Annotated in this window: 83 protein-coding genes; 48 read left to right on the forward strand and 35 right to left on the reverse strand. The window is 64.9% G+C overall.

What is annotated here, in order from left to right:
• Window positions 1-381: 381 nt before the first annotated feature.
• The 5 genes from hemF to ACVOKO_RS09355 all read right to left on the reverse strand — a co-directional run bounded on the left by hemF (window position 382) and on the right by ACVOKO_RS09355 (window position 6584).
• Entirely contained in the window at window positions 382-1281 is a 900-nt protein-coding gene (gene hemF, locus ACVOKO_RS09335) for an oxygen-dependent coproporphyrinogen oxidase (RefSeq protein ID WP_346498653.1), read from the reverse strand.
• A gap of 46 nt (window positions 1282-1327) precedes the next feature.
• Complete coding sequence (locus ACVOKO_RS09340) at window positions 1328-2884, reverse strand: hypothetical protein (RefSeq protein ID WP_346498654.1); 1557 nt, start codon at window positions 2882-2884, stop codon at window positions 1328-1330.
• A gap of 16 nt (window positions 2885-2900) precedes the next feature.
• Complete coding sequence (locus ACVOKO_RS09345; protein WP_346498655.1) at window positions 2901-3470, reverse strand: hypothetical protein; 570 nt, start codon at window positions 3468-3470, stop codon at window positions 2901-2903.
• Between the two features lie 40 nt (window positions 3471-3510).
• Complete coding sequence (locus ACVOKO_RS09350) at window positions 3511-3942, reverse strand: NUDIX hydrolase (RefSeq protein ID WP_346498656.1); 432 nt, start codon at window positions 3940-3942, stop codon at window positions 3511-3513.
• A gap of 266 nt (window positions 3943-4208) precedes the next feature.
• A complete protein-coding gene (locus ACVOKO_RS09355; protein WP_346498657.1) occupies window positions 4209-6584 on the reverse strand; it encodes a S9 family peptidase in 2376 nt (791 codons plus the stop codon).
• 455 nt (window positions 6585-7039) lie between these two features.
• Between ACVOKO_RS09355 and ACVOKO_RS09360 the strand changes: the two genes are divergently transcribed.
• The 3 genes from ACVOKO_RS09360 (at window position 7040) to ACVOKO_RS09370 (ending at window position 10922) form a co-directional block, all read left to right on the forward strand.
• On the forward strand, window positions 7040-8434 hold the full coding sequence (locus ACVOKO_RS09360) for a cytochrome ubiquinol oxidase subunit I (RefSeq protein ID WP_346498658.1): 1395 nt from the start codon (window positions 7040-7042) through the stop codon (window positions 8432-8434).
• 1 nt (window position 8435) lies between these two features.
• Window positions 8436-9449: a cytochrome d ubiquinol oxidase subunit II gene (cydB, locus tag ACVOKO_RS09365; protein ID WP_346498659.1), complete on the forward strand. Its 1014-nt coding sequence runs from the start codon at window positions 8436-8438 to the stop codon at window positions 9447-9449.
• 126 nt (window positions 9450-9575) lie between these two features.
• Window positions 9576-10922 carry an AMP-binding protein gene (locus tag ACVOKO_RS09370; protein WP_346498660.1) on the forward strand — a complete coding sequence of 449 codons (1347 nt, stop codon included), beginning with the start codon at window positions 9576-9578 and terminating at the stop codon, window positions 10920-10922.
• A gap of 40 nt (window positions 10923-10962) precedes the next feature.
• Here ACVOKO_RS09370 and ACVOKO_RS09375 read toward each other — a convergent pair whose 3' ends face one another.
• The gene (locus tag ACVOKO_RS09375) at window positions 10963-11973 is read right to left on the reverse strand and encodes a chorismate transformation FkbO/Hyg5 family protein (protein WP_346498661.1); all 1011 of its coding nucleotides are present in this window, start codon (window positions 11971-11973) and stop codon (window positions 10963-10965) included.
• Between the two features lie 198 nt (window positions 11974-12171).
• On the opposite strand from ACVOKO_RS09375, the gene ACVOKO_RS09380 reads away from it, so the two are divergent.
• The 8 genes from ACVOKO_RS09380 to fabG all read left to right on the forward strand — a co-directional run bounded on the left by ACVOKO_RS09380 (window position 12172) and on the right by fabG (window position 18571).
• Window positions 12172-12441: a phosphopantetheine-binding protein gene (locus ACVOKO_RS09380; RefSeq protein ID WP_346498662.1), complete on the forward strand. Its 270-nt coding sequence runs from the start codon at window positions 12172-12174 to the stop codon at window positions 12439-12441.
• A gap of 5 nt (window positions 12442-12446) precedes the next feature.
• Entirely contained in the window at window positions 12447-13169 is a 723-nt protein-coding gene (locus ACVOKO_RS09385) for a ketosynthase (RefSeq protein WP_346498663.1), read from the forward strand.
• 51 nt (window positions 13170-13220) lie between these two features.
• The gene (locus ACVOKO_RS09390; RefSeq protein ID WP_346498664.1) at window positions 13221-13520 is read left to right on the forward strand and encodes an ApeI family dehydratase; all 300 of its coding nucleotides are present in this window, start codon (window positions 13221-13223) and stop codon (window positions 13518-13520) included.
• A complete protein-coding gene (locus tag ACVOKO_RS09395; RefSeq protein ID WP_346498665.1) occupies window positions 13517-14491 on the forward strand; it encodes an LpxL/LpxP family acyltransferase in 975 nt (324 codons plus the stop codon). Before ACVOKO_RS09390 ends, ACVOKO_RS09395 begins: the two co-directional genes overlap by 4 nt.
• The gene (locus ACVOKO_RS09400) at window positions 14397-15056 is read left to right on the forward strand and encodes a LolA-related protein (protein ID WP_346498666.1); all 660 of its coding nucleotides are present in this window, start codon (window positions 14397-14399) and stop codon (window positions 15054-15056) included. The genes ACVOKO_RS09395 and ACVOKO_RS09400 overlap by 95 nt, the downstream gene beginning before the upstream one ends.
• Window positions 15057-15121: 65 nt before the next feature.
• A complete protein-coding gene (locus tag ACVOKO_RS09405; RefSeq protein ID WP_346498727.1) occupies window positions 15122-17392 on the forward strand; it encodes an MMPL family transporter in 2271 nt (756 codons plus the stop codon).
• Window positions 17379-17810 carry a hotdog family protein gene (locus ACVOKO_RS09410; RefSeq protein ID WP_346498667.1) on the forward strand — a complete coding sequence of 144 codons (432 nt, stop codon included), beginning with the start codon at window positions 17379-17381 and terminating at the stop codon, window positions 17808-17810. Before ACVOKO_RS09405 ends, ACVOKO_RS09410 begins: the two co-directional genes overlap by 14 nt.
• A 29-nt stretch (window positions 17811-17839) precedes the next feature.
• Window positions 17840-18571 (forward strand): 3-oxoacyl-ACP reductase FabG, encoded by a 732-nt coding sequence (gene fabG / locus ACVOKO_RS09415; protein WP_346498728.1) that lies wholly within the window; start codon window positions 17840-17842, stop codon window positions 18569-18571.
• A gap of 9 nt (window positions 18572-18580) precedes the next feature.
• Here the strand turns inward: fabG and ACVOKO_RS09420 are convergent, their stop codons facing one another.
• The 3 genes from ACVOKO_RS09420 to ACVOKO_RS09430 are packed head-to-tail and all read right to left on the reverse strand — an operon-like array spanning window position 18581 to window position 21361.
• The gene (locus tag ACVOKO_RS09420; RefSeq protein WP_346498668.1) at window positions 18581-19369 is read right to left on the reverse strand and encodes a glycosyltransferase family 2 protein; all 789 of its coding nucleotides are present in this window, start codon (window positions 19367-19369) and stop codon (window positions 18581-18583) included.
• A complete protein-coding gene (locus ACVOKO_RS09425) occupies window positions 19362-20156 on the reverse strand; it encodes a beta-ketoacyl synthase chain length factor (protein ID WP_346498669.1) in 795 nt (264 codons plus the stop codon). The genes ACVOKO_RS09420 and ACVOKO_RS09425 overlap by 8 nt, the downstream gene beginning before the upstream one ends.
• A 5-nt stretch (window positions 20157-20161) precedes the next feature.
• Window positions 20162-21361 carry a beta-ketoacyl-[acyl-carrier-protein] synthase family protein gene (locus tag ACVOKO_RS09430; protein ID WP_346498729.1) on the reverse strand — a complete coding sequence of 400 codons (1200 nt, stop codon included), beginning with the start codon at window positions 21359-21361 and terminating at the stop codon, window positions 20162-20164.
• Between the two features lie 241 nt (window positions 21362-21602).
• Between ACVOKO_RS09430 and ACVOKO_RS09435 the strand changes: the two genes are divergently transcribed.
• Both ACVOKO_RS09435 and ACVOKO_RS09440 read left to right on the forward strand, forming a co-directional pair.
• Complete coding sequence (locus ACVOKO_RS09435; protein WP_057626938.1) at window positions 21603-21878, forward strand: YcgL domain-containing protein; 276 nt, start codon at window positions 21603-21605, stop codon at window positions 21876-21878.
• Window positions 21871-25209, forward strand: a complete 3339-nt coding sequence (locus ACVOKO_RS09440; protein ID WP_346498670.1) for an ankyrin repeat domain-containing protein — start codon at window positions 21871-21873, stop codon at window positions 25207-25209. The genes ACVOKO_RS09435 and ACVOKO_RS09440 overlap by 8 nt, the downstream gene beginning before the upstream one ends.
• Window positions 25210-25347: 138 nt before the next feature.
• On the opposite strand, the gene ACVOKO_RS09445 is transcribed toward ACVOKO_RS09440, so the two are convergent.
• A complete protein-coding gene (locus tag ACVOKO_RS09445; protein WP_346498671.1) occupies window positions 25348-25779 on the reverse strand; it encodes a hypothetical protein in 432 nt (143 codons plus the stop codon).
• Window positions 25780-25922: 143 nt separating this feature from the next.
• Between ACVOKO_RS09445 and ACVOKO_RS09450 the strand changes: the two genes are divergently transcribed.
• From ACVOKO_RS09450 to ACVOKO_RS09465, 4 genes are all read left to right on the forward strand, one after another.
• Complete coding sequence (locus ACVOKO_RS09450) at window positions 25923-26171, forward strand: hypothetical protein (RefSeq protein WP_057626941.1); 249 nt, start codon at window positions 25923-25925, stop codon at window positions 26169-26171.
• Between the two features lie 111 nt (window positions 26172-26282).
• A complete protein-coding gene (locus ACVOKO_RS09455) occupies window positions 26283-27197 on the forward strand; it encodes a bestrophin family protein (protein WP_346498672.1) in 915 nt (304 codons plus the stop codon).
• A gap of 29 nt (window positions 27198-27226) precedes the next feature.
• Entirely contained in the window at window positions 27227-28216 is a 990-nt protein-coding gene (gene hemB / locus ACVOKO_RS09460; RefSeq protein WP_346498673.1) for a porphobilinogen synthase, read from the forward strand.
• Window position 28217: 1 nt separating this feature from the next.
• Entirely contained in the window at window positions 28218-28493 is a 276-nt protein-coding gene (locus ACVOKO_RS09465; protein ID WP_346498674.1) for an SHOCT domain-containing protein, read from the forward strand.
• 175 nt (window positions 28494-28668) lie between these two features.
• Here ACVOKO_RS09465 and ACVOKO_RS09470 read toward each other — a convergent pair whose 3' ends face one another.
• Entirely contained in the window at window positions 28669-29547 is an 879-nt protein-coding gene (locus tag ACVOKO_RS09470) for a TolB family protein (RefSeq protein ID WP_346498675.1), read from the reverse strand.
• A 52-nt stretch (window positions 29548-29599) separates the two neighbouring features.
• On the opposite strand from ACVOKO_RS09470, the gene aroE reads away from it, so the two are divergent.
• The 4 genes from aroE (at window position 29600) to ACVOKO_RS09490 (ending at window position 33491) form a co-directional block, all read left to right on the forward strand.
• Complete coding sequence (aroE, locus tag ACVOKO_RS09475; RefSeq protein WP_346498676.1) at window positions 29600-30448, forward strand: shikimate dehydrogenase; 849 nt, start codon at window positions 29600-29602, stop codon at window positions 30446-30448.
• Window positions 30449-30457: 9 nt separating this feature from the next.
• The gene (locus tag ACVOKO_RS09480) at window positions 30458-30814 is read left to right on the forward strand and encodes a hypothetical protein (protein WP_346498677.1); all 357 of its coding nucleotides are present in this window, start codon (window positions 30458-30460) and stop codon (window positions 30812-30814) included.
• Window positions 30815-30888: 74 nt separating this feature from the next.
• Window positions 30889-32988, forward strand: a complete 2100-nt coding sequence (gene dinG, locus ACVOKO_RS09485; protein WP_346498678.1) for an ATP-dependent DNA helicase DinG — start codon at window positions 30889-30891, stop codon at window positions 32986-32988.
• A 74-nt stretch (window positions 32989-33062) separates the two neighbouring features.
• On the forward strand, window positions 33063-33491 hold the full coding sequence (locus ACVOKO_RS09490) for a hypothetical protein (RefSeq protein ID WP_346498679.1): 429 nt from the start codon (window positions 33063-33065) through the stop codon (window positions 33489-33491).
• A 722-nt stretch (window positions 33492-34213) separates the two neighbouring features.
• On the opposite strand, the gene ACVOKO_RS09495 is transcribed toward ACVOKO_RS09490, so the two are convergent.
• The 6 genes from ACVOKO_RS09495 to ACVOKO_RS09520 form a co-directional block, all read right to left on the reverse strand.
• Window positions 34214-34366: a hypothetical protein gene (locus ACVOKO_RS09495; protein WP_346498680.1), complete on the reverse strand. Its 153-nt coding sequence runs from the start codon at window positions 34364-34366 to the stop codon at window positions 34214-34216.
• Window positions 34367-34398: 32 nt separating this feature from the next.
• Window positions 34399-34779, reverse strand: a complete 381-nt coding sequence (locus ACVOKO_RS09500; protein WP_346498681.1) for a DUF1761 domain-containing protein — start codon at window positions 34777-34779, stop codon at window positions 34399-34401.
• Between the two features lie 133 nt (window positions 34780-34912).
• The gene (gene hmpA, locus ACVOKO_RS09505) at window positions 34913-36094 is read right to left on the reverse strand and encodes an NO-inducible flavohemoprotein (protein ID WP_346498682.1); all 1182 of its coding nucleotides are present in this window, start codon (window positions 36092-36094) and stop codon (window positions 34913-34915) included.
• Window positions 36095-36394: 300 nt separating this feature from the next.
• Window positions 36395-36661 carry a hypothetical protein gene (locus tag ACVOKO_RS09510; protein ID WP_057626952.1) on the reverse strand — a complete coding sequence of 89 codons (267 nt, stop codon included), beginning with the start codon at window positions 36659-36661 and terminating at the stop codon, window positions 36395-36397.
• A 61-nt stretch (window positions 36662-36722) separates the two neighbouring features.
• The gene (locus ACVOKO_RS09515; RefSeq protein WP_346498683.1) at window positions 36723-37307 is read right to left on the reverse strand and encodes a YdeI/OmpD-associated family protein; all 585 of its coding nucleotides are present in this window, start codon (window positions 37305-37307) and stop codon (window positions 36723-36725) included.
• A 93-nt stretch (window positions 37308-37400) separates the two neighbouring features.
• Complete coding sequence (locus ACVOKO_RS09520; RefSeq protein WP_430980749.1) at window positions 37401-38783, reverse strand: amino acid permease; 1383 nt, start codon at window positions 38781-38783, stop codon at window positions 37401-37403.
• A gap of 136 nt (window positions 38784-38919) precedes the next feature.
• Between ACVOKO_RS09520 and ACVOKO_RS09525 the strand changes: the two genes are divergently transcribed.
• The gene (locus ACVOKO_RS09525; RefSeq protein ID WP_346498685.1) at window positions 38920-39672 is read left to right on the forward strand and encodes a hypothetical protein; all 753 of its coding nucleotides are present in this window, start codon (window positions 38920-38922) and stop codon (window positions 39670-39672) included.
• 16 nt (window positions 39673-39688) lie between these two features.
• Here ACVOKO_RS09525 and ACVOKO_RS09530 read toward each other — a convergent pair whose 3' ends face one another.
• The 3 genes from ACVOKO_RS09530 to ACVOKO_RS09540 all read right to left on the reverse strand — a co-directional run bounded on the left by ACVOKO_RS09530 (window position 39689) and on the right by ACVOKO_RS09540 (window position 42325).
• The gene (locus ACVOKO_RS09530; RefSeq protein WP_346498686.1) at window positions 39689-40267 is read right to left on the reverse strand and encodes a methyltransferase family protein; all 579 of its coding nucleotides are present in this window, start codon (window positions 40265-40267) and stop codon (window positions 39689-39691) included.
• Between the two features lie 108 nt (window positions 40268-40375).
• A complete protein-coding gene (locus ACVOKO_RS09535) occupies window positions 40376-40945 on the reverse strand; it encodes a hypothetical protein (protein WP_346498687.1) in 570 nt (189 codons plus the stop codon).
• Window positions 40946-41182: 237 nt separating this feature from the next.
• Entirely contained in the window at window positions 41183-42325 is a 1143-nt protein-coding gene (locus ACVOKO_RS09540; protein ID WP_346498688.1) for a nitrilase-related carbon-nitrogen hydrolase, read from the reverse strand.
• Between the two features lie 30 nt (window positions 42326-42355).
• On the opposite strand from ACVOKO_RS09540, the gene ACVOKO_RS09545 reads away from it, so the two are divergent.
• Entirely contained in the window at window positions 42356-42787 is a 432-nt protein-coding gene (locus ACVOKO_RS09545; RefSeq protein WP_346498689.1) for a hypothetical protein, read from the forward strand.
• Here the strand turns inward: ACVOKO_RS09545 and ACVOKO_RS09550 are convergent, their stop codons facing one another.
• Genes ACVOKO_RS09550 through ACVOKO_RS09560 form a run of 3 tightly spaced genes read right to left on the reverse strand, consistent with a single transcriptional unit; the run spans window position 42788 to window position 44886 of the window.
• Window positions 42788-43294, reverse strand: a complete 507-nt coding sequence (locus ACVOKO_RS09550) for a hypothetical protein (protein WP_062170515.1) — start codon at window positions 43292-43294, stop codon at window positions 42788-42790.
• Between the two features lie 48 nt (window positions 43295-43342).
• Complete coding sequence (locus tag ACVOKO_RS09555; protein WP_346498690.1) at window positions 43343-43702, reverse strand: hypothetical protein; 360 nt, start codon at window positions 43700-43702, stop codon at window positions 43343-43345.
• The gene (locus tag ACVOKO_RS09560) at window positions 43699-44886 is read right to left on the reverse strand and encodes a class I SAM-dependent methyltransferase (RefSeq protein ID WP_346498691.1); all 1188 of its coding nucleotides are present in this window, start codon (window positions 44884-44886) and stop codon (window positions 43699-43701) included. Before ACVOKO_RS09560 ends, ACVOKO_RS09555 begins: the two co-directional genes overlap by 4 nt.
• Window positions 44887-45354: 468 nt before the next feature.
• Here ACVOKO_RS09560 and ACVOKO_RS09565 point away from each other — a divergent pair, with 468 nt between their 5' ends.
• The 8 genes from ACVOKO_RS09565 to ACVOKO_RS09600 all read left to right on the forward strand — a co-directional run bounded on the left by ACVOKO_RS09565 (window position 45355) and on the right by ACVOKO_RS09600 (window position 57064).
• On the forward strand, window positions 45355-46206 hold the full coding sequence (locus ACVOKO_RS09565) for a DUF1838 family protein (RefSeq protein WP_346498692.1): 852 nt from the start codon (window positions 45355-45357) through the stop codon (window positions 46204-46206).
• An 89-nt stretch (window positions 46207-46295) separates the two neighbouring features.
• Window positions 46296-48728 carry a TonB-dependent receptor gene (locus tag ACVOKO_RS09570; protein ID WP_346498693.1) on the forward strand — a complete coding sequence of 811 codons (2433 nt, stop codon included), beginning with the start codon at window positions 46296-46298 and terminating at the stop codon, window positions 48726-48728.
• 150 nt (window positions 48729-48878) lie between these two features.
• The gene (locus tag ACVOKO_RS09575; protein WP_346498694.1) at window positions 48879-50279 is read left to right on the forward strand and encodes a flavin monoamine oxidase family protein; all 1401 of its coding nucleotides are present in this window, start codon (window positions 48879-48881) and stop codon (window positions 50277-50279) included.
• 55 nt (window positions 50280-50334) lie between these two features.
• Window positions 50335-51507, forward strand: a complete 1173-nt coding sequence (locus tag ACVOKO_RS09580) for an acyl-CoA dehydrogenase family protein (RefSeq protein WP_346498695.1) — start codon at window positions 50335-50337, stop codon at window positions 51505-51507.
• A complete protein-coding gene (locus tag ACVOKO_RS09585; protein WP_346498696.1) occupies window positions 51507-52514 on the forward strand; it encodes an NADP-dependent oxidoreductase in 1008 nt (335 codons plus the stop codon). The genes ACVOKO_RS09580 and ACVOKO_RS09585 overlap by 1 nt, the downstream gene beginning before the upstream one ends.
• Window positions 52515-52523: 9 nt before the next feature.
• On the forward strand, window positions 52524-54104 hold the full coding sequence (locus ACVOKO_RS09590) for an alpha/beta hydrolase (RefSeq protein WP_346498697.1): 1581 nt from the start codon (window positions 52524-52526) through the stop codon (window positions 54102-54104).
• Window positions 54105-54118: 14 nt separating this feature from the next.
• Window positions 54119-55675, forward strand: coding sequence for an FAD-binding oxidoreductase (locus ACVOKO_RS09595; RefSeq protein ID WP_346498698.1), 1557 nt, complete (start codon window positions 54119-54121; stop codon window positions 55673-55675).
• 528 nt (window positions 55676-56203) lie between these two features.
• Entirely contained in the window at window positions 56204-57064 is an 861-nt protein-coding gene (locus tag ACVOKO_RS09600; protein ID WP_346498699.1) for a PA4780 family RIO1-like protein kinase, read from the forward strand.
• Between the two features lie 614 nt (window positions 57065-57678).
• Here the strand turns inward: ACVOKO_RS09600 and ACVOKO_RS09605 are convergent.
• From ACVOKO_RS09605 to ACVOKO_RS09620, 4 genes are all read right to left on the reverse strand, one after another.
• Window positions 57679-58104 (reverse strand): hypothetical protein, encoded by a 426-nt coding sequence (locus tag ACVOKO_RS09605; RefSeq protein ID WP_346498700.1) that lies wholly within the window; start codon window positions 58102-58104, stop codon window positions 57679-57681.
• Between the two features lie 205 nt (window positions 58105-58309).
• Window positions 58310-58516, reverse strand: coding sequence for a hypothetical protein (locus tag ACVOKO_RS09610; RefSeq protein ID WP_346498701.1), 207 nt, complete (start codon window positions 58514-58516; stop codon window positions 58310-58312).
• A gap of 1 nt (window position 58517) precedes the next feature.
• On the reverse strand, window positions 58518-58889 hold the full coding sequence (locus ACVOKO_RS09615) for a 3-dehydroquinate dehydratase (protein ID WP_346498702.1): 372 nt from the start codon (window positions 58887-58889) through the stop codon (window positions 58518-58520).
• 81 nt (window positions 58890-58970) lie between these two features.
• Window positions 58971-59381: a hypothetical protein gene (locus tag ACVOKO_RS09620; RefSeq protein ID WP_346498703.1), complete on the reverse strand. Its 411-nt coding sequence runs from the start codon at window positions 59379-59381 to the stop codon at window positions 58971-58973.
• A 195-nt stretch (window positions 59382-59576) separates the two neighbouring features.
• Here ACVOKO_RS09620 and lepB point away from each other — a divergent pair, with 195 nt between their 5' ends.
• The 5 genes from lepB (at window position 59577) to dld (ending at window position 65872) form a co-directional block, all read left to right on the forward strand.
• Complete coding sequence (lepB, locus tag ACVOKO_RS09625) at window positions 59577-60197, forward strand: signal peptidase I (RefSeq protein ID WP_346498704.1); 621 nt, start codon at window positions 59577-59579, stop codon at window positions 60195-60197.
• A gap of 360 nt (window positions 60198-60557) precedes the next feature.
• A complete protein-coding gene (gene lldP / locus ACVOKO_RS09630; protein WP_346498705.1) occupies window positions 60558-62216 on the forward strand; it encodes an L-lactate permease in 1659 nt (552 codons plus the stop codon).
• Window positions 62217-62270: 54 nt separating this feature from the next.
• Window positions 62271-63035, forward strand: coding sequence for a transcriptional regulator LldR (lldR, locus tag ACVOKO_RS09635; protein ID WP_346498730.1), 765 nt, complete (start codon window positions 62271-62273; stop codon window positions 63033-63035).
• Between the two features lie 3 nt (window positions 63036-63038).
• The gene (gene lldD / locus ACVOKO_RS09640; protein WP_346498706.1) at window positions 63039-64178 is read left to right on the forward strand and encodes an FMN-dependent L-lactate dehydrogenase LldD; all 1140 of its coding nucleotides are present in this window, start codon (window positions 63039-63041) and stop codon (window positions 64176-64178) included.
• On the forward strand, window positions 64175-65872 hold the full coding sequence (gene dld / locus ACVOKO_RS09645) for a D-lactate dehydrogenase (RefSeq protein WP_346498707.1): 1698 nt from the start codon (window positions 64175-64177) through the stop codon (window positions 65870-65872). The genes lldD and dld overlap by 4 nt, the downstream gene beginning before the upstream one ends.
• 28 nt (window positions 65873-65900) lie before the next feature.
• On the opposite strand, the gene ACVOKO_RS09650 is transcribed toward dld, so the two are convergent.
• Window positions 65901-66233, reverse strand: coding sequence for a hypothetical protein (locus ACVOKO_RS09650; RefSeq protein ID WP_346498708.1), 333 nt, complete (start codon window positions 66231-66233; stop codon window positions 65901-65903).
• Between the two features lie 140 nt (window positions 66234-66373).
• On the opposite strand from ACVOKO_RS09650, the gene ACVOKO_RS09655 reads away from it, so the two are divergent.
• A complete protein-coding gene (locus ACVOKO_RS09655) occupies window positions 66374-67669 on the forward strand; it encodes an MFS transporter (RefSeq protein WP_346498709.1) in 1296 nt (431 codons plus the stop codon).
• A 160-nt stretch (window positions 67670-67829) separates the two neighbouring features.
• On the opposite strand, the gene ACVOKO_RS09660 is transcribed toward ACVOKO_RS09655, so the two are convergent.
• The gene (locus ACVOKO_RS09660; protein WP_346498710.1) at window positions 67830-68738 is read right to left on the reverse strand and encodes a LysR substrate-binding domain-containing protein; all 909 of its coding nucleotides are present in this window, start codon (window positions 68736-68738) and stop codon (window positions 67830-67832) included.
• A gap of 66 nt (window positions 68739-68804) precedes the next feature.
• A complete protein-coding gene (locus ACVOKO_RS09665) occupies window positions 68805-69773 on the reverse strand; it encodes a LysR family transcriptional regulator (RefSeq protein WP_346498711.1) in 969 nt (322 codons plus the stop codon).
• A gap of 108 nt (window positions 69774-69881) precedes the next feature.
• Here ACVOKO_RS09665 and aceB point away from each other — a divergent pair, with 108 nt between their 5' ends.
• The 4 genes from aceB (at window position 69882) to ACVOKO_RS09685 (ending at window position 76649) form a co-directional block, all read left to right on the forward strand.
• Entirely contained in the window at window positions 69882-71525 is a 1644-nt protein-coding gene (aceB, locus tag ACVOKO_RS09670; protein WP_346498712.1) for a malate synthase A, read from the forward strand.
• Window positions 71526-71566: 41 nt separating this feature from the next.
• Window positions 71567-72898 (forward strand): isocitrate lyase, encoded by a 1332-nt coding sequence (aceA, locus tag ACVOKO_RS09675; RefSeq protein ID WP_346498713.1) that lies wholly within the window; start codon window positions 71567-71569, stop codon window positions 72896-72898.
• 171 nt (window positions 72899-73069) lie between these two features.
• Window positions 73070-74089 carry a GGDEF domain-containing protein gene (locus ACVOKO_RS09680; RefSeq protein ID WP_346498714.1) on the forward strand — a complete coding sequence of 340 codons (1020 nt, stop codon included), beginning with the start codon at window positions 73070-73072 and terminating at the stop codon, window positions 74087-74089.
• A gap of 31 nt (window positions 74090-74120) precedes the next feature.
• On the forward strand, window positions 74121-76649 hold the full coding sequence (locus ACVOKO_RS09685; RefSeq protein WP_346498715.1) for a putative peptide modification system cyclase: 2529 nt from the start codon (window positions 74121-74123) through the stop codon (window positions 76647-76649).
• On the opposite strand, the gene ACVOKO_RS09690 is transcribed toward ACVOKO_RS09685, so the two are convergent.
• Window positions 76628-76948 (reverse strand): NHLP-related RiPP peptide, encoded by a 321-nt coding sequence (locus ACVOKO_RS09690; RefSeq protein ID WP_346498716.1) that lies wholly within the window; start codon window positions 76946-76948, stop codon window positions 76628-76630. The genes ACVOKO_RS09685 and ACVOKO_RS09690 overlap by 22 nt on opposite strands.
• Before the next feature lie 73 nt (window positions 76949-77021).
• Between ACVOKO_RS09690 and ACVOKO_RS09695 the strand changes: the two genes are divergently transcribed.
• Complete coding sequence (locus ACVOKO_RS09695; RefSeq protein WP_346498717.1) at window positions 77022-78197, forward strand: putative peptide maturation dehydrogenase; 1176 nt, start codon at window positions 77022-77024, stop codon at window positions 78195-78197.
• A 34-nt stretch (window positions 78198-78231) separates the two neighbouring features.
• On the opposite strand, the gene ACVOKO_RS09700 is transcribed toward ACVOKO_RS09695, so the two are convergent.
• The 3 genes from ACVOKO_RS09700 to ACVOKO_RS09710 form a co-directional block, all read right to left on the reverse strand.
• The gene (locus ACVOKO_RS09700) at window positions 78232-80202 is read right to left on the reverse strand and encodes an acetyl-CoA carboxylase biotin carboxylase subunit (RefSeq protein WP_346498718.1); all 1971 of its coding nucleotides are present in this window, start codon (window positions 80200-80202) and stop codon (window positions 78232-78234) included.
• Between the two features lie 363 nt (window positions 80203-80565).
• Entirely contained in the window at window positions 80566-82176 is a 1611-nt protein-coding gene (locus ACVOKO_RS09705) for a carboxyl transferase domain-containing protein (RefSeq protein WP_346498719.1), read from the reverse strand.
• 167 nt (window positions 82177-82343) lie between these two features.
• The gene (locus tag ACVOKO_RS09710; RefSeq protein WP_346498720.1) at window positions 82344-83507 is read right to left on the reverse strand and encodes an isovaleryl-CoA dehydrogenase; all 1164 of its coding nucleotides are present in this window, start codon (window positions 83505-83507) and stop codon (window positions 82344-82346) included.
• A 144-nt stretch (window positions 83508-83651) separates the two neighbouring features.
• Here ACVOKO_RS09710 and ACVOKO_RS09715 point away from each other — a divergent pair, with 144 nt between their 5' ends.
• The 3 genes from ACVOKO_RS09715 (at window position 83652) to ACVOKO_RS09725 (ending at window position 86765) form a co-directional block, all read left to right on the forward strand.
• Entirely contained in the window at window positions 83652-84269 is a 618-nt protein-coding gene (locus ACVOKO_RS09715) for a TetR/AcrR family transcriptional regulator (RefSeq protein WP_346498721.1), read from the forward strand.
• 136 nt (window positions 84270-84405) lie between these two features.
• A complete protein-coding gene (locus ACVOKO_RS09720; protein ID WP_346498722.1) occupies window positions 84406-84924 on the forward strand; it encodes a c-type cytochrome in 519 nt (172 codons plus the stop codon).
• Between the two features lie 107 nt (window positions 84925-85031).
• Entirely contained in the window at window positions 85032-86765 is a 1734-nt protein-coding gene (locus ACVOKO_RS09725; protein WP_346498723.1) for an ExeM/NucH family extracellular endonuclease, read from the forward strand.
• Window positions 86766-86911: 146 nt separating this feature from the next.
• Here ACVOKO_RS09725 and ACVOKO_RS09730 read toward each other — a convergent pair whose 3' ends face one another.
• A complete protein-coding gene (locus ACVOKO_RS09730; RefSeq protein ID WP_346498724.1) occupies window positions 86912-87772 on the reverse strand; it encodes an EamA family transporter in 861 nt (286 codons plus the stop codon).
• Between the two features lie 62 nt (window positions 87773-87834).
• On the opposite strand from ACVOKO_RS09730, the gene ACVOKO_RS09735 reads away from it, so the two are divergent.
• From ACVOKO_RS09735 to ACVOKO_RS09745, 3 genes are all read left to right on the forward strand, one after another.
• Window positions 87835-88506, forward strand: a complete 672-nt coding sequence (locus tag ACVOKO_RS09735; RefSeq protein ID WP_057627047.1) for an alpha/beta hydrolase — start codon at window positions 87835-87837, stop codon at window positions 88504-88506.
• A 2-nt stretch (window positions 88507-88508) separates the two neighbouring features.
• Entirely contained in the window at window positions 88509-89603 is a 1095-nt protein-coding gene (gene zapE / locus ACVOKO_RS09740) for a cell division protein ZapE (RefSeq protein ID WP_346498725.1), read from the forward strand.
• A 253-nt stretch (window positions 89604-89856) separates the two neighbouring features.
• Window positions 89857-91350: a vWA domain-containing protein gene (locus ACVOKO_RS09745; protein WP_346498726.1), complete on the forward strand. Its 1494-nt coding sequence runs from the start codon at window positions 89857-89859 to the stop codon at window positions 91348-91350.
• Window positions 91351-91483: the final 133 nt, after the last annotated feature.

Consider the following 91483-nt stretch of genomic DNA (forward strand, 5'->3'; position numbering starts at 1 on the left):
TGTTGTGCCTCGCATTGCTGGGCTGGGGCGTCGTTGTTGTTGGGCCGTGCAATGCTGGGAAGTGGATTTACCAGTAATCAAAACTTGTTGGAGCGGGTTACGCCGCGAAGCTGGTGGTCTACCCGTTTGCAGGCATCGCTTCTATTTCATTGCTGCCGGCTTCGCGGCTTACGCCGCTCCTACAAGATTGCTTGTAAGGCCCCTGCCGAGCATGGCTTGGCACTACCGGTCGTGGTGCTGCTTGTAAGGCCCTTTGCCGAGCATGGCTCGGCACTACCGGTCGTGGTGCTGCTTGTAGGGCCCTTGCCGAGCATGGCTCGGCACTACCGGTCGTGGTGCTGCTTGTATGGCCCCTGCCGAGCATGGCTCGGCACTACGGAGCTAGGCCAGCCAATCTCTTGGTACCAGGTACTCGGCCAGGCGCGCTTCGTCGCTGCCGTTGTCGGGCTGGTAGCCGTATTCCCAGCGCACGCGGGGTGGCAGGCTCATCAGGATGCTTTCGCTGCGGCCGCCACTCTGCAGGCCGAACAGGGTGCCACGGTCGTAGACCAGGTTGAACTCGACGTAGCGGCCACGGCGGTAGAGCTGGAACTCGCGCTCGCGCTCGCCATGCGGGGTGTCCTTGCGGCGTTCGACGATGGGCAGGTAGGCATCCAGGAAGCCATCGCCAACGGCCTGCATATAAGCGAAGTCGGTTTCAAAATCACCGTGCAGGTCATCAAAGAACAGCCCGCCAACGCCGCGTGTTTCGTTGCGGTGCTTGATGAAGAAGTAGTCATCGCACCAGCGCTTGTGCGCGGCATAGCGATCGGCGCCGTAAGGCGCGCACAGATCGCGGGCAACCGTATGCCAATGCTGCACGTCTTCGTCGAACGGATAGAACGGGGTCAGGTCGAAGCCGCCACCGAACCAGGCTGCCACGGTCTTGCCATCCAGTTCGGCCTGGAAATAGCGCACGTTGGCGTGGGTGGTGGGCAGGTAGGGGTTGTTGGGGTGGAACACCAGCGACACGCCACAGGCGCGCCAGGACGCTCCTGCGAGCTCCGGGCGGTTGGCCGAGGCCGAGGGTGGCAGGCGGGTGCCGGCGACGTCGGAGAAGCCGATACCGGCCTGCTCGAACACCGCGCCATCGCGCAGGATGCGGGTGCGGCCACCGCCGCCTTCGGCGCGCTGCCAGCGGTCTTCGTTGAAACGGGCCTGGCCGTCGGCCTGCTCGATGGCGGCGCAGATGCGGTCCTGCAGGCCGGTCAGATAGTCGCGTACGCGGTCGAATTCGTTCATGTGCGTACTGTAGCGCAGGCCGCCGTGGTGGCCTGCGCTCAAGGCCTTACTTGCGCAGCGATTTGCCCTTGCTGGGCGTCGCCGGTGCTTCAGCCTCTTCTTCGTTGTCGAGGTCTTCGGCGGCACGCATCAGCTGTGCGCCCAAACCGGCCATTGCCCAGTTGGTGGTCTCGTAGACATCGCAGGCCACATGCGTGCCCTTGCCATCGCGCTTGCAGATGGACAGCAGCTTGCCGGGGATGTCTTCGTCACCGGTGTTCTCGTAGACAGTGCGCAGGTTCTCGCAGCCCACGCGGACGCCAGCCTGGCACAGCTTCTGGTAGGACGGCGCTGCGGCCTGCCAGTCGCCGGCCAGCGAATGGCGGTGGCCGACGGCGTTGCAGCCCTGCAGCTTGCCGCTGTCACAGCAGGCCTGCGGGTCATTGCCCAGCGGGCAGTCCTGCGGCAGCGGCAGTTCGACGAATACCTTCGGCGCGCTGCACTGGGTGCTGCCGCCGGTACGCTGATAGACGGCGTAGCGGTTCCAGCTATCGATGCCGAGCAGGCCGCCGTTGCGCAGCGGCTTGAACACGAAATCGCCGCCCTTGTCGTGGCGGATGTGGATGCGGCCGTCCTGCAGGCGCGCGCGCAGCTCGCTGCCCATGCTGACGCTGACCAGGCCGTTGTCGCCGAAGCCAAGCTCGTCCATCAGGCCGGTGCTGGCCTTGTAGTCGCCGCAGGGCAGGCTGCTGGCGGGGCCGGCAGCGAGGTCGGCGGCGCTCAGCGCGGCCAGGCTCTGTGCGCGTTTGCAGGTCATCTCATCCGCGCCGGCCTTGCAGGCCAGCTGCAGCGCATCGCGTGCAGGCAGGTAGCGCTCGGCGTCCCATTGCGCGTCGGCGACCTTGCCGCAGAAGCCTGCGTCCGGGTGGCTGCGGCACAGCTGCTGCAGTTCATCCAGACGAGCGGGGGGCAGGACCACCGTGTCGCTGCTCAGCGCGCCGGCCAGCGCCTTGGCCATGGCGATGCCCAGCATTTCCTTGGCCGCTGCCAGACAGGCAGTCTCGTTGTACTGCGGGTTGCCTTCCTTGCAGACAGCAGGCTCTTCCAGGTCCGGATCGGGTTCGGCCGCCTGTTGTGCGGCCTGGGCTTCATCGCGGTAGCTGGACAGCAGGCGTTCGCAGGCGAAGGGCAGGTCTTCCTGGCACCACTGGCTCAGCTGCTGCGGCGTCGCAGAACTGGCGTTGTCGATGCAGCTGTCGATATCGGCACGGCAGCTGTTCGCGGCGGGCGTGGGCGCAGTTTTGCAGCTGCTGCTTGAATCAAGCACATAGTCGCCGAGGCTGCCGGTGATGCGCTTGCCGTCACGGCTGAGGCTGTACTCGGTGCTGAAGCCATTGGAGACGTCGGCGGCATGCAGGGTACTGCCCTGCTGGCGGATCACGTACTGGGTGGGGGCCAGGCCTTCATAGCGCATCGAGGCCTGGCTGCTGCTCTCAATCACGAAGCGGGCCGAGCCCTCTTCGGCGGTATAGCTGCCGCAGCTCAAGGTGGCGGCGGCGGCCGGCAGCGCACTCAGCGCGAGCAAGCCGCTGGCGAAGGCGGATAGATAACGTGGGACGGACATGCAAACTCCGGGGTACTCAACGAAACAGGGCGCGAACGTCGGGGCGACGCAGCTTGATCACCAACCATCCATGCAACCCGGCCACGGCCAGGGCGGCAGCGGTGCCGGTGATCAGCGAGGTCCACAGGCCGACGCGCAGTTGCACGCGCATCTCCAGACCTTGTGGCGAATTGAGGAAGTCGGCAGGCACCATCGCCTGCATGCCTTCAAACATGCCGTGTATCAGCGGCAGGAAGGCGAAGTTGGCCACGGCCAACAGCACCAGGAAGACGATGAAGCCGATGCGGCCCCATTCGCGGTGTTTGAGCAAGGCCCACGACACTGCCAGAAACGCGAACGACAGCAGCAGACCGAGCACGCTCAGCGAGAGTGCGTGTTCACCGAGCCAAAGCATGCCTGGCGTTACCGGCAGGCCTTCGTTCTGCATTGCGCCGAGGATGTCCAGGCGGCCTACCAATGCCACCACCAGCACTTGCAGCAGGCTCCAGACAATGGCCAGCACCGACATCACCAGTGACAGTTTGGCGGTGACGGCAATGAAAGAGGCCGCTGCGGAAGGAGGAGGCGGGAGCTGGGGTGGAGTCACGGTGGCTCGCTACGGATGTGGTGGTGGACTATTGCGGGATTCAGTCGGCTTTCGCAGCGGGGAACAGCACTGCGCGCGCTGCAGGCAGGACATGCAATGCACTCAGCGGCGCCAGCTTCACGCCGTGCGGTGGCTGCAGCGGGATCCATGCCAGCTCGGCGATCTCTGCCTGCACCTGCGGGATGCCGGCAATGTTCACCAGAAAGGATTCGCCCTGCACACGGCGGCCGGGTTCATTGACGGCGGCGTCTTCGAAAGTGCCGAGGGCCTGTGCATTGTCGGTGTCGACGTGCACACCGAGTTCTTCGTGCAGCTCACGCGCCAGGGTCTGCAATGCCTCCTCGCCGGGTTCGCGTTTGCCACCGGGCTGGATGAAGGTGTTCGAGCCGTGTTTGCGCACGACCAGCACGCGCTGCTGTGGGTCGAGGATGACGGCGGTGACGATGCGGATGGGGATTTCGATGTTGGACATGTGCTTCCAGCGGGTGGGGCTCCGTGCGGGGAATGGTACTGGAGGCTTGGGGTGTGGTGGGTGCTGCGGGAGCAAGATCAAGATCAAGATCAAGAGCACCCCTCCCCAGCCCTCCCCTGCGCGTTGCGCAAGGGAGGGTGGCAAAGCCGCCCCCTCCCTTTGGCGTAGCCAAGGGGAGGGTTGGGGAGGGGTGCTCTCTTCGCAGTACACAAAAAGCATCCACACCCACAAACAACAAGGGCGCCTCGCGGCGCCCTTGTTGATGCTTACTTCAGTTCCTGCTCGAACAGCTTGAGGATGCGCTTGTACTGGTCCAGCCAGGAGTCGGCACGCGTATAGCTGTGACGTTCCAGCGGATAGGGCGCGATCGACCAGTTGTCCTTGTGCAGCTCGATCAACTTCTGCGTCATGTTGACCGAGTCCTGGAAGAACACGTTGTCATCCATCATGCCGTGCGCGATCAGCAGGTTGTCCTGCAGGCCTTCGGCATACTCGATCGGCGAGGAGATGCGGTAAGCCTCCGGGTCGATGTCCGGGGTGTTGAGGATGTTGCTGGTGTAGGCATGGTTGTACTGATGCCAGTCGCCCACCGGGCGCAACGCGGCGCCGGCCTTGAACGTGCCCGGCGAACGGAACAGCGCCATGTAGGTCATGAAGCCGCCGTAGGAGCCGCCGTAGATACCGGCATGGGCGCGGTCACCCTGCTTGGTCTCGACCAACCAATCCAGGCCGTCCAGGTAGTCTTCCAGCTCCGGGTGGCCCATGTTGCGGTAGATGGCGGTGCGCCAGTTGCGACCATAGCCTTCGCTGCCGCGGTAATCCATGTCCAGCACGATGTAACCCTTCTGCACCAGCAGGTTGTGGAACATCTGCTCGCGGAAGTAGTTGGAATAACGCGCATGCACGTTCTGCAGGTAGCCGGCGCCGTGCACGAACATGGCGATCGGGTACTGCTTGCCCGCTTCAAGCTTTTCCGGGCCGTAGTACTTGGCCCAGACGTGGCCGGCGCCGTGCTTGGACGGGACCTGCACCATCTGCGGCTGCACCCACTCACGTGCCTTGAATTCGGCGCTGCGGGTGTCAGTGAGCTTGCGCGCTTCGCCGCCGCTGACCGGCAGCACGGCAGCCTGGGCGGGCAGATACGGTGCGGAGTAACGCACCAGCAGCTGCTGGCCGTCCGGCGACAGGCTGAAGTCTTCCACACCGTCGAGTGCGGTGACTTCGCGCACGGCACCGCCATTGGCGTTGACGTTGCAGACTTCGTAATCGCCCGGCCACTTCTGGTTGCAGACGAAGTAGAAGCTGTTGCCGTCGGCGCTGACTACCGGCGCCGAGGTTTCCCAGTTGCCCGAGGTGATGGCCTTGGGCTTGCTGCCGCCACTCTGCGTGTACAGGTGCGAGTAGCCGGATTCTTCGGACAGCAGCCACAGGGTGCGGCCATCGGGCATCCAGCCGTAGTCGTTGTAGTTCCAGTTGATCCAGGCGCCATCGGTGAGGCGATGGCGGGACTCCAACCTGGTGTTGCTGACACTGGCAGTGGCGATCCAGCGGTCCTTGTTGTCAATTGCGCGGAGCAGGATGGCCACTTGGCTACCGTCGTTGCTCCAGCGGATTGATTCATAGCCACCACCCCAGCCATCAATGCCGATACGCACAGGGCGATTGCCCTTCAGCGCGTCCTTGCCGGCCTTGCGCCGCAATTCGGCCAGGGGATCGGTGGCGATTCCGGGCAGAGCGTCCAACGACATCGGCTGCACCTTGCCGGTGCTTGCATCAACCAGCCACAACGATTGCGGAACGGGATCGTTGCGGCCAACGCGGGTGCGGGTGTCTTCGGCGTCTTCGTAGCCGGACTCGGTAACGTACAGCGGCATTTTGCCGCCCCTACCTTCTTCATAGCTTTTCGGCGAGGTGATTACGATCAGATGGCGCGCGTCAGGAGAGAGCACGCTGGTCACGATCTCGACGTCGGCACCGAGGAAGATCGGCGCCGATGCACGGGTCGGATCGGCTTGGCGCCAACGCTCGCCCTGCTCGCGCAGTTCTTCGCGCTGGGCGCGGTCGCTGCGCAGGGTGGACAGGGTGCGCATCTGCTGGTCGCGCAGCACGTCAGCCTTGGGTGCATCGGCCGGATTCTTGTCGGCCTTGAGCTGGGCGACCTGGCTGGTGATGCTGGTGCGCGGGTTCCAATGGAACCAGTTGTTGCCCACTGCCCAGATTACGCCGCCATCGTTGGCGAAGTTGACGCCGCTGGCGCGTTCATTGCTGCGGGTCAGCTGGGTCAGGTTGCCGTTGCGCAGGTCGCGCACGAAGACGTCGCCATTGCGGACGAAGGCCATGCGCTGGCGGCTGCTGTCATAGACGCGATCAGCCGCGTCGAGGGTGCCGCGCTGATCATCGGCAACCTGCTGGGCGACACCGCCGGCCAGCGGCAGGCGGAAGCTGTCGCGCACCGCGCTGCCCTGGCGCTTGAGCGTGTATTCGACCTGCTGGCCGTTCCACGACCACCAGGCGGACTCCACCGGCGGCCCGATCCAGTCCGGGTCGGCCATCGCCTGTTCGATGGTGATCGGCGTGGGCGCGGCATGGGCGTTGCCGAAAGCGGTCAACAACAGCAGGGACAGGGGCAGCAGCTTGGGCATCATTCGGCACCGTGTAGAGAACCGGGCAAGGGTAGCAGCAGGCCCGCGCTGCGGGCTGGGCCACAGGTCATGGGCACAGGGTTCGGCGGCTGAGCTGCCGGAATCGGCAATGTTTGCGGTCCCGTACGAATTGCGCGGACGGCGGCTCTGCCCCCTCCCTTGCGCCATAGGCGCAGGGGAGGGTTGGGGAGGGGTGCTTTTGGGCTTTTGCTGTTCTGGCATTGAAATGTTGCCGTAGAGCCAAAGGCAAAAGCGCACCCCTCCCCAACCCTCCCCCTGGCTGCGCCAAAGGGAGGGAGCAAAGCTCACCCCTCCCCAACCCTCCCCTTGGCTGCGCCAAAGGGAGGGGGCTACAGCTGCTGCGACTTTTTGACGCACTGCGACATCAGGTCACATCCGTTCTTAACCAATACAGGACCAGAATCGCCCCAATTAATGAGAACGGAGACGCGCCCGTGGAAGCGCTGCTGTTGTCGCGGATCCAATTCGGGTTCGTCGTGAGTTTTCATGTGCTGTTCCCTGCCTTCACCATCGGCACGGCCAGCTGGTTGGCCTTCGTCGAATGGCGTTGGCTGCGCACCCGCAATCCGGTCTGGCGCGAGCTGTTCTTCTTCTGGCAGAAGATCTTCGCGGTGTCCTTCGGCATGGGCGTGGTCAGCGGCATCGTGATGGCCTTCCAGTTCGGTACCAACTGGCCGCGCCTGAGCGAAGTGGCCGGCACGGTAATCGGGCCCTTGCTGACCTACGAGGTGTTGACCGCGTTCTTCCTGGAAGCCAGCTTCCTGGGTGTGATGTTGTTTGGCTGGGAAAAGGTCTCGCCGCGTCTGCACTTCTTTTCCACCTGCATGGTGGCGTTGGGAACGTTGTTCTCCACCTTCTGGATCCTGTCGTCCAACAGCTGGCTGCACACGCCGGCCGGCTACACGCTGGTCGATGGCATCGTGCATCCGCAGGACTGGTGGCAGGTGGTGTTCAACCCCTCGTTCCCGTACCGGTTGGCGCATATGGCGCTGGGTTCGTTCATCACCACCTGCTTTGTCATCGGTGGTGTTGGCGCCTGGTATCTGCGTCGCGGCGTGCATGTGGAAGCCGGTCGCAAGATGCTGGTGGCAGCCGTGGCTTTCGCCGCGTTGACGGTGCCGGTGCAGATATTCGTTGGCGACATGCACGGCTTGAACACGCTCGAACATCAGCCGATGAAGATCGCCGCGATGGAAGCGCACTGGCATGAGACCAAGCCGGGCGAAGGTGTGCCGCTGGTGGTGTTCGCGGTGCCCAACGAAAAGGAAGAACGCAACGATTACGAGATCGCCATCCCCAAGCTGGGCAGCGTGATCCTGACCCACAGCCTGGACGGCACGTTTGCGCCGCTGACCTCCGTGCCGGCCAGCGAACGGCCGCCGGTGGTGCCGGTGTTCTATGCATTCCGCATCATGGTCGGGCTGGGCTCGTTGATGCTGGTGCTGGCGTGGATATCGGCGTTCCAGCTGTGGCGGGGGCGTCTGTTGCAGTCGAAGTGGCTGCTGCGTGGCTGGAACTGGATGTTGCCCAGCGGCTTCATCGCGCTGGTTGCCGGCTGGTTCGTCACCGAGATGGGCCGGCAACCGTGGGTGGTCTATGGCTTGCTGCGCACTGCAGATGCGGTGGGCACGCAGAGCGTGTGGATGACCGTGTTGTCGTTGAGCGTGTACGTGATCGGTTACCTGTTCGTGTTTGGCTGGGGCATCTGGTACCTGGTCAAGATCATGCGCAGCGGGCCGGCGCCACATGAGCAACCGCCGCGCGACGACGGCATGCATACCCCGGCGCGGCCGCTGTCCGGCGTCAACGAACCGCTGGAGGAGCGCTGACATGGAAATGACAACCTGGCTGCCGGTGGCATGGTTCGCGGTGATTGGTTTCGGCGTGCTGATGTATGTGGTGCTGGACGGTTTCGTGCTTGGCATCGGCATCCTGGCGCCGTTTGCCGAGGATGAGCAGCAGCTCGATGTGATGATGAATACCGCCGCGCCGATCTGGGACGGCAACGAAACCTGGCTGGTGCTGGGCGGCGCAGGGCTGATGACGGCCTTCCCCAAGGCTTACGCGGTGCTGCTGTCGGGTCTGTATCTGCCGGTGCTGCTGCTGGTGATGGCGCTGGTGTTCCGCGGCGTGGCCTTCGAGTTCCGTTTCAAGGCGCATCGTTCGCGGGCGATCTGGAGCGTGGCCTTCGCCTTGGGCTCGCTGCTGGCCGCGTTCGCGCAAGGTGTGATCTTGGGCGCGCTGGTGCAGGGCCTGCCGATGCAGGACGGGCATTACAGCGGTGGCGCGTTTGGCTGGTTCAGCCCGTTCTCGATGCTGACCGGGGTGGCGGTGGTGACCGGCTATGCGCTGCTCGGCAGCACCTGGCTGATCCTCAAGACCGAGGGCCGCGAGCAGGCCCTGGCACGCTCGTTGACCCGGCCGCTGATGGTGGCGGTGATCGTGTTCATGGGCCTGGTCAGCACCTGGCTGCCGTTCCTGCAGTCGCGGGTGATGGAGCGCTGGTTCAGCGACGGCAACTTCTGGTGGCTGTCGCCGGTGCCGCTGCTGACCCTGGCGGTGGCGGTGGCGCTGTGGCGAAGCGCCATGCATCCGCGCCGCGACCTGCCGCCCTTCCTGCTCACCCTGGCCTTGTTCGTGCTGGGCTTCATCGGCCTGGTGCTGGGCATGTGGCCTTACCTGCTGCCGCCCACCCTGACCCTGTGGCAGGCGGCCGCGCCGGTCTCCTCGCTGGCCTTCAGCCTGGTCGGGCTGGCGCTGCTGCTGCCGGTGATCCTTGGCTATACGGTGTGGTCCTACCGGGTTTTCCGCGGCAAGGTGACTGCTGATACCGGCTATCACTGATCCTGCCCCTGCTTAACCACAATGCCCGTTCCGGCTTGCCAGCCGGGCCGGGCAGCGCCAAGCTGGCCGCCCTGTCGTGGCTGCAGCCGCGACGGACACTCCTTCGAACGAGGTCGTCGCAGTCGCATGTCGGTTGTTTCTGAGCAGTTGCCCTCCACCACGCGCCATCCGCTGGCCCGGGGTCCGTTGCACCGGTTGTTGGCCAGTGGCGGCGGCCAGTCGGTCGATCTGCAGACGTTCTTTGAACATGTGCGGGGCTTGGCGGCCGTGCTGCCATCCGGTCAACACGCGGTCAATCTATGCGACGACCGCTATCGTTTTCTGGTGGCGTTCTGCGCCGTGGCGTTGCGCGGGCAGGTGAACCTGCTGCCGTCTTCACGCGCCCATGCGGTGGTGGCCGATGTGCAGCAGCGTTACCCGCAGACCTATTGCCTGGGCGACGATGCGCAGCAGCCGTTGCCGCCGGGCGGGTTCCTGTTGCCGGCGGTATTGCCGCGCCTGGCCGGCGAAACGCCGACGCTGGGCGAGGATCAGCTGGTGGCGATCGGTTTCACCTCGGGCAGTACCGGCACGCCCTGCGCCAACAGCAAAACCTGGGGCTCGTTCCTGGCCAGCACCGCGCAGAACCTGCAGGCCCTGCGCAGCCTGTGGGGCGACGCGCAGCCGGCGCTGGTGGCGACGGTGCCTTCGCAGCATATGTACGGCATGGAGATGGCGGTGCTGATGCCCTTGCTGGCACCGGCCACCTTGCAGGCCGGGCGGCCGTTCTTTCCGCAGGATGTGGCGCTGGCATTGGCTGAAGTGAGCGCGCCACGGGTGCTGATCACCACCCCGGTGCATCTCAAGGCGCTGGTTGAATCCGGCGTGCAGCTGCCGCCACTGGCCGGCATCGTCACCGCCACCGCGCCGTTGGCGCAGGAACTGGCCGCAGCCGCCGAGCAGGCCTTCGCCACCGAGGTGCGGGAGATGTTCGGCTCCACCGAAACCTGCATCTTCGCCCGTCGCCGCACCGCCCTGGAGACGGCCTGGACGCTGCTGCCCGGCGTGCGGCTGGAGCCGCAGCCGGACGGCACGCGGGTGCATGCAGCCCACCTGGCCGCGCCGGTGGTGCTGGCCGATCTGGTGGAACTGTTGCCCGATGAACGCTTCGTGCTGCGTGGCCGCCGCGCCGATCTGCTGGAAATCGCCGGCAAGCGCGCCTCGCTGGGTGACCTGACGCGCAAGCTGCAGGCCGTGCCGGGCGTGGTCGACGCGGTGGTGGTGCAGCTGGCGCCCGAACCCGGCCATGCGGTCGGGCGTATCGCCGCGCTGGTGGTGGCGCCGGACCGCGAAGAGGCGGAAATACTGCGCGATCTGCGCGAGCTGATGGACCCGGTGTTCCTGCCGCGGCCGCTGCGCAAGGTGGCGGTATTGCCGCGCAACGATACCGGCAAGCTGCCGCGCGATGCGGTGCTGGCGCTGCTGCGCCACTGAACCATCGGAGTTGCCGGCGCGCTTGTCGCCGGCGGCCTGCTCAGGCGTCGTGGACGCCGTCGATCTCAACTCGCAGATCGCGCCGGCACACTGCGGCGTGCAACACGATGTAGGGCACCTGCGGCGGCAGAAGCTCGGCCAGCATGGTGCGCACGCTGGCCACTTCGGCCGCGTCGCGCACGTACACCTTGAGCCGGCTGCCGGTGCCGAAATGCGCAGGCAGGCCGGGCCGCTGCGCACGTGCCGCACCGATCAGGGCATCGAAATTGGCAAAGGTTTCCTGCAGCTGGCGCTGCGTGCAGTCGCCATGCAGGGTGGCGTGGCCGACCACGCTGGCGGTGCCCGACAACAGCAGCGGCAGGCGGCTGCCGGTGGCGGCCAGCATGGCCCGGGCAAAACTGGGTGACTGCCGGCCGTACTGGCGCGGATAGCGGTAGGCGCTGACCTGGCGCGGGTTTTCCAGCGGCGTGCCGGCGCTGCGCGCGGCCAGCCAATACACCTGCAGCACGCGCACGCCATCGAGCCGGCCGATCGCGGTGGCTGCCGGCAGGGTGCCGGTGTCGATGTCGCCGATGCCGCGCGCACGGCCGACACAGAATTCGCGGTAGCGCTCGTTGTCGCCTTCACCCTCGGTGATGGCGTCCAGGTAGTTCCAGATGCGCAGCAGGTGCGGGTAAGCGTGTGCCGGCAAGGTCTGCAGCAACTGCGCGTAGGCGTGCTCGGCGGCGCCAATGATGCCGCCATGCGCGTTTTCCTCGACCTGCAGCGCGCCGAACATCAACACGCCATCGCTGGCCCAGGCCACGCCGTTGGCATCGCGGCCACAACTGACGGGCTTGTCGCTGCGCCAGACTTCCAGCTGCGCCACGCCATCGGCCTGCAGGCCTACCTGCAGGTAACGCGGGTCATCGCTGGGCGGCGCTGCGTTGCCGGCGTGGAAACCGAAGATGGCCAGCACCTGCGGGTCAGCCAGCAAGGCCGGCAACAGGGCCGGGTCGGCATAGTCGATCTGCAGCGAGGCGGCAGCCGCCGGCGAGGTCTGGGCGTTCATCTCAGTCCCCCGTGACATTGGCAGGCAAGCAGGCGGAGCACGGCTGGCTGAGGTAGCTGGAATGGAACGGGAACGTCATTGCACGGCGTATCGGGCATCGCAGAGACGGCAATGATACCCCGCGTGCCCAAGCTGTAATGCTTGCGCAACAGTCGGCGATGCCGGATCGTTGCGGCTCTATTTGCCGTAGGTATGGAAATGTCGCAACAGAATGAAGCCGAGCGCGAGCTGGCCGGCTTGCTGGTCGAAAGCCTGAACCTGGAAGACGTGGACCCGGCCCAGATCGATCCGGAAGCCGCATTGTTCAATGACGGCCTGGGCCTGGATTCGATCGATGCGCTGGAGCTGGCCCTGGCCATCAGCAAGCGCTATGGCTTCCAGCTGCGCTCGGACAACGAGGACAACCGCCGCATCTTCGGCTCGCTGCGCGCCCTGTCGGCGCACGTCCAAGCCAACAAGACGATTTGAACGCGGTGAGCGCTGACCGCCCTGAACCCGGCCAAGGGCCGGTGGCGTTGGCGCTGCGGGTGCTGCTGCTGCTGGCCTACCCGGTGCTGTCGCACGTGGCCAGCCTGCGCAACGAGGGCCTGTGGGCGGCCGCGGCCTTGGCCGGGCTGGTGCTGTTGTGCCTGCTCGAGCCGCTGGCGCGGCTGCGGCCGTGGGCCTGGGCCGTATTGCTGGCATCGTGTGCGCTGTTGTGGTGGCTGGGCGGCTCGGTATGGGCGTGGATGCTGCTGCTGGCGCCGCCGGTGGTGTTCCCGCTGCTGGTGGCCTGGGGTTTCGCGCGTTCGCTGCTGCCGGGGCAGATTCCCTTGATCACCCGCATCGTGCGCGCGCTGTATGCGCGTGCCGGCATGCCGGTGACGGTGCCGCTGGAGCGCTACACCCGGCGTCTGAGCGGTGCCTGGGCGGTGGTGTTGCTGGTGTTGGCACTGATCAACCTGGTGCTGGCGATGAGTGCCGTGCCCGACGGCCTGCTGGCTGCCTTCGGCATCCAGCCGTGGTGGCCGGTGACCCATGAGCAATGGTCGTGGTGCGCCAACATCGCCGATTGGGGGCTGATTGGCGGTTTTTTCGCGCTGGAATATGCGGTGCGCTCGCAGTTGTTTCCGCAGCGCCCGTACCGCAATGCCTGGGATTTCATGCGCCAGATGGGCCAACTGGGCCCGGCATTCTGGCGCGACCTGCTGCGCTGAACGCCAAGGCTGCCGGTATCCTGTCGTCAAAAATAGCGGGTACAGCACGCCATGCGCTTCAGCATTCCTTCCGATCACCCCTGTTTGCCCGGGCACTTCCCGGGCCGGCCATTGGTGCCCGGCGTGGTGTTGCTGGAGCAGGTATTGCTGGCGGTCGCCGCCGATAGCGGGCACGCCATTGGCGCCCTGCGCCTGCCGCAGGTGAAATTCATGGCGCCGCTGCTGCCCGATGAGGAGGCCAGGGTGGAACTGGAGGGGCAGTCGCCACGCTGGAAATTCCGCGTCCTGCGTGAGGACCGGTTGCTGGTGCGCGGCGAACTGGTGCTGGCCGGGGCCGGCCTGCGGGCATGAACGAGACTGACTGGAAGCACCGTCCCGAAGGCGGCGGACGCGCTGCGATCCGTCTGATCGGCGGCATCGCCCGCCATGGCGGCCGCGGTATCGCCCGTGCCTGCCTGTATCCGATCACCCTGTATTTCTACTGCGTGCGCGGAGCCGAGCGGCGTGCCTCGCGCGACTACCTGCAGCGCCTGCGTGGTCACCGCGCAGGCGCCTGGCAGGTCGCCCGCCACATCCATACCTTCGCCGCCACCATTCTTGACCGGGTATTCCTGCTGGCCGGCCGTACCGCCCTGTTCGATATCCGCAGCAGCGGTACCGAGCCGTTGCTGCAGCTGCTGGACGAAGGCCGTGGCGTGCTGGTGTTCGGCTCCCATCTGGGCAGCTTTGATGCCCTGCGGGTGCTGGCCAGGATGCGCCCGGACCTGAAGCTGCGGGTGCTGATGGACCGCGCGCACAACGCGGCCATCACCGAGCTGCTGGCCGAACTCGACCCCAAGCTCGCGGACTGCATCATCGATGCCGGGCAGGATGGCACCGCGATCGTGCTGGCCATCCAGCAGGCGCTGCAGGATGGCGCGATGGTGGCCTTGCTGGTGGACCGCGCGCGGCCGGGCGAGCCCAGCATCGCCGCGCCGCTGCTGGGCAGCGATGCCGCGTTCCCCGCCGCGCCGTGGTTGATTGCCAGTGCGCTGAAGGCCCCGGTGATGCTGGCGTTCGGCCTGTATCGCGGCGGCAACCGCTATGACCTGCGCTTCGAATCGTTTGCCGAGGTCGTGGATGTCCCACGCCCGCGTCGCAATGAGCTGTTGTCCGCGCTTATCCACCGTTATGCCGGCAGGCTGGAGCATCACCTGCGGCAAGCTCCCTACAACTGGTTCAACTTCTATGATTTCTGGCATTCCAACGACCCTGCAACATCGGCTCGCCTGCCTGCTGACCGGCCTGCTGCTCAGCAGCCCGGCCCTGGCCAGCGGCATTGATGCGGCCTGGATCCTGCGTCAGCTGGCGCAACCGGCACCAAGCCAGACCAACTTCCTCGAACTGCGTGGCTCGGCGCTGCTGAAGGAGCCGCTGCGGGTCGAAGGCCAATACCGCCGCCCCGATGCCGACACCCTGGTGCGCGAGGTGCGCGCGCCGTATGCCGAAACCACCACCATTGCCAGTGGCCAGGTCAGCATTGCCCGTGCCGGCAAGCCGCCGCGTGTGTTCGCACTGCAGCGGGTGCCCGAACTTGCCGATCTGCAGGCCAGCTTTGGCGCCATGCTGGCCGGTGACCTGGCCGCGCTTGAACAGAACTATCGGCTGCAGGCCTCGGGCAGCGCGCAACACTGGCAGCTGCAACTCACACCCAAGGCCGATGCCTTGGCGCGGCGCGTGCGTGCGGTGACCCTGCATGGGCAGAACGCGGAACTGCGCTGCATTGAAACCCAGCCGGCCAAGGGCGATGTGCAACGCACCCTGTTGGGCGGCGCGGCCACGGCTGCGGCCAACGTGACGCAAGCGGCGGCATTGAACGGCCTGTGCGCTGCCGGTGCTTCGCGTTGAAGCTGACCTCCACCGGGCGCATCGGCCTGGCCATTGTCTGGTTGCTGCTGCTCGGCGTGCTGGGCATGTGGATCAGCAGCCGCATCCAGGTCAGTGGTGACCTGCGCAAGTTCATGCCCGATGCGCGCACGCCTGCACAGAAGCTGCTGCTGGACGAGCTGGGTGAAGGCCCGGGCGCGCGGCTGCTGCTGGTGGCGCTGTCTGGTGCCGCGCCCGAGCAGCTGGCACAGCAATCGCGCGCGCTGCGTGAGGCGCTGGCCAGCGACGCCCAGTTCGAGCTGGTCGCCAATGGCGAACAGGCCGGGCTGGAGGCGTTTCCCGAGCAGCTGCTGCCTTATCGCTACCTGATCGAAGCATTGCCGGCGGATGCGTTTTCCAGCGCCAACCTGGGCGAGGAACTGCAGGCGCGCCTGCAGGACCTGGGCTCACCTGCCGGCGGCCTGATCGAGCCGCTGCTGCCATCCGATCCCACCCTGCAGGTGCTGCGCGTTGCCGAAGCGCTGCAGCCGGCCAACGCGCCGCAGCGTATCGACGATGTGTGGTTCGACCGCGCCGGCAAGCAGGCATTGCTGCTGGTGCAGACCCATGCCGCCGGTTTTGATCCCGGCGCGCAGCAGTTGGCGGTGGACACCATCAACGGCAGTTTCGCCGCCATTGCCGCCGGCAGTGGCAGCCGCATCGAGCTGAGCGGGCCGGGCGCGTTCTCGGTGAAGATCGGCAACCGCACCGCCAGCGAAGCCGGCATGATCGGCACGCTGGACACCATCGGCATGATCCTGCTGCTGTGGTTTGCCTACCGCAGCTGGAAGATGCCGATTCTCGGTTTCCTGCCGCTGGCCAGCGCTGGCCTTGCCGGCCTGTGCGCGGTGGCGCTGGGCTTTGATGGCGTGCACGGCATCACCATCGCCTTCGGCTTCACCCTGATCGGCGTGGTGCAGGATTACCCCATCCATTTCTTCAGCCACCAGCGGCCGGGCCGCTCGGCATGGGACAACGTGCGCGCGCTGTGGCCCACGCTGGGCACCGGCGTGATCGCCACCTGCATCGCCTATCTCACGTTTCTGTTTTCCGGCGTCGATGGCTTGAAGCAGCTCTCGGTGTTCACCATCACCGCGCTGGCCACGGCCGCATTGGCCACCCGTTATCTGCTGCCGGCGCTGATCGATCCGGCCACGCGCGATTTCGCCGACTCCGCACGGTTGGCGCGTCTGTGGCAGCACACCCAACGGCTGCCACGGCCGCGCTGGTCATTGGCCTTGCTCGCCGGTTTGGCGTTGGCGGTGATGGCTTTGGCTCCCGGTGCGTTCTGGCAGAACGATCTGGGCCGGCTGACGCCGGTGGATCCGCAGGACTTGGCGCGTGATGCGCAGCTGCGCAGTGAGCTGGGTGCGCCGGACGTGCGTTACCTGATCACCGTGCGCGGCGACGACACGCAGTCCGCGCTTGCCGCCAGCGAGCAGTTGCGGCCTGCGCTGGATGCGCTGGTCGCCAATGGCGAGCTAGAGCGTTACGACATGGCAGCGCGCTACCTGCCCAGCGCCGCCACCCAGCGCCAACGCCAACAGCGGTTGCCCGACGAGGCCACATTGCGTGCGGCATTGGCCAGCGCGGTGGCAGGCACACCCTTCATCGATGATGCTTTCGCTCCGTTCGTCGCCGACGTTATGCGCGCGCGCACCGCGCCACCACTGCAGCCCGCCGATCTGCACGGCACGCCGCTGGCCACAGCGGTCGAGGGCCTGCTGGTGCAGGGCGAGGGCCATGCCATCGCATTGGTATCGCTCAGCGGCCTGCACGACGTGGCCGCCGTCGCCAGCACCGCACGCCTGCATGGCGCGCAGCTGCTGGACATGAAGCAGGCCTCCGAATCGCTGGTGGCCGACTACCGCAGCCGTGTGCTGCTGGCGCTGGCCGTTGCCGTGCTGTTGCTGGCACTGACCGTGGGCATCGCACTGCGCTCGCCACGACGGGTGTTGCGGGTGCTGCTGCCGATGTTGCTGACCACCTTGCTGGTGCTGGCGGTACTGCGCGGACTGGGTGTGGAATTGAACCTGTTCCATCTGATCGGGCTGATCCTGGCTGCCGGGCTTGGCCTGGATTACGGGTTGTTCTTCGAGCATGCCGGTGACAGCCATGCCGACCAGCTGCGCACCCTGCACGGCCTGCTGGTGTGCAGCGTGATGACCCTGCTGGTGTTCAGCCTGCTTGGTCTTTCGTCGATCCCGGTGCTGCGCGCGATCGGCAGCACGGTGGCGCTGGGCGTGGTCTGCAACTTCATATTGGCCTTGTTGATATCGCGGCATCCGCTGCAGGAGGGTGGCAATGCTGGGGCGTGATGAAATCCTGCAACTGGTTCCACACCAGGGCGGCATGTGCCTGTGGGACGAGGTAGTGGACTGGTCGCCGCAGGAGATCGCGCTGCGTGCTTTCAATCACCGCGATGTCCTGCATCCGCTGCGGCGTGGCGATCAACTGGCAGCTATCCATTTGTGCGAATACGGCGCGCAGGCGATGGCCGTGCACGGTGGCCTGCGCGGCCGCGAACAAGGCGGCGCGGTGAAACCGGGGGTGCTGGTGGCGCTGCGTGATGTGCAGCTGCATGTGGCGCGTATCGATGATCTGGCCGGTGCGCTGGAGGCCAGCGCGCAGGTGCTGGCGGAAGCCGAAGGCAGCCAGCAATATGCATTCCGCATCCATCACCAGGGGCAGCTGCTGGCAGAAGGGCGCGCTGCGGTGATGTTGCAGTTGCCGTGACAATAAATGAGATACAGCGGAGCAATCGCATCATGAGCAAGCAACGACGTGCGCTGGTAACCGGCGGCAGTGGCGACCTTGGCGGAGCGATCTGCCAGAAGCTGGCTGCGGACGGCGCGCATGTGATCGTGCACGCCAACACAAACCTGGCGCGTGCCGAGGCGGTGGTGGCGCAGATCCTTGCCGATGGCGGCAGCGCGCAGGCGGTGGCGTTCGATGTCGCCGATTGCGCGGCAGTCAGTGCTGCACTGGAAGTGCTACTGGTCGATGGCCCGATCCAGATCGTGGTCAACAACGCCGGCATCCACGATGACGCGCCGATGGCCGGCATGGACGCGCAGCGCTGGCAGCGGGTGATCGATGTCAGTCTCAACGGCTTTTTCCACGTCACCCAGCCGCTGCTGCTGCCGATGGCGCGCACCCGCTGGGGGCGCATCGTCAGCGTCTCGTCGGTGGCGGCGGTGCTGGGCAATCGCGGCCAGACCAACTACGCCGCTGCCAAGGCAGGCCTGCACGGCGCCAGCAAGTCACTGGCGCGGGAAATGGCCAGCCGCGGCATCAGCGTCAATGTGGTCGCACCCGGGGTGATCGAAGGACAGATGGCGGCCGATGCATTTCCGCCGGAGCTGATCAAGCAGACCGTGCCGGCCGCACGCGCCGGCAAACCGGAGGAAGTGGCGGCACTGGTGGCCTTCCTGTGCAGCGATGCGGCCGGCTACATCAACGGCCAGGTGATCGGCATCAACGGCGGCATGGGCTGAGGGCTGGCCTCAGTTGCCGACGTCGGTGCTGTCGATGACCGGCGGGTGCTTGCGGATGGTGCGGTAGACGCGCCAGATGTGGCCATGCCGCAGTGCCAACAGCACGATGTGGCTGGTGATGCAGTACAGGTCCTGCAGCGGTTTGAAGTGGCTGGGACGGAACTGCTCGTCGCTGTCGGCGCAGCGGTAACGCGATTCGATCGGCACCGACACGCAGCGCGTGCCCAGCTGCCGCGCCGCTGCGATCACCACCTGTGCCTCGAACACGAAACCCTCGGCCGAGATGTCGCGCAGGGCGATAACCTCGGCCGGGTAAAAACGCTGTCCGCTCTGGCTGTCGGCCACCTGGTAGTGCGTGCCCCAGGCGATGCCCCAATCACCGAATTCGTTGGCCAGGCGCCGGTACAGCGGCTGCGAGGCGCGCTTGCGCAGGCGCGCACCAATGATGATGCAGCCGGGGTGGCGATTGGCGCTGGCAAGCAGGCGCGGCAGGTCTGCGGCAACGTGCTGGCCATCGCCATCCAGGGTCAGGACACCTTGCAGGCCACGGCGGCTGGCTTCGGCAAAGCCGGTGCGCAGCGCGTGGCCCTTGCCCATGCGCTGCGGGTGCCGCATCACGCTGACCGGCAGGTCGGCAATGCAGTCGGCAGTGCGGTCGGTGGAGCCGTCATCGATGACGATCACGTGCGGGAAATAGCGCAGCGCGTCTTCGACCACCTGGCGGATGCGCAGTTCTTCGTTCAATGCCGGAATGACGACGGCGACGTTGTCTGCTGAAAGCGGGCGCGGCTCACTCATGGCGGATGCCGATTTCCAGCCACTGCTCAGCGCCGGCGCGAAGCCACAGGCTTTCCTGGTCCATCGCCAAAGCCTCCAGCAAGGGCAGCGCCGGGTGCATCGCATTGTTGCCGAACAACTGCAGCAGCGGCCCTTCCTCACTGCGCTGCACAGGCGCTGCAGGCATCTGCGTATGCAGGGTGAGCTGCAATGCAGGCAGCCCTGCACAGGCCTCGCGTGAGAGCACAAACGCCGCGCCGAGCAGGCCGGTGCTGGGCGATACCTCGGCCGCCGGTCCGCTGGCGTTGCCGTCATAGGCCACCAACAGCACCGCTTCCTCGCCGGCATGCAGCTGCACCATCGCTTCCAGCAGGCCCTGCGCAAAACTGCAGTTGCCGGCGCTGATGGCGGTGGCCGCCACATGCGCACCGGCGCCGATGGTCCAGTAACCGGCTGCAGCGTTGTGTACAGAATTGTGGAATTTGGTGGGCGAGATGGCGCGCGGATCCTCCGCCAGCGTGGCGCACATGTAATCGGTGATGGTCAGCTCGCCATGGGTGGAGGTGAACACCGCAGGCAGCCCGGCCGGTGCCCGATCGGCCGCTTCACAGGCCGCCAGTGCAGCCTCCAATGCCACCGCCACGGTGCCGGGCGCGCGGCGCCGCTCATTGGCCGCCAGCAGCTGCGGCGAAGGCCGCGCTGGCGGGTCGAGCGGGCGTTCGCCCTTGCGCATCCAGGCGCAGGCGCTGTCCCAGTCGGGCAGCCCACTGCCCCAGAAACCGATACCTTCCACGCTTGCTTGCAGCATCTGCTTCATCCTGCCCTGCCGAACACCAGCGAGCAGTTGTTGCCGCCGAAGCCGAAGGAATTGTTCATTGCGTAGTTGATCTGCGCCTGGGCGTTTTCAAAGCGGATCTGCGGGCCGCAGGCGGCATCGGCAATCTCGCTGTTGAGCGTGCCCGGCAACAGACCGTCATCCAGTGCCAGCAGGGCGAACACCGACTCGACGATGCCAGCCGCGCCCAGCGTGTGGCCGGTCCAGCCTTTGGTCGAGCTTGCATGCAGGGTGGCCGGGAACAGTGCCGCCACTGCCGCCGCTTCGATGCTGTCGTTGGCCGGCGTCGAGGTGCCGTGCAGGTTCAGGTAACCCACCGCGTCGGCATCGATGCCGGCGCGCTGCAGCGCGGCCTGCATGGCCAGGCGTGCACCCAGCCCTTGCGGGTGCGGGGCCGACATATGGTGGGCGTCGCTGGATTCGCCATAGCCGGACAGCTGCAGCGGGGTGGGCGGGCCGGCGTCGGCGCGTTCCAGTACCGCATAACCGCCGGCTTCACCCAGCGACAGGCCAACCCGGCGCGCGTCGAAGGGCTGGCACGGTGTTGGCGCCACCAGCTGCAAGGCGTTGAAACCGAACAGCACGCTGCCGCACAAGGTGTCCACACCGCCGACCAGGGCCGCGTCCGCCAGGCCGGCATTGATCAGGCGCGCGGCCTGGGCAAAGACCTTGGCGCTGGATGAGCAGGCGGTGGCGACGGTCACGCAGGGGCCGCCCAGGCCGGTTGCGGCCTGCACGAAATCGCCCAGCGAATGCGGAGTATGAATGCGGGGGCGGTTCAGTGCCTGCGGAAAATGCTGGCTGCCATCAGCTGCCGTTTCCAGCTGGCTGTAGGCCTGTTCAGTGGCACCAATACTGGACGTGGAGGTGCCCATGACCACCGCCACGCGGCCTGCACCATGGCGCAGGCGGACTTGCTGCAGCGCGGCCAGCACGCCGTCCTGCTGCAAGGCGTGCCATGCCAGGATGTTGTTTCTGCAGGAAAATTCTGCAAGATCCGGCGGCAGCGCCTGATCTTCCAGTGCGTCCACCCGGCCAATCCAGCAGGTCAGCGGCGCATCGCCGAAATCATTCGGGCGCAGCCCGCTGCGCTTTTCACGCAGGGCTTGCCGTTGCGCATCCAAGCCCGCCCCCAACGCCGTGGTGGCGGTGTAGGCAAGGATGTTCAGCGGCGCCAGAAGCGGCGGTGAGGCAGACGTCACGTGATCTTCCATGGGTTCGACGGGGCGCGAGTATATCGGCAGGGCGCGGCCAGGCCATCCGGCGGGCGGCCCGTACAGCCGCGTCTCGACAAAATCTTGATGTAAATGAATGTATAAGAGCCTTGCGAATTCATTTGCTCGTTGACGCTCCGCCTTTCAACAGCGCCGGATTTCCGACACAATCTCCGATTCCCGATGCAGGGCCAAGCCCGCTGGCATGCAAGCTTACGTCTATAAAAGCCAACGCAAGCAGGACACCTACGTGTACCTCGCCAAGCGTGATGATTTCGATGTGATCCCGGCTTCGCTGGGTAACACTTTGGCGCCGTATACCTTCGTATTGGAGGTGGCCCTGACCCCCGAACGTCGCCTGGCCCAGGCTGATGTCGCGCTGGTGCGCGCCAATCTGGCCGAGCGCGGTTTCCACCTGCAGGCGCCGCCGTTGCCATTGGCACCGGTGAAGATCGCCCGCATCGACGGTCGCGATGACTGAAGCATTACGTAGCCGCGTAGTTGCCGCCGCGCTGGGCTTGGGGGTGTTGTTGACCCTGGCCACGGCGTTCGGTGGCGTGGTCGCGGCTGTGTGCGGCGTGCTGGCCCAGCCCGCGTTCGCACTGGCGGTGTCGTGGTGGCGGCGCAGCCGCACCGTGACCCCGTCGCTGGCAGTGTTCAAACGCGAGCTTCCCGGCCTGTTGGGGCTGTGGGCCGGCGGTGCGGCGGTGGTGGCGGTATTGGTGTCCTGGCCGCTGGCAGCGCTGCATGACAGCGGCAGCCTGGCGGCGGTGCTGGCATTGAGCATCGCGGTCAGCGTGGCGCTGCTCGCGCTGTGGCGCACCTGGCCGCTGTGGCACGCGATGGAGCGTGAAGACAGCTCGCTGCGGACGCAGTGGCAGGCATTGAGTGGCCGCAGCCTGGATTCCTGGCATGGGCTGGGCGCAGCCGCCCTGGTGCTGCTGCTGTGCGCGGCCATCGTTGCACCGGCCTGGCCGGGCCTGGTCAGCGCTGGCCTGCGCTGGCCGCTGGCCATTGCCACCGCCTTGATCGCCCCGCTGCTGCATCAGCTGCTGCAGTCCATGCGCAGCGCGCCGGTGGCTGGGGCAGGCAAGAACAGCAGCGTGCAGCAGCCGGCGTTTGATCCGTTTGCCGAGGCGCTGGCCGAGCCGGCACCGCTGGAACCCATCGCCCAGCACGAGCTGGTGCCGCAGCTATATGACGCCGCCCGCGGCGGCCGCATTGATCGTGCCCTGCAACTGCTGGACGCCGGTGCGGATCCGCATGCGCCGGCCCCGGCTGACTCGCGCGACCAGCGCAGCCTGGCGGTGCTGGCGGCGGTATTGCCGGACCTGCGCCTGCTGCGTGCGCTGATCAGCCGTGGCGTCGACGTCAACCAGGCCCATCGCGGCATGACCCCGTTGCTGGCGGCAACCCGCGACAGCTGGCACGGTCGCCCCGAAGCGGTGATGACCCTGCTGGCCAACGGTGCCGATCCGCGCACCCCCGATGCCGATGGCAATACGCCGCTGCATCACGCCGCACGCAGTTCCGATCCGGGCGTCGCTGCCTTGCTGCGCGATGCCGCTGCCCACATCGATGCGCTCAACAACGACGGCCACAGCCCCCTAGCGGTGGCCTGCCAGGCTGGCAACTGGCGGCTGGGCAAATTCCTGCTGGAGCGCGGCGCCAAGGTCGAGCCGGCCGATGGCGTGCCGGTGCTGGTACAGGCCGCGGCCACCGATGACGATGACCCGGCCGGTGTGCAGCTGCTGCTCAAGCACAAGGCGCGGCTGGATGCGCGTGACCGTCAGCGCCGCAGCGCGCTGCACGAGGCTGCGTTGGCCGGCCACGTGGATATCGTCGAAACCCTGCTCAACGCCGGTGCCAATGTGGAACCGCGCGATGCCGCCGGCCGCACGCCGTGGCTGGACGCCGCCTCGCAAGGCCACGCCGCGGTGCTGGAGCGCCTGTTGGCGCACAAGCCCGACGTGCATGCCGTTGATGGCGAAGGCAGCAATGCGGTGTTGCTGGCCAGCCGCGCCGAACATGTATCGGCCGCGCTTATCCGCCGCCTGCTGGACCTGGGCATTGCCACCGATGGGGTAGGCAGCGATGGCCGTCGCGCCATCGAGCATGCCGCCGCAGCGGGCCGTTGGAGCATCGTCTCGCTGCTCGACCCGAGCTATCCGTTGCCGGTTGCAGTCAGCGATGCGGCCAGCACTGCCGATGGTGCGGAAGGCGATGCCGTGCCGGTGCTCAATGATCGCGCGCCGCTGGCCTTGCTGCGCGAGGCGCTGGTATTCGGCAACGTCGATGGCATGGCGCCGTTGGCCAAGCTGTGTGCGGCCGATGAACTGGGCGGCCTGCTGCACGATCCTGAGTTGGCGCTGCAGCCGCGCGTGGTGGAATGGCTGCTGGGCCAGGGCGCCGCGCCGGAAGTGCTCGATGCCTGCGGTGATACCCCCATGTTTGCCCTGCTGTCGCGCGGCGTCGATGCGATTCCCACCCTGCAGGTATTGCTGCAGCAGGGCGTGTCGCCGGCCGGTCGCGGTGGCCTGACCCGCTTCCTGGCGGCCTGCGCGCAGCACGACCACGGCGCACGCAGCACCGAACAGTTCGCACTGGAATTGCTGGAGCGTGGCGCCGATCCGTTTGCCGCCTCGCCGGCGGGTGATCCGGCCTTGTCGCTGGCCGTGCGCCTTGGCTGGTTGAAGCTGCAGCAGACGCTGCTGCTCAACGGGGTTGATCGCGAGGCCCGCGACAGCCACGGCATGACCGCCTTGCACCTGGCCACCGCGCTGGCCCGCGAGTCCGCACTCAAGCAGCTGGTGCTGCAGGGTGCATCGCCCGATGCACGCGCCGCCGATGGGCAGACGCCGCTGGGCGTTGCGCTGTCCAGCGGCCGTCGTGATCTTGCCGACCTGCTGGACTGGCGCGGCTGGCAGCTGCCGCTGCGCGCGCTGCGCGATGCCGATGTTGCTGCGGCGGCGATGGCCGGCGATGCCGATGCGGTGCGTCGCCTGCTCAATCTTGGTTTTGCCGTCGATGCGGTCGACGCGCAGGGCTGCACCGGCCTGCTGCGTGCAGCCGGCGGCGGTCATGCCGCCGTGGTGGACCTGCTGTTGTCGCGCAGTGCCGATCCGCAGCATGCCGCGGCCAGTGGTGCCACGCCGTTGTCGGCGGCGGTGAGCATGCGCCAGACCACGATCGTGGCGGCGCTGCTCAATGCCGGCGCCAAACTCGAACACCGTCTGCCCGGCGGCGTCACCGTCTTGATGCTGGCGGCCGCGTTGGGCCTGCCGGATATCGTCGCGCGCCTGCTCACCGCCGGCGCCGATGTACATGCCGGTGATGACCAGCAGCTGGCGCCGCTGCATTGCGCCGCGCTTTATGGTTTCACTTCGCGTGACCGCTCACGCCTGCTGGCCTTGCTCGATACCCTGCTGCTTGCCGGCGCCGAACCGGACCAGGCCTCGGCCGGCACGGTAACGCCGCTGCTGTTGCTGCTGGGCGCACGCGCCGAGCCGGGCACGGCCTGCGACGAGAGCGTGGTGCTGGCTGCGGTGGAACGCCTGCTCGACGAAGACGTGTCGCTGGACGTACGCGACCCGCGCGGCTTCGGCCCGCTGCATCTGGCTGCTCTGCACGGGCTGCCGCAACTGGTGCAGCGCCTGCTGCGTGCCGGTGCCGATCCGGAAATGCGCGACGCGATCAACCGCACCCCGCGCGACATCGCCATCATGCGTGGCTTCATCGACGTCGCTGGCGAATTCGAACCGGCAGTGCCGGGCGTGTCATCGATGGCGCGCTTCCTGCGCGATCACAGCTGATCGCATTGCCTGCGCGGGTTGCAGCCGCGAGCGGCGTAGTTCCCGCATCGCGCAATGGCAGCAAGCAGCGGCACTTCGAATGCAGTTGAAAAAAGGGCGCCAATCGGCGCCCTTGTTGCATCAGCTCACGCGCAGGACTTACCTGCCTGCGCCCGGCGGTACCCAGATCGCCACGCCGGCGGCGCGCTTCTGCTGGGTGGGGATGCCGACGCTGAGGCCACCTGCGGTATGCCGGCCAAAACTGCCCGCGCCCACCGACATGCCGACCGGCGAACCACCGGCGCCGACGCCCATCAGGATCACGCCGTTGGCGCCGAGTGCGGCGGCCTCGCGCTTGAGCCGGGCAATGGCGGCATCGGTCTGGCCCTGGGTGCCAAAGCCGACCGCGCTGGAGGATTCAAGCTGGGCGATCTCCACCGAACCGGCTGGCGGGGTGGAATAGATCTGCACAGTGGCCGGGTCCACCGGCGCGCGCGCCTGGCCCAGCATGACCTTGGAGGTGCTGGCGCAGCCGCCCAGTGCCAGGCTGGCGCCAAGGGCGAGGGCAGCAATAGCGAGTGCAGGTTTCATGGTTTCACTCCCCGGTGATCGGTAATTGCGGATGATCCATGGCAACGGCTGAATCAGTCGAGAACTTCCGGCCAGGGCGAGGGCCTTTTGCTTCGCACCTGTTCCCGGCTATCTTGCAGTCTGTATTTGGTGGAGGAAAGCACATGGGGCTGATCAGCCTGATTTGGGGAATTATTGCCCTGTTGTGGATGATTCTGGCTTTTATTCCGCTATTGGGCTGGGGGAACTGGGTTCTGATCCCGTTCGCGGCGGTGGGCGCGATCATCGCCGCCATCGGCCTGCTGTTCACCCATGCCAGCAAGCGCGGCCGGGCCAAGACCGGCCTGCTGCTCAACGCGATTGTCATCGTTGTGGGCGTGATCCGCCTGAGCATAGGCGGTGGCATCATCTGATACGGGGCGGGGCTGGGGGCCGGCGAGGTACCGCCTGGGGGCGTAAAATAACGGGGCTGGCCGGAGGCCCTCCGGCGCCCTTTGCCTGTTGCAGGCAGCTTCCGCTCCCCGATGATCATCCGCCCCCGCCCGACTGGTTGGCAGTTGCTGTACATCCTGCGCGGCTCCATCGTGCCGGCCATCGCCCCCAAGGTGCTGGCCATCGGCGTGCTGGCGGTGCTGGTGGCGGCATTCAGCCGCAGCTGGCATCCCTTGGGAGGCAGCGGCCTGTCGGTGGTGCCGTTCACCCTGCTGGGCCTGGTGCTGTCGATCTTCCTCAGTTTCCGCAACAACGCCTGCCACGACCGCTGGTGGGAAGGCCGCAAGCTGTGGGGCCAGTTGCTGATTGAATCGCGCAGCTTCGCCCGCGAGGCCGCTGCGCTGCTGGCCGCCGAGCCGCAGCTGCGCCAGCGCAGTACCTGGCTGGTGATCGGCTTTGCCAGCGCCCTGGCGGCGCGCCTGCGTGGCCGCGACGAGCTTGCTGCCTGCGCGCCATGGCTGCAGCCGGACCAGACTGCGGTACTGGCGCGGCGCAATGTTGCCGATGGCGTGTTGAACCAGCTGGCCAGCGAACTGGCCGTGCCGCTGCGCGAAGGCCGGTTGGATCCGTATCTCTACGCCCAGTTCGAAGCGCGCCTGCATGGCATGGCCAGCGTGCAGGCCGGCTGTGAGCGCATTGCCGGCACGCCGCTGCCGTTTGCCTACACCTTGCTGCTGCACCGTTGTGCCTGGCTGTTCTGCGTGCTGCTGCCGTTCGGCCTGGCCGGCGCGCTGGGCTGGGCCACGCCGGTGGTGTCGATGCTGCTGGCCTATGCCTTCTTCGGCCTGGACCAGCTCGGCGAAGAGATGGAAGAGCCGTTTGGCCTCGAACCCAACGACCTGCCGCTGGACGCCATGGTGCGTACCATCGAAATCGATCTGCTCGACGCGCTGGGCCACAGCCCGCTGCCCGAGCCATTGCAGCCGCAAGGTTACCGGCTGCAATAACCCTGTTTCCAGAATCAAGGAGTACCGCGATGATCCATCCCCAGTACCGCCCGCGCCGCATGCGTCACGATGAATTCTCGCGCCGGCTGATGCGCGAAAACACGCTGACCAGCAACGATCTGATCTGGCCGGTGTTCGTGCATGAACTTGATGGCCGCACGCCGGTGGCCTCGATGCCGGGCGTGGACCGCATGTCCATCGACGAGCTGCTGCGCGAGGCCGAGCAGGCGCTGGAACTGGGCGTGCCGGTGATCGATCTGTTCCCGGTGATCGACCCGTCGCGCAAGTCGCTGGATGCGGCCGAAGCCTGGAACCCGGAGGGGCTGGCGCAGCGCGCCGTGCGCGCGCTCAAGCAGCGTTTCCCCGAGCTTGGCGTGATGACCGACGTGGCGCTTGACCCGTACACCACGCATGGCCAGGACGGCATCATCGACGACACCGGATACGTGCTCAACGACATCACCGTCGAGGCGCTGGTCAAGCAATCGGTATCGCATGCCGAAGCGGGTGTGGACATCATTTCGCCATCGGACATGATGGACGGCCGCATCGGTGCTATCCGCACCGCGTTGGACGATGCACGGCATATCAACGCGCGCATCATGGCCTATTCGGCCAAGTACGCGTCGGCCTTCTACGGCCCGTTCCGCGATGCGGTGGGCAGCTCCGGCAACCTGGGCAAGGCCGACAAGAAGACCTACCAGATGGATCCGGCCAACAGCGACGAAGCCATGCGCGAGATCGCGCTGGATCTGGAAGAAGGCGCCGACATGGTGATGGTCAAGCCGGGCATGCCTTACCTGGATATCGTGCGCCGGGTGAAGACCGAGTTCGGCGTGCCGACCTTTGCGTACCACGTCAGTGGCGAGTACGCGATGTTGAAGGCGGCTGCGGCCAACGGCTGGCTGGACGAGCGCAAGTGCGTGCTGGAGACGATGATCGGCTTCAAGCGTGCCGGTGCCGATGGCGTGCTGACCTATTACGCACCGCAGATCGCGCGTTGGTTGAAGGAGGTGTGAGATGAATGTTCCCGGTCTTGAGGGCTACAACTGGGCGGTGTGGCTGATTGGCGTGCTGGTGTTCGCCGTGGTGATTGGCGTGTTCATTGCCGCCATCGTGCGCGCCGGTAAGCGTCCGCCGCAGCTGCACTCTGCCGTCGAGCGGCTGCAGCGCGAGGCAGGGCAGGGTACGGATGTACAGGCCAAGCTGCGCGAGCTGGATCTGCGCAGGCAGGGCGGGCAGATCAGCGAGACCGAGTACGAGGCGATGCGCGCTGCGGTGTTGGCAGGGAAGTAGCTTTTGCTGGAGCTGGAAGCTTTAAGCAGAAGCACCCCTCCCCAACCCTCCCCTTGGCCTGCGGCCAAAGGGAGGGGGCTGGTGCTGCAGGCTGCCAAATATTGCCGGGGCGGCCGCTTGTCTCCCTCCCTTTCGCGTAGCGAAGGGGAGGGCCGGGGAGGGGTTGGCTCTCGCCTCAACGGCAGGACTCATCCCCATCAACAACCGGCGCCTTCATCCGGTACAGATCCATGCCGCCTGCCCTTGGCGCCCGCGCCTTGCCGCTGACCACCAGCTCGCCCGGCTTGTTGGCATCGATAAGCGCGCCACGCGTGTCGCTGTCGGCACTGTTGAACGATAGGTCCAGCAGGCGCGGCTCGGCCCACTGACCTTGCCGGCACTGTGACAACCACAGCTGGGTTCCGCCCTGCGCATTGGTACGGGCAACGATCACCCCGCGTCCGCCGCCCAGCCAGCTTGCATCCACTTCGTCGGCAGGCGTGCTGATGCCGGCCAAGCCCGTCACGGCGGCAAAGCCGTCACCACTAGCCCGCGCCTGCCACAGATCCCAGCCGCCGCTGCCGCCGCCGCGATTGCTGGCAAACAGCAGCCGGCCATCGTCGGCCAGCGCCGGCGAGCGCTCGTCCTGGCGGGTATTGATGGCCGGGCCCAGATTCTGCGGCGCCGCCAGGCTGCCATCGGCTGCTACCGCCGCCCGGAACAGATCCAGGCCGCCGTGCCCGCCCTTGCGGTTGGATGCGAAGTACAGCCACTGCCCGTCGCTGCTGAGAAAGGGGTCCAGCTCATCGGCGCTGCTGTTCAAGGCCAGTGGCTGCGGAGCGGTCCAGCGCTTGTCCTGCAGCTGCGCCTGCCACAGGTCCCAGCCGCCGGCACCGCCGGGGCGGGTGCTGGCCCAGATGATGCGCTGCCCGTCAGTCGACAGCGTTGCGCGCATTTCATCGGCGCCGGTGGAAACTATGCCCATGCCCTCGATGCCGAATTCGGAAAGCGCCGAGGCGATCGGGGTAAAGGGTAAACTCAGGCTCAGCGCGAGCAGCAAACGTCGGGTCCGCATAAGGGTCCAGTCAGCAAAATCCCGTCCAGTCTAGGTCATGCAGAGGATCCCAATGAGCGCACCACGCTACGCAGTTTTCGGCCAGCCCATCGCCCATTCGCAGTCGCCGCGCATCCAGTCCGCGTTCGGCAAGGCACATGGCATCGAAGTGGACTACCGCGCCATCGAGGCCTCGCCGGAAGATTTCGCTGCGGCGCTGGAAGCCTTTGCCGCCGACGGCGGCGTTGGCGCCAACGTGACCCTGCCGCACAAGGAAGCCGCCTTTGCGCTGTGTGCCACCACCACCTCGCGCGCCCACCGCGCCGGCGCGGTCAACACCTTGCTGCGCAAGGGCGAGCGCTGGCACGGTGACAACACCGACGGCATCGGCCTGGTGCGTGATCTCACCGGCCGCCACGGCCTGGACCTGCGCGGCCGCCGGGTGCTGCTGCTCGGTGCCGGTGGTGCTGCACGCGGTGTGGCACCGGCCTTGCTGGACGCAGGCATCCTCGAGCTGATCGTGGTCAACCGTTCGCCTGAGCGTGCCGATGCGCTGGTCGATGCGATGAGTGAACCCGGCCGTGTCATTTCCGCGTACTGGGATGCGCTGCGCGAACAGGGCGACTTCGAACTGATCATCAATGCCACCTCGGCCGCGCGTGGCGACGGCAGCGGTTTCAACCTGCCGCTGTCGCTGGTCAACAGCATGACCACGGCGGTGGACCTGAACTACGGCGAGGCTTCGATTCCGTTCCTGGCCTGGGCGCGTGCGGCCGGCTGCCGCAACAGCTTCGATGGCCTGGGCATGCTGGTGGAACAGGCGGCCGAGAGCTTCCAGCAATGGCATGGCATGCGCCCGGAAACCGATGCGATCTACGCCGAGCTGCGTGGCCGCGACGCGTTGCTGGTCACTGCGGACTGAGGCCGGCCCATGCAACCCACGGAATTGTTGACCACCTTGCTGGTTTCCATCGGCTACCGCCTGCCGATCCTGATTGCTCTTGGCGTGGCGTTGGTGATGTTGATCGATACCCCGCGCGGCAAGGTGCGCAGCGTAGCCTTGTCGGCGCTGGCCTTGCTGCTGGCGGTGGCCATGATTGGCGGCGTGCTCAGTGCAGTGCCCCTGCTGCTTATCGCAAGCGGCAATTACAGCAGCGTGGGTTCGATGAATACGCTGTTCAGCATAGGGCACCTCGGGTTGTCGCTGTTCGAAGCGGTGGGCTACGTCCTGCTGGCCTGGGCGCTGGTGCAGGCCCTGCGACGCCCGCAGGCCCCCGGCAAAGCCTGAGCCACCAACGCATTCGGTGAATGCGGGCGGGTATGGGAAAATACCCGCCTTGATTGAGCTGCGGGCAGGTTGGCGTGACGGAAAAAGTAGAAGCACCACGGGCGCTGACCGAGGACATCAAAACCGGCATCCGTGACGCTTACAGCAAGCTGCAGGCAAACACGCCGGGCTTCAGCACGCGCCGTTCGCAGAGCCAGATGATCGGTGTGGTGTCGCGCGCGCTGGGCACTGGCGGGGTCGGCGTGGTGGAAGCGCCCACCGGCGTCGGCAAGAGCCTGGGTTATCTGACCGCAGGCGTGCCGATCGCACTGGCCAGCAAGAAGAAGCTGGTGATCAGCACCGGCACCGTGGCGTTGCAGTCGCAGCTGGTCGAGCGCGACATCCCCAATTTCCTCAAGTCCACCGGCCTGCAGGCTACCGTTGCGTTGGCCAAGGGACGAACCCGCTATCTGTGCACGCGCAATGCCGCCGAAGCGCAGGGCGAAGGCGTTCAGGAGGGCATGTTCGGCGACGACGTGCAGCTCTACGACCGGCCGTTGGCGCCGATTGAAATGGACGTTGCCGAGAAGCTGACCAAGGCCTTCATCGAAGGGCGTTGGAATGGCGATCTGGACAGCGCTCCGGAAAACGTCACCCCCACGCTGCGCATGCGCATCACCACGCCGGCCTCTGCCTGCGCCGGGCGCCGTTGCGCGTATTCGTCGCAATGCCCGGTGCAGCGCGCGCGCACTGAAGTGCGTGATGCACAGATCATCGTCACCAACCATGCGTTGCTGCTGTCGGCCTTGTCATTGGGTGACAGCGACAGCGGCCAGCCGCTGATCGCAGCGCCTGGCGAAATGCTGCTGGTGCTGGACGAAGGCCATCACATCGGCAACGTCGCCATTGACCAGGGTGCAGCCAACCTGCCGCTGGACGACATGGCAAAACGCACCAGCCGCCTGCAGATCCTGATTGCCGGCGCCTACCGTGCGGTGGACAAGGACAAGCTCGGCAACCTGTTGCCCAACGAGGCCATCGATGTGGCGTCGCGCGTCAGCAAGTTGCTCAAGTCCTTCCGCGATGACATCGGCAACGTGTGGATTCCGCAGCCCGATGACCGCGAGCCGATGTGGCGCGCTGCCAACGGTCGCCTGCCTGAATCCTGGCGGCAGCCGATCGAAGTGCTGGCCGACGAAACCCGCACCTTGCTCAACTGGGCAACGGCAGCCGCTTCGGCGGTGGCCAAGGGCAAGCAGGACGATCCCGCCGTCGAGCGCCTGCAACGCAACCTGGGCATGGCCCAGGAAATGATCGAGCAGCAGTACAACCTGTGGGCCGGTTGGCGCCGCGAGGACAAGGAAGGCCAGCCGCCGATCGCGCGCTGGGTGACCATGTCACGCGATGGCGATTACATCCTGCATTGCTCGCCGGTGTCGGCGGCGATGGTGCTGCGCAAGCTGCTGTGGGACGAAGTGGACTCGGTGGTGATGACCTCGGCCACGCTTACCGGCGGCGGTGATTTCCAGTCCCTGGCGATCGACAACGGCATTCCGGAAGAAGCGGAGATGGTGTCGCTGGCTTCGCCGTTCGACCTGCCCAACCAAGCCGAGTTGATCGTGCCGCAATTCCCGGTGACCCCGGATGACCGCGAGCGTCATCCCAAGGAAGTAGCCAAGTACCTGGCCGCCGAACTGGACTGGGACAAGGGCAGCATGGTGTTGTTCACCTCGCGCTGGAAGATGGAAAAGGTAGCCGAGCTGATGCCGGCGACGCTGCGCAAGAAGGTGCTGGTGCAGGGTGACGGCGCCAAGCAGAAGATGATCGACGAGCACATCCGGCGCACCTCGGCGGGTGAGGGCTCGGTGCTGTTCGGCTTGAATTCGTTTGGTGAAGGCCTGGACCTGCCGGGCGAGGCCTGCACCACGGTGGTGATCACCCAGGTGCCGTTCGCGGTGCCGACCGACCCGCAGACCTCGACCTTGAGTGAGTGGTTCGAGAGCCGCGGCTTGAACTCGTTCAACCTGATTGCGATTCCGCATGCATTGCGGACGTTGACACAGTTCTCCGGGCGTTTGATCCGTACCTCGACCGATACCGGGCGGGTGATCATTCTGGATTCGCGTCTGCTGACGCGGCGCTATGGCAAGCGCATCATCGATTCGTTGCCGCCGTTCAAGCGGGTTATTGGCTGAGTGAAAATCCCCCAGCTGGCGCTACCATCCGCCAACCCGTAAAGTTCGCCGCCTTCCCCCGAATACCGAAAACCATGGCCACCCCGCACGCAGCCTTCCCCTGGACAGCGCACCTGCAGCGTCTGCAGCAACGCGACAGCACCTTGGCAGTGTTGGCGGCAGCGCCCATGTTCGCTGCCGAAGAAAAAGCGCTGACTTCTGCAGGGCAGGCACTGGAGCAGCTGTTGCTGGCCGGTGAGCATCTGCTCAAGGCAGACGCCGATGTTGGCTTGGTGGCTGACGAGTTGCGTCGCTTCCAGAAGTTCGCGCCGCCGGGACGGCCGTCGGTGCAGATCGTGCAGCTGCGCAGGCAGCAGTCGACCGTGCAGCAGGCGCAGCGGATCGCACGTCAGGCATTCATTCGCAATGCCGATGGTTTCGCGCGGGCGCTGGGGTTGGACGTGCCGCAGAAGCTGGGCGTAGTTGAAACTGTGATGCGTTGGCTGCGCGCCAACCTCGCGTAAGGCAGTTCTCCAGCTCCCTCCCTTGCGCAAAGCGCAGGGGAGGGTTGGGGAGGGGTGCCTTGGCCGTGGCTCGAGCTTTGGCAGTTGCAGTTGCTCTGGACTTTGACTCACCGGGCCCCTTCTGTAGCGACGGAGCCGGCAGACAAGACCCCGAACGGGGCGACGTGCAGGACGCACGTCGTTTTTCGACGATACAGGGATGTATCGTCGAAAAATCCTGACGGCGGAGTGGACCCGCGTCGCGTAGCGGCGTGGGCGCGGAGGCAGGGTGTGCTTTCTTTTGGTTATCTTTTCTTTGCACAAGCAAAGAAAAGTGACTCGCTCCCCGAAGGGGAGTGAAAGCTCTTGCCTTTGCCTTTGTCCTTGCCCTTGCCTCAACGGCAATCAAGATCAAGATCAAGGGCTTTCGCCCGCCTGCGGCGCGCGAGCACACCTTTCTTTGCTTGTGCAAAGAAAGGTGGCCCAAAGAAAGCACACCCTGCCTACGCGCCTTCCGCGCTGCGCGCTCCAGGTCCACTCCGCTGCCGGGATTTTTCGACGATACATCCTTGTATCGTCGAAAAACGGCGTGCGTCCTGCACGCCGCCCCATGCGGGGTCTTGTCCGTCAGCTCCGTCGCTGCGGAAGGGGACCCGGTAGGTCAAAGTCTAGAGCCACGGCCGAAGCCGAAGCCGAAGCTACCCCTCCCCAGCCCTCCCCTTGCCTGCGGCAAAGGGAGGGGGCTAGAGCAACAGCAACAGCAACAGCAACAGCAACAGCAGCAACAGCAACAGCAACAGCAACAACAGCAACAGCAACAGCAACAACAGCAACAGCAACAGCAACAACAGCAACAACAGCAACAACAGCAACAGCAACAGCAACAGCAACAGCAACAGCAGGGATCTTCGTTACTGCCCTCAGTGCCTTAGTGCCACAAGCCCAGGATCAGGCCGAACAGCACGAACTGTGCGGTGTGGTAGCCACCATCGATCGCCCACAACTTTCCGCTGCGCTGCGCGAACTGATAGTTGATGCCGAAGCTCGCCGCGACCATGCCAAAGCCTACGACCAATCCGCATAGCAATGCCTTGCGCAGTTCCGGTGCCGGGCCGATGAACCAGGCGAACGCGAACGCCGCCAGCAGCGAAAACAAGAACGCCACGCCAAATACCTTGCCCGGATGCCCCGGCGGTACTTCGCCGCCGTTTTCAAGGTTCCATGCGCGGCCAAACAGCACCGGTGAATACCACAGCCCGCCCAGCAGAAAGCTCGATACAGCGGCCAGCACCACGGCATAAACGTTCATGCGTTTCCCCAAAGCAGTGAGCGATGCCGCATCCTAGCGCCGCTGCAGGTACTTGCGTAGCCGCGGCCCAAAAAGAAGACCGGCGGGTTTCCCCGCCGGCCTCCTACCTCTCACACGTTTGCGGCGATGCCGCTCAGGCTTCCAGTGCCGCTGCCGGGCCGAAGAACTCGTAGTGGCTCTGCGTTTCCGGCACGCCGACATCGCGCAGTAGTTTCTTCACCTGCGCCATGAACGGCTTCGGCCCGAGGAAGTAGGCCTCGACGTCGCGCTCGGCCGGCAGCCACTGCTCCAGCAGCTCGCGGCTCAGGAAACCATCGGCATCGGCCTTGTCGCCGGGCAGCGCATCGCTGTAGCAGGTGTAGCTGCGCAGCTGCGGGTGCTGCTTCTGCTTGTCGGCGATGAAATCACGGAATGCGTGCACCTGGCCATTGCGTGCGCAATGGATGAAGTGCACCTGGCGGCCGCTTGCCAGGGCGTGCTCCAGCATCGGCAGGGTCGGGGTGATGCCGACGCCGCCGCTGATCAAGGCAATCGGGCGCTCGCCTGCAACTAGGGTGAAATCACCGGCCGGTGCGAACAGCTCCAGTGTGTCGCCGACCTGCACCTTGTCATGCAGATAGTTGGACACCTTGCCCATGTCTTCGCGCTTGACGCTGATGCGGTAGCCGCGGCCATCTGCGGCACGCGACAGTGAATAGTTGCGGCGCACCTCCTGGCCGTCGAGCTGCAGCTTCAAGCCGATGTACTGGCCTGGTTGGAAATCCACCACCGCGGCGCCGTCTACCGGCTGCAGATGGAAGGAGGTGATCTCGGCGCTCTCGCGGACCTTGTCGGCCACACGGAAACTGCGGGCGCCACGCCAGCCGCCAGGCGCGCTTTCGTTGGCGGCATAGGCCGACTCCTCGGCGCCGATCAGCAGGTCGGCCAGCATCTGGTAGGCGGTGCCCCAGGCGTCGATGATTTCGTCGGTGGCAACGTCCGGCCCCAGCACTTCGCGGATCGCGCGCAGCAGGTAGTGGCCGACGATGGGGTAGTGCTCGGGCAGCACCTGCAGGGCGACGTGTTTGGCCACGATCTGCCCAACCAGGGGGCCCAGTGCTTCCAGCCGGTCGATGTTCTTGGCGTACATCAGCACCGCGTTGGCCAGCGCTCGCGGCTGGTCGCCACTGAGCTGGTGCACGGGGTTGAAAAGGGGGCGCGCCGCATCGCTCTCGGTCAGCATCAGCCCGTAGAAATGCTTGGTCAGCGCTTCGCCGCCGGTCTCCAGCAGGGGGACGGTCGCCTTGATGAGGTCACGTTGGGTGGAGCTGAGCATGGTGAGAGGTTCCTGCTGCGGGGGTGACCACATGTTCCCCCTTCACCTGCAGCGTTCTCGATGATTTAAGTCAAGGAGTGGCCGGATTGATGGGCTGAATGCGGCTCATGCGCAGTCACCGCGCCTGGCGGAATCGCAATGCCTGCAAGCCTTGCACGAGCCCTTCGCGGCGAGAGAGAAGCGTAGTGCCGAGCCATGCTCGGCAAGGGGCTTCACCGGTAAGCCACAGCCGACCGGCAAGGCCCAGCCGAGCATGGCTCGGCTCTACAACAGCGGGGCGTGTTTGCGAGCGCGGAAAGCTCAGTCCGCTTCGGGGCGGTTCAATGCCGACGTCATGGCTGCTGCATCCTCGCGGTTGAGGAACAGGTACTCCAGTTCGGCATTGCCGAACTTGTCTTCCAGTTCCTGCTTGCGCACCGGATGGTTGCCGAAGCGGAAATGGGTGCTGCCGTCATCGACGTTCTCGATGGCGTACACGCCGAAGGACGGCGGATTTGTCAGGGTGCCTTCCAGCTTGACGGATGCCGGGTCGATGGCGCGCTGGATGAGGTCTTCTAGATCGATCATGGCGTAGCAACAGGACTGATGGGGGTGTTTGGGGGAAGTGGAATCGCTGGCGCGGCCCACGTCAATGCGTTTGATGCTTCCAGTTGCGTCGCTTGCCATCGGATAACCACTCGATGGCCAAGGCAATACGCTGCTGGCGGGTACTGTCACGTTTGGCTTCGCCTATCCATTCCAGATAATCGCGTTGGTAGCCGGGTGTGAAACCGTCAAAGTGGGCCTTGGCTGCCGGTACAGTTGCCAACGCTTCGGCAAACGCCGGCGGCATCGGCAGCGGCGCGCGCGGAGCGGCTTTGGGCCGGCTTGCACCGGCATCAATCCGCTGCGTGGCGGCGCGCAGCTGGTTGCTGAATTCGCGTTTGCCGGGCAGGTCGCGCAGCGACTGCAGGCGGCCGTACTGGCCCATGGCCGAGTCGTCGCCCTTGCCATCGGCGCGTTGCCAGAAGCCCAGCGTGGCGTGCGCCTTGAATGCAGCCATGCCGCACAGCAGTTTGCCCTTGTAGAGGAAGGCTGGCATGCCCCACTTGATCGCCTCGGTGGCCGCGCCGCAGCCGCTGTGCACACGCTGGCGGATCTCGCGCAGGATGGGCTGGGCGAAAGCGGCGGCATTGGCGATGTAGGCGTCGACGCGGGGATCGGCTGTGGACATGACTGGCCTCGGATGGGCGCAGCCTGCCGTCACTTGCGCACTAAAACAAGCCCATCGTGGCGATGGGCTCGAATGCCAGCTGATTTGGCACGGTCAGGTACGGCGGGCGTGCCTTGCCAGGCCACTGCACAGTGCGATGAAGGCGGTGAAGGCGGCCATCGACAGGAACTGCAGGCGGGTTTCCGGGGTGAGCAGCAGCAGCGCGAAGATCAACGCCAGGATAGCCAGCGCCAGCACCGTCAGGAACGGGAAACCGGCCATCCGGAACGGCAGCGGCGTGCCCAGGCGGTCGGCGCGGCGGCGCAGGATCAGCTGCGACACCAGGGTGATGGTCCAGACCAGCAGGCAGGTGGAGCCGACCACGTTGAGCAGCACCGGCAGTACCTTGTCCGGGTAGATCAGCTCCAGCACGGTGGCGGCAAAGCCGAACAGCACGCTGGCCAGCACCGCCACCACCGGTACCTGGCGCGTATTGGTGACGCCCAGCCAGCGCGGCGCCTCGCCACGTTCGGCCAGCGAATAGATCATCCGCGAGGCGCCGTACAGATTGGCATTGAGCGCCGACAGCAGGGCGATGACCGCGATCAGGGTGATGGCGGTGGCCGCACCCGGGATGTTGGCCACCTGCAGCACGGCGGCAAACGGCGATTTGAGGGTGGGGCTGTTCCACGGCACCACCGCGATGATCACGCCGATCGAACCGATGTAGAACACCAGGATGCGCCAGGCCACGGTGCGGATGGCGCGCGCCAGGCTGCGTTCCGGGTCCTGGGTTTCGGCCGCGGCCACGGCCACGATCTCGGTGCCGCCGAAGGCGAAGATCACCACCAGCAGCGCCGCACCGATGCCGGCCAGGCCCTTGGGCATGAAGCCGTCGTGGCCGGTGATGTTGGCCAGGCCCGGCGAGGGTACGTCCGGCAGCAGGCCCAGCAGCAGGGCGATGCCGATCAGGATGAAGGCGATGATGGCGCCGACCTTGAGGATGGCGAACCAGAACTCGAATTCGCCGTAATTGCGCACACCCATCATGTTGATGACGGTGAACACCACCATGAACGCCAGCGAGGTCAAGGGCACCGAGAGCTGCGGCCATACCGAGGCCAGCAACCCGGCCGCACCAACCGACTCGGCGGCGATCACCACCACCAGCTGCGCCCACCACAGCCAACCCACGGTGGCGCCGGCAGTGGCGCCCAGGGCATCGGCGGCATATACCGAGAACGCGCCGCTTGCCGGCCGTGCGGCGGCCATCTCGCCCATGGCGTGCATCATGATGATGACCAGGGTGCCCGCTACCAGGTAGGAGATCAGCACCGCCGGACCGGCTGCCTGGATACCCACACCCGAGCCCAGGAACAGGCCGGCGCCGATCGCGCTGCCCAGCCCCATCATGATCAGCTGGCGTGGCTTGAGTGCACGTTCCAGCTTCTGTGGAGGAGTGCTGGCCGGGGCGGAAGAAGTGCTGGGCATCGGCAGGAGTTTCGGTGTTGAGAAGGGCGACACGATACCGCGTCCGTCCGCTGTCGTGTCCGCCCCGGTGCCTGCGGCCGCCGACAAATCGCTACGATGATTGCCTCGGCGCCGTTGTGCGCCTGCAGCAAGTGGTGGTTGCATGCGCGGTCTGGATTTCAGCTCTTGGCAGGGCCTGCTGTCGACCTTGTTTGGCCTGGCGATCATCACCCTCATCGGTGTAGGCATTCGCTTGTTGGTGATGCAGGTGGTGCAGCAGAAGCGTGAAGCGGCCAATCGGCAGATCAACGAAAGGCTGAAAACCCTGATCGCCGCCTACAAGACCCTGGGCGGCTCCTTTACAGGTGATCTCAGCGTTGACCCCAGCCATCTGCGCGACCTGCGCCGACGCGCTGCCGAGCTGGCACAGGGCCAGGCGGTGACCACCGCCGAGGGCACGGTGCTGCTGCCGGTGGTGGACCCGGGCGAGGCCGGTGAGCGCGCCCGGCGCATCCGCGATGCGGTGGAAGCGGCGTTGTCGGACGTGATCCTGCTGGGCACCGAGGAACAGGTGCGGCTGGCCGCGCGCGCTGCCACCGACATGGTGGAAGGCCGGCCGATCCATACCGCCGAGCTGGTGGTGTCGCTGCGCGATTTCATCCGCAGCGTATTGGACCTGGAAGTGATTCCCGCAGCCGTCGCCATTCCGCAGCAGGGGCCGTTGCGCCCGGCCGGCAGCGGTGGCGGTGGCAAGGGTGGCGGCAAGGCGGGAGACAAGGAAGGCGGTGGTGCCGGCAAGGGCGGTGCTGGCGCCGGTGGTGGCATGGGCGGCATGGGGGCCGGCATGGGCATGGGTGCCGGGTTGGGCTACGGGGCGGGGCGCAGCGGGGATGATGACCCCGAGCGCGGGCCCTGAGCACCCGCCCTGGCCGTTACAGCAGGCCGGGGATCAGCATCCGGGTGCGCGCCGCATAGTCGGCATAGGCCGGACCGAAATGCGCCGCCAGGAAGCGTTCTTCCTGGCGCAGCTTGGCCCAGAACGAGGCCAGCACGATCAGCACGGCGATAACCCCGCGCCAGTCGCCGACCATCAGCGCGTTGCCGCTGAACATCAGCAGCAGGCCGCTGTAGATGGGGTGGCGCACGCGTGCATAGGGGCCGCTGGTGATCAGCTCATGGGCTTGCTTGATCTGCACATTGCCGCTCCAGTTGCGGCCCAGCCGCCAGCGCGCCCAGATCGCCAGGACCACACCGCAGATGCACAGCAACAGGCCAATCGTGTAGACCGGCAGCGAATGCGGCACAAACTGCTCGCGCAGCCAGCTATGCCCGAACCATGGTCCCGGGCCGAGCAGCAGCACTGCCACCAGCAGCGGCAGCCAGTACACCAGCAGCTGTTTCCAGCGTGATTCGGTGCGCGTCACCGGCTTGGCCTGCAGGGCGGTCACGCCCCAGTAGACCAGCAGGATCAGCCAGCACAGTTTCAAGCCCAGATCGAAGGCCAATGGCATTGCCTGCACCGCGCATTGTGTGGGGCGAGCGGCAACCTTATACCGCTGCCCGGCCAAGCTTGTCAGCAGCGGATGAACGCCGCGCACTGCCCAGCCGCAGCGCTGCACTCAGGCAATGCGTTCAACCCGGCACTGCCGGCATAACGGGTAGTTTTCCAGCAGCGGCAGGATCGCCGCATGCATGCGCTCGAAACTCTCGCCGTACATGTACAGCGCGGTTTCGGTGGGGCCCTGCCAGTGGCTGTTGACCATGCCCAGGCCTTCCAGGCGGCGCTCGCATTCGTCATGCACGTGGTTGGAATCGCATACCTCGTAGATTTCCTCCGGCAGCGCGGTGCCGTTGAGGTAGAGGCCCAGGCCCTCGTGCCGGCCCAGCGCGATGCGCTTGCCGTCGCTGCCGGCGATCATGTACGAACCTTTCGGTGCCAGCATCGCTTCGAACAGGCGCCCGACCATGGCCACCCTGTCGGGGCTGAGGTCATCCACACGCACTTCGATGTCGCAGGCGGCTACTTCGCCGTTGTCGGCGAGCAGGGTGCCGCCGCCTACTACCTCAGCGCCCAGGTCATGCGCATTGCAGGCATCGCTGAATGCGTCTTCCAGCTCGGCACGGTGCATCGGTTGCAGGCGCGCGTTGAGCGTGACGATGACCACGCCTGCGGTTTTCTTCTTGAACATTCCCAGCATTGCTGACTCCGGCGACAAGGAACGGGCGTTCCCAGCCGTGGCCGGTCAACATTCCCCCTGCGCGCAGTATCGGCAGCGAGGTGTGCAGACCAGGTGCAGATTCCGTGAGATCCATCACGATTGTGCCGGGCCGGCTGTTCAGCGTCAGCCCATAGATGCTGAACAGCCACGCGGCACAATGGGCATCGGGCAGACTGGCCCGATGCCCGCACTGCCTTGCGGCGATGCTTACTTCCAGCGCGACTTGCCGCGGATGTAGCGGGCGGCGTCTTCCAGCGAGGTGGGCAGGTATTCCGACCACAGGTTCGGCGGGTAGGCGTTCTGGTAGGTGTCGTAGACGTCGCGGAACAGATCCATGTGCACCACCGGCTGGCGCTTGCGCGCACGCAGCTCGGCGATCGGCACGCGGCCCAGCACCAGGGTTTCTTCCTTGCTTTGCGCCTCGGCGATGGCCTTGCCGCTGGGGTCGTACAGGGCGGTGCCGCCTGAGCCCGGGTCATCGAAGTAAGGGCCGTTGTCCGGCGAGATCGAGTTGTTGACGATCGAGGAGTAGACGCCGTTGTACATCGCGCAGGCGGCGACATCCATTTCCGAGAAACCGCCCGAGGCGGTGCGCAGGAACACCTCGGCGCCCTTGAACGCCATCGCCCGGAACAGCTCGGGTTCGCGCTGGGTGGAGCTGGTGCAGATGTTGCCGAGCGGGGTGCGGGTGACCGGTACCACTGCGTCACGGCCGTACATTTCCACGTAGCGGTCGAGCACGTCGTAAGTGGTGGTGGTGAACAGCTCGAAATCCGGGAAGGCACCCTTGAGGTTGCGCGGCTTCCAGTGCTTGTCCACGATCTCGCCCTTGTCGTTCATGATCGTGGTGATCGACAGCACGTGGCCCGGCCAATCCGGGTCAGTGGCGTAGGCGCCAAACACGATCCAGGTGCCGTACTGGCGTGCCTTCTTGGCGATGGCCTCGGTTTCCTCACCGGGAATGGTGATGGCGAACTTGAGGATTTCCTCACGGGTCCACTTGCGCCAGCCGGTGAGCGGGAATTCGTGGAACTGCAGCAGGTCGGGTTTGGCGTGGTAATGCGCCTTGTCGATCAGGTCCAGCATGTGCGCCAGGTTGGCCTTGGTGGCCGACTTCCATTCGCGCGCATCGAAGCTGTGCACGCGCGACTGCACCAGGCCCAGGGTCCAGGCCGGCTTGGCCAGCTCCACGGTTGCATAGGTGCCATCGGTGCGCTCATTGAGCGCGTCCGGGCCCTTGCCCATTGCCGCCTGCGCCGGTGCCGAGGCACCCAGCAGGGACGGGCCAACCGCGCCCAGCGCGGCCAGGCCGGCGGCACTGCCCAGGAAATGTCTGCGGGTGTTGCTCATTGCGTACCTCGGTGGTTGATAGCCTGGATCATGTTGGTTGCGGTTGCGGTTGCGGTTGCGGTTGCGGTTGCGGTTGCGGTTGTTTGTGCAGTTGCAGTTGCCCCGGCTACTGCCTTCGCCTTCGCCTTCGCCTTCGCTTTCGCCTTCGGTTTTGTTTTTGTTCTTTTGCTTTTTGCTTTTTGCTTCTGGCTTCTGGCTTCTGGCTTCTGGCTTTTGGCTTCTGGCTTTTGGCTTTTGCAATTGCTTTTGCAATTGCTTTGGCTTTTGCTTCTGCAGCTTCCCTTCTCCCGCTTGCGGGAGAAGGTGCCCCGAGGGGCGGATGAGGGGAGCTTTAAAGCTTTAAAAGCTTCCCCTCACCCCAACCCCTCTCCCGCATGCGGGAGAGGGGCTCAAGCAGTATCTGCAGTGTTCAAACAAACTCGGGGCGCCATCGCGCCCCGAGTCATCATTCCGTTTGCGTAATCAGATCGGGTCGCCGTTGAAGCTCTCGCCCTTGATCTTCTGCCAGTCGCGGCTGACGAACTTCTCGTCGATCAGGGTGCGCTGTACCAGCACGCCGTTCTTGTACCAATGCCAGATGCGGTTGCGCATCTGCCCGCAATCGGAGAGCTGGATCATCTCGTACAGCTCCAGACCTTCCTCGCCCTTGCGCTTCCAATACAGCATGACGGTGCGGTGGTGATCGTCCAGCGGCACTTCGGCGGCCCAGCCGTAGATCAGTTCGTTGTCGAAGATCACCCGGCCAAATTCATAGCGCGTCGGGAAGTCACGCACTTCCACCTTGCCGTCGGCCCAGCTGTAGTGGTTGGTCTGGTGGTAGGGCAGGTTTTCGTCGCTGGTGAAGCGGCAGATCAGGCGCGACTTGTGCTCATCGATCTTGTCGCCATTGGCATCGTAATAACGGTACACGCCGTCCCAGACGCCTTCGTGGCGGGCCAGCAGCGGCATGTGCAGTTGCATGTTCGGCATTGCGGTTTCCCTTGTGGTCGTATTGATGTCATCAGTTGAGGCTGGGCCTCATTCGTTGCGAAGTGCATCCATCACTTCTTCCATCGGCACGTCCATAGCACCGCCTTCCAAGGCCTCGGTTTCCTGCTGCACGATGCGCAGGACCCGGGCGATGTATTCCTTCATCCACAGCGTCCGCTGGGCTTCGGCCTCACGGTCCGGTCGGAACTGGTCCAGTTCCTCGCTGCTGAGCAGGCCTTTGCTTTCGATCAAACGTTCCAGCGCATCCAGCCGCTGGTGGGTCACCGCGTTCTCCATGGCGATGGCCATGGCGATGGAGAGCACGCGCTCGACATCCGGGTCCTTGAAGAAGTACGGACGCTTGCCACGGGCGCGGCTGCCGGCCAGGGCGATCGGATCGATGCTCATGCTTTCCACGCTCCAAACATGGTCCACAGCGCAGCACGGCCGTGGTCTTCGCCGCTTTCGCTGGCGACCGGGAAGATGTCCCGGTCGACCACGCCGCGGACTTTGGTTTCGAAATAGCGTTCGGCATCGAAGCCAGCCGCGGCCATCATCTGGCGCAGGTCGTACTCGTGCATCACGCTCCAGAACGGCTCGTTGTTGTTGTACGCATCCCAGTCACGGATGAACTGCTCGTATGGGTCCATGCCGTGGTACTGCGGCTGTTCCAGATGCGCGGTGAGGCCGCCGGCTGCCAGCAGGCGATGGATTTCGCGCAGTTTGCGCGGCATCGCCGTGGCCGAACTCTCGTGCCAGAACATCGAGGTGGTGATCAGGTCGAACGCGCCGTCCGCATAATCCAGCGCCTCGCCATTGGCCTGGCGGAAACGGATGTTGTTCACCCCCAGGGCGCGGGCGCGTGCATGCGCATAACGCAGCATCGGTGCGGCCACGTCGATGGCGATCACCTCGGCGTCCGGGAAGGCCTGCGCCAGCGGCACGATGTTGTGGCCGACCGTGCAGCCGATATCGAGGATGCGGCGCGGCTTGAATTCGGGGTGCTGTTCTTGCAGCCACTGCGCCAGTGCCTGGCCGCCGCCATCGTTGTAACGGCCGAGCATGCCGCCGGTGGTGGCGAAGATGCCGCAGTCGTAGTTGGCGGCCGCCGATACGTCATCGGCCAGCAGTTCGGTGTGGTAGCCGCCGGGCATGCAATGGATGTCGACGGCGCTGGAGTAGCGCGGCACCTTCACCGATGCGTCCAGCTGCAGGCCATCGTCACTGGCATTGAGCGCGCGTGCCTTGTCGATCAGCGCATCCACCTGCTTGAGCACCAGGCCGCGACCGGCCTGCTGGCGCATCTCCATGCTGCTGCGGCGCAGGGCGCTCCAGGTCTGGTAGATGCCATCGGCAGCCATCGCCTTGCGTACTTCGTGGCGGGTTTCCGGGGCGCGGCCTTTTTCCTTCTCGAACGCCGGCTTCACCCGCTGCTCGTAAGCCAGCTTGACCTTGGGGCTGAGCTGGGTGGCCAGGTAACCGTTGAGGTTGGCGAGGAAATCGAAGCGTGCCGTGTCATCGAGCGCGCTGTCAGGGAACACCGCGTGGCGGCCTACGTGCTGCCAACTCGGGGGTAGGGCTTGCTGGCTCATGGCAACTCCTCGAAAGGCTTCAAGTTCTAAAGTTATATCTATATGTCATGCGGATCTGCTCAGGGTCAAGCGTCCGTTGGTACCAGTGCGGCGGATGCCGCTATGTGGGCCATGAACGGCGTTGATGCCGGCCGCCACCAGGCCGCCCTCACACCCCCGAATCCCGAATTTCTCAAATGTCCGGACAAAATACCAGTGCCGATTTTCACATCGTCGCCAGGTCATTTCTTGTTGCAAAGCAACATCTTGCGCAATCCCGCCAAGGCCTGCTGCTGCAGCGTTTTCACACGCCCCAGCACTGCCACGGGATCTGCGACATAGGTTCTACAAATGATTGGACAATCATGTACTAATGATATAGCTATATGACATCTTTGATGGGTCAACAGACTCGTCTTCCGTGGTCCGGAGCACGCCAGCCGCTGGCTTTCTGGCTCCACTTCAACCGGGGGGTTAGACGTGATTCGAATGTCATCCGTTTTGCTGGCTGCCGCAATTGCACTTTCGCCACAGGCGAAAGCGCTGGATCTGCAGTCCGAACAGGGCAGCGTTGAGGCAATGGTCAAGCTGCGTTGTTCGCTGGACCCGAAACAGGAAGAGATCCTGTGGTGGGCCGGCACCTTGTTCTCGCAGGAGCCGGGGCAGAAGCCGGCACCGCAGCTGGGCTTCGAGGGCTACAACATCTGCCGTGCCGAAAAGCAGGCCGATGGCGTGTGGCGCCTGTATACCCGCGAGCTGACGTTCTACCGCGACCTGAAGACCGGCAAGATCATCGACAGCTGGGACAACCCGTTCTCCGGCGAACGCAACGAGGTGGTGCAGGTTGCCAACGACCCGGTCAACACCGTGCTCAATGCACCGGGCCGGCCGCTGCACCTGCCGTGGGTGGAAGCCGGTGACCAGGTGATGTTGACGCTCAACATTCCGTTGGCCTATCCCAACCCGCTGCAGCCCAGCGAATTCCCCGCTGAATCTTCCGGCCCCACCTACATGGGCTCGGAGCATTTCATGTTTTTCGCGCCCCGCGCGGACCTCGAAAACCCGGCGCTGAAGAGCGTGCCGGTCACCTACGGCTGGACCCGCATCGGGCCGTGGCTCCCCTGGATGAAGCTGGGCACACGCCCGGGCAATCTGCTGTACGTCGCGCAGGGCAACAAGCGCGCCTCGGTCAGTGAACTGCCTGCCGATATCCAGGAACTCGTCCGTACCCGCTACCCGGAGTACGCACGCGCACCTGAAACCTGGGTGCAGCCCAACGTCACCAGCTGGAGCTACTACAAGCAGCTCAAGCAGGGCGCGGCGGCGAAACAGCAGGACTGAAGTACGGAAACACAGGACGGAACCCTCCCCCAAGACGGCGCATCCATCCTCCCAATCCATTCCGATCAAACTTTCCAGTCGGGAAATAAATGAAAATCATCAAGCCAGACCTGCTGTGCTCCTCGATCGCCTTTGCACTGATGTTGTGCGCAGGCAACGCCGCGGCCCAAGCCGCGGACGAATCGGCTGCACCGCCGGCCGCCAACAGCGATGCCGTACAGAGTCTTGACCAGATCACCGTAACCGCACGCGGCGTGTCCGAGCCGCTGCAGCAGATGCCGCTGCCGATCACCGCCATGTCCGCGCAGACCATCGAGAAGAAGGGCCTGGTCGACGTGCGCGACATCGCCAACCTGTCGCCAAGCTTCTCGTTCAAGTCCGGCTACGGCCGCGGCTTCGATCGCCCGGTGATCCGCGGCATGTCCAACATCCAGGGCGAGTCCAACGCCTCGTTCTTCATCGACGGCATCTATGTCGAAGGTGACATCTCCAGCTACGGCCTGGAGAACATCCAGCGCGTGGAAGTGATCCGTGGCCCGCAGTCGGCGGCGTTCGGTCGCCGCACCTTCTCCGGCGCGGTGAACTTCATCACCAAGCGCCCGGGCAGCGCACCGGGCGGCAAGGTCACCCTGGGCGCCGGCAACTACGGCCAGGAAAAAATGGGCCTGTTCTATTCGGGCGGCAATGAAGACGGCTCGTTCGGTTACGACCTGAGCCTGAACAAGCGCGGCAACGATGGCGTGTTCTACAACAGTGCCTCGGGCAGGAAAGACCTCAACGGCACCGAGACCATCAGCGGCATGGCCGCCATTGCCTGGTCGCCGACCGATGCGCTGGATATCACCGCACGGGTGATGCAGCAGAAGAGCCGCGACCAGCACTTTGCCGTTGCGCGCCTGGGCAGCAACAACCTCAACTGCTACCTGCCCGAGTACAGCGGCGTTTCGGCCGGTGGTGTGCCGATCCTCGAGTCGCGCCGCCGCGGCTACTACTGTGGTGAGCTGAAGGCACCGGCGGGATACGCGCTGAACACCAAGGAATTCGAGAGCGCCGGCTACTTCCCGGGGCGCAAGACCGACCTGCTGCGTACCAGCGTGGTGGTGGACTACCTGTTCGCCAATGGCTGGAACCTGACCTCGACCTCGGCCTACAACAAGAGCGATACCTATTCGGCCAGCGACCAGGACTACAGCGCCATTCGCGGCTACGGCGGTGGCTTTGAAAGTTTCGCCGACACCGGCGTCAAGAACTGGTCGCAGGACATCCGCCTGACCACCGACCAGAACCTGGCTGTGTCGGGCATGCTTGGTGCGTACTACTACAAGCAGCAGGCGCTGCCCGGCTGGGGCGGCGACCTGACCGGCTACACCATCGGTGGCAGCAAGGTGGTCACCCCGGTGCCCACAGACCCCGATGACCAGACCGTCAACAAAGCGCTCTACGGCCTGATCAACTGGCGCATCAACGACCAGTGGACCACCTCGCTGGAAGGGCGTTATGCGCGCGACGAAATCAGCAAGGGCGGCACCGACATCCGTGTGCTGGCCGGCAGCACCTACCGCCAGCCGTATGCATTGGCCAAGACCTTCAGCAGCTTCACCCCGCGCTGGACCTTGAGCTACCAGGCGCAGGAAAACGTCAATCTGTACGGCTTGGTGTCCAAGGGCAACAAGCCGGGCGGCTTCAACACCGACGTCTACCGTGCCGACTTCCTCGAAACCGAGCGTGACGCGCTGATCGCGCGTGGCTTGAGCACGTACAAGGAAGAAGAGGCTTGGAACTACGAGCTGGGCATGAAGAGCGATTGGCTGGACGGCACCTTGCGTGTCAACGCCAACATCTACCAGATCGACTGGACCAACCAGCAGCTGACCGAAACCGGCCCGGTGATCCGCAAGAACGGCTCGCTGTTCTCGACCAGCTACACCACCAATGTCGGTGAATCGCGCATCCGTGGCTTCGAGCTGGAAAGCCAGTGGGCGTTCGCGCAGGGCTGGCTGGCCAGCCTGGCGTATTCGTACACCGATGCCGAGATCCTGAAGTTCATCAGCCAGGACCAGGCCGATCTGTTCTCCGACAGCAACGCCCCGACGCTGGCGGACCCGGCCGCTGATGCTGCCGGCGCCACGCTGCCGCGCGTACCCAAGCACAAGGCGACGCTGGGCCTGATGTATGACGGCGCACTGTCCAATGGTTGGGAATACACCGCCAACATGGACGTGAACTACGAGGGCAAGCGCTACATCCAGGTCGACAACTTGGCTTATATCGGCGCTTCCACCCGTACCAACTTCCGCTTCAGCATCCGCCCGACCGAGCAGCTGCAGGTCTCGGCCTATGTCAACAACGCGTTCAACGACCGCACCCTGGAAGACGCACAGCGCACGATCAATCCGGACGCTTACGTGGCAGTGCCGGCAGTGCCGCCGTTGACCGGCGTGGCCGTGACCAACCTGCGCGACTTCGGTCTTACCCCGTCGTTGCCGCGCATGTACGGCGTGGAAGTCAGCTACAAGTTCTAAGCGGTAAACGCGGGCTGGGAGAACGCGCTGCGTCCTCCCAGTCCGCGAATCGCCTGTTTGGATTCATCGAAAGTCATCAAAGCGTCCTTCCCACCTGTGTGGGAAGGACGGCAGTGAAGCAACAGCAACCCGCACCCTCAGGTTCCCGCAATGCAACGACGCGATTTCATCAAGGGAGTTTCCGCCATGGCCGCACTGTCGTTGCTGCCGGGCATGCTGCACGCCAAAGTGCCGAGCAGCGATGTGATCGTGGTCGGCGCCGGTCTGGCCGGTTTGGCTGCCGCGTATGCGCTGGAAGCGGGTGGTGCCCGCGTTACCGTGCTGGAGGCCAACCCGCGCGTTGGCGGCCGCCTGCAGACCGTGGTGCGCAATGGCATCCGTTTTGAAATCGGCGGCGTGGAAGTGGGTACCGGCTACGAACGCGTGCATGCCCATGCCAAACGCGTGGGTGTCGGCATCGAGCCACCGTCGGTCGCCTTGCCGAGCGCCGCAGGGCTGGGGCTGGTACTGGGCGACAGGCTGGTGCCTGCGCCGCAATGGGGTGAAAGCCCCCTCAATACATTGCAGGGCCGCGAACATGGCCTGTTGCCGCCGATGCTGCTGGCCACCGCGATCGGTGAGCTGGGCCTGCCGGCGCCGGACAGCTGGCGCGACCCCAACAATCTCTCGCTGGATATCCCGCTGGCGCAACTGATCGCCAGCAAGGGCTGGTCGCCGCAGGCGCTGCAGTGGATGGATATCGGCAATAGTTTTTCCTCGCTGCAGACCATCAGCGCGCTGGATGCCCTGCGCCGCGATGCGCTGCGGCGGTTTGGTTCGAAGGGCACCGGCTGGGTGCAGGGCGGCAGCCAGGCGCTGCCCGAGGCCATGGCCGCCTCGCTGGCGCAACCGCCGGTGCTCGATGCCCAGGTCACCCGGGTGGAGTCCTCGCGCGGCACGCTGGAAGTGCGCTGTGCTGACGGCCGCCGCTTCCGCGCTGCGCACCTGTTGCTGGCCCTGCCCAGCGGGCCGCTCAGCCGCATCGCCATCGATCCGGCACCACCGGTGGCGCAGCAGGGAGTGTGGTCGGCACGTGGCGCCAATGCGGTGACTACCGTGCACCTGCAGCCCACCCGCAAATTCTGGGAAGACGACGGCCTGCCGCTGTCGCTGTGGGGCGATGGCCCGCTGCAGCGCGTGTTTGCGGTGCCCGGCGCCGATGGCCAGATCAACCGGCTGATCGTCTGGCTCAACGGCGCGATGGCCCGGCACGCCGACACGCTTGACCGTGAGGCGCGCTTTGCGTGGGCCATCAACGCCATGCAGCGGCTGCGCCCGGCATCAAAGGGCGCGCTGCTGCCGCTCGAGACCCGCAGCTGGGGCAATGACCCGCTGGCCGATGGCGCGTTCTCTGAAATCGCCCCCGGCCGTTTCCTGGAAACCCTGCTCTGGGCCAATACCCCGTTCGGCAACATCCACTTTGCCGGCGAGCAGACCGAACTGCAGGTTCCGGGCATGGAAGCGGCCGTCAGCTCGGGCGAACGTGCAGCTGCAGCAATTCTTTCGGCCTGATTGAACTACCTTATCCCCTACCTTCCGGGCGCGGATGCGCCTTCCAGAGACAGTAATGAGCCTGAAGACACTGAACCCCTACGATTTGTTCGACGTGCGTTCGCTGCTGAGCGAGGAAGAACGCGCTGTACAGGATTCCGTCGCCCGTTTCACCGATGAGCGCGTGTTGCCGATCATCGGCGATTGCTTCGACCAGGGCCGCTTCCCGAACGAGCTCATCGGCGAAATCGCCGACATGGGCCTGCTCGGCAGCTCGCTGCCGGAACAGTACGGCGGCGCCGGTTTGAACAGCGTCAGCTACGGCCTGATCTGCCAGGAACTGGAGCGCGGCGATTCCGGCATCCGCAGCTTCGTCTCGGTGCAGAGCTCGCTGTGCATGTACCCCATCTACGCCTACGGTTCGGAAGAGCAGCGCATGCGCTGGCTGCCGGACATGTCGCGCGGCAAGGTGATCGGCTGCTTCGGCCTGACCGAAGCTCACGGCGGCTCCGACCCGGCGGCTATGAAAACCCGCGCGGTCAAGGACGGCGGCGACTGGGTGATCAACGGTTCCAAGATGTGGATCACCAATGGCTCGGTAGCCGACATCGCCATCGTCTGGGCCAACACCGATGAAGGCGTGCAGGGCTTTGTCATCGAGAAGGGCACCCCGGGTTTCACCACCCAGGAAATCAAGCACAAGATGAGCCTGCGTGCCTCGGTGACCGGCGCGCTGTTCTTCGACAACGTGCGCGTGGCCGATGCCAACCGCCTGCCCAACGTGAAAGGCCTGAAGGGCCCGCTCGGCTGCCTCACCCAGGCCCGCTACGGCATCACCTGGGGCCCGCTGGGTGCGGCCATCGCCTGCCTGGACGAAGTGCTGGCCTATACCAAGGAGCGCATCCTGTTCGGCCGCCCGGTAGCCGCCACCCAGAGCGCGCAGATCAAGATGGCCGACATGGCCCGCCGCATCACCGCCGGTCAGCTGCTGGTACTGCAGCTCGGCCGCCTGAAGGATGCCGGGCAGATGCAGCCGCAGCAGGTGTCGCTGGCCAAGTGGAACAACTGCCGCCTGGCCATCGACATCGCCCGCGAATGCCGCGACCTGCTCGGCGGTGCCGGCATTACCACCGAACACGGTGCGATCCGCCACGCGCTGAACCTGGAGTCGGTGATCACCTATGAAGGCACCGAGACCGTGCACCAGCTGGTGATCGGCCGCGAGCTGACCGGCATCAACGCGTTCTGATGATGGACGGCCTGCACACCACAATGCAGGCCATCTGCCTGCGGCAGGTTCCCCAAGGCATGCCGCAGGCGCAGGACTTTGAACTGCGCCAGCTGCCGCTACCGCCCCTCGCTGATGGCCAGCTGCGGGTGCGGGTGCAATGGTTGTCGCTGGACCCCTTCCTGCGCGCGCAGCTCGGCGGCCGTTACGCGGTGCCGTGCCCGCCGTTGGGCAGCATCGTGCCGGGCTACGGCATCGGCACGGTGGTCGAAGACCGCAGTGGGCGCTTCCAGCCAGGTGACGTGGTCACCGGCATGACCGGCTGGGCCGAGTTCGCGGCAATGGATGCAAACACCACTTCCTTGATTGATGCGGCGCTGGCGCCGGTCAGCACCGCGGTCGGCGTGCTCGGTGTTCCCGGCCTGACCGCCTGGGCCGGTGTGCGCAGGATTCTGCAGCCCAAGGCCGGCCAGACCATCCTGGTATCCACTGCTGCCGGCGCAGTAGGCAGCGTGGTGGGCCAGCTGTGCAAGGCCGCCGGTTGCCGCGTGGTCGGCATTGCCGGCAGCGCGCAGAAGTGCGCCATCGTCACCGACGAATTCGGCTTTGATGCCTGCGTCAGTTACCGCGATGCGGATTTCGCCGCGTCGCTGCGCGCGGCCTGCCCGGAAGGCATCGATGGCTATTTCGACAACGTGGGCGGCGCCGTGCTGGAAGCGGCGCTGTCACTGCTGCGTCTGCATGCACGGGTAGTGCTGTGCGGGCTAAGCGATCAATACAACCGTGCCGAACGCCCGGCTGGCCCCAACCTGGGTCCGGTGATTGGTGCGCGCGCACGGCTTGAAGGCCTGGTGGTCTACGACCATCTGGGCGACTTCGCGCAATGCCGCAGCGAATTGGCGCAGATGATTGCCGCCGGCACGCTGCGCTACCGCGAACACATTCACGACGGGCTGGCCACTGCGCCGGCTGGTTTCATTGGCCTGCTCAATGGCGACAACCTGGGCAAGGCGCTGGTACGGCTCTAAGGAATACGCATGACCCAGATCCAACGGCGCTTCCTGTCCGTCAACGGACGACAGGTGCATTACCGCGTTGCCGGCAGCGGCCCGGCGCTGGTGCTGATCCACCAGTCACCACAGAACTCGCGGATGTGGGCGGCGATGATGCAGCGCTATGCCGACCGTTACACCGTGATTGCGCCGGACACGCCGGGCTTCGGTTATTCCGATGCCTTGCCTGGCAACCCGATGACGATTGCGGATTTCGGTGCCGCCACGCTGCAGTTCATCGATGCTCTCGGCCTGCAGCGCTTCGCCGTGTTCGGCATGCATACCGGTGGGCTGATCGCGACCTGGTTGGCTTGGGCCGAGCCGGCGCGGGTTGCCGCGCTGGTGGTCGATGGCTATGCGGCATTTACCCCGGAAGAAAGCGCGCTGTACGGCGATGCCTATCTGCCACCGTTCGTGGCGCAGTGGGACGGCTCGCACCTGCGTTGGCTGTGGTCGCGCATGCGCGAGCAGAAGTACTACTTCCCCTGGTACGACGGCCGCGCCGAAGCGGCCATGGCGATTGCACCGCAGACCACCGACAGCAGCCGCGAGACGGTGATGGACGTGCTCGACGTGGGCGATACCTACCGCGCCGGTTACGCCGCCGCGTTCCGCCACAACGATCACTTCTGGGTGCAGCAGCTGCAGATGCCATCGTGGCTGGTGTACCGCCATGGCGATCCGCTGTTGGCGCACATGCCGCGCCTGCACGACTTGCCGGCCAACGTGACGGTGGTTGAAGAGCCCGATGGCATTCCCGCTATGCACGACAGCATGGATGGCTGGTTGGCGCAGGTCCTGGCGAACGAACCGGCCTTTGTCGAAGCTGCCACTTCTGTCGCCGCATCGGCGAACTGGCAACGCCGCATCATCGCCACCGCTGCCGGTGACATGGCGGTATGGGAACGCGCAGGGCAGGGCGCACTGCGCCTGTGCCTGCACGCGCCGGGCACGCGCCCGCTGTCGCCGCAGCAGATCGATGCCGGTGACAGCGCATGGTTGCTGCCGGATCTGCCCGGCCATGGTGCCTCCTGCGAAAGCGACAGTCCGCTGGATGCTGCCACGCTGGTCGCCGCACTGCGCGACGCCATTCCCGCAGACAAGGCCTTGCCGCTGGTGATCGAAGCGCATGGCGCGGCCGCTGGCTACGTACCTGCGTTGGTGGATGCCTTGGGCACGCGCGTTGCCGAGGTCGTGCTGCATTCGCCCTGGCTGCTCAACGCCGAAGAACAGGCGCTGCTGCTGCAGAATTTGCCGACGACGGTCATTGATCGTGCCGGTGGTTATCTGTGCGATGCCTGGCAATGGGAACGCGAACGCCACCTGCTATGGCCGTGGCTACCGCCCAGCGCTGCCGCACGCCGTCGCGTCGATGCACCTGCACCTGCGCTGGTGCACGCCAACGTGGTCGAGCTGCTGCGCCTGGGCGCGCGCCTGCATGGCTTGTTGCGCGCTGTCACCACGCCCGATCTGAGCGCACGCCTGCGCGCCTTGCCGGTGCCGCTGCGCGTAGTCACCGACACCGAATCCGATTACCAGGGGCGCGCTGCCGCCCTGTCTGCCTGAGTTGAAGGACCCCCATGAGCAACGACACCGCAATCGCCGTCATCGACCGCCTGCAATCCAGCTGGGGCGGCAGCATCGTCACCGATGCCAGCGAGCTTGAGTACTTCTCCACCGATGTCTATTCGCAGGGCAAGCCGCTGCTGGCGGTGCTGCGGCCGAATGATGCGCAGCAGCTTGCCGATGCGGTCAAGCAGCTAACCGAAGCCGGCGTGGCGGTGATCGCCCGGGGTGGCGGCATGAGCTATACCGGCGGCTACACCGCCGCGCAGAGCCCGGCGGTGCTGGTAGATACCGGCGCGCTGGACAAGATCGTCGAGATCAATCTGGAGGACGCCTACGTCGTGGTCGAGGCCGGCGTTACCTGGCGCGCTCTGAAAGAAGCATTGGATGCCAAGGGCGCGCGCACGCCGTACTTCGGGCCGATGTCCGGTTCGCACGCCACCGTGGGCGGCGGCATGTCGCAGGGCGCGATCTTCCACGGCAGTGCCCGCTATGGCTGCTCGGCCGACGTGGTGCTGGGCCTGCAGGTGGTCACCGCCAATGGCGATATTCTCACCACCGGTTCGGCGGCTGCGGCCAACACCGCGCCATTCTTCCGTTGGTACGGCCCGGACCTGACCGGTTTGTTTCTCGGCGATTGCGGCCTGCTCGGCATCAAGACCCGCATCGTGCTCAAGCTGATTCCCCGGCATGCGCACATTGATTATCTGTCCTGGCAGTTCCCGACCGCTGAAGGCCTGTTCGCCGCGCTGGGCGTGCTGTCGCGCAATGGTCTGGCCAGTGAAACGGCGGCCTTCGATCCGGCGCTGACCCGCGTGCGCATGCGCCGCGCCGGCCTGTCCAGCGACGTCAAGGCGCTGACCAATGTGATCAAGAAGGGCGGCCTGATCTCCGGCCTGAAGCTGGCGGTGAAGGGCCGCGACATCGTCGACCAGGAGCAGTTTTCGCTGCACATCACCCTGGAAGGCGACAGCGCCGCCGAAGTGGCCGACCGCGTCGCCCGCGCGCGCAAGCTGGTGGGCGAGTTTGGGGAAAGCGTGGAGCCGTCCATCCCCAAGATGATGGCGGCCAATCCCTTCGCCGCATGGAATTCAATGCTGGGCCCGCAGGGCGAGCGCTGGGCGCCAGTGCATGCGCTGGTGCCGCATTCCAAGGCCACCGGCATGTTCAACGCGCTGCAGGCGCTGTTCGTACGCGAGCAGGAAACCATGGACAAGCACGGCATCTTCATCGGCACGCTGCTGTCCAGCGTGGGCGCACAGACCGTTGTGATCGAGCCCTGCATCTACTGGCCCGACAGCCACAATGTCTTCCACCAGCGTACCGTCGATGCCGACCACCGCGAGCGCATCGGCTGCCCGGGTGAGCACCTGGACGCCCGCGCCGCGGCTGATGTCCTCAAGCGGCAGATCGCCGACACCATGCGCGCGCACGGTGCGGCCAACCTGCAGCTGGGCAAGTTCTACGATTACCGCGCCGGCCGTGACCCGGCGGCGCTGGCGGTGCTGGATGCGGTCAAGGCCCAGCTCGACCCCAAGGGCCTGATGAACCCGGGTGTGCTCAGCCGCTGAGGCTACCAAAGCAACCCCTCTCCCGCCCCCGCGTTCGCGGGGGCACCCTCTCCCGCAAGGGGAGAGGGGCTGGGATCCCGCAGGTTGAGGCACCACTCGATACTGCAGTCTTGCTGCTTTCGCCCATTGAGGGGGCTGGGATTCTGCGGCCAAAGCAGCACTCGACGCGGCAGCGCTGCTGCTGTGGCCCCTCTCCCCTTGCGGGGTGAAAGGGGCCGGCTGACGAACCGCAGGTTCGTGGCACCTTGAACGACCTTGCGCTGGCGCAAGGGCCGGGGCGCGGAGCGGGGGTTGGGGAGAGGGGGCAGGCGAAGCCTGCTGCACCCCCGGCAATAACCCCAACCCAACGGCCAGGCACAACGCCTGGCCGTTCGCATATTTGTCACCGCAACTGTCCAGCCTGAACCCTGTTTTGCTGCCATGGCTGGCCCGTTTCTTTACCATCGGCAACAATATGCCCGCCTGATCCCACCCGGACGGCCCACGTTCGATGCAGATCGGACCGTCACCCGCATCCACCGAGACATTGTGAAAACACCCCAACAACTGCAGGTACTGATAGACGACGGCGTCATCGACGAGGTTCTGCGCCCGCTGAAAAGCGGCAAGGAAGCGGCGGTTTACGTCGTCCGCAGCGGCGGTGAAGTCCGCTGTGCCAAGGTCTACAAGGACATGGCACAGCGCAGCTTCCAGCAGCGCGTGCAGTACCAGGAAGGCCGCAAGGTGCGTGGCAGCCGTGAGGCCCGCGCCATTGGCAAGGCCAGCAACTACGGCCGCAAGCAGGCCGAAGCGGCGTGGAAGAACACCGAGGTGGACGCGCTGTACCAGTTGCGCGATGCCGGCGTGCGCGTCCCCGAGCCGTTCGGCTATTTCCATGGCGTACTGGTGATGGAGCTGGTGACCGACGCCGAAGGCTTCAGCGCCGCACGCCTGGGCGAGGTGGACCTGAGCGCCGAGCAGGCACGTCAGTTCCACACCGTGCTGGTGCAGCAGGTCAAGCTGATGCTGTGCTGCGGCCTGATCCACGGCGATTTGTCGCCGTACAACGTGCTGGTTGGGCCGGACGGCCCGGTGGTGATCGATTTCCCGCAGGTGGTCAGTGCCGGTGGCAACAATGCCGCGCGCACCATGTTGCTGCGTGACATGAACAACCTCACCGCCAATCTCGGCCGCAGCGCCCCGGAGCTGCTGGACACCTGGTACGGCGAAGAAATGTGGGAGTTGTTCGAAACCGGTGACCTTCTGCCCGATACCGTATTGACCGGCCAGTTCACCCCGGACGAACGCGCCGTGGACCTGGACAGCGTGCGCCACGCCATCAACGACGCCCGCGAAGAAGCCCTGATCCGCCAGCAAGGCCGCGAAGCCGCCGCAGAAGACGACGATTGAGGCTAATGCCGAGCGGTGCTCGGCAAAGACCTGACGTAGTGCCGAGCCATGCTCGGCAGAGGCTTTACAAGCACCCCTCCCCAACCCTCCCCTTTGCTCCGCAAAAGGGAGGGGGCATGTAGTGCCGAGCCATGCTCGGCAGGGCTTTCCAAACCACCCCCCAGCAGCGTGTAGGAGCGGCGTAAGCCGCGAAGCATGCAGCGCTGGAAAGGCCGCAAAAGCACCCCTCCCCAACCCTCCCCTTTGCTATGCAAAAGGGAGGGAGCAGGTAGTGCCGAGCCACGCTCGGCAGGGGCTTTCCAAGCACCCCTCCCCAACCCTCCCCTTTGCTACGCAAAAGGGAGGGGGCATGTAGTGCCGAGCCATGCTCGGCAGGGGCTTTCCAAGCCACCCATCAGCAGCGTGTAGGAGCGGCGTAAGCCGCGAAGCACGCTCGCCAACAGCAGCAGGCAGCGGCCGTCCAAACGCGATGCGCGTAGCGATGAATGAAGTTGCAGCGGATTCCATTCGTTACTGTGATCGTGTCCTTGGGTCATCAAAGCCGACAGCCGCAGCACCGCCCATCGATCTCGTCGGCCTGCGACGCGCCTTGTATCGCAGCGCTGCGCCGACGGTCAGGGCCGGGCTTCGGCCTGCAACTGGTAATGCCCGGGCGCACCCAGAACCACGTTGAACGAGCGCGGTTCCAGCGAATAGGCATGCACCAGGTTGAGCTGCAGCGCGGCGTCGCCCAGCACAACGGTCTGGCCACGGTTGGGGCAGGACCAGAAGCTGTCCGATGCTTCGGCCAGTGGCACCCGGGCGACTGTGCTCATTGGCTGCCCAGCCGCGCTGGCGGTCAGCCATTCAATCCAGACCCTGCAGGAAACATGCTCGAAACCCACGTTCTCCAGCCGCACGCGGTAAACCCCTTGCTGCTCCCCCGACTGCCACTGACCGGCAGTGACGATGGCCACGGTGGCAGCCTCATCAGGCGCATCGGCTGCGACAGCGGGTATGGCAGCAGACAGCAGGCACAGCAGCATGGCGTGACGTTTCATGTCGGATATCGTCCTGGGTGGTAGCAGGTGCCATCACGCTGCGATGTACCTGTGCAGGTGTCGATCATATCGAAACAGGTTTTCAATCGTCGCAGTCAAGACCCACCTGTAGTGCCGAGCCATGCTCGGCAGGCAATTCCCAAAGAACCATCAGCAACGCGGCAGCAGCATGAACCACGAATCCACTGATGAGTCAGGCTCAAAGCTACACCCGGCTGATCATCTTCAAGCGCACCTGCGCCGCAGAGACATCATGTCGTTGGGCAGCCATCGCACACAGATGATCCAGCAAGGCCTGCGGCTGCTGCAGCAGCGGATCGGCAGCGTCCAATTGCACGGCCAGATGCCCCCACCAGAATGGATGACCGTCTACATAAATTTCGTAGCCGGCGATATAGCGATGCGCATCCATCTCAGGTGCCCACGTGCACGCGCTCGCCGGCATCGGTGCAGCACATGTGTTCCAACGCCAGCTCCAGTGCCAATGCGTAGCTCTGCATGCAGTAGCCCTGGGCAATGCCCAGGCGATGGCCGAGATTGGCCGGTAGCCGGGCTTGCGGTGCGTGCGGGTCGTCTTCGTGTACCTCGACATAGGCGTTGTGCAGGTGAGGCAACAGGCGCTGCAGGCGGGGGCTGTGGACACATGCTGCCGGTGCCAGTAGGAGGATGTCGTCAGGGCTGTGATCGGCCGCGCACAGCGTGTCCAGCAGTGCCTGTTCGGAGGCGCAGCTGCGCTGCGCGACACTGATGCCGGCCTCCAGTGCGCGCTGCACCAGCGCTGTCATCAGTGGCCCCGGTAGTGGCCTGCATCCTGGCGCCTGCACATCACATGTTTCCGGCCCACGCACGATGAAGATGGCCATGGCTCAGGCGTCCTGGCGGCTGTTGAGCAGGCGTGCGGTGATCGCCAGCGAGAGGCGCCTGGCATCTTCATCGCTGCTGCTGCAGATCACCAGTGCGGTAGCCGCATGGCTGGGGTGCAGATGGGCCTCCAGCGTGTCGGCATCGTGGCGTGCGATTTCAATGTATGGCGCCGGTAACAGGTCCAGTGCGTTGCACACGACAGCACCGTGCGTGGCCCATTGCGCATCGTCGGTTGCGGCGTTTTCAATCAGCACCCAGTGTGGGCGGCGGGTGCTGGCGTCGCGCAGGCAAGCGGCCAATGCCGGCAGCGAGTTGCAGTGGCGGCACTCAAGGCGATGGCCGGCTATTTCGCTCGGCAGTTGGAAGTCAGGCAACGCGGTTTCCCGGCTGTGCCTGATCAGCAGAAGGCTCATGCAACACCACAATCAAGCGCCCTGCGGCGCGGTGAGGGAACGATGCGCCGGGCCGGCATAAACCTGCCATGGCGCAAGCGCTGCCAGGCGTAAAGTGTGCGTAGCAATCTGTCTGCGCAGGGGATGGCACAGCGGCGCGGGAACTTACCCGCAGGCCATAGGTCAATCTGCCTATCTCCCGCCTTGTGACCGGACATGAACGAGACCGCCTCTGCCTCACCAGCCCATCCCGTAGCCAGCTGGCTGCGCCGCGAAGCGCTGCCGCTGGCGGTGATGTTGCTGCTGCTGTTCGCGGCCCGTGACAGCCTGGCCAATCACTACCAGGTGCCCAGTGGCTCGATGCAGCCCACCTTGCAGCCGGGGGACCGGGTGGTAGTGGATATGCGCGCCTACGGCCTGCGCGTTCCCTTCACCGATCTGCAGGTGCTGGCCGGGCAGGCGCCGCAGCGCGGCGATGTCGCGGTGTTTGATTCGCCCGCCGACGGCACGCGGCTGATAAAGCGCGTGGTTGCGGTGGGCGGGGACCGCGTGCAGTTGCACGATGGTTACCTGTCCATCAACGGCCAGCCGCTGCGCCAGGAAGTTGCGCGCGAGGTGTTCGGCAACAAGCAGGTGCAGTTGGACCTGGACGATGGCGGCGGCCCGGACATCAATGGCATCCGCATTCCCGCTGGCAAACTGCTGGTGGTGGGTGACCACCGTGGCGACAGTTTCGACGGCCGTTTCTTCGGCTTGGTGGATGCCGATACGGTCTACGGCAAGGCGGTGGCGGTGTACTGGCGGCGCGGTGACGGGCCGGAGTGGCTGCGTTTGTAAGCGGCGATAGCGAAAAAGAAACCGGCACGGAGACGTGCCGTTTTTTTTGCCTTGTTTTTGTTTTTTTGTAGGAGCGGCGTAAGCCGCGAAGCAGATAGCGCCGGCAATCTGCATGCATGCAATGGCAATCAGAAAGGGGCTGTATTGGTGTTGGCTTCGCGGCTTACGCCGCTCCTACAAAATCGGCATATTGGTAATACCAATATCCCTTACTAACCCTATGGTCTAATAGGATCTCCGCGGAAACGGCGCTTCAATCGCGTCTCGCTGGTTGGTATGCAGGCATATTGGTAATACCAATGCCGCAGCCGCCTTCTCCACCTGCGGGTGGGCCGCCTTTCGCCTTTGACGAGATCCTGCATGCAGCCCTGGGAACAACTGTACGACCCCGCTGGCAACCTCTGGTTGTCCAGCCTGATCGCGCTGTTGCCGATCGCTTTCTTCTTCGTCGCCCTTGCCGTGCTGCGCATGAAGGGCTGGTTGGCCGGCACCATTACCGTCGCCATCGCATTGGCGGTTGCGCTGCTGTTCTACCGGATGCCGGTGGCGCAGGCCCTGGGTGCGGCCGGGTTCGGCTTCCTGTACGGGCTGTGGCCGATTGCCTGGATCATCATCGGCGCAGTGTTCCTGTACAAGATCGCGGTCAAGACCGGTCAGTTCGCCATCATCCGCGCCTCGATCCTGTCGGTGACCGAAGACCAGCGCCTGCAGATGCTGATGGTGGGCTTTGCCTTCGGTGCCTTCCTGGAAGGCGCGGCCGGTTTCGGTGCGCCGGTGGCGATCACCGCCGCGCTGCTGGTCGGGCTGGGCTTCAAGCCGCTGTATGCGGCCGGCCTGTGCCTGATCGTCAACACCGCGCCGGTGGCCTTCGGTGCGATGGGCATTCCGATCATCGTCGCTGGACAGGTAACCGGCCTGGATGCGTTCGAGATCGGGCAGATGGCTGGCCGCCAGCTGCCGTTCCTGACCATCATCGTGCTGTTCTGGATCATGGCCATCATGGATGGCTGGCGCGGCATCAAGGAAACCTGGCCGGCGGTGCTGATTGCCGGTGGCTCGTTCGCCATCGCCCAGTACCTGACCTCCAACTTCATCGGCCCGGAGCTGCCGGACATCACCGCGTCGTTGGCCTCGCTGGTGTGCCTGACGCTGTTCCTGCGCCGTTGGCAGCCCAAGCGCATCTTCCGCTTTGAAACCGACGCCAGCGCCGAGGCTGCCGCGCAGGCATCGACGGCACCGCGTTACAGCGCCGCGCAGATCACCAAGGCGTGGTCGCCGTTCCTGATCCTCACCGCGATGGTGACGCTGTGGAGCATCAAGCCGTTCAAGGCCTTGTTCGCTGCCGGTGGCCCGCTGGAACACTGGGTAGTGAAGCTGCCGGTGCCGGGCCTGGACCAGCTGGTGCAGAAGATGCCGCCAATCGTGAACGCACCTACCGCCTACGAGGCCGTGTACAAGTTCGATGCGTTCTCGGCCACCGGCACCGCGATCATGCTGGCGGCGGTGATCGCCATCATCTACCTGCGCATGCCGGTACGTGCGGCGGTGCGCACCTTCGGTGAGACCGTCAACGAACTGAAAATGCCGATCTACTCCATCGGCATGGTGCTGGCCTTCGCCTTCATCGCCAACTACTCCGGGCTGTCGGCGACGCTGGCACTGGCGCTTGCCCATACCGGCAAGGCCTTCACCTTCTTCTCGCCGTTCCTGGGTTGGCTGGGCGTGTTCCTGACCGGTTCGGATACCTCGTCCAATGCCTTGTTCTCGGCGCTGCAGGCAACCACCGCGCAGCAGATTGGTGTATCCGAAGTGCTGCTGGTCGCCGCCAATACCACCGGCGGCGTCACCGGCAAGATGATTTCGCCGCAGTCCATCGCCATTGCCTGTGCGGCGGTGGGCCTGGCCGGCAAGGAATCGGACCTGTTCCGTTTCACCGTCAAGCACAGCCTGATCTTCACCGTGATGGTCGGCCTGATCACCACCGCGCAGGCCTACTGGCTCACCTGGATGATTCCCTGAGCCATGGCCGCGCGCATCCGCCAACGCCGCGCAGCTTCGGGCCACAATGTCGGCATGAGTACGCAACGCATTTCCGACAAGGTGGCCGCGCAGTTGCGCGTGCTGGTGGACGAACAACAACTGCAGCCCGGTGACCGGCTGCCCTCCGAGCGCGCACTTGCGGTGCAGCTCGGGGTCTCGCGCACCGCGCTGCGCGAGGCCATTGCCCAGCTCGGCAGCCAAGGCCTGCTGGTGGCGCGGGTGGGCGGAGGTACCTATGTGGCCGAGCCGGCCGCGCGCGCCCGGCTTGCCCTGGATGAGCCGCTGGCGCCGTATCTGCCGCTGTTCCAGGGCGATCCGGAATACCGCTTCGACGTGCTGGAGATCCGCCACGCACTGGAAGGCGCCACCGCCTGGCACGCCGCGCTGCGGGCAACCGATGAGGACCGTGCGCGCATCGCGCAGGCCTTCCAGACCATGATGGACGCGCATGGCAAGGATGACCCGACCGGCGAGGCGCGTGCCGATGCCGCCTTCCATCTGTCCATCGCCGAGGCCTCGCACAATCTGGTGCTGCTGCAGGTGATGCGCGGTTTGTTCGAGCTGCTGCAGACCAACATCTCGCAGAGCCGCGAGAAGCTTTACACCGCATCGACCACCTTTTCACCCTTGTCCGACCAACACCGCGAAATGATGGATGCGGTACTGGCCGGCGACCCCGAGCGTGCGCGAGCCGCCGCGCACACCCATCTTGAGTTCGTGCACACAACGCTGCGCACGCTCGATGAAGACGAAGCCCGGCGCGCCCGTGCTTCGCGGCTTCCTTCCCCCCACGGTTGACCCATGATCATCTCCGCCTCCACCGATTACCGTGCGGCCGCGCAGCGTCGTCTGCCGCCGTTCCTGTTCCACTACATCGATGGCGGCGCGTATGCCGAACACACGCTCAAACGCAATGTTTCCGACCTGTCCGACATCGCGCTGCGCCAGCGCATCCTGCGCAACATGTCCGACCTCAGTCTGGAAACCGAGCTGTTCGGTGAAAAGCTGGCCATGCCGGTGGCGCTGGCACCGGTCGGCCTGACCGGCATGTATGCGCGCCGCGGTGAAGTGCAGGCCGCGCGTGCGGCGGAGAGCCGCGGCATTCCGTTCACGCTGTCGACGGTGTCGGTGTGTCCGATTGAAGAAGTGGCGCCGGCCATCAAGCGGCCGATGTGGTTCCAGCTTTATGTGCTGCGCGATCGTGGCTTCATGCGCAACGCGCTGGAGCGCGCGCAGGCAGCCGGTGTGACCACCCTGGTGTTCACTGTCGATATGCCGGTGCCGGGCGCACGCTACCGCGACGCGCATTCGGGCATGAGCGGCGCGCATGCCGGCGTGCGTCGCATTGGTCAGGCCGTCACCCATCCGCGCTGGGCGTGGGATGTGGGTCTGCGCGGGCGTCCGCATGACCTGGGCAACATCTCCGCCTATCGCGGCAGCCCGACCGGCTTGGAGGACTATATCGGTTGGCTGGGCAGCAACTTCGATCCGTCGATTTCGTGGAAGGACCTGGAGTGGATCCGTGAGTTCTGGAAAGGCCCGATGGTGATCAAGGGCATTCTCGATCCGGACGACGCACGCGATGCGGTGCGCTTTGGTGCCGATGGCATCGTGGTCTCCAATCACGGCGGCCGCCAGCTCGACGGCGTGCTGTCCACCGCGCGCGCGTTGCCGGCAATTGCCGATGCGGTGCAGGGCGATCTGAAGATCCTCGCCGACTCCGGCATCCGCAATGGCCTTGACGTGGTGCGCATGCTGGCGCTGGGCGCCGACAGCGTGCTGCTGGGCCGCGCCTTCGTCTACGCGCTTGCGGCGCAGGGTGAGGCCGGCGTCGCCAACCTGCTCGACCTGATCGCCAAGGAAATGCGTGTTGCGATGACGCTGACCGGCGCGCGCCGTATTGCCGATATCAGCCGGGATTCGCTGGTCAACGTGGCATGAGTACGAACGAGGCGCTGTTGGCGCAGTTGCGTGCTGCCGTGGGTGAGACCCACGTGTTGACCGGCGACAAGGCGACGCGACGTTTCCGCAAGGGCTATCGCTTCGGTGATGGCGCAGTGCTGGCGGTGGTGCGGCCGGGCACGCTGCTGGAAATGTGGCGCGCCCTGCAGGCAGCGGTGCAGGGCGGGGCGGCGATCATCCTGCAGGCGGCCAATACCGGCCTGACCGGCGGCTCCACGCCGGATGGTGACGACTATGGCCGGCCGATCGTATTGATCAGCACGCTGCGCTTGAGCGGCGTGCAACTGCTTGATGAAGGCCGGCAGGTGTTGTGCCTGCCGGGCGCAACCTTGGATAGGCTGGAGCAGGCCCTGGCACCGCTGGGGCGTGAACCGCATTCGGTGATCGGCTCCTCGTGCATTGGCGCCTCGGTGCTGGGAGGCGTGTGCAACAACTCCGGCGGCTCGCTGGTGCGGCGCGGCCCGGCCTATACCGAAATGGCGCTGTATGCGCAGGTTGATGCCCACGGCCAGCTGCAGCTGGTCAACCATCTCGGCATCGCCTTGGGCGATACGCCGGAAGAAATCCTGCAGCGCCTGCAGGCAGGTGACTACACGGCGGCCGATGTGCATGTTGATGGGCAGCGTGCCGGCTCCGATCCGTGCTACGCCGAACAGGTGCGGCAGGTGGATGCGGCAACGCCGGCGCGTTTCAATGCCGATCCCAGTCGTCACTATGAAGCGGCTGGCTCGGCCGGCAAGCTGGCGGTGTTCGCGGTGCGCCTGGATACCTTTGCCAAGGAAGCGGCCGAGGTGTTCTATATCGGCAGCAACCGCACCGACAGCCTCACCGCCATCCGCCGCCAGCTGCTGACCGGCTTCGAGCGGCTGCCGATTTCCGGCGAATATATTCACCGCGTTGCCTATGACATTGGCGAGCGCTACGGCAAGGACACCTTCCTGCTGATCGACAAGCTCGGCACAGCGCGGGTGCCGGCGGCATTTGCACTGAAGAGCCGGGTTGATGGCTGGTTCGAGCGGCTGGGCCTGCGTGCGGTCACCGACCGTGCGCTGCAGCTGCTGACCGGCTTGTTGCCGTCGCATCTGCCCAAGCGCATGGGTGAGTTCCGGCAGCGCTATGAGCATCATCTGCTGGTGAAGGTGTCGGCGCAGGATGCCGCTGCAACGGAAAGCTGGTTGCGCGGCTTCTTCGCCGACCACGAGGGCGATTATTTTCATTGCACACCAGACGAAGGGCGCAAGGCCTTCCTGCATCGATTCGCGGTGGCCGGTGCAGCGGTGCGTTACCGCGAAGTACACCGTGCACAGGTGCAGGACATCGTCGCCCTGGATATCGCCTTGCGCCGCGACGACCGCGACTGGTTCGAGCAGCTGCCGGCCGAACTGGACGCGCGGCTGTTGCACAAGCTCTATTACGGACACTTCCTGTGCCATGTGTTCCACCAGGACTACATCGCCCGCAAGGGTGAAGACCCGATGGCGATCGAGCACGCCATGTGGAAGCTGCTGGATGCGCGTGGCGCCGAGTACCCGGCCGAGCACAATGTCGGCCACCTGTATCCGGCCAAGCCGGCGCTGGCGCAGTTCTACCAGCAGTTGGACCCCAGCAATACCTTCAACCCCGGCATTGGCCAGACCAGCAAGCAGCCGGGTTGGAAAGGCTGTGATTGCTGAGGCGCAAAGCGCCTGTTGAGGCTTTTGATCAGGCTCTGCTCAAGCTTTTGCTCAGGCTTTTGCTCAGGCCTTTGCCCAGGCTTTCGCTCAGGCTTTTGCTCAGGCTTTTGCTCAGGCTTTTGCCCAGGCTTTCGCCCAGGCTTTCGCTCAGGCTTTTGCTCAGGCTTTTGCTCAGGCTTTTGCTAAAGCCCCTCTCCCGCTTGCGGGAGAGGGGTTGGGGTGAGGGGAAGCTCTTGGCTGATGAAGCCAGAAGCAAAAAAGTGCACAAGCAAATGCCAGAGCCAAAAGCTCCCCTCATCCGCCCTTCGGGCACCTTCTCCCGCACGCGGGAGAAGGGACTTGCCTCGCTGATTGATCTCACGCCGGTGGTTCACGCGCTTGGTGAATCAATACGTTGAAAGTATCAATCGGTACACAGTAGGTTATGGATCGACTCGATCCGCGGGTTCAAGCTTTCCCGCATTCCCAATCAAGCGGCCCGCCAACGCAGGCCAAGATGCAATGCAACTCGAACCCGGCAACCCACCTGCCTGCAATGAATCCCTCGCGCCAGTCACGTCGCCAAGCGCGATAGGCGAGCAGCCCCACATTCGCCAAGGCACTCCTGAATTCCGTCGTGCAGTGCTGGCGCTGTTCATGGCCGGCTTCGCCACGTTTGGCGTGTTGTATTGCGTGCAGCCCTTGCTGCCGGGCTTCAGCAGCCACTTCGGTATCAGCGCCGGCAACAGCGCGCTGGCGTTGTCGTTAAGTACCGGCGTGCTGGCCGTTGCGATGCTGGTGGCAGGCATCGTCTCCGACCGCATCGGCAGGCGCCCGGTGATGGTGGTTTCGTTGCTGAGCTCGGCATTGCTGACCTTGGCCATCGCCTTGGTCGATGACTGGAGCACGCTGCTGGTGCTGCGCACCTTGCTGGGCCTGAGCCTGAGTGGCGTACCGGCGGTGGCGATGACCTGGCTGGTCGAGGAAATGGACAGCCGCTCGCTGGGCTTGGCCATGGGCCTGTATATAGGCGGCAACGCGGTCGGCGGCATGAGCGGGCGTTTGATTGCCGGGGTGGTGGCCGATCATTGGGGTTGGCGCGCCGGCATTGCCGCAGTTGGCGTGATCGCGTTGCTGGCCACGCTTGCACTGTGGACACAGCTGCCGGCATCGCGTCACTTCCATGCACAGCGTGCCGAGCCGATGCGGATGCCGGCGCGCTTTGCCGGCTTGTTTGCCGATGCCGCGCTGCCTTGGCTGTTCGCCTGTGGTTTCCTGCTGCTGGGTGTGTTCGTGACGCTCTACAACTATCTTGGTTACCACTTGCTGGCGCCGCCGTATGGTCTGAGCCAGACCCTGGTGGGATTGATCTTCAGCGTGTACCTGGTGGGCAGTGTCAGCTCGGCGTGGATGGGGCAGCTGGCCGGCAGGCTGGGGCGCGGGCCGGTGTTGGTGCTGTCCTTCGGCCTGGTGCTGGCGGGCATCGTATTGCTGGCGATGCCGTGGTTGCCGGCGATGGCCGCGGGTATCGCGCTGGCCACGTTTGGTTTCTTCGGCGGTCACTCGGTAGCCAGCAGCTGGGTGGGTGTGCGTGCTGGCGCGCTGCGTGCGGAAGCCTCGGCGCTGTATCTGTTTTCGTATTACCTGGGTTCAAGCGTGCTCGGTGCCGCAGGCGGGGTGTTCTATACGCATTGGGGCTGGGCCGGGGTTTGTGTTTTCTGTCTGCTGCTGACGCTGGCTGGTATGGGTGCCGCGTGGAGTTTGTGGCATCGGCTGGAAGGGGATGCGCGTTCGGAACTGCTTGAGGCGAAGGGCTGAGCGATGGAAGCTCAAAGCTGAAGCACCCCTCCCCAACCCTCCCCTTGCCTGCGGCAAAGGGAGGGGGCTGAGCTTTACCCCCTCCCTTGCGCGTAGCGCAGGGGAGGGTTGGGGAGGGGTGCTTTGGCTTCGGCTTTTGCCCCCGCTGCTGCTCTCCCCTTCAACCCGCCACTTCCCGCTTCAACAAGGCAATGAACTGACGCAACAGCGGCGTCACCGCCTCGCGTCGCCAGGCAAGTTGAATCTCCGATGCAGCGCCGCGGTCTGCCAGGGCGACAAAACATGCGCCCTCCACTTGGATATGGCTGCACGAAGAAGGCAGCACGCAGACACCCAAACCCGCTGCGACCAGGCTGATCAGGGTCGAGGATTCGCCGGCCTCCTGCACGATGCGCGGGCTGAAGCCGGCGTTGCGGCAGAGGCTGATCACATGGTCGTGGATGCCGGCACCCGAGTCGCGCGAGAAGCCGACGAAGGGATCCAGCGCGAACGGCTTCAAGGACAGGCGCGCCGTTGCCGGGTCCTTGCCGCGCAGTGCCGGGTGACTGGCATGTACCACCAAGGCCAGCGGGTCATCGAACAGGTGCTGGGCAACCAGTTCGTCCGGCAGTACCCGTTTGCGGATGATGCCCACGTCCAGCTCATCGGCCAGCAGGGCGTCGATCTGACGCAGGCTGTTCATTTCGCGCAGCTGCATCTGCACCTGCGGGTGTTGCTGGCGATAGGCGAAGATCGCGCGTGGAATCTGCGGTGACAGCGGGGTGGCGCGGGTCAGGCCGATGCGCAGTTCGCCGCTCTCGCCGCGTTGTGCGCGTTGCACCGTGTCCACAGCCTTGTCCACGCGCTGCAGGATGTCGCGCGCCTGCTCCAGCAGGACTTCGCCGGCTGGCGTGAGCTGCACGCGGCGGTGGCTGCGTACGAACAGCTGCGCGCCGAGCAGGGTTTCCAGCTGCCGGATCTGCTGGCTGAGCGGCGGTTGCGACATGCCCAGGCGCTCTGCGGCGCGGCCGAAGTGCAGGGTGTCGGCGACGGTCAGGAAGTAGCGCAGGTGGCGGAGTTCCAGGGACATGACGGCAGTCTAGGCGGCTGCGGTGTTGTCGACCAACTGCTGTGCTGCGAGTTCCCGATGCAAGGTCTAGCGCTCCGAATGCCCGGTATCGTCGTACTGCCTCGGCGCAAACAGATCCGGCTGGATCAGCTCGACAAACGCTCTGGCCTGCGGAGACAGCACCTTGCCGCGCCGCACCACCACGCCGTAGCTGCGCGACGGGAAGTACTCGCTCATCGCCCGCGTGGCCAGCTTGTCGCGGTCGCCATCGTTCAAGCACAGCGCGGTGACGATGCTGATGCCCATGCCCATCGCCACGTACTGCTTGATGACCTCCCAGCCGCCAACTTCCAGTGCCACGGTGTAAGGCACACGATGCTGCTGGAACACCAGGTCGACCAGCCGCCAGGTGATCTGCCGGCGCGGCGGCAGGATCAGCGGCCACGGCGACAGGTCTTCCAGCGTCAGGTTTTTCTTCTTCGCCAGAGGGTGGTCGGGTGGGGTGATCAGCACCTGGTCGAAGCGGTAGACCGGCGCGTAGCTGAGGTCGGCTGGTACATCCATCATCGAACCGATGGCCAGGTCGGCGGCATCGCTGCGCAGCAGGTCGGTGCCATCGGCGCTGATGGCGTTGTGCAGGGTCAGGCGCACATCAGGATGCAGCTTGCGGAAGTTTTCGACGATCTTGGGCAGGAGATACAGGATGGTCGACGAATTTGCGGCGATATTGAGCTCGCCCGCGTCCAGCCCGCTGACCTTCTCGCGGAACCGCGGCAACAACCCGTCCAGGCTTTCCACCAGCGGCTGGGCCATGTCGTAGAGCAGCTGGCCCTCGCGGCTGGGCACCAGGCGGCGTCCGCTGCGCTCGAAAAGCACCACTCCCAGCTCCCGTTCCAGCGCCTGCAGCTGCAGGCTCACCGCCGGTTGGCTGACAAAAAGTGCTTCCGACGCACGCGAAACCGAGCCCAATCGGACCGTCTGCAGGAACGCCCGCAGCGGCTTGAGCCGATCAGACTTGTAGGAAAAACGCGGAGTTACGGGCGGCTTGGCTGGCATGTTGAGACAAGTATTAGCACAACTTATAGATAACATTGCAAAAACTGTTTTGTTAAATATGAGCCTGCGGCCGCACGTTGGAGTCCCCGACACACGCAGGAACTTCCGATGTCCGCCGTCGCCCACGCTGTCGCTACGCCGCAGTCCGCCCCCCGCCCGACCCCGGGCATCACCCTGACCACCCAGCTCGCCGGCCAGTCCGCGCTGCTGCCGGCCGGCGTGCTGGGCCTGCTTGTATCGCTGCACCGTGCGGTCGAGCCGGGTCGCCAGGCCCGGCTGGCCGCCCGCCGCGAGCGCCAGGCGTTCTTCGACCAGGGCGGGCTGCCGGATTTCCGTACCGACACCCGCGCCATCCGTGAAGAGAACTGGAGCGTTGCGCCGATCCCGGCCGCGCTGCAGGACCGCCGCGTCGAGATCACCGGCCCCACCGACCCGAAGATGGTCATCAACGCGCTGAACTCCGGCGCCAAGGTGTTCATGGCCGACTTCGAGGATTCGACCTCGCCGACCTGGCGCAACGTGCTGGCCGGCCAGCAGACGATGAAGGCGGCGGTGCGTGGCGATCTGGACTTCACCGCGCCGGCCACCGCCAAGGGCCCGGGCAAGCACTACACGCTGCGCCCGGCCGACGAGCAGGCGGTGCTGATCGTGCGCCCGCGTGGCTGGCACCTGGACGAGAAGCACGTGTTGATCGATGGCCAGCCGATTGCCGGTGGCCTGTTCGACGCGGCGCTGTTCGCCTTCCACAACGCGCAGACCCTGATGGACAAGGACCGCGGCCCGTACTTCTACCTGCCCAAGCTGCAGTCGATGGAAGAGGCGGCGCTATGGGAGACCGCGCTGTCGCACATCGAGGGCATGCTGGGCCTGCCGCATGGGCAGATCAAGGTCACCGTGCTGATCGAGACGCTGCCGGCGGTGTTCGAGATGGATGAGATCCTGCATGCGCTGCGCGAGCGCATCGTCGGCCTGAACTGCGGCCGCTGGGATTACATCTTTTCCTATCTGAAGACCTTCCGCCGGCACGCCGACAAGGTGCTGCCCGAGCGTGGCCAGGTGACCATGACCCAGCCGTTCCTGAAGGCGTATTCGGAACTGCTGATCAAGACCTGCCATCGTCGCGGTGCGCATGCGATGGGCGGCATGGCCGCGCAGATCCCGATCAACAACGATGCCGCCGCCAACGAGCAGGCAATGGCGCGGGTGCGCGCCGACAAGCTGCGCGAAGTGACGGCCGGCCACGACGGCACCTGGGTGGCGCACCCGGCGCTGATCCCGGTGGCGCGCGCCATCTTCGATGAGCACATGTCCGGCCCCAATCAGCACCACGTGCTGCGCCGCGACGTGCAGGCCAACCGCGATGAGCTGATTGCGCCATGCAGCGGCACCGTCACCCGCGCCGGCTTCGAGAACAACGTTGAAGTCTGCGTGCGCTACCTGGCCGCCTGGCTGGACGGCAACGGCTGCGTGCCCATCCACAACCTGATGGAAGACGCCGCTACCGCCGAGATCAGCCGCAGCCAGATCTGGCAGTGGCTGCATGCCGGCAACCAGCATCTGGATGACGGCACCGCGATTGATTTCGCCCTGCTGGCAGCCACCCTGCGCGCGCTGCCGGCGCGGCTGGGCGACACCTCCGCGCTGCCCGGTGGCGGCCGCATCACCCAGGCCATCGGCCTGCTCGACCAACTCAGCCGCGCTGATGACCTGGCCGAGTTCCTGACCTTGCCGGCCTACCGGCAGATCGATTGACCCTCCCCTTGGCACCGACTACTTCTTTCGAGGACGACACGATGAGCACCTACCAGCAACAGATCGACGCCCTGCAGCAGGACTGGGACACCAACCCGCGTTGGAAAGGCTTGAAGCGCACCTACAGCGCCGCCGACGTGGTGCGCCTGCGCGGCAGCGTGCAGCCGGAACACACCCTGGCCAAGCGCGGCGCCGAGCGCCTGTGGGAACTGGTCAATGGCAGCTCGAAGAAGGGCTACGTCAATGCCTTCGGTGCGATCAGCGCCGGCCAGGCCATGCAGCAGGCCAAGGCCGGGCTGGAAGCGGTGTACCTGTCCGGCTGGCAGGTGGCTGCCGATGGCAACACCTCCGAAACCATGTACCCGGACCAGTCGCTGTACGCCTACGACTCGGTGCCCACCATGGTCCGCCGCATCAACAACACCTTCCAGCGCGCCGATGAAATCCAGTGGAAGAACATCATCGACGGCAAGGTCAAGGCCGAGGATGCGATCGACTTCTTCCTGCCCATCGTCGCCGACGGTGAGGCCGGCTTCGGCGGCGTGTTGAACGCCTATGAGCTGATGAAGAACATGATCGTGGCCGGCGCTGCGGCGGTGCACTTCGAGGACCAGCTGGCGGCGGTGAAGAAGTGCGGCCACATGGGCGGCAAGGTGCTGGTGCCAACCCAGGAAGCGATCCAGAAGCTGTCGGCCGCGCGCCTGGCCGCCGACGTGCTGGGCGTGCCGACCATCGTGCTGGCCCGTACCGACGCCGAAGCCGCCAACCTGCTGACCAGCGACTTCGACCCCAACGACACGCCGTTCATCACCGGCCAGCGTACCGCCGAGGGCTTCTACAAGGTCAAGAACGGCCTGGAGCAGGCGATCAGCCGCGGCGTGGCCTATGCCCCGCATGCTGACCTGGTGTGGTGTGAAACCGGCACCCCTGACCTGGGTTTTGCCCGCGAGTTCGCCCAGGCCGTGCATGCGGCCAGCCCCGGCAAGCTGCTGTCCTACAACTGCTCGCCCTCGTTCAACTGGAAGAAGAACCTGGACGACAAGACCATCGCCAAGTTCCAGGACGAGCTGGCCGCGCTGGGCTACAAGTACCAGTTCATCACCCTGGCCGGCATCCACATCAACTGGTTCAATACCTTCAAGTTCGCCCACGACTACGCCCGCGGCGAGGGCATGCGCCACTACGTGGAGCAGGTGCAGGAACCGGAGTTCGCTGCCCGCGAGCAGGGCTATACCTTCGTCTCGCACCAGCAGGAAGTGGGCGCCGGCTACTTCGACGACGTGACCACGGTGATCCAGGGCGGCGCCTCCAGCGTGACCGCACTGACCGGCTCCACCGAGGAAGAGCAGTTCCAGGCTGAAAAGGCTGCCTGAGGGCGCTTATTAGGTCGTTTCAAAGGGGCTCTTACGAGCCCCTTCTTTTTTTTTGGGATAGGCCAGCATCAAACGGTGTAGGGGGTCACAAAACCGATAATTTTGATGATAGGCTCGCGAGATTACTCGTCTGGCATGGACGAGCAGTCCATGAGGCAGGGAATGAGCGGCATGGGAACAGGGGGTCTGGCACTGGAGTCTGAACTTTCCGTCGCTACGTCGGCGGGAGGCGCAGTACTGCGTGCGCAATTGTCACCGGTGGAATTTGCGCTGTTTGCCCAGTACGGCGTCCGCCGCACACTGCAGGCCGACCAGGTGCTGTTCCGCCGTGGCGATCTGGGCAGCTCGATGTTCATCATTGTCAGTGGCGCCATCAGCCTGGACTTCGGTGCCGGCCTGGCGCCCAAGCCCATGGGCTGCAACGACTTCTTTGGCGAGCTCGGCCTGTTGATCGAACGCCACCCGCGTTCCTGCGATGCACGCGCCAACTGCGACAGCGTGCTGCTGGAAATCACCCATGCCAACTTCCACCGCCTGATCGACCAGGATCCGGCGATGGTGGTGTTTTTCCTGCGCCGGACCCTGTCGCGGGTGGTGTCCAGCGAACAACGCCTGATCGCTCAGCTCAGCCGCCGCAACCACGAGTTGGAAACCGCGCTCGGCAATCTCTACAGCGCCAACCACGAGCTGCACCACACCCGTGAGCTGGTTTATGGCGATGACCTGACCGGGCTCAGCAACCGGCGTGCGCTTACCGCCTACCTGCAGAAATCACACCGTTCAGGTCACCGTCCGCGCGGCCTGCTGCTGATCGACTGCGACGACTTCAAGGGTTTGAACGACTCTTACGGTCACCTCGCCGGCGATCATGCACTGCAGTGCTTCGGCCGCATCCTCGCCTCGGTGACCGGCAAGGACGATATCGCCTGCCGGTTGGGCGGCGATGAGTTCTGCGTGCTGCTGATGGACGCCGATGGCGAGAGCCTGCCGCGCACCGCCGATTTCGTGCTCGAAGCGGTGCGCCACCTGATCGCCTACCCGGGCGCAACGGTGGGCGCCTGCTCACTCAGCATCGGCATGGTGTTGATTGGCGAAGACCACCACTGGAACGATTCGTATTCCCGTGCCGACAAGGCCCTGTACGAGGCCAAGCGCGAAGGTGGCAATCGCGCGCAGTGGTGGCAGGGCTGATCCGGTGACCACGGCCTGCCCGGTGTAGCGCATGACCAGCGAGACTGACGTGCTCTCATCCGATCGCCAGCTCAAGACGCTGGTGCTGACCGATCTTTGTGATTCGGTGGCACTGACGGCGCGGATTGGCGATGCCGCAGCAGCTGAGTTGTTTCGTAGCCTGGATGTGCGGGTGCTGCAGCTGTTGCAGCGCTGGAAGGGGCGCCTGATCGATCGCTCCGATGGAATGCTGCTGATATTCGACGTACCCGCGCACGGCCTGGGGTTTGCGTTGGACTATCTGGATGCATTGGCCGAGATCGGCAACGCGCGGAAACTCCCGCTGCAGACGCGGGTCGGGATCCATGTCGGCGACGTGTTGTTCTGGCGCAACGACGAGGCCGCCGTTGCTGCCGGCGCCAAGCCGCTGGATGTAGAAGGTGTCGCCAAGCCCACAGCAGCACGCTTGATGGCGTTGGCGCGCCCAAACCAGATTCTGCTATCGGCGGTGGCCGAGGGTTTGTTGCGAGCCAGTCAGCGGGAGCTGGGTGAACGAGGCAATGGCCTGCAATGGAAATCGCATGGCCGCTGGTACTTCAAAGGCCTGCCGACGGCGCAGGAAGTGTTTGAAGTGGGTGTTGCCGGCCGTGCTCCAATGCGTATGCCAGCGCGTTCGAACATAGCCTGGCGGCGGCTGCCATTGTGGCGGCGGCCGGTGGCACTGGTAGCCGAGTTGATGCTGGTGGTTACGGTAGGTGCGGTGGCATGGGTGCTGGTACGTGCGGAGCCTGCCATCGCATTCGCCGAACGGGATTGGGTGGTTATCGGCGGCGTTGACAATCACACCGGTGAACAACTTCTTGATGGAGCTGTAGAACAGGCGTTCAGAATCAGCTTGGAGCAATCAAGATTTGTAAATGTTCTGAGCGATCTCAAGGTGCGCAAGACATTGGGCTTGATGAATCATGATCCTGATGAGCCAATGAATCGCAAGATGGCGAGTGATGTCGCCATGCGCGATGGTGCCCGTGCGGTGTTGTTGGCTCGCGTAGACGAGGTGGGAAAACGCGTACGTTTCACCGTGGATATCGTTGATCCGCATCAGGGAGCCACATTGGACTCGATTTCCGCCCAAGGAAATGGAATCGATTCTCTATTGGCATCTATCGACGAAGTAAGCGGCAAGCTGCGCGCTCGATTTGGTGAGTCAAGTGATTCGCTGGCGCGCGACGCCTCGCCTCTTCCCGAGGTGACCACCAGCAATATTGAAGCGCTCAGAGCGTACGCCCTGGCTATCAAGGCGCTGTCGAATCGCGATGTAGAGCTCAGTGCCGATTTACTTAAAAAGGCGCTACAGATAGATCCGGAATTTGCGTTGGCTCACATGGGTTTGGCCAGGATCTATTGGTCTGGGCTGGACGAGGCGCCAGCGGTTGCAGAGCTCGAAAGCGCCTTGGCCCACCGTGAAAGGCTCCCACGGCGCGATCAGCTCTATCTCGAAGCTTGGGAGAATGAACTGCGCTCACCTGCGTCGCCACTGCCGCAATGGAAGCTGCTAGCGACTATGTACCCCGATTATTTTGCGGGAGCTTCCAATGCATCCTGGCACCTGATCGTTGACAACCGCTTCAACGAGGCTCTGCCATTCGCTCAGGCTGCGGCTGTGCCGCAGGATCCGCTTCGTTCCGTTCCGCTTGATCATATCGGCCGCATTCAACTCGCCAACGGAGACGCGCAGCAAGCTCTGGATACCTTTCGTCAAGCTGAGCGCGAAAGTGGAGGTCGTCCCATTCGTTACAGCGCCAATGCGCTCGCGCTGCTTGGCCGTGAGGACGAAGCACGCTCGCTTCTGGATAGGCTCCATGCGGTACCCGGCAATCCTTCCAGCCTATATTCGTCCTTGGACCGGATGAGCCTTGCTTTGAGTCAGGGGCGAAAGAGCGATGCACTTGTTGAGGCTGCACGAGCGCGAGAATCGTCTGTGGAGTACGGTGAATCGCACGTCACTCATTTCTCGCTTGTTGAACAGAGCGTTCGCCTGCTTGCCGACCCGAAGGGAAGCTCTGAGCGGGACTTGCAGCGTTTGTTCAATGCGTCGCTGGTAACTGCAAAGGCCAGTGGCAATGTTCGTGGTCGTCAAGAGGCGCTGTTCAGAAGCATGGTCGCGGTCTACATCGCGCAACGGTCCGGATTCAAGGAGTTATCCGCCCACGCCTTGGCAACGTTGCCTCGGCTCCCAGAGCTGGACGGACAGCGTTCACTACAATGGATGCGACTACTTACCCGGGCAACGCAGGCACGGCTGGAAGGAAGGCCGCAGGAAACGGTCGATCTACTGCTGCCCCTACTTGACGGTCATGAGGCTGTACAGGTGAGGGCCGAGTTGGCAGCTGCGTTCTCGGCGCTTGGTAGAAACACGGAGGCGCAACGTCAGCGCGATTGGCTGGCGAGCAACGTTGGCAGAGCTTATGTGGAAATCAATGTTAACCAGCTGCTGCAACCTTTGAATGTCGCCGATGCAGTCGCGGCCAAGGATCAGTTCCTGGCCGCTCCAGCTGTTCAATCTCGGGCATCGCCGTAGGCGGTGATCGCTTGATCAATCTTTCCTGCTTCATAGCAGAAGACGATCGTCAGTCCGGCTACTGATGTCAGGTATTGCTTCAGTATTCCCTTCGATTGCCGAAATTCTTCCTTGCTTGCCAGCGAATCAACTTCGAGGCAAGGCGGGCGGTGCTTCTGTGGGATGACGTACCCAATGTCTGCAAGTGCCTGATACGGATCAGCTGAAAAAAGTGCTCGATAGGCGTCATCCGAAGAAAGCAGGTCGAGCAGCGTGTCGGCTTGATCCGTTGAGAGAGGGGAATGTTCGATAGGAGTCATTGTGCGTTTCTAGGGATGGGTGGCTGAAGATCCAGGCTCTCCACAGTATCGGCAGTATCTTGGCAATTTGAATATGAAAGTTATGAATATTCGTCGTTGTTCGGTTCTTTTCCTTGAGCCAAATGAGACTGTCAGGTTCAGTCTGGGAGCTGTTTTCTCAGGTGGAGACGGTTTGGTTCGTCACAGCGCATGGCAGGCTATTGCCCCCCATCTGGAGAACGGGATGGTTGGCATCGACGAGGGGATGGTCATCATGCTGGGAAAACTCAGCCCCTCGCGTTGGGTGCCTTGGGGTGACTGCGGGGGCACCTACGAGCAAGTCCATGCATTGATACAGAAAGGATTAGTGATTGCTGCAGAGGATATTCCTGGTTTGGAGCACTTCCGCCTGGACGACGAACGCGTTCGCGCGGCCGATTGGTGGCCTTTGGCTGCTGCAAGTGCAGGGCTTGGCCGCTGGTCGGATGTGGACAGTGCGGCTGACATGGAGCGCAATGGGACGAATACCGTTGCCGGACTGATGAAGACGCGGGAGGCTCCCATGCCGGAGCCTGAAAGTTCGGCGGATACTTTCCTGCCTCGATGCGAGTCCGATGCGTTCGATGACCTTCTGCGTCGAAGAGTGACGTGTCGTAACTTCTCCGTGCGGGCGTTGGAGCATGCTGTGTTTGCGCGGATGATGGAAAGAGTATTCGCAGCTACCCATGTCAAGGAACCCGTTCAAGGGCTGCGGTTTCTTAAGCGCAGTAGTCCTTCCGGAGGTGGATTCCATGCAACGGATGCTTATCTTCTAATACAGCGCGTGGCGGGTCTGGAACCGGGTCTCTATCGCTACCTGCCAGAGGCCCACGCGTTGTCCCGTATTGAGGGCTGCTCTGATCAGGTTGAGACGTTGGCAGGTCAGATGGTGGCGGGCCAGCATTGGTTCTCCAATGCGCCTGTGATGGTGGCACTGGTGGCGACCTATCGCAGGAGCTTCTGGAAGTACCGGAACCATGCCAAGGCCTATAGGGCTTTGATCCTGGATAGCGGCCACCTTTCACAGACCCTTTATCTATCCGCTACCGATAAGGGCATGGGGGCCTTCGTGACAGCTGCAATCAACGAAAAGCAGATTGAAACAATGTTCGGGCTTGATCCCTTGGAAAAGGGGGTGATCGCCGTATGCGGCTTTGGTTACCGTGCCGAGGAGATGACGATCACCGAATTCGATCCGGGCAGAGCGGTGTGGTCGGCAACACAGAGCTGAGCCGACCATGATCCGGAGGCGTCGATGATGGCAATCAGCCCGCCTCGAAATCCACCAGCACCGCGCCATCGGCAACCTGATCTCCGGCCTTTGCGCGGAAACCATGCACGGTGCCGTCGGCCGGCGCTTGCAGGGTGTGCTCCATCTTCATTGCTTCCATTACCAGCAGCGGCGTGCCGCGGCTGACCGTGCTGCCCGGCTGCACAAGCAGGGTGACGACGCGGCCGGGCATCGGTGCCAACAGGCTGCCACCGTGATCGTTGCTGTTGTCGGCTTCGGCGACCGGGTCGTGGATGTTGAAGCGCTGTTGCTGGTCGCTGCCGAACACATACAGCGTATTGCCTTCGCGGATTGCCTGGCCGCGCTGCAGACCCTGACCAAGCTGCAGGGCGTAGCCAGCACTGCCAGCTTTCCCTGTCACAGCGATCGAGGTATCGCCGACCTGCACTTGCCAGCCATTGGCGCTGTCGCGGACCCGCAGCTGCTTGCGTTGTTCCAGATGCTCCAGGGTCACCGAGCGTGCCGCGGGGCCGGTGAGGCGCCAGCTGTCGGCAATGGCCCAAGGTGAAGTGTCGTTATTGCGTGGCTGCTCGCTGCTGACGGCCAGCACGGCGGCCAGTGCCCAGTCCTCGTCGCTGGCAGCGACATGGTGGATATCCAGCGCTTCACGCTCGCGCTCGATCAAGGCGGTATCGAGGTTGGCGGTGCGGAAAGAATCGGTCAGTACCAGCCGGCGCAGGAAAGCTGCATTGGTGGTCACGCCGACCACCTGGCACTGTGCTAGTGCCAGCTGCATGCGCTGCAGGGCGCTGTTGCGGTCCACGTCCCAGACGATCAGCTTGGCGATCATCGGATCGTAGTACGGAGTAATTGCGTCGCCTTGTTCAACACCTGCATCCACGCGCACATTGGCGCTGGGCTGCGGCAGTCGCAGGTGACGCAGCGTGCCAGTCGAGGGCAGAAAGCCGCGATCGGCGTCTTCGGCATACAGGCGCGCTTCGATCGCATGGCCGTGGATCTGCAGCTGTTCCTGAGTCTTTGGCATTGGCTGGCCAGCGGCCACGCGCAGCTGCCATTCAACCAGATCGGTGCCGGTGATCAGCTCAGTGACCGGGTGCTCGACCTGCAGACGGGTGTTCATTTCCATGAAATAGAAATCGCCATCCGGGCCTGCGATGAATTCCACCGTGCCTGCGCCAACGTAGCCAACCGCACGCGCTGCATCGGTAGCGGCCTTGCCCATCGCAGCGCGGCGTTCAGCGGTCATGCCAGGCGCGGGTGCTTCTTCCAGCACTTTCTGGTGACGCCGCTGCACCGAGCAGTCGCGTTCAAACAGATAGACCACGTCACCGTGGCTGTCGCCGAACACCTGGATCTCGATATGACGCGGCCGCTCGACGTACTTTTCCACCAGCACATGCGCATTGCCGAACGAGGCCTGCGCCTCGCGCTGACAGCTGGCCAGCGCAGCCTCGAAATCAGCACTGGCCTCGACCTTGCGCATGCCCTTGCCACCGCCACCGGCGCTGGCCTTGATCAGCACCGGATAGCCAATCGCATCGGCCTGCGCCCGCAGGAACTCCGGCTCCTGCCGCTCACCGTGATACCCAGGCGTCAGCGGCACGTTGGCGGTCTGCATCAGTGCCTTGGCCGAACTCTTGTCGCCCATCGCATCGATGGCGCTGGCCGGCGGCCCGATGAAGACGATACCGGTAGCGTCACAGGCACGCGCGAAGCCAGCGTTCTCGGAAAGAAACCCATAACCCGGATGGATAGCCTGCGCACCGCTGCGACGCGCCGCATCGAGAATGACCTCGGCGCGCAGGTAGCTCTCGGCAGCCGGCGCGGCACCGATATGGATAGCTTCGTCAGCCAGACGCACATGTCGCGCATTGCGGTCGGCATCCGAATACACCGCAACGGTAGCGATGCCCATACGACGGCAAGTAGCAATAACGCGGCAGGCGATTTCACCGCGATTGGCGATCAGGATCTTGTTGAACATTGTTTTATCCACGATGTGCCGCGCGGGCAGGGGAGGAGCCGAGGGCTTTCGCCGTTGCTGTTGTTACTGCTCTTGCTCTGGAATTTGCTTTACGGGCCCCTTCCGCAGCGACGGAACCGGTGGGGAATACCCGAAGGGCGACGTGCATGGATGCACGTCGTTTTTCGCCACGACAAGGATGTCGTGTCGAAAAATCCCACCGGTGGAGTGGACCCGGCACGCGCAGCGTGCTGGGCGCGGAGGCAGGGTGCGCTTTCTTTTGGTTAGCTTTTCTTTGCACAAGCAAAGAAAAGTAACTCGCTCCCCAAAGGGGAGTGAAAGCTCTTGCTCTTGATGTGGTATCGAGAAATGACCCCATGAAAGTCACATCCGAAACACACCAAAACGCGTGTCCTGCACAGGCGCATTCAGACTGGCAGCCAACGCCAGCCCAAGCACCCGCCGCGTATCCGCCGGATCAATCACCCCGTCATCCCACAACCGCGCACTCGCGTAATACGGATGCCCCTGCTGCTCGAACTGATCACGGATAGGCTGCTTGAACGCATCCTCTTCCTCGGCCGACCACCCACCACCCTTGGCCTCGATACCATCGCGCTTGACCGTGGCCAACACACTGGCCGCCTGCTCACCGCCCATCACGCCGATGCGCGCGTTCGGCCACATCCACAGGAAGTGCGGCGAATAGGCCCGCCCGCACATACCGTAGTTGCCGGCACCGAACGAACCGCCGATCACCACCGTGTACTTCGGCACCCGCGCATTGGCCACCGCCATGACGAGCTTTGCACCGTCCTTGGCGATACCGCCGTGCTCATACTTGCGGCCGACCATGAAGCCGGTGATGTTCTGCAGGAACAACAGCGGGATGTTGCGCTGGCAGCACAGCTCGATGAAGTGCGCGCCCTTGAGCGCCGACTCCGAGAACAGGATGCCGTTGTTGGCGATGATGCCGACCGGGTGACCGTGCACATGCGCAAAGCCGGTGACCAGGGTGTTGCCGTAACGCGGCTTGAACTCGTCCAGGCGCGAACCATCGACGATGCGCGCAATCACCTCACGCACGTCGTAGGGCTTGCGCGTATCACTTGGAATTACACCGTACAGTTCCTGTGCATCGAACAAAGGCGCCTCGCTGGCCTGCAGCGCGACACCTGCATCCGGCTTGCGCCAGTTCAAATTGGCGATGATGGCGCGCACCCGTGCCAGCGCCTGCAGGTCGTTGTCGGCCATGTGGTCGGCCACGCCGGAGATGCGCGTATGCACATCGGCGCCGCCCAGTTCTTCGGCGCTGACCACTTCACCGGTCGCTGCCTTCACCAGCGGCGGGCCGCCGAGGAAGATGGTGCCCTGTTCCTTGACGATGACGGTTTCATCGCTCATCGCCGGCACATAGGCGCCGCCTGCCGTGCAGCTGCCCATCACGCAGGCGATCTGCGGGATGCCCTGCGCCGACAGATTGGCCTGGTTGTAGAAGATGCGGCCGAAATGATCGCGGTCGGGGAAGACTTCGTCCTGCAACGGCAGGAAAGCGCCGCCGGAGTCGACCAGATAGATGCAGGGCAGGCGGTTCTGCTGGGCGATTTCCTGCGCGCGCAGATGTTTTTTCACCGTGACCGGATAGTAGGTGCCGCCCTTGACCGTGGCATCGTTGGCGACGATCAGGCATTCCACCCCGGACACGCGACCAATACCGGCAACCATGCCTGCACCGGGGACAGGATCGGCGTACATGCCGTGGGCGGCCAGCGGTGCGACTTCCAGGAATGCGCTGCCGGGATCGAGCAGGGCATCGATGCGCTCGCGCACCAGCAGCTTGCCGCGCGCGGTGTGCTTGGCCCGCGCCGCATCGCTGCCGCCGCGCGCGGTGCTCTCCAGCGTGGCGCGCAGGTCATCGACCTGCACCTGCATCGCGGCGCGGTTGGCTTCGAAGCTGTCACTGCCGGGTTGCAGCTGGGAGGTGAGTACGGTCATGGTGGCCAGGTCCTGGGTTTTTATCTTCCCTTCTCACTTTGGGAGAAGGTGCCCCGGAGGGGCGGATGAGGGTAGGCACGCAGCCTGCAAATATCTGGTCCTGCAGTGGCTTGGCCGCCGACCCTCACCCCAACCCCTCTCCCGGAGGGAGAGGGGCTCAAGCGCTTTTACGCGGTCTTCTGGAACAACTCCCGCCCGATCAGCATGCGGCGGATTTCCGACGTGCCCGCGCCAATTTCATACAGCTTGGCATCGCGCCACAAACGGCCGGCCGGGTATTCGTTGATGTAACCATTGCCGCCAAGGATCTGGATGGCTTCACCCGCCGCCCAGGTCGCCTTCTCGGCCGAATAAAGGATGGCACCGGCGGCGTCCTGGCGCGTGGTGCGGCCCTGGTCGCAGGCCTTGGCTACCGCATATACATAGGCGCGGCAGGCATTGAGGCCCACGTACATATCGGCCAGCTTGGCCTGGATCAGCTGGAACGTGCCGATCGCTTCGCCAAACTGCTTGCGCTCATGCACATAGGGCAGCACCACATCCAGCGCCGCCGACATCAAACCCAGCGGGCCACCGGACAACACCACGCGCTCGAAGTCCAGCCCGGACATCAGCACCTTGACCCCGCCACCCACGCTGCCCAGCACGTTCTCGGCCGGCACTTCGCAATCCTGGAACACCAGCTCGCAGGTGTTGGACGAACGCATGCCGAGCTTGTCCAGCTTCTGCGCGGTGGACAACCCCTTCATGCCCTTTTCGATGATGAAGGCGGTGATGCCGCGCGAGCCGGCGTCCGGGTCGGTCTTGGCGTAGACGATCAGCACGTCGGCATCGGGACCATTGGTGATCCACATCTTGTTGCCGTTGAGCACGTAGTGATCGCCGCGCAGGTCGGCGCGCAGCTTCATCGACACCACGTCCGAACCGGCGCCCGGTTCGCTCATCGCCAGCGCACCGACGTGTTCGCCGCTGCACAGCTTGGGCAGGTATTTGTGCTTCTGCGCCTCGCTGGCATTCTTGCGCAGCTGGTTGAGGCAGAGGTTGGAGTGCGCACCATAAGACAGGCCGATGCCGCCGGAGGCGCGCGAGATTTCCTCCATCGCCACCACGTGCGCCAGGTAACCCATGCCGCTGCCGCCGTATTCTTCTTCCACGGTCATGCCCAGCAGGCCTTGTTCGCCGAGCAGGCGCCAGAGCTGGTTGGGAAAGTGATTGCTGGCGTCGGCTTCGGCAGCGAGCGGCGCGATGTGCGCGGCTGCAAACTGCGCCACGCTCTCGCGCAGCATGTCGATTTCTTCGCCCAGGTCAAAGGACAGGGTAGGGACGTGCATGGCTGGCTCCGGTACTGCTTGGCGATAAGGGGCGCACCGGGTTGGGGGGACGGGCAGGCCGTCGGCACGGGCGTTTGCCCGCAGCCTAGCGGCTCCCGGGTAAAAAGTGAATACAAATTCAAAAATTGAACATAGAATCAACAAATGGCTTACAAGCGCTCGGAATTGATGGAAAAACGGCTGGCGGGCAACCGCGAGCGGATCCTGGTCGCGGCCCGCCGGCTGGTCGCTGCGGGCGGCTACCGCAATGCGCCAATCACCGCGGTGGCGGCCGAGGCGGGAGTGTCCACCGGCCTGATCTACCGGCATTTCCCGTCCAAGGCCGAGCTGTTCGTGGAGGTGCTGACCTTCGCCGTGGAACACGAGCTGGAGATCCTGGCCGCCATCGCCGGCGAGCCTCTGCCGGCACCGCAGCGCCTGCAGCGGGCGGTGGCCTCGTTCGTGCGGCGCGCCATGGCCGGCCCCGGGCTGGCCTATGCCTTCATCGCCGAGCCGGTGGACCCGGAAGTGGAAGCCGAGCGCATCCGTTGCCGGCGTCTGTTCGGCGATGTGTTCAAGCGCATTCTCGAAGACGGCGTGCGCGCAGGCGAACTGCCGGCGCAGGATCTGGACATCAGCGCAGCGTGCATCGTCGGTGCCTTCACCGAAGCGTTGGTCGGCCCTACTGCGCCCAGCCGTGATGGCCTGCGCGATGGCGAACACCTGGTCACTGCGATCAGCGCACTGTGCCTGCGCGCAGCAGGTGCCACGCTGCCGCGCTGAGTGCCTGCAGCGGCGTCGGATGTTGCGATGCCGCAGATACGAGCATGTTGATGGGCATTGCGGGGGCGGGCAGACGCTGGTCTATACTCGCCCAGCAGCTGCTGGTCCACCGACAACTCGCCCGGGGTGATGAGACGTGCGGAATTACGACCTTGAGTTTCTGAAGCGCTTTTCCATCGTGATCGCCATCCTGGCCGTCATCACGATTGGCTTGATCATCTTCGCGTCCTACCTGCAGCACGCCATTCCCAAGGAAGTCTCGCCGACCGCGACCAAACGCATCGAGCAGCGCATCGCGCCGATCGGTGCGGTATACGCCGGTGCCACCGGTGCCTCCGCGCAGGCCGCCGCTTCCGCTGCGGCCGCCGCTGCAGCCGCGGCCAGCGGTGCCTACGGCGGCACCCTGGACGGCAAGACCATCTTCGACAACCTGTGCACCGCCTGCCACACCAATGGCGTCGGCAATGCGCCCACGCTGGACCACAGTCACTGGGACAAGCGTCTGGCGCAGGGCAAGGACACCCTCTACAAGCACGCCATCGAGGGCTATACCGGCCCGGACGGCGGCATCATGCCGCCCAAGGGTGGCAATGCCGGGCTCAGCGAGGAGCAGATCCACGCCACCGTGGATTGGATGCTGGCCAATCTGAAATAGAAAGCCGCCAGACTCACGCAGCTGGCAACAGACCCGATTGCTGCAGAATAGCCAGCGCCGCCCGAGCAGGGCGGCGCTTCTGTTTCCGTCTTCCCCGGAGTGCGTCCATGCGTTGTACCCGTACCCTGCTTGCCCTGGCCTTGGCTGCCGCCTGTTCCGGCGCGGCGCTGGCCGCCCCTTCCAAGTCCGTCGTGCTGCCGATCGGCAACGTACAGGGCGCCACCGAGCGCAGCCCCTACGCGGGCAAGACCGTCACCATCGAGGGCGCAGTAACCGCCGACATGCGCGATGGCCTGGGTGGCATCTTCGTGCAGGACGCCGGTGATGGCGACGTCAACACCTCCGATGCCGTGTTCGTGCGCGTGCCCAAGGAACAGGCGCTTCAGCTGGGGCAATGGCTGCGCATCACCGGTACCGTTGAGGAGCAGGCCGCCGGCAAGAGCGAGCAGAGCCTGACCACGCTGCAGGCACAGAGCATCCAACCTGCCGCCGCGCGGCCGCTGCCGGCACCGCTGGTGTTGAGCGAGGCGCCGGCGAACTGGGAGGCGCTGGAAGGAATGCAGGTGCGCATTCCTGCCGGGCTGACCCTGGCCGGGCAGGACCAGCTCACACGTTACGGCGAACTGACCGCGGCCTTCGGTGGCCGCCTGTGGCAGCCCAGCGAAGTGGCTGCCGCCGGCAGCCCCGAGCAGGCTGCGGTGATCGCCGACAACAACCGCCGCCGCCTGCGTCTGGACGATGCCAGTGGCAAGCGCGAACCGGGCGCGGTGTCCTATCTGCCTGCACAGGCGCTGCTGCGCAGTGGCGCCCAGCTGCGCGAGGTGCAGGGCATCGTCGACCAGCGTTTCGACGGTGGCTACCGGCTGCAGCTGACCGCCCCACTGCAGGTGGATGCCGAACGTCCGCAGCAGGCGCCGAGCGTACCGGGCGGCCTGCGCATCGCCGCCTTCAACCTGGAAAACTATTTCAATGGCGACGGCAAGGGCGGCGGTTACCCGACCCTGCGCGGCGCCAAGACCGCCGAGCAGCAGGCCGCACAGCAGGCCAAGCTGATCACCACCATCGGCAGCCTCAATGCCGACGTGGCCGCGCTGATGGAGCTGGAGAACGACGGCTACGGCCCGGGTTCGGCGATCGATCAGCTGGTGCGTGCGCTCAATGCAGCACAGGGCAAGGACGGCGACTGGCGCTTTGTCGATGCTGGCCAAGGCCCTGGCGACAATCCGATCCGCGTCGGCATCATCTACCGCGCTTCAAAAGTGAGCCCGCTCGGCAAGCCGGCGGTGCTGGAGCGCGAGCCGTTCGGCGAACGCAGCCGCGTGCCGCTGGCGCAGGCCTTCCGCATGGGCCGCAAGGGCACGCCGTTCGTGGTGGTGGCCAACCACTTCAAGTCCAAGGGCTGCTCGGAAGCGAGCGGCGCCAATGCCGATCAGAACGATGGCCAGGGCTGCTGGAACGCGACCCGGGTCGAGTCGGCCAAACTGCTGCACAGCTGGTTGCAGGGCGACCCCACCGGCAGCGGCAGCCGTGACGCGGTATTGCTGGGTGACTTCAACGCCTATGCGATGGAAGACCCGATCCGCACTTTGAATGCCGATGGCTGGCAGGATGCGTTCAAGGTGGCCGGCGTGCAGCAGCCTTACAGCTATGTCTACAACGGCCTGACCGGCCGCCTGGATCACGCCTTGTTGAGCCCGGGCATGGCGGCGCGGCTGAAGGGCGCGGCCGAATGGCATATCAATGCCGATGAGGCCGACGAGATGGGTTACCAGGGCCGCAACGTGCCGGGCCCGTGGCGCAGCTCGGATCATGATCCGTTGTTGCTGGGGTTTGAGCCGTAAGGCTGAGAGCTTTGAGAGCACCCCTCCCCAACCCTCCCCTTCGCTACGCGAAAGGGAGGGGGTAGATTGTCTCCCTCCCTTTGCCGCAGGCAAGGGGAGGGCGGGGGAGGGGTGCCTTTGCTGTTGCTCCCAACCAGCAGAAACCCTCAAAGCGTCCCGCGCGCAATCAATCCAATCGCCACCACCGCCAATGCCAGGCCCACGCGGTTCCACATGCTGGTCTTCTCACCGAACACCAGCACACCGACCAGTGCGCCCAGGCACACCACACCGATATTCATGCTGGCAAAGATCGTTGCCGGGCTGTCCGGCAGCGCCTGGTGCGCGCGCACGTAGAACAGGATGTTGCCGAAGTTGAGCAGGCCAAGCAGCAGGCCGTAAACCAGGTTGGTCGAGGTCAGCTGGCTGCCGCCGCTGAGATGTCGTTGCAACTGCCAGCCCAGCATCAGCACGAAGGCGATGCCGAAGCTCACCAGCAGCGCGGCAGTGGAAGGCGTCCCGGCCGCAGCCACCTGCTTCAGCAGGATGTCGATCAAGGCAAAACCTGCCCAGACCCCAAGCAGCCAGCCCCAACCTTGTCCCGCAGCGGCCTTGCGGTCGCCGCTGCGCACGCTCACGCCAATAATGGCAAGCAGGCCAAGTCCGAGGCCGCCCAGCTTCCAACCATTGGCCTGTTCGCCGAACAGCAGGAAGGCGGCCGCCAGCGACAACAGCAGGGACAGCCGCTGGGCCACGTCGCTGCGCACGATGCCGGCCTCGCGCACCGCGCGGGCCAGCACCAGGAAGATGCCGGGCAAGGCCACGGGCAGGGCAAACAGGGCCAGCCACGGCGTATGCGCGCTCTGCAGCGATTGCAGCGAAGGATTGAACAACAGCAGTGACAGCACCGTGGCAGCCAGGTAGTTCCAGGTCACCGCCTGGGGGATGTCGATGCCTTGGCGCGGCGCCAGTTTCAGTAGCACCGATACCAGAACGCTGCAGATCACACTCAGGACAAGGAAATGCATGGAATTGGGCAGTTGTGAAGGCCGGGCGTGAAGCCGCCGGACGGGGCCGCTATTATGGCCGCATGCAAACTCTCCCATTCCCCCACGAATCGGCGACGCTGATGTTGGACGGCCCGGCCGGTCCTCTGGAAGTCGGTGTCGACCTGCCCGATGGTGAAGCCGCTGCCCGGCCCATCATCGCGGTCATCTGCCACCCGCTGTCCATCGAGGGCGGCAGCATGCACAACAAGGTGGTGACCATGGTTTCGCGCGCGCTGCGCGACCTGGGCATCACCACGGTGCGCTTCAACTTCCGCAGCGTCGGCGCCTCGGCCGGTACCTACGACAACGGTGAAGGCGAAGCCGACGATCTGCGCGCGGTGGTCAACTGGGTGCGCAGTGAGCGCCCGGACGCCGCGTTGTGGCTGGCCGGTTTCAGCTTCGGCGCCTATGTGTCGCTGCGTGCCGCCGCCCAGCTACAGCCACAGGCCTTGATCTCGATCGCGCCGCCGGTTGGCCGCCGCACCTGGGATTTCTCCGAAGTGCAGCCGCCTGCCAACTGGTTGGTGGTGCAGGGCGATGCCGACGAGGTGGTGGACGCACACAGCGTGTACCAATGGCTGGAGTCGCTGCCGAATCCGCCGCAGCTGGTGCGCATGCCCGACACCTCACACTTCTTCCACCGCAAGTTGATCGACCTGCGCGGCGCCATCCAGCATGAAGTGCGGCGTTGGCTGCCCGACGGCAGCAACTGAGCATGGATGCAATGACCCCCTCACAGCGCTACGCCGCCGGCGTGGCCCGCGGCGATTGGCGCGATGATGTTGCCCAGCACGCGGCCCTGGCCGAACTGGACCGCATCCACCTAGCCATCGTCGACAGCGCGCAGGATGGCTGGCTGGACCGGCTGTCCGCGTTCTGGAAGAAGCCCGAGCCGGTAAAGGGGCTGTACTTCTGGGGCGGCGTAGGCCGCGGCAAGACCTTCCTGGTCGACCTGTTCTACGACGGCCTGCCGATCGAGCAGAAGTACCGCACCCACTTCCATCGCTTCATGCGCGGCATCCACGAGCAGCTGCACCAGCACCAGGGGCAAAGCGATCCCTTGGCCAAGATTGCCCAGCAGTGGCGCGACAAGCTGCGCGTGCTGGTGCTGGACGAGTTCTTCGTCACCGACATTGGTGATGCGATGTTGCTGGGACGGCTGCTGGAACGCCTGTTCGCCGAGGGCGTGACCCTGGTGACGACGTCCAATACCGCGGTGGAAAACCTCTACCTCAACGGCCTGCAACGCGACAGCTTCCTACCGGCCATCGCGCTGCTGCAGAAGCACTGCGTCGAGCTGTACGCCGAAGGCACCGAGGACTACCGCATGCGCGCGCTGACCCGCTCGCCGGTGTACCGCGCGCCGCTGGATGACGAAAGCGATGCCTGGTTGGCCGGGCGCTGGAAGGAGTTGAGCGGCGCCGAAGAGGCACGTGGCGGCAATATCCAGATCGAAGGCCGCAAGATTCCGGTGCGTGGCCGCGGCAAGAGCATTGCCTGGTTCGATTTTGCGGCCCTGTGCGAAGGCCCGCGTGGGCCGTCGGATTACATCGAGATCGCACACGAGTTCACGACCGTGCTGCTGGGGGGAATCCCGCATTTCGACCGCATGAACGAAGACGCGGCGCGTCGCTTCGTCAATCTGATCGACGAACTGTACGACCGCCAGGTCAACCTGGTCTGCACCGCGCAGGACGCACCGCCGCTGCTGTACAGCGGCACCCGCCTGGCCGGCGCCTTCGAGCGCACCGCCAGCCGCCTGATCGAGATGCAGAGCGCCGAGTACCTGGGCACCGCCCACCGCCAGTAGCGCCGAGCCATGCTCGGCAAGGGGCGTTACCAGCAAAGCAATGTAGTGCCGAGCCATGCTCGGCAGGGGCGTTACCGGGGAAACCATGTAGGAGCGGCGTAAGCCGCGAAGCAGGCAAAGCCTGAAGATCAAGAGCCAAGCCCTCCCCAACCCTCCCCTGCTGCGCAAGGGAGGGGGTACTAACCCCACTGCCCATTCCCATCCGTTCCTATCCGCGTACGCCGCATCACGCGGCCCGCATGGAGCAGGAATCATGGGTAGCTCGAAGCTTGTAAACCGGCCGGCAGTCCGCAGCATGGCGCTGGCCACCGCAGTGACGTTGTTGCTCGGCCTGCCCGTGGCGGCGGCGGTTCGCCATACCCCGTTCCCGGTCGCGGAGACTACGGGTGACTTCAAGGCGCCGACTACACAGCGTACGCGGCAGACCCAACCCAACTTCCAGGCCCCCAGCGCCACCGTCTGCAGTGACACGCCGGTACTGCGCGAGGTTGCCGATCCCAGCCCGAAGGAGCAGAACATCGCCGCGGGCGAGGCGCGTCTGGGCAAAGAGGGCCGCAGCCGGGCGCTGAAGATGATGGCGCCACCTTCTCCACCGGCACCTGTTGCACCTTCGCCTGTTGCCACCGTCGTCGAAGCGGCCGCCGACGCCAGCTACGCCGCTGCGGAAATGCCGATGGCGCCGGTTTCCGGCAGCAGTGCCGTGCGCCAGCAGCAGGTGGCGGTTACCGCCGGTGTGGTCGATGACAACGCCGACTTCGCCGCCTTCCAGCAGTTCCTGCAAGGTCATGAGGAAGCCCGCACCCTCGGTCGCGATGTCAGCGTGCGCCAGCGCCTGCAGGTGGTCGATGCGCAGGGTCGGCCGGTGCCGGATGCAGAGGTGGCGGTGAGCGCACGCAATGGCGCGCGGATGTGGGCGCGCACCGACGCCGGTGGCCAGGTATGGGTGCATCCCAATGCCTTCGATGACCGTGATTCTGACAACTACCAGGTGCAGGTCCGTCGCGCCGGCAGGACCGTGACCGCTGCCCTGCAGCGCGGGCAGAAGAATGCACTGCAGGTGGTGGTGGCCGATGCAGCGCTGCCGGCGCGGGCCAAGCTCGATCTGGTGTTCATGGTGGATGCCACCGGTTCGATGGCCGATGAAATCGACAAGCTGCGTGATTCCCTGCAGGGAATCGTGCGCGATATCGCCAAGCTGCCGTCCAATCCGGACATCTGCCTGGGGCTGGTGACCTATCGTGATCGCGGCGACGAATACTTCGTGCGCGGTTGGGACCTGAGCAACAACGTGGGCGCCTTCCAGAAGGTGCTTGATGGCGTGCAGGCCAATGGCGGTGGCGACTATCCGGAAGCGATGAACGAGGCCTTCGATCATGCGGTGCAGGCAATGAACTGGCGCGGCAGCGCGACCACGCGCCTGCTGGTGTCGCTGGCCGACGCGCCGCCGCACATGGATTACCCGCAGCCGCGTTATGAGCAGACCATGCTGGCCGCACTGGGCAAGGGCATCAAGGTATTGAGCGTGGCTGCATCCGGCCAGGACACGACTGGTGAGATAGCGCAGCGGCAGATCGCGCAGTTCACCGGCGGTCGCTTCATCTTCCTCACCTACAAGGACGCCCGTGATCCCTCCAGCGGCCCGGGTAGCGAGACCGTGCATGAGGTGGAGAACTATTCGGTCGACACCCTGGACAAGCTGGTGGTGAAGCTTGTGCGCGAGGAATTGGCGCAGTTGCCGAAGGGGTGATGTGCTCCCTCCCTTTGGCGTAGCCAAGGGGAGGGCTGGGGAGGGGTTGGCTTTTGGGCTGTTCGTGCATTGTCAGCTTCGCGGCTTACGCCGCTCCTACAGGGCTCACCTGTAGTGCCGAGCCATGCTCGGC

It is taken from the genome of Stenotrophomonas sp. STEN240 (assembly GCF_056756175.1).

Excerpts from the sequence above, each read along its gene's own strand:
- hemF (WP_346498653.1), bottom strand. The coding sequence starts at position 1,281 with ATGAACGAATTCGACCGCGTACGCGACTATCTGACCGGCCTGCAGGAC.
- ACVOKO_RS09340 (WP_346498654.1), bottom strand. The coding sequence starts at position 2,884 with ATGTCCGTCCCACGTTATCTATCCGCCTTCGCCAGCGGCTTGCTCGCG.
- ACVOKO_RS09350 (WP_346498656.1), bottom strand. The coding sequence starts at position 3,942 with ATGTCCAACATCGAAATCCCCATCCGCATCGTCACCGCCGTCATCCTC.
- ACVOKO_RS09355 (WP_346498657.1), bottom strand. The coding sequence starts at position 6,584 with ATGCCCAAGCTGCTGCCCCTGTCCCTGCTGTTGTTGACCGCTTTCGGC.
- cydB (WP_346498659.1), top strand. The coding sequence starts at position 8,436 with ATGGAAATGACAACCTGGCTGCCGGTGGCATGGTTCGCGGTGATTGGT.
- ACVOKO_RS09370 (WP_346498660.1), top strand. The coding sequence starts at position 9,576 with ATGTCGGTTGTTTCTGAGCAGTTGCCCTCCACCACGCGCCATCCGCTG.
- ACVOKO_RS09375 (WP_346498661.1), bottom strand. The coding sequence starts at position 11,973 with ATGAACGCCCAGACCTCGCCGGCGGCTGCCGCCTCGCTGCAGATCGAC.
- ACVOKO_RS09380 (WP_346498662.1), top strand. The coding sequence starts at position 12,172 with ATGTCGCAACAGAATGAAGCCGAGCGCGAGCTGGCCGGCTTGCTGGTC.
- ACVOKO_RS09390 (WP_346498664.1), top strand. The coding sequence starts at position 13,221 with ATGCGCTTCAGCATTCCTTCCGATCACCCCTGTTTGCCCGGGCACTTC.
- ACVOKO_RS09395 (WP_346498665.1), top strand. The coding sequence starts at position 13,517 with ATGAACGAGACTGACTGGAAGCACCGTCCCGAAGGCGGCGGACGCGCT.
- ACVOKO_RS09400 (WP_346498666.1), top strand. The coding sequence starts at position 14,397 with ATGATTTCTGGCATTCCAACGACCCTGCAACATCGGCTCGCCTGCCTG.
- ACVOKO_RS09405 (WP_346498727.1), top strand. The coding sequence starts at position 15,122 with ATGTGGATCAGCAGCCGCATCCAGGTCAGTGGTGACCTGCGCAAGTTC.
- ACVOKO_RS09410 (WP_346498667.1), top strand. The coding sequence starts at position 17,379 with ATGCTGGGGCGTGATGAAATCCTGCAACTGGTTCCACACCAGGGCGGC.
- ACVOKO_RS09420 (WP_346498668.1), bottom strand. The coding sequence starts at position 19,369 with ATGAGTGAGCCGCGCCCGCTTTCAGCAGACAACGTCGCCGTCGTCATT.
- ACVOKO_RS09425 (WP_346498669.1), bottom strand. The coding sequence starts at position 20,156 with ATGCTGCAAGCAAGCGTGGAAGGTATCGGTTTCTGGGGCAGTGGGCTG.
- ACVOKO_RS09435 (WP_057626938.1), top strand. The coding sequence starts at position 21,603 with ATGCAAGCTTACGTCTATAAAAGCCAACGCAAGCAGGACACCTACGTG.
- ACVOKO_RS09440 (WP_346498670.1), top strand. The coding sequence starts at position 21,871 with ATGACTGAAGCATTACGTAGCCGCGTAGTTGCCGCCGCGCTGGGCTTG.
- ACVOKO_RS09445 (WP_346498671.1), bottom strand. The coding sequence starts at position 25,779 with ATGAAACCTGCACTCGCTATTGCTGCCCTCGCCCTTGGCGCCAGCCTG.
- ACVOKO_RS09450 (WP_057626941.1), top strand. The coding sequence starts at position 25,923 with ATGGGGCTGATCAGCCTGATTTGGGGAATTATTGCCCTGTTGTGGATG.
- ACVOKO_RS09455 (WP_346498672.1), top strand. The coding sequence starts at position 26,283 with ATGATCATCCGCCCCCGCCCGACTGGTTGGCAGTTGCTGTACATCCTG.
- hemB (WP_346498673.1), top strand. The coding sequence starts at position 27,227 with ATGATCCATCCCCAGTACCGCCCGCGCCGCATGCGTCACGATGAATTC.
- ACVOKO_RS09465 (WP_346498674.1), top strand. The coding sequence starts at position 28,218 with ATGAATGTTCCCGGTCTTGAGGGCTACAACTGGGCGGTGTGGCTGATT.
- ACVOKO_RS09470 (WP_346498675.1), bottom strand. The coding sequence starts at position 29,547 with ATGCGGACCCGACGTTTGCTGCTCGCGCTGAGCCTGAGTTTACCCTTT.
- aroE (WP_346498676.1), top strand. The coding sequence starts at position 29,600 with ATGAGCGCACCACGCTACGCAGTTTTCGGCCAGCCCATCGCCCATTCG.
- ACVOKO_RS09480 (WP_346498677.1), top strand. The coding sequence starts at position 30,458 with ATGCAACCCACGGAATTGTTGACCACCTTGCTGGTTTCCATCGGCTAC.
- ACVOKO_RS09490 (WP_346498679.1), top strand. The coding sequence starts at position 33,063 with ATGGCCACCCCGCACGCAGCCTTCCCCTGGACAGCGCACCTGCAGCGT.
- ACVOKO_RS09500 (WP_346498681.1), bottom strand. The coding sequence starts at position 34,779 with ATGAACGTTTATGCCGTGGTGCTGGCCGCTGTATCGAGCTTTCTGCTG.
- hmpA (WP_346498682.1), bottom strand. The coding sequence starts at position 36,094 with ATGCTCAGCTCCACCCAACGTGACCTCATCAAGGCGACCGTCCCCCTG.
- ACVOKO_RS09510 (WP_057626952.1), bottom strand. The coding sequence starts at position 36,661 with ATGATCGATCTAGAAGACCTCATCCAGCGCGCCATCGACCCGGCATCC.
- ACVOKO_RS09515 (WP_346498683.1), bottom strand. The coding sequence starts at position 37,307 with ATGTCCACAGCCGATCCCCGCGTCGACGCCTACATCGCCAATGCCGCC.
- ACVOKO_RS09525 (WP_346498685.1), top strand. The coding sequence starts at position 38,920 with ATGCGCGGTCTGGATTTCAGCTCTTGGCAGGGCCTGCTGTCGACCTTG.
- ACVOKO_RS09530 (WP_346498686.1), bottom strand. The coding sequence starts at position 40,267 with ATGCCATTGGCCTTCGATCTGGGCTTGAAACTGTGCTGGCTGATCCTG.
- ACVOKO_RS09535 (WP_346498687.1), bottom strand. The coding sequence starts at position 40,945 with ATGTTCAAGAAGAAAACCGCAGGCGTGGTCATCGTCACGCTCAACGCG.
- ACVOKO_RS09540 (WP_346498688.1), bottom strand. The coding sequence starts at position 42,325 with ATGAGCAACACCCGCAGACATTTCCTGGGCAGTGCCGCCGGCCTGGCC.
- ACVOKO_RS09545 (WP_346498689.1), top strand. The coding sequence starts at position 42,356 with ATGTTGGTTGCGGTTGCGGTTGCGGTTGCGGTTGCGGTTGCGGTTGCG.
- ACVOKO_RS09550 (WP_062170515.1), bottom strand. The coding sequence starts at position 43,294 with ATGCCGAACATGCAACTGCACATGCCGCTGCTGGCCCGCCACGAAGGC.
- ACVOKO_RS09555 (WP_346498690.1), bottom strand. The coding sequence starts at position 43,702 with ATGAGCATCGATCCGATCGCCCTGGCCGGCAGCCGCGCCCGTGGCAAG.
- ACVOKO_RS09560 (WP_346498691.1), bottom strand. The coding sequence starts at position 44,886 with ATGAGCCAGCAAGCCCTACCCCCGAGTTGGCAGCACGTAGGCCGCCAC.
- ACVOKO_RS09565 (WP_346498692.1), top strand. The coding sequence starts at position 45,355 with ATGTCATCCGTTTTGCTGGCTGCCGCAATTGCACTTTCGCCACAGGCG.
- ACVOKO_RS09570 (WP_346498693.1), top strand. The coding sequence starts at position 46,296 with ATGAAAATCATCAAGCCAGACCTGCTGTGCTCCTCGATCGCCTTTGCA.
- ACVOKO_RS09575 (WP_346498694.1), top strand. The coding sequence starts at position 48,879 with ATGCAACGACGCGATTTCATCAAGGGAGTTTCCGCCATGGCCGCACTG.
- ACVOKO_RS09580 (WP_346498695.1), top strand. The coding sequence starts at position 50,335 with ATGAGCCTGAAGACACTGAACCCCTACGATTTGTTCGACGTGCGTTCG.
- ACVOKO_RS09585 (WP_346498696.1), top strand. The coding sequence starts at position 51,507 with ATGATGGACGGCCTGCACACCACAATGCAGGCCATCTGCCTGCGGCAG.
- ACVOKO_RS09590 (WP_346498697.1), top strand. The coding sequence starts at position 52,524 with ATGACCCAGATCCAACGGCGCTTCCTGTCCGTCAACGGACGACAGGTG.
- ACVOKO_RS09595 (WP_346498698.1), top strand. The coding sequence starts at position 54,119 with ATGAGCAACGACACCGCAATCGCCGTCATCGACCGCCTGCAATCCAGC.
- ACVOKO_RS09605 (WP_346498700.1), bottom strand. The coding sequence starts at position 58,104 with ATGAAACGTCACGCCATGCTGCTGTGCCTGCTGTCTGCTGCCATACCC.
- ACVOKO_RS09610 (WP_346498701.1), bottom strand. The coding sequence starts at position 58,516 with ATGGATGCGCATCGCTATATCGCCGGCTACGAAATTTATGTAGACGGT.
- ACVOKO_RS09615 (WP_346498702.1), bottom strand. The coding sequence starts at position 58,889 with ATGACAGCGCTGGTGCAGCGCGCACTGGAGGCCGGCATCAGTGTCGCG.
- ACVOKO_RS09620 (WP_346498703.1), bottom strand. The coding sequence starts at position 59,381 with ATGAGCCTTCTGCTGATCAGGCACAGCCGGGAAACCGCGTTGCCTGAC.
- lepB (WP_346498704.1), top strand. The coding sequence starts at position 59,577 with ATGAACGAGACCGCCTCTGCCTCACCAGCCCATCCCGTAGCCAGCTGG.
- lldP (WP_346498705.1), top strand. The coding sequence starts at position 60,558 with ATGCAGCCCTGGGAACAACTGTACGACCCCGCTGGCAACCTCTGGTTG.
- lldR (WP_346498730.1), top strand. The coding sequence starts at position 62,271 with ATGAGTACGCAACGCATTTCCGACAAGGTGGCCGCGCAGTTGCGCGTG.
- lldD (WP_346498706.1), top strand. The coding sequence starts at position 63,039 with ATGATCATCTCCGCCTCCACCGATTACCGTGCGGCCGCGCAGCGTCGT.
- dld (WP_346498707.1), top strand. The coding sequence starts at position 64,175 with ATGAGTACGAACGAGGCGCTGTTGGCGCAGTTGCGTGCTGCCGTGGGT.
- ACVOKO_RS09655 (WP_346498709.1), top strand. The coding sequence starts at position 66,374 with ATGCAACTCGAACCCGGCAACCCACCTGCCTGCAATGAATCCCTCGCG.
- ACVOKO_RS09660 (WP_346498710.1), bottom strand. The coding sequence starts at position 68,738 with ATGTCCCTGGAACTCCGCCACCTGCGCTACTTCCTGACCGTCGCCGAC.
- ACVOKO_RS09665 (WP_346498711.1), bottom strand. The coding sequence starts at position 69,773 with ATGCCAGCCAAGCCGCCCGTAACTCCGCGTTTTTCCTACAAGTCTGAT.
- aceB (WP_346498712.1), top strand. The coding sequence starts at position 69,882 with ATGTCCGCCGTCGCCCACGCTGTCGCTACGCCGCAGTCCGCCCCCCGC.
- aceA (WP_346498713.1), top strand. The coding sequence starts at position 71,567 with ATGAGCACCTACCAGCAACAGATCGACGCCCTGCAGCAGGACTGGGAC.
- ACVOKO_RS09680 (WP_346498714.1), top strand. The coding sequence starts at position 73,070 with ATGGGAACAGGGGGTCTGGCACTGGAGTCTGAACTTTCCGTCGCTACG.
- ACVOKO_RS09685 (WP_346498715.1), top strand. The coding sequence starts at position 74,121 with ATGACCAGCGAGACTGACGTGCTCTCATCCGATCGCCAGCTCAAGACG.
- ACVOKO_RS09690 (WP_346498716.1), bottom strand. The coding sequence starts at position 76,948 with ATGACTCCTATCGAACATTCCCCTCTCTCAACGGATCAAGCCGACACG.
- ACVOKO_RS09695 (WP_346498717.1), top strand. The coding sequence starts at position 77,022 with ATGAAAGTTATGAATATTCGTCGTTGTTCGGTTCTTTTCCTTGAGCCA.
- ACVOKO_RS09700 (WP_346498718.1), bottom strand. The coding sequence starts at position 80,202 with ATGTTCAACAAGATCCTGATCGCCAATCGCGGTGAAATCGCCTGCCGC.
- ACVOKO_RS09705 (WP_346498719.1), bottom strand. The coding sequence starts at position 82,176 with ATGACCGTACTCACCTCCCAGCTGCAACCCGGCAGTGACAGCTTCGAA.
- ACVOKO_RS09710 (WP_346498720.1), bottom strand. The coding sequence starts at position 83,507 with ATGCACGTCCCTACCCTGTCCTTTGACCTGGGCGAAGAAATCGACATG.
- ACVOKO_RS09715 (WP_346498721.1), top strand. The coding sequence starts at position 83,652 with ATGGCTTACAAGCGCTCGGAATTGATGGAAAAACGGCTGGCGGGCAAC.
- ACVOKO_RS09725 (WP_346498723.1), top strand. The coding sequence starts at position 85,032 with ATGCGTTGTACCCGTACCCTGCTTGCCCTGGCCTTGGCTGCCGCCTGT.
- ACVOKO_RS09730 (WP_346498724.1), bottom strand. The coding sequence starts at position 87,772 with ATGCATTTCCTTGTCCTGAGTGTGATCTGCAGCGTTCTGGTATCGGTG.
- ACVOKO_RS09735 (WP_057627047.1), top strand. The coding sequence starts at position 87,835 with ATGCAAACTCTCCCATTCCCCCACGAATCGGCGACGCTGATGTTGGAC.
- zapE (WP_346498725.1), top strand. The coding sequence starts at position 88,509 with ATGGATGCAATGACCCCCTCACAGCGCTACGCCGCCGGCGTGGCCCGC.
- ACVOKO_RS09745 (WP_346498726.1), top strand. The coding sequence starts at position 89,857 with ATGGGTAGCTCGAAGCTTGTAAACCGGCCGGCAGTCCGCAGCATGGCG.